The sequence below is a fragment of the Actinokineospora sp. NPDC004072 genome, from assembly GCF_053604195.1.
In genome coordinates this window covers 110127-222689 of record NZ_JBSGHB010000008.1, presented here as the reverse complement: position 1 = coordinate 222689, position 112563 = coordinate 110127, and the positions used below count along the sequence as shown (strand labels likewise).

112 protein-coding genes and 3 tRNA genes (1 of these 115 cut by a window edge) are annotated in these 112563 nt (G+C 71.3%); 59 read left to right on the top strand and 56 right to left on the bottom strand.

Annotation, left to right across the window (positions count from 1 at the left end; all coding sequences use genetic code 11):
• Positions 1 to 168: the 5' end (the start) of a helix-turn-helix domain-containing protein gene (locus tag ACWEPX_RS15000; RefSeq protein ID WP_451897719.1), read on the bottom strand. The gene continues 1041 nt to the left of window position 1, outside the view; 168 of the gene's 1209 nt are visible here — the first part of the coding sequence; it begins with the start codon at positions 166 to 168; the stop codon falls past the left edge of the window.
• A gap of 161 nt (positions 169 to 329) precedes the next feature.
• On the opposite strand from ACWEPX_RS15000, the gene ACWEPX_RS14995 reads away from it, so the two are divergent.
• Positions 330 to 971 (top strand): hypothetical protein, encoded by a 642-nt coding sequence (locus tag ACWEPX_RS14995; RefSeq protein ID WP_451897718.1) that lies wholly within the window; start codon positions 330 to 332, stop codon positions 969 to 971.
• Here the strand turns inward: ACWEPX_RS14995 and ACWEPX_RS14990 are convergent.
• The gene (locus tag ACWEPX_RS14990; protein ID WP_451897717.1) at positions 937 to 1119 is read right to left on the bottom strand and encodes a hypothetical protein; all 183 of its coding nucleotides are present in this window, start codon (positions 1117 to 1119) and stop codon (positions 937 to 939) included. The genes ACWEPX_RS14995 and ACWEPX_RS14990 overlap by 35 nt on opposite strands.
• Before the next feature lie 25 nt (positions 1120 to 1144).
• Between ACWEPX_RS14990 and ACWEPX_RS14985 the strand changes: the two genes are divergently transcribed.
• The 3 genes from ACWEPX_RS14985 to cobS are packed head-to-tail and all read left to right on the top strand — an operon-like array spanning position 1145 to position 3440.
• Entirely contained in the window at positions 1145 to 1663 is a 519-nt protein-coding gene (locus tag ACWEPX_RS14985) for a bifunctional adenosylcobinamide kinase/adenosylcobinamide-phosphate guanylyltransferase (RefSeq protein WP_451897716.1), read from the top strand.
• Positions 1663 to 2718 carry a nicotinate-nucleotide--dimethylbenzimidazole phosphoribosyltransferase gene (cobT, locus tag ACWEPX_RS14980; protein WP_451897715.1) on the top strand — a complete coding sequence of 352 codons (1056 nt, stop codon included), beginning with the start codon at positions 1663 to 1665 and terminating at the stop codon, positions 2716 to 2718. The genes ACWEPX_RS14985 and cobT overlap by 1 nt, the downstream gene beginning before the upstream one ends.
• Positions 2718 to 3440: an adenosylcobinamide-GDP ribazoletransferase gene (gene cobS, locus ACWEPX_RS14975; RefSeq protein WP_451897714.1), complete on the top strand. Its 723-nt coding sequence runs from the start codon at positions 2718 to 2720 to the stop codon at positions 3438 to 3440. Before cobT ends, cobS begins: the two co-directional genes overlap by 1 nt.
• 18 nt (positions 3441 to 3458) lie before the next feature.
• On the opposite strand, the gene ACWEPX_RS14970 is transcribed toward cobS, so the two are convergent.
• Both ACWEPX_RS14970 and ACWEPX_RS14965 read right to left on the bottom strand, forming a co-directional pair.
• Positions 3459 to 4550, bottom strand: a complete 1092-nt coding sequence (locus ACWEPX_RS14970; protein WP_451897713.1) for a branched-chain amino acid aminotransferase — start codon at positions 4548 to 4550, stop codon at positions 3459 to 3461.
• A gap of 73 nt (positions 4551 to 4623) precedes the next feature.
• Positions 4624 to 5736 carry a hypothetical protein gene (locus ACWEPX_RS14965; RefSeq protein ID WP_451897712.1) on the bottom strand — a complete coding sequence of 371 codons (1113 nt, stop codon included), beginning with the start codon at positions 5734 to 5736 and terminating at the stop codon, positions 4624 to 4626.
• Positions 5737 to 5913: 177 nt separating this feature from the next.
• Here ACWEPX_RS14965 and ACWEPX_RS14960 point away from each other — a divergent pair, with 177 nt between their 5' ends.
• Positions 5914 to 7407 (top strand): leucyl aminopeptidase, encoded by a 1494-nt coding sequence (locus ACWEPX_RS14960; RefSeq protein WP_451897711.1) that lies wholly within the window; start codon positions 5914 to 5916, stop codon positions 7405 to 7407.
• Between the two features lie 23 nt (positions 7408 to 7430).
• On the opposite strand, the gene ACWEPX_RS14955 is transcribed toward ACWEPX_RS14960, so the two are convergent.
• Positions 7431 to 7766: an oxidoreductase gene (locus ACWEPX_RS14955; protein WP_451897710.1), complete on the bottom strand. Its 336-nt coding sequence runs from the start codon at positions 7764 to 7766 to the stop codon at positions 7431 to 7433.
• Between the two features lie 192 nt (positions 7767 to 7958).
• Here ACWEPX_RS14955 and lpdA point away from each other — a divergent pair, with 192 nt between their 5' ends.
• The 5 genes from lpdA to lipB all read left to right on the top strand — a co-directional run bounded on the left by lpdA (position 7959) and on the right by lipB (position 13488).
• Positions 7959 to 9335, top strand: a complete 1377-nt coding sequence (gene lpdA / locus ACWEPX_RS14950; RefSeq protein WP_451897709.1) for a dihydrolipoyl dehydrogenase — start codon at positions 7959 to 7961, stop codon at positions 9333 to 9335.
• 61 nt (positions 9336 to 9396) lie between these two features.
• The gene (gene sucB, locus ACWEPX_RS14945; protein WP_451897708.1) at positions 9397 to 11172 is read left to right on the top strand and encodes a 2-oxoglutarate dehydrogenase, E2 component, dihydrolipoamide succinyltransferase; all 1776 of its coding nucleotides are present in this window, start codon (positions 9397 to 9399) and stop codon (positions 11170 to 11172) included.
• A gap of 98 nt (positions 11173 to 11270) precedes the next feature.
• Positions 11271 to 12146, top strand: a complete 876-nt coding sequence (locus ACWEPX_RS14940; RefSeq protein WP_451897707.1) for a TIGR01777 family oxidoreductase — start codon at positions 11271 to 11273, stop codon at positions 12144 to 12146.
• Positions 12143 to 12760 (top strand): phosphatase PAP2 family protein, encoded by a 618-nt coding sequence (locus ACWEPX_RS14935; protein ID WP_451897706.1) that lies wholly within the window; start codon positions 12143 to 12145, stop codon positions 12758 to 12760. Before ACWEPX_RS14940 ends, ACWEPX_RS14935 begins: the two co-directional genes overlap by 4 nt.
• Positions 12757 to 13488, top strand: coding sequence for a lipoyl(octanoyl) transferase LipB (lipB, locus tag ACWEPX_RS14930; RefSeq protein ID WP_451897705.1), 732 nt, complete (start codon positions 12757 to 12759; stop codon positions 13486 to 13488). Before ACWEPX_RS14935 ends, lipB begins: the two co-directional genes overlap by 4 nt.
• On the opposite strand, the gene ACWEPX_RS14925 is transcribed toward lipB, so the two are convergent.
• From ACWEPX_RS14925 to ACWEPX_RS14915, 3 genes are all read right to left on the bottom strand, one after another.
• Positions 13469 to 14206, bottom strand: a complete 738-nt coding sequence (locus ACWEPX_RS14925) for a hypothetical protein (protein ID WP_451897704.1) — start codon at positions 14204 to 14206, stop codon at positions 13469 to 13471. The genes lipB and ACWEPX_RS14925 overlap by 20 nt on opposite strands.
• 33 nt (positions 14207 to 14239) lie before the next feature.
• The gene (locus ACWEPX_RS14920; RefSeq protein ID WP_451897703.1) at positions 14240 to 14377 is read right to left on the bottom strand and encodes a hypothetical protein; all 138 of its coding nucleotides are present in this window, start codon (positions 14375 to 14377) and stop codon (positions 14240 to 14242) included.
• Between the two features lie 115 nt (positions 14378 to 14492).
• Positions 14493 to 15092, bottom strand: coding sequence for a TetR/AcrR family transcriptional regulator (locus ACWEPX_RS14915; protein WP_451897803.1), 600 nt, complete (start codon positions 15090 to 15092; stop codon positions 14493 to 14495).
• Positions 15093 to 15208: 116 nt separating this feature from the next.
• On the opposite strand from ACWEPX_RS14915, the gene ACWEPX_RS14910 reads away from it, so the two are divergent.
• The 4 genes from ACWEPX_RS14910 (at position 15209) to ACWEPX_RS14895 (ending at position 18530) form a co-directional block, all read left to right on the top strand.
• The gene (locus ACWEPX_RS14910; protein ID WP_451897702.1) at positions 15209 to 15718 is read left to right on the top strand and encodes a hypothetical protein; all 510 of its coding nucleotides are present in this window, start codon (positions 15209 to 15211) and stop codon (positions 15716 to 15718) included.
• Positions 15719 to 15745: 27 nt separating this feature from the next.
• Entirely contained in the window at positions 15746 to 16696 is a 951-nt protein-coding gene (locus tag ACWEPX_RS14905) for an oxidoreductase (RefSeq protein WP_451897701.1), read from the top strand.
• Positions 16697 to 16733: 37 nt separating this feature from the next.
• The gene (gene lipA / locus ACWEPX_RS14900; protein WP_451897700.1) at positions 16734 to 17735 is read left to right on the top strand and encodes a lipoyl synthase; all 1002 of its coding nucleotides are present in this window, start codon (positions 16734 to 16736) and stop codon (positions 17733 to 17735) included.
• A 117-nt stretch (positions 17736 to 17852) separates the two neighbouring features.
• Positions 17853 to 18530 (top strand): DedA family protein, encoded by a 678-nt coding sequence (locus ACWEPX_RS14895; protein ID WP_451897699.1) that lies wholly within the window; start codon positions 17853 to 17855, stop codon positions 18528 to 18530.
• Here the strand turns inward: ACWEPX_RS14895 and ACWEPX_RS14890 are convergent.
• Entirely contained in the window at positions 18527 to 19186 is a 660-nt protein-coding gene (locus ACWEPX_RS14890; RefSeq protein ID WP_451897698.1) for a DUF6218 family protein, read from the bottom strand. The genes ACWEPX_RS14895 and ACWEPX_RS14890 overlap by 4 nt on opposite strands.
• A 153-nt stretch (positions 19187 to 19339) precedes the next feature.
• Complete coding sequence (locus ACWEPX_RS14885) at positions 19340 to 19531, bottom strand: hypothetical protein (RefSeq protein ID WP_451897697.1); 192 nt, start codon at positions 19529 to 19531, stop codon at positions 19340 to 19342.
• Between the two features lie 210 nt (positions 19532 to 19741).
• Here ACWEPX_RS14885 and ACWEPX_RS14880 point away from each other — a divergent pair, with 210 nt between their 5' ends.
• Complete coding sequence (locus tag ACWEPX_RS14880) at positions 19742 to 20521, top strand: DddA-like double-stranded DNA deaminase toxin (protein WP_451897696.1); 780 nt, start codon at positions 19742 to 19744, stop codon at positions 20519 to 20521.
• Positions 20509 to 20916: an Imm1 family immunity protein gene (locus tag ACWEPX_RS14875; protein ID WP_451897695.1), complete on the top strand. Its 408-nt coding sequence runs from the start codon at positions 20509 to 20511 to the stop codon at positions 20914 to 20916. The genes ACWEPX_RS14880 and ACWEPX_RS14875 overlap by 13 nt, the downstream gene beginning before the upstream one ends.
• Before the next feature lie 109 nt (positions 20917 to 21025).
• Here ACWEPX_RS14875 and ACWEPX_RS14870 read toward each other — a convergent pair.
• From ACWEPX_RS14870 to ACWEPX_RS14860, 3 genes are all read right to left on the bottom strand, one after another.
• Positions 21026 to 21100, bottom strand: a tRNA-Val gene (locus ACWEPX_RS14870).
• A gap of 39 nt (positions 21101 to 21139) precedes the next feature.
• Complete coding sequence (locus tag ACWEPX_RS14865) at positions 21140 to 21601, bottom strand: peroxiredoxin (protein WP_451897694.1); 462 nt, start codon at positions 21599 to 21601, stop codon at positions 21140 to 21142.
• Between the two features lie 91 nt (positions 21602 to 21692).
• Positions 21693 to 22124 (bottom strand): DUF3052 domain-containing protein, encoded by a 432-nt coding sequence (locus tag ACWEPX_RS14860; protein ID WP_451897693.1) that lies wholly within the window; start codon positions 22122 to 22124, stop codon positions 21693 to 21695.
• Between the two features lie 294 nt (positions 22125 to 22418).
• On the opposite strand from ACWEPX_RS14860, the gene aceE reads away from it, so the two are divergent.
• The gene (aceE, locus tag ACWEPX_RS14855; protein ID WP_451897692.1) at positions 22419 to 25181 is read left to right on the top strand and encodes a pyruvate dehydrogenase (acetyl-transferring), homodimeric type; all 2763 of its coding nucleotides are present in this window, start codon (positions 22419 to 22421) and stop codon (positions 25179 to 25181) included.
• Positions 25182 to 25204: 23 nt separating this feature from the next.
• Here the strand turns inward: aceE and ACWEPX_RS14850 are convergent, their stop codons facing one another.
• On the bottom strand, positions 25205 to 25822 hold the full coding sequence (locus ACWEPX_RS14850; protein ID WP_451897691.1) for a nicotinamide mononucleotide transporter family protein: 618 nt from the start codon (positions 25820 to 25822) through the stop codon (positions 25205 to 25207).
• Positions 25823 to 25922: 100 nt separating this feature from the next.
• The gene (locus ACWEPX_RS14845; RefSeq protein ID WP_451897690.1) at positions 25923 to 26732 is read right to left on the bottom strand and encodes a mechanosensitive ion channel family protein; all 810 of its coding nucleotides are present in this window, start codon (positions 26730 to 26732) and stop codon (positions 25923 to 25925) included.
• 808 nt (positions 26733 to 27540) lie between these two features.
• Here ACWEPX_RS14845 and ACWEPX_RS14840 point away from each other — a divergent pair.
• From ACWEPX_RS14840 to ACWEPX_RS14820, 5 genes are all read left to right on the top strand, one after another.
• Complete coding sequence (locus ACWEPX_RS14840; RefSeq protein ID WP_451897689.1) at positions 27541 to 28719, top strand: PucR family transcriptional regulator; 1179 nt, start codon at positions 27541 to 27543, stop codon at positions 28717 to 28719.
• A gap of 148 nt (positions 28720 to 28867) precedes the next feature.
• Entirely contained in the window at positions 28868 to 29794 is a 927-nt protein-coding gene (locus ACWEPX_RS14835; protein ID WP_451897688.1) for an ACP S-malonyltransferase, read from the top strand.
• A complete protein-coding gene (locus tag ACWEPX_RS14830) occupies positions 29791 to 30765 on the top strand; it encodes a beta-ketoacyl-ACP synthase III (RefSeq protein ID WP_451897687.1) in 975 nt (324 codons plus the stop codon). Before ACWEPX_RS14835 ends, ACWEPX_RS14830 begins: the two co-directional genes overlap by 4 nt.
• A gap of 59 nt (positions 30766 to 30824) precedes the next feature.
• On the top strand, positions 30825 to 31076 hold the full coding sequence (locus tag ACWEPX_RS14825) for an acyl carrier protein (RefSeq protein WP_451897686.1): 252 nt from the start codon (positions 30825 to 30827) through the stop codon (positions 31074 to 31076).
• A gap of 49 nt (positions 31077 to 31125) precedes the next feature.
• On the top strand, positions 31126 to 32370 hold the full coding sequence (locus tag ACWEPX_RS14820; RefSeq protein ID WP_451897685.1) for a beta-ketoacyl-[acyl-carrier-protein] synthase family protein: 1245 nt from the start codon (positions 31126 to 31128) through the stop codon (positions 32368 to 32370).
• Between the two features lie 15 nt (positions 32371 to 32385).
• Here ACWEPX_RS14820 and ACWEPX_RS14815 read toward each other — a convergent pair whose 3' ends face one another.
• A complete protein-coding gene (locus tag ACWEPX_RS14815; protein WP_451897684.1) occupies positions 32386 to 32970 on the bottom strand; it encodes a hypothetical protein in 585 nt (194 codons plus the stop codon).
• A 9-nt stretch (positions 32971 to 32979) separates the two neighbouring features.
• Positions 32980 to 33483: a DUF3145 domain-containing protein gene (locus tag ACWEPX_RS14810; RefSeq protein WP_451897683.1), complete on the bottom strand. Its 504-nt coding sequence runs from the start codon at positions 33481 to 33483 to the stop codon at positions 32980 to 32982.
• 238 nt (positions 33484 to 33721) lie between these two features.
• Between ACWEPX_RS14810 and ACWEPX_RS14805 the strand changes: the two genes are divergently transcribed.
• A complete protein-coding gene (locus tag ACWEPX_RS14805) occupies positions 33722 to 34987 on the top strand; it encodes a hypothetical protein (protein ID WP_451897682.1) in 1266 nt (421 codons plus the stop codon).
• Positions 34988 to 35169: 182 nt separating this feature from the next.
• A complete protein-coding gene (locus tag ACWEPX_RS14800; protein ID WP_451897681.1) occupies positions 35170 to 35502 on the top strand; it encodes a histone-like nucleoid-structuring protein Lsr2 in 333 nt (110 codons plus the stop codon).
• A 182-nt stretch (positions 35503 to 35684) separates the two neighbouring features.
• Here the strand turns inward: ACWEPX_RS14800 and ACWEPX_RS14795 are convergent, their stop codons facing one another.
• The 4 genes from ACWEPX_RS14795 to ACWEPX_RS14780 form a co-directional block, all read right to left on the bottom strand.
• Positions 35685 to 37064, bottom strand: coding sequence for an NAD(P)(+) transhydrogenase (Re/Si-specific) subunit beta (locus ACWEPX_RS14795; protein ID WP_451897680.1), 1380 nt, complete (start codon positions 37062 to 37064; stop codon positions 35685 to 35687).
• On the bottom strand, positions 37061 to 37357 hold the full coding sequence (locus ACWEPX_RS14790) for an NAD(P) transhydrogenase subunit alpha (protein ID WP_451897679.1): 297 nt from the start codon (positions 37355 to 37357) through the stop codon (positions 37061 to 37063). Before ACWEPX_RS14790 ends, ACWEPX_RS14795 begins: the two co-directional genes overlap by 4 nt.
• Complete coding sequence (locus tag ACWEPX_RS14785; RefSeq protein WP_451897678.1) at positions 37358 to 38446, bottom strand: Re/Si-specific NAD(P)(+) transhydrogenase subunit alpha; 1089 nt, start codon at positions 38444 to 38446, stop codon at positions 37358 to 37360. It lies immediately after the preceding gene.
• A 127-nt stretch (positions 38447 to 38573) separates the two neighbouring features.
• Positions 38574 to 39203, bottom strand: a complete 630-nt coding sequence (locus tag ACWEPX_RS14780; protein ID WP_451897677.1) for a TetR family transcriptional regulator — start codon at positions 39201 to 39203, stop codon at positions 38574 to 38576.
• Between the two features lie 516 nt (positions 39204 to 39719).
• Between ACWEPX_RS14780 and ACWEPX_RS14775 the strand changes: the two genes are divergently transcribed.
• Together ACWEPX_RS14775 and ACWEPX_RS14770 are read left to right on the top strand one after the other, a co-directional pair.
• The gene (locus ACWEPX_RS14775) at positions 39720 to 39968 is read left to right on the top strand and encodes a hypothetical protein (RefSeq protein ID WP_451897676.1); all 249 of its coding nucleotides are present in this window, start codon (positions 39720 to 39722) and stop codon (positions 39966 to 39968) included.
• Between the two features lie 196 nt (positions 39969 to 40164).
• The gene (locus ACWEPX_RS14770; protein WP_451897675.1) at positions 40165 to 40569 is read left to right on the top strand and encodes a hypothetical protein; all 405 of its coding nucleotides are present in this window, start codon (positions 40165 to 40167) and stop codon (positions 40567 to 40569) included.
• Positions 40570 to 40643: 74 nt separating this feature from the next.
• Here ACWEPX_RS14770 and ACWEPX_RS14765 read toward each other — a convergent pair whose 3' ends face one another.
• The 4 genes from ACWEPX_RS14765 to ACWEPX_RS14750 are packed head-to-tail and all read right to left on the bottom strand — an operon-like array spanning position 40644 to position 45269.
• Complete coding sequence (locus ACWEPX_RS14765) at positions 40644 to 42185, bottom strand: acetolactate synthase large subunit (RefSeq protein WP_451897674.1); 1542 nt, start codon at positions 42183 to 42185, stop codon at positions 40644 to 40646.
• Between the two features lie 14 nt (positions 42186 to 42199).
• Complete coding sequence (locus tag ACWEPX_RS14760) at positions 42200 to 43573, bottom strand: FAD-binding oxidoreductase (RefSeq protein ID WP_451897673.1); 1374 nt, start codon at positions 43571 to 43573, stop codon at positions 42200 to 42202.
• A 36-nt stretch (positions 43574 to 43609) separates the two neighbouring features.
• Complete coding sequence (locus ACWEPX_RS14755) at positions 43610 to 44659, bottom strand: NAD(P)/FAD-dependent oxidoreductase (protein WP_451897672.1); 1050 nt, start codon at positions 44657 to 44659, stop codon at positions 43610 to 43612.
• Between the two features lie 28 nt (positions 44660 to 44687).
• The gene (locus tag ACWEPX_RS14750; protein WP_451897671.1) at positions 44688 to 45269 is read right to left on the bottom strand and encodes a TIGR03086 family metal-binding protein; all 582 of its coding nucleotides are present in this window, start codon (positions 45267 to 45269) and stop codon (positions 44688 to 44690) included.
• A gap of 71 nt (positions 45270 to 45340) precedes the next feature.
• On the opposite strand from ACWEPX_RS14750, the gene ACWEPX_RS14745 reads away from it, so the two are divergent.
• From ACWEPX_RS14745 to ACWEPX_RS14735, 3 genes are read left to right on the top strand one after another with little or no spacing between them, the layout of a single operon-like run.
• The gene (locus tag ACWEPX_RS14745) at positions 45341 to 46102 is read left to right on the top strand and encodes an AraC family transcriptional regulator (RefSeq protein WP_451897670.1); all 762 of its coding nucleotides are present in this window, start codon (positions 45341 to 45343) and stop codon (positions 46100 to 46102) included.
• 10 nt (positions 46103 to 46112) lie between these two features.
• On the top strand, positions 46113 to 46529 hold the full coding sequence (locus tag ACWEPX_RS14740) for a GNAT family N-acetyltransferase (RefSeq protein ID WP_451897669.1): 417 nt from the start codon (positions 46113 to 46115) through the stop codon (positions 46527 to 46529).
• 14 nt (positions 46530 to 46543) lie between these two features.
• Positions 46544 to 47599 (top strand): FAD-dependent oxidoreductase, encoded by a 1056-nt coding sequence (locus tag ACWEPX_RS14735; RefSeq protein WP_451897668.1) that lies wholly within the window; start codon positions 46544 to 46546, stop codon positions 47597 to 47599.
• On the opposite strand, the gene ACWEPX_RS14730 is transcribed toward ACWEPX_RS14735, so the two are convergent.
• Genes ACWEPX_RS14730 through ACWEPX_RS14720 form a run of 3 tightly spaced genes read right to left on the bottom strand, consistent with a single transcriptional unit; the run spans position 47589 to position 50352 of the window.
• Entirely contained in the window at positions 47589 to 48356 is a 768-nt protein-coding gene (locus ACWEPX_RS14730; protein ID WP_451897667.1) for an SGNH/GDSL hydrolase family protein, read from the bottom strand. The two genes, ACWEPX_RS14735 and ACWEPX_RS14730, sit on opposite strands and share 11 nt — an antisense overlap.
• Before the next feature lie 14 nt (positions 48357 to 48370).
• Positions 48371 to 49852, bottom strand: a complete 1482-nt coding sequence (locus tag ACWEPX_RS14725) for a PH domain-containing protein (RefSeq protein ID WP_451897666.1) — start codon at positions 49850 to 49852, stop codon at positions 48371 to 48373.
• Positions 49849 to 50352, bottom strand: coding sequence for a PH domain-containing protein (locus tag ACWEPX_RS14720; protein ID WP_451897665.1), 504 nt, complete (start codon positions 50350 to 50352; stop codon positions 49849 to 49851). Before ACWEPX_RS14720 ends, ACWEPX_RS14725 begins: the two co-directional genes overlap by 4 nt.
• A gap of 287 nt (positions 50353 to 50639) precedes the next feature.
• Here ACWEPX_RS14720 and ACWEPX_RS14715 point away from each other — a divergent pair, with 287 nt between their 5' ends.
• The 4 genes from ACWEPX_RS14715 to ACWEPX_RS14700 are packed head-to-tail and all read left to right on the top strand — an operon-like array spanning position 50640 to position 54911.
• Complete coding sequence (locus tag ACWEPX_RS14715; RefSeq protein ID WP_451897664.1) at positions 50640 to 51539, top strand: oxidoreductase; 900 nt, start codon at positions 50640 to 50642, stop codon at positions 51537 to 51539.
• Between the two features lie 45 nt (positions 51540 to 51584).
• Entirely contained in the window at positions 51585 to 51983 is a 399-nt protein-coding gene (locus ACWEPX_RS14710) for a VOC family protein (RefSeq protein ID WP_451897663.1), read from the top strand.
• A gap of 32 nt (positions 51984 to 52015) precedes the next feature.
• Entirely contained in the window at positions 52016 to 52696 is a 681-nt protein-coding gene (locus ACWEPX_RS14705; RefSeq protein ID WP_451897662.1) for a copper homeostasis protein CutC, read from the top strand.
• Between the two features lie 58 nt (positions 52697 to 52754).
• A complete protein-coding gene (locus tag ACWEPX_RS14700; protein WP_451897661.1) occupies positions 52755 to 54911 on the top strand; it encodes a protein kinase domain-containing protein in 2157 nt (718 codons plus the stop codon).
• Here the strand turns inward: ACWEPX_RS14700 and ACWEPX_RS14695 are convergent.
• The 4 genes from ACWEPX_RS14695 to ACWEPX_RS14680 form a co-directional block, all read right to left on the bottom strand.
• Positions 54908 to 56734 (bottom strand): transglutaminase-like domain-containing protein, encoded by a 1827-nt coding sequence (locus ACWEPX_RS14695; RefSeq protein WP_451897660.1) that lies wholly within the window; start codon positions 56732 to 56734, stop codon positions 54908 to 54910. The genes ACWEPX_RS14700 and ACWEPX_RS14695 overlap by 4 nt on opposite strands.
• Before the next feature lie 1231 nt (positions 56735 to 57965).
• Positions 57966 to 59042 carry a DUF58 domain-containing protein gene (locus tag ACWEPX_RS14690; RefSeq protein ID WP_451897659.1) on the bottom strand — a complete coding sequence of 359 codons (1077 nt, stop codon included), beginning with the start codon at positions 59040 to 59042 and terminating at the stop codon, positions 57966 to 57968.
• A complete protein-coding gene (locus ACWEPX_RS14685; RefSeq protein WP_451897658.1) occupies positions 59039 to 60019 on the bottom strand; it encodes an AAA family ATPase in 981 nt (326 codons plus the stop codon). The genes ACWEPX_RS14690 and ACWEPX_RS14685 overlap by 4 nt, the downstream gene beginning before the upstream one ends.
• A complete protein-coding gene (locus tag ACWEPX_RS14680; RefSeq protein ID WP_451897657.1) occupies positions 60016 to 62178 on the bottom strand; it encodes a hypothetical protein in 2163 nt (720 codons plus the stop codon). The genes ACWEPX_RS14685 and ACWEPX_RS14680 overlap by 4 nt, the downstream gene beginning before the upstream one ends.
• 88 nt (positions 62179 to 62266) lie before the next feature.
• Here ACWEPX_RS14680 and ACWEPX_RS14675 point away from each other — a divergent pair, with 88 nt between their 5' ends.
• The 6 genes from ACWEPX_RS14675 (at position 62267) to ACWEPX_RS14650 (ending at position 67104) form a co-directional block, all read left to right on the top strand.
• On the top strand, positions 62267 to 62770 hold the full coding sequence (locus ACWEPX_RS14675) for an NUDIX domain-containing protein (RefSeq protein ID WP_451897656.1): 504 nt from the start codon (positions 62267 to 62269) through the stop codon (positions 62768 to 62770).
• Positions 62771 to 62781: 11 nt separating this feature from the next.
• Positions 62782 to 63723 carry a CobW family GTP-binding protein gene (locus ACWEPX_RS14670; RefSeq protein WP_451897655.1) on the top strand — a complete coding sequence of 314 codons (942 nt, stop codon included), beginning with the start codon at positions 62782 to 62784 and terminating at the stop codon, positions 63721 to 63723.
• A 64-nt stretch (positions 63724 to 63787) separates the two neighbouring features.
• Entirely contained in the window at positions 63788 to 63955 is a 168-nt protein-coding gene (locus ACWEPX_RS14665; protein ID WP_451897654.1) for a hypothetical protein, read from the top strand.
• A gap of 10 nt (positions 63956 to 63965) precedes the next feature.
• Complete coding sequence (locus ACWEPX_RS14660; protein WP_451897653.1) at positions 63966 to 64661, top strand: peptidoglycan-binding domain-containing protein; 696 nt, start codon at positions 63966 to 63968, stop codon at positions 64659 to 64661.
• 496 nt (positions 64662 to 65157) lie between these two features.
• Positions 65158 to 66438: an MFS transporter gene (locus tag ACWEPX_RS14655; RefSeq protein ID WP_451897652.1), complete on the top strand. Its 1281-nt coding sequence runs from the start codon at positions 65158 to 65160 to the stop codon at positions 66436 to 66438.
• Positions 66439 to 66441: 3 nt separating this feature from the next.
• Entirely contained in the window at positions 66442 to 67104 is a 663-nt protein-coding gene (locus tag ACWEPX_RS14650; RefSeq protein WP_451897651.1) for a hypothetical protein, read from the top strand.
• Between the two features lie 5 nt (positions 67105 to 67109).
• On the opposite strand, the gene ACWEPX_RS14645 is transcribed toward ACWEPX_RS14650, so the two are convergent.
• The gene (locus tag ACWEPX_RS14645) at positions 67110 to 67382 is read right to left on the bottom strand and encodes a putative quinol monooxygenase (RefSeq protein ID WP_451897650.1); all 273 of its coding nucleotides are present in this window, start codon (positions 67380 to 67382) and stop codon (positions 67110 to 67112) included.
• Positions 67383 to 67392: 10 nt separating this feature from the next.
• The gene (locus ACWEPX_RS14640; protein WP_451897649.1) at positions 67393 to 67818 is read right to left on the bottom strand and encodes a pyridoxamine 5'-phosphate oxidase; all 426 of its coding nucleotides are present in this window, start codon (positions 67816 to 67818) and stop codon (positions 67393 to 67395) included.
• 113 nt (positions 67819 to 67931) lie between these two features.
• On the opposite strand from ACWEPX_RS14640, the gene ACWEPX_RS14635 reads away from it, so the two are divergent.
• A complete protein-coding gene (locus tag ACWEPX_RS14635) occupies positions 67932 to 68336 on the top strand; it encodes a hypothetical protein (protein WP_451897648.1) in 405 nt (134 codons plus the stop codon).
• Here the strand turns inward: ACWEPX_RS14635 and ACWEPX_RS14630 are convergent.
• Positions 68326 to 68646 carry a winged helix-turn-helix transcriptional regulator gene (locus tag ACWEPX_RS14630; protein WP_451897647.1) on the bottom strand — a complete coding sequence of 107 codons (321 nt, stop codon included), beginning with the start codon at positions 68644 to 68646 and terminating at the stop codon, positions 68326 to 68328. The genes ACWEPX_RS14635 and ACWEPX_RS14630 overlap by 11 nt on opposite strands.
• Positions 68647 to 68738: 92 nt before the next feature.
• Between ACWEPX_RS14630 and ACWEPX_RS14625 the strand changes: the two genes are divergently transcribed.
• The 6 genes from ACWEPX_RS14625 (at position 68739) to ACWEPX_RS14600 (ending at position 73335) form a co-directional block, all read left to right on the top strand.
• Positions 68739 to 69581, top strand: a complete 843-nt coding sequence (locus tag ACWEPX_RS14625; RefSeq protein ID WP_451897646.1) for an NAD(P)-dependent oxidoreductase — start codon at positions 68739 to 68741, stop codon at positions 69579 to 69581.
• A 306-nt stretch (positions 69582 to 69887) separates the two neighbouring features.
• Positions 69888 to 70406 (top strand): pyridoxamine 5'-phosphate oxidase family protein, encoded by a 519-nt coding sequence (locus tag ACWEPX_RS14620; protein ID WP_451897645.1) that lies wholly within the window; start codon positions 69888 to 69890, stop codon positions 70404 to 70406.
• A 292-nt stretch (positions 70407 to 70698) separates the two neighbouring features.
• Positions 70699 to 71187 carry a glycine-rich domain-containing protein gene (locus ACWEPX_RS14615; RefSeq protein ID WP_451897644.1) on the top strand — a complete coding sequence of 163 codons (489 nt, stop codon included), beginning with the start codon at positions 70699 to 70701 and terminating at the stop codon, positions 71185 to 71187.
• On the top strand, positions 71184 to 72119 hold the full coding sequence (locus ACWEPX_RS14610; RefSeq protein ID WP_451897643.1) for a phosphotransferase: 936 nt from the start codon (positions 71184 to 71186) through the stop codon (positions 72117 to 72119). The genes ACWEPX_RS14615 and ACWEPX_RS14610 overlap by 4 nt, the downstream gene beginning before the upstream one ends.
• 260 nt (positions 72120 to 72379) lie before the next feature.
• Complete coding sequence (locus tag ACWEPX_RS14605) at positions 72380 to 72580, top strand: hypothetical protein (RefSeq protein ID WP_451897642.1); 201 nt, start codon at positions 72380 to 72382, stop codon at positions 72578 to 72580.
• Positions 72577 to 73335 carry a DUF2637 domain-containing protein gene (locus tag ACWEPX_RS14600; RefSeq protein WP_451897641.1) on the top strand — a complete coding sequence of 253 codons (759 nt, stop codon included), beginning with the start codon at positions 72577 to 72579 and terminating at the stop codon, positions 73333 to 73335. The genes ACWEPX_RS14605 and ACWEPX_RS14600 overlap by 4 nt, the downstream gene beginning before the upstream one ends.
• A gap of 91 nt (positions 73336 to 73426) precedes the next feature.
• Here the strand turns inward: ACWEPX_RS14600 and ACWEPX_RS14595 are convergent, their stop codons facing one another.
• The 4 genes from ACWEPX_RS14595 to ACWEPX_RS14580 all read right to left on the bottom strand — a co-directional run bounded on the left by ACWEPX_RS14595 (position 73427) and on the right by ACWEPX_RS14580 (position 79731).
• Positions 73427 to 74638 (bottom strand): DNA adenine methylase, encoded by a 1212-nt coding sequence (locus tag ACWEPX_RS14595; protein WP_451897640.1) that lies wholly within the window; start codon positions 74636 to 74638, stop codon positions 73427 to 73429.
• Positions 74639 to 74675: 37 nt separating this feature from the next.
• Positions 74676 to 75878, bottom strand: a complete 1203-nt coding sequence (locus ACWEPX_RS14590; RefSeq protein WP_451897639.1) for a hypothetical protein — start codon at positions 75876 to 75878, stop codon at positions 74676 to 74678.
• 193 nt (positions 75879 to 76071) lie between these two features.
• Positions 76072 to 78165, bottom strand: a complete 2094-nt coding sequence (locus ACWEPX_RS14585) for a helicase HerA domain-containing protein (protein WP_451897638.1) — start codon at positions 78163 to 78165, stop codon at positions 76072 to 76074.
• Positions 78166 to 78300: 135 nt separating this feature from the next.
• Positions 78301 to 79731 (bottom strand): Fis family transcriptional regulator, encoded by a 1431-nt coding sequence (locus ACWEPX_RS14580; RefSeq protein ID WP_451897637.1) that lies wholly within the window; start codon positions 79729 to 79731, stop codon positions 78301 to 78303.
• 193 nt (positions 79732 to 79924) lie between these two features.
• On the opposite strand from ACWEPX_RS14580, the gene ACWEPX_RS14575 reads away from it, so the two are divergent.
• From ACWEPX_RS14575 to ACWEPX_RS14555, 5 genes are all read left to right on the top strand, one after another.
• Positions 79925 to 81793 carry a hypothetical protein gene (locus ACWEPX_RS14575; RefSeq protein ID WP_451897636.1) on the top strand — a complete coding sequence of 623 codons (1869 nt, stop codon included), beginning with the start codon at positions 79925 to 79927 and terminating at the stop codon, positions 81791 to 81793.
• A gap of 56 nt (positions 81794 to 81849) precedes the next feature.
• Complete coding sequence (locus ACWEPX_RS14570; RefSeq protein ID WP_451897635.1) at positions 81850 to 83430, top strand: class I SAM-dependent DNA methyltransferase; 1581 nt, start codon at positions 81850 to 81852, stop codon at positions 83428 to 83430.
• Positions 83427 to 84623: a hypothetical protein gene (locus ACWEPX_RS14565; RefSeq protein ID WP_451897634.1), complete on the top strand. Its 1197-nt coding sequence runs from the start codon at positions 83427 to 83429 to the stop codon at positions 84621 to 84623. Before ACWEPX_RS14570 ends, ACWEPX_RS14565 begins: the two co-directional genes overlap by 4 nt.
• Positions 84623 to 87841, top strand: coding sequence for a type I restriction endonuclease subunit R (locus tag ACWEPX_RS14560; RefSeq protein ID WP_451897633.1), 3219 nt, complete (start codon positions 84623 to 84625; stop codon positions 87839 to 87841). Before ACWEPX_RS14565 ends, ACWEPX_RS14560 begins: the two co-directional genes overlap by 1 nt.
• A gap of 96 nt (positions 87842 to 87937) precedes the next feature.
• The gene (locus tag ACWEPX_RS14555; RefSeq protein ID WP_451897632.1) at positions 87938 to 88402 is read left to right on the top strand and encodes an NUDIX hydrolase; all 465 of its coding nucleotides are present in this window, start codon (positions 87938 to 87940) and stop codon (positions 88400 to 88402) included.
• A gap of 7 nt (positions 88403 to 88409) precedes the next feature.
• Here the strand turns inward: ACWEPX_RS14555 and ACWEPX_RS14550 are convergent, their stop codons facing one another.
• The 8 genes from ACWEPX_RS14550 to ACWEPX_RS14515 are packed head-to-tail and all read right to left on the bottom strand — an operon-like array spanning position 88410 to position 96446.
• Complete coding sequence (locus ACWEPX_RS14550; protein WP_451897631.1) at positions 88410 to 89177, bottom strand: TylF/MycF/NovP-related O-methyltransferase; 768 nt, start codon at positions 89175 to 89177, stop codon at positions 88410 to 88412.
• The gene (locus tag ACWEPX_RS14545; protein ID WP_451897630.1) at positions 89174 to 89770 is read right to left on the bottom strand and encodes a histidine phosphatase family protein; all 597 of its coding nucleotides are present in this window, start codon (positions 89768 to 89770) and stop codon (positions 89174 to 89176) included. Before ACWEPX_RS14545 ends, ACWEPX_RS14550 begins: the two co-directional genes overlap by 4 nt.
• Positions 89767 to 90513: an SDR family NAD(P)-dependent oxidoreductase gene (locus ACWEPX_RS14540; RefSeq protein ID WP_451897629.1), complete on the bottom strand. Its 747-nt coding sequence runs from the start codon at positions 90511 to 90513 to the stop codon at positions 89767 to 89769. The genes ACWEPX_RS14545 and ACWEPX_RS14540 overlap by 4 nt, the downstream gene beginning before the upstream one ends.
• A gap of 2 nt (positions 90514 to 90515) precedes the next feature.
• Positions 90516 to 91652: a hypothetical protein gene (locus tag ACWEPX_RS14535; RefSeq protein WP_451897628.1), complete on the bottom strand. Its 1137-nt coding sequence runs from the start codon at positions 91650 to 91652 to the stop codon at positions 90516 to 90518.
• A gap of 6 nt (positions 91653 to 91658) precedes the next feature.
• Positions 91659 to 92702: a glycosyltransferase family 9 protein gene (locus ACWEPX_RS14530; RefSeq protein ID WP_451897627.1), complete on the bottom strand. Its 1044-nt coding sequence runs from the start codon at positions 92700 to 92702 to the stop codon at positions 91659 to 91661.
• A 20-nt stretch (positions 92703 to 92722) separates the two neighbouring features.
• Entirely contained in the window at positions 92723 to 93280 is a 558-nt protein-coding gene (locus ACWEPX_RS14525; protein WP_451897626.1) for a phosphoribosyltransferase, read from the bottom strand.
• Entirely contained in the window at positions 93277 to 95163 is a 1887-nt protein-coding gene (locus tag ACWEPX_RS14520) for a hypothetical protein (RefSeq protein ID WP_451897625.1), read from the bottom strand. The genes ACWEPX_RS14525 and ACWEPX_RS14520 overlap by 4 nt, the downstream gene beginning before the upstream one ends.
• On the bottom strand, positions 95160 to 96446 hold the full coding sequence (locus ACWEPX_RS14515) for a DUF4254 domain-containing protein (RefSeq protein ID WP_451897624.1): 1287 nt from the start codon (positions 96444 to 96446) through the stop codon (positions 95160 to 95162). Before ACWEPX_RS14515 ends, ACWEPX_RS14520 begins: the two co-directional genes overlap by 4 nt.
• Positions 96447 to 96605: 159 nt before the next feature.
• Here ACWEPX_RS14515 and ACWEPX_RS14510 point away from each other — a divergent pair, with 159 nt between their 5' ends.
• From ACWEPX_RS14510 to ACWEPX_RS14490, 5 genes are all read left to right on the top strand, one after another.
• Complete coding sequence (locus ACWEPX_RS14510; RefSeq protein WP_451897623.1) at positions 96606 to 98078, top strand: helix-turn-helix transcriptional regulator; 1473 nt, start codon at positions 96606 to 96608, stop codon at positions 98076 to 98078.
• A 551-nt stretch (positions 98079 to 98629) separates the two neighbouring features.
• Positions 98630 to 98806 (top strand): hypothetical protein, encoded by a 177-nt coding sequence (locus tag ACWEPX_RS14505; RefSeq protein ID WP_167165465.1) that lies wholly within the window; start codon positions 98630 to 98632, stop codon positions 98804 to 98806.
• 77 nt (positions 98807 to 98883) lie between these two features.
• Positions 98884 to 99999 (top strand): replication-relaxation family protein, encoded by a 1116-nt coding sequence (locus ACWEPX_RS14500; protein WP_451897802.1) that lies wholly within the window; start codon positions 98884 to 98886, stop codon positions 99997 to 99999.
• Between the two features lie 605 nt (positions 100000 to 100604).
• Positions 100605 to 100895 carry a hypothetical protein gene (locus ACWEPX_RS14495; RefSeq protein WP_451897622.1) on the top strand — a complete coding sequence of 97 codons (291 nt, stop codon included), beginning with the start codon at positions 100605 to 100607 and terminating at the stop codon, positions 100893 to 100895.
• A gap of 104 nt (positions 100896 to 100999) precedes the next feature.
• The gene (locus tag ACWEPX_RS14490) at positions 101000 to 102631 is read left to right on the top strand and encodes a recombinase family protein (RefSeq protein ID WP_451897801.1); all 1632 of its coding nucleotides are present in this window, start codon (positions 101000 to 101002) and stop codon (positions 102629 to 102631) included.
• Here ACWEPX_RS14490 and ACWEPX_RS14485 read toward each other — a convergent pair.
• Together ACWEPX_RS14485 and ACWEPX_RS14480 are read right to left on the bottom strand one after the other, a co-directional pair.
• Positions 102591 to 102664 (bottom strand) — tRNA-Ile (locus ACWEPX_RS14485). The two genes, ACWEPX_RS14490 and ACWEPX_RS14485, sit on opposite strands and share 41 nt — an antisense overlap.
• Positions 102665 to 102754: 90 nt before the next feature.
• Positions 102755 to 102827, bottom strand: a tRNA-Asn gene (locus ACWEPX_RS14480).
• Positions 102828 to 102981: 154 nt separating this feature from the next.
• Here ACWEPX_RS14480 and ACWEPX_RS14475 point away from each other — a divergent pair.
• The gene (locus tag ACWEPX_RS14475; protein ID WP_451897808.1) at positions 102982 to 103152 is read left to right on the top strand and encodes a hypothetical protein; all 171 of its coding nucleotides are present in this window, start codon (positions 102982 to 102984) and stop codon (positions 103150 to 103152) included.
• Here ACWEPX_RS14475 and ACWEPX_RS14470 read toward each other — a convergent pair.
• Genes ACWEPX_RS14470 through dnaG form a run of 3 tightly spaced genes read right to left on the bottom strand, consistent with a single transcriptional unit; the run spans position 103149 to position 106373 of the window.
• Complete coding sequence (locus tag ACWEPX_RS14470) at positions 103149 to 103901, bottom strand: trans-aconitate 2-methyltransferase (protein WP_451897621.1); 753 nt, start codon at positions 103899 to 103901, stop codon at positions 103149 to 103151. The two genes, ACWEPX_RS14475 and ACWEPX_RS14470, sit on opposite strands and share 4 nt — an antisense overlap.
• Before the next feature lie 40 nt (positions 103902 to 103941).
• Positions 103942 to 104469 (bottom strand): hypothetical protein, encoded by a 528-nt coding sequence (locus ACWEPX_RS14465; protein ID WP_451897620.1) that lies wholly within the window; start codon positions 104467 to 104469, stop codon positions 103942 to 103944.
• Positions 104466 to 106373: a DNA primase gene (gene dnaG / locus ACWEPX_RS14460; protein ID WP_451897619.1), complete on the bottom strand. Its 1908-nt coding sequence runs from the start codon at positions 106371 to 106373 to the stop codon at positions 104466 to 104468. The genes ACWEPX_RS14465 and dnaG overlap by 4 nt, the downstream gene beginning before the upstream one ends.
• 38 nt (positions 106374 to 106411) lie before the next feature.
• On the opposite strand from dnaG, the gene ACWEPX_RS14455 reads away from it, so the two are divergent.
• Positions 106412 to 107353: a sigma-70 family RNA polymerase sigma factor gene (locus ACWEPX_RS14455; RefSeq protein WP_451897618.1), complete on the top strand. Its 942-nt coding sequence runs from the start codon at positions 106412 to 106414 to the stop codon at positions 107351 to 107353.
• A 308-nt stretch (positions 107354 to 107661) separates the two neighbouring features.
• On the opposite strand, the gene ACWEPX_RS14450 is transcribed toward ACWEPX_RS14455, so the two are convergent.
• The 4 genes from ACWEPX_RS14450 to ACWEPX_RS14435 all read right to left on the bottom strand — a co-directional run bounded on the left by ACWEPX_RS14450 (position 107662) and on the right by ACWEPX_RS14435 (position 111386).
• Positions 107662 to 108228, bottom strand: coding sequence for a carboxymuconolactone decarboxylase family protein (locus ACWEPX_RS14450; RefSeq protein WP_451897617.1), 567 nt, complete (start codon positions 108226 to 108228; stop codon positions 107662 to 107664).
• Positions 108229 to 108300: 72 nt separating this feature from the next.
• Positions 108301 to 109383 (bottom strand): serpin family protein, encoded by a 1083-nt coding sequence (locus ACWEPX_RS14445; protein ID WP_451897616.1) that lies wholly within the window; start codon positions 109381 to 109383, stop codon positions 108301 to 108303.
• Positions 109384 to 109453: 70 nt separating this feature from the next.
• Positions 109454 to 110716 carry a deoxyguanosinetriphosphate triphosphohydrolase gene (locus ACWEPX_RS14440; RefSeq protein ID WP_451897615.1) on the bottom strand — a complete coding sequence of 421 codons (1263 nt, stop codon included), beginning with the start codon at positions 110714 to 110716 and terminating at the stop codon, positions 109454 to 109456.
• A 13-nt stretch (positions 110717 to 110729) separates the two neighbouring features.
• The gene (locus ACWEPX_RS14435; protein ID WP_451897614.1) at positions 110730 to 111386 is read right to left on the bottom strand and encodes a YdcF family protein; all 657 of its coding nucleotides are present in this window, start codon (positions 111384 to 111386) and stop codon (positions 110730 to 110732) included.
• Positions 111387 to 111547: 161 nt separating this feature from the next.
• On the opposite strand from ACWEPX_RS14435, the gene ACWEPX_RS14430 reads away from it, so the two are divergent.
• Positions 111548 to 112495: a hypothetical protein gene (locus tag ACWEPX_RS14430; RefSeq protein WP_451897613.1), complete on the top strand. Its 948-nt coding sequence runs from the start codon at positions 111548 to 111550 to the stop codon at positions 112493 to 112495.
• The last annotated feature ends 68 nt before the right edge of the window (positions 112496 to 112563 follow it).

The window sequence follows — 112563 nt, the reverse complement described above, 5'->3', positions numbered from 1 at the left end:
CTTGTTCTCCGCCAGCTCCCACGCCTTCCACCGGCGCACCAGGTGTTCGTGGTCGGGCAGGTTCTCATCGGTGTGCCGCCGCATCCGCTCGGCCGCCTCCGCCTGCGTCCACCCCCGAGCCTGCCGCAGCGCCCGGATGCGCTGGGCCCAGACTGGCAGTTCACCCATGCCGACCCCCTGATCGCGTCAAGCCCGCCGCATCGAGTCTTGCACCGTCCCAGGTGCACCGTCGGGTGCTGTCCGGGTGATGCGCTCGTGTCACCGTGTCACCAAGAACCCCTCCATGATGACACTGGGAACACGCTCGATCACTCAGCGAGAGTAGGGGCATGCAGAACCCACTCGATGTGGGAGCAGGCCGCCTGCTCGTCCCCTACATCGCGGCGTGGACCGGCGAGGAGATCGGCCAGCCGGACATCGTCGAGCACGCCAGCGGGCAGGGCATCGCCTACCGGGACGAGAAGCCCGTCGACCGGGACCACCGCGGGATCCTCTGGGATCGGTTCGTGACGGGACCCGGTCAGGGCAAGCCGCGCTACGCCGTCATCCATCCGGCACGGCAACGGCATGCGATGCGGAAGTTGCTTTGCCAGGTGTGCGCCCGGCCTGCCGACACCACCGACGACGGCGTTCTCTGGCTCCTCCCCGCCGACGTCGAGCAGTGGCCGGGGTGGCCGAACGGCTCCACGGTCAGCGAACCGCCGATCTGCCGGGCGTGCGTCCTCGTGTCGGTGCGGCACTGCCCGGCGCTTCGGCGGAGTCATCGCCTCGTGCGGGTTGGGCGGTTTCCCCTGCACGGGGTTTCCGGGTTGCTCTACCGGGCCGGTGGGCGGGGGCCGGTTGCGGTGGGGCAGGCGACGGTGGGCTTCGGCGATCCCGCGGTGCGGTGGACGTTGGCCGAGAAGCTCACCCGGGAGCTGGACGACTGCGAGACCGTCACGGGGCGTGGAGGCTCATGGGGCCGTAGATGACCTCGGTGCCGGACATCAGGGTGACCTCATCGACGCCTTGGTCGGCGAGTTCGCGCCAGTGGGTGGAGAGCCAGGATTCGGCGGTGGGCTGGTCGTCGAAGGGGGTGGAGGTGGTGTCGGTCGGGTGGTACTGCCAGTGGTAGGTCACCTGGGGGACGGTAGCCTGCGGCGGCGTGGGGAAGACGTTGGTGCTGGGTGGGGCGCGGTCCGGGAAGTCCGCCTACGCGGAGGGGTTGGTCGGCGGCGACGTCCTCTATCTGGCCACCGCGCGGCGCATCGAAGGGGACGCCGACTGGGATGCGCGGATCGCCCGGCATGTTGAGCGGCGGCCCGCGGGGTGGCGGACCGTCGAGGCGGCCGACACTGCGGAAGTGGTCCGGCAGATCGCGGCGGCGAAATCCCCCATCCTCCTCGACGACATCTCCACCTGGCTCGTCAACGAGATGGACGACGCGAACGCCTGGGACGGTGGGGTTGACCTGAGCGGACCGGTGCAGGCGCTCGTCGAGGCCGTCAAGGGGTGTGCGGCGTCGATCACGCTCGTCTCCGCCGAGGTCGGGTTGGGTGTCGTGCCGCAGACGCGCTCTGGCAGGCTCTTCCGGGACGAGCTCGGCGCGGTCAATGCGTCTCTGGCCCAGGTGTGCACCGACGTGCTGCTGCTGGTCGCCGGGCTGCCGCTGCGGCTGAAGTGATGGAGGGGGACCCCACGGTGAGCACGGAATTCCCGCGCGTCGACGCGCCCAGCCAGACCGCGGCCGATGCGGCGCGGGAGCGGCACGCGCGGCTCACCAAGCCGCTCGGCTCGCTCGGGCGGCTGGAGGAGCTGGGGACGTGGGTCGCGGCCTGCCAGGACCGGTGCCCGCCGACGCCGTTCGCGCGGCCGCGGATCGTCGTCTTCGCCGGTGACCACGGCGTCTCCGGCGTCTCGGCCTACCCGCGCGAGGTCACCGCGCAGATGGTGGCGAACTTCCTCGCGGGCGGCGCGGCGATCAACGTGCTGGCCGACGCCGCGGGCGCGACCGTGCGCGTGGTCGACGTGGCCGTGGACGCCGACACCACCGTCGGCGACCGCAAGATCCGCCGCTCGTCCGGCTCGATCGACCGCGAGGACGCCCTCACCGACGCCCAGGCGCGCGAGGCCATCGCCACCGGCCGCGCGATCGCCGACGAGGAGGTCGACGGCGGCGCCGACCTGCTCATCGCGGGCGACATGGGCATCGGCAACACCACCCCGGCCGCCGTCGTCATCGCCGCGCTCACCGGGGCCGAGCCGGTGGCGGTCGTGGGCCGCGGCACCGGGATCGATGACCGGACCTGGATGCGCAAGGCCGTCGCCATCCGCGACGCGCTGCGCCGGGCCCGCGCCGCCGGGCCGGACCCGGTGGCCCTCCTGCGCACCTCCGCGGGCGCGGACCTGGCCGCGATGGTCGGCTTCCTGGCCCAGGCCGCCGTCCGCAAGACGCCGGTGATCCTCGACGGCGTGGTGGTCAGCGCCGCCGCGCTGGTGGCCGAGGAGATGGCCCCGGGCGCGGCGAAGTGGTGGGTGGCCGGGCACCGCTCGGTCGAGCCCGCCCACCAGCTCGTGCTCGACCAGCTGGAGCTGGAGCCGATCGTCGACCTCGGGATGCGCCTCGGCGAGGGCTCCGGTGCCGCGGTGGCGCTGCCGGTGCTCACCGCGGCCGTGCGGGTCCTCTCCGAGATGGCGACCTTCGACGAGGCGGGCGTGAGCACGGCGGCCGCGGACTAGTGCGCCTCGCCTTCTCCTGGCTCACCGTCCTCCCGCTGCGGGTGGACACTGTGGACAGAGGGCGGGCGGCCCGCGCGATCGCGGTGGCGCCGGTCGTCGGCGTCGTCCTGGGCTGCGCCACCGCGGGTCTGCTGTGGACAGCGCACCTGGTCGCCCTGCCGCCGCTGCTGGCCGGGCTGCTGGCCGTCGCCTTCCTCGCGCTGGCCACGCGCGGCATGCACATCGACGGCCTGGCCGACACCGCCGACGGCCTGGGCTGCTACGGCCCGCCCGAGCGCGCCCTCGCCGTCATGCGCGACGGCGGCGCGGGCCCGTTCGCCGTGGCCGCGCTGGTCGTGGTGATGCTCGGGCAGGCGGCCGCGTTCGCCGCCCTGCCGCCGCAGCGGCTGGGCGTCGTCGTGCTGGCCGTCGCCGCCGGGCGGATCGCGTTCACCGCCTGCTGCCTGCGCGGCGTCCCCGCCGCTCGGCCGGAGGGGCTGGGCGCGCTCGTCGCGGGCACCCAGCCGTGGCTCGTGCCCGCCGCGTGGGTCGCCGCCGCGCTCGTCGCCGGGTGGTTCACGGGCGCGGCGGTAGGCGTCGCGCTGGCCGCGGTGGTGGTCGCCGCCCTGCTGCGGCACGTGCGCCGCCGCTTCGGCGGGGTCACCGGGGACGTGCTGGGCGCGGCCTGCGAGCTGGCCGCGCTGGCCGTGCTCGTCCCCGCGCTCATCCCGGGCGCCCCCTGACGGGAGCGCCCGGGGGAATCACACGAGCGTGGTCATCCACCCGCGGGTGTCGGCCACGTCGCCGCGCTGGAGGCCGACCAGGCTCTGCCGCAGCTGGCTGGTCACCGGGCCGGTGCCGCCGTCGGCGACGGTGAACTCGCCGCCCGCGTGCTTGACGTGCCCGACCGGGGTGACGACCGCGGCGGTGCCGCAGGCGAAGACCTCGGTCAGCTCGCCGGACTCGGCCTTCTTCTCCCACTCGTCGGTGGAGATCCGCCGCTCCTCGACGCCGTAGCCGAGGTCCTTGGCCAGGGCCAGCAGCGAGTCGCGGGTGACGCCGGGCAGCAGCGCGCCGGACAGCTCGGGGGTGACCACCCGCGCGTCTGCGCCGGAGCCCATGACGAAGAACAGGTTCATCCCGCCCATCTCCTCGACCCAGCGGCGCTCCACCGCGTCGAGCCAGACGACCTGGTCGCAGCCCTGCGCGGCGGCCTCGGCCTGGGCGGCCAGCGAGGCGGCGTAGTTGCCCGCGAACTTGGCCGCGCCGGTGCCGCCGGGGGCCGCGCGCACGTACTCCGCCGACAGCCACACCGTCACCGGCTTGACCCCGCTGGCGAAGTAGGACCCCGCGGGCGAGGCGATGCACAGGTACAGGTACTCCGCCGCGGGCCGCACGCCGAGCCCGGCCTCGGTGGAGATCATGAACGGCCGCAGGTACAGCGACTCCTCCGGCTGCGTCGGCACCCAGCGGCGGTCGATGGACACCAGCTCGCGCAGCGACTGCAGGAACAGCTCGTCGGGCAGCTCGGGCATCGCGATGCGGCGGGCGGAGGCGCGGAAGCGGGCCGCGTTGGCCTCCGGGCGGAACGCGGCGATGGAGCCGTCGGGCTGGTGGTACGCCTTGAGCCCCTCGAAGATGGCCTGCCCGTAGTGCAGCACCATCGCGGACGGGTCGAGCGCGATCGGGGCGAAGGGCTCGACGCGGGCGTCGTGCCAACCCTGGGCGGTGTTGTGGCGGATCGTCACCATGTGGTCGGTGAAGTGCGCGCCGAACCCCGGCTTCGCCAATACCTCCGCAACCCGCTCCGGGGTCGCCGGCCTGGGGTTCGGGGTGATGGTGAATGGCGTCATGGGAGAACGGTATCCCCCCGTTCCGCCTGGGGAAATCGGCATCCCGAGGATCGGACGTCCAACTATCGAACAGTCACCCTCTGTGACGTCGGGATGACAGCCAGCAGCCGAGCGTCCCCGCGCCCAGCACCCCGGCCCCGACCAAAAGGGCGGGCACGGACACGTTCACCGACAGCACGACGCACAGCGCCAGCCCGCAGCACCCCGACCGCATCCACGTCGCCCGTTCGGACCGCACCAGGTGCCGCGCGGCGGAGTTGACCATCGCGTAGTAGCCCAGCAACAGGGTCACCGCCAGCGCCACCGCGAACCCGAGGGGCAGGACCAGCGCCACCAGCGCCGCGCCCGCCACCACGGCCACGACCGCCCGGGACGGCAGCTCGGGCATCTCGTCGAGGGTGCGCGCCGCGTCGGCCAGCAGCGGCCGCACGGCCAGCACCGCCAGCGCCGCGACGCCGACCACCAGCAGCGGCGACAGCGCGGCGCCGTCGGCGGCGGCCAGCGCGTCGCGCAGCGGCGCGGGCGAGACCGCCATCCGCGGCCCGCCGAGCTGGCGCAGCAGCGCGAACACGACGACGCCCACCACCGCCACGCCCGCCCCGACCACGGCGAGCGACCGGCCCAGGCCCGCCCGCGGCAGCCGTTCGAGCCCGGCGAACCCCAGGAACAGCAGGCCCGCCGCCGAGGCGATCCCGCGCCAGTCGTCGGTCCCGGCGACCTCGGCGGCCACCCCGGCTTGCGCCACCGGGGTGATCATGAGGCACGCCGCCACGACGAGGCCGACTGTGACGATCGCCACATAGAGTGACCACGCAGGCGGGCGAACCCGGGCGACCACCAGCGCGCCCGCGGCCATCACGATCACCACCGACACCGCGCGCGGAGCCGACGGAAGCACTGCGGGACCGGCGAAAGCGGCCAGCGCGCCTGCGGCGACCACCCGCCCGGTGATGCCGAGCACCCCGGCCAGGCGCGCCGCCCACGGCCCGCGGGTGGCGCTGACATGCGCGTATCCGCTCATCGGGCCGTGCAGGGCGGTGAGGTCCACCAGGGACAGGGCGGTCAGCCCCGCGGCCACGGCGGTGAGCGCGAGCCCGGCCAGCGCCAGCGCGCCCGCCTCGGCCACCGCGCCGGAGGCGGCCAGCGCGCCCGCCGCCAGAGCGCCGAGCAGGAAACCTGGCACCATAACCGAGGTGGTGCCCGTTGCCTGTCCCACTTCTGTCACGGGCACAACCGTGCCAGACACCCGGGTGTTTCTCCAGCCGACTTCCGGTTGAAAGGTCAACGCAAGTCGTTAGCATGCGTCCACATCTCGCCGGACCCACGAGGCCGCGGCGGACAGCGAACCACTAGGAGCTCAACAGTGACCGCCCCCAAGCTGGCCCTGGCCACCGCGCCCGCGGTGGAGGCCGCCGCCGACGCGCTCGTCATCGGCACCGTCCGCACCGAAGCCGGTGTGGCCCTGCAGCCCGGCGCCGAGGCCGTCGACGCCGCCTTCGGGGGCACGCTCGCCGAGACGCTGGCCGCGCTCGGCGCCACCGGCAAGGCCGACGAGGTCGTCAAGCTGCCCTCGCTCGGCAAGATCAAGGCGACCGTGCTCGTCGCGTCCGGCCTCGGCTCGGCCGACGAGGGCATCAGCGGCGAGCAGGTCCGCCGCGCGGCGGGCGCTGCGGCCCGCTCCCTGGCAGGCACCGCCAAGGTGGCCAGCCTGCTGTCCACTCTGGACCTCCAGGCCGCCGTGGAGGGCGCCGCGCTCGGCGCGTACACCTTCACCGCCTACAAGTCCGAGCCGGACAAGAAGCCCGCCACCGCCAAGGTCGACTTCATCGCCCCCGAGGCGGGCTCGGCCAAGGAGCACAAGGCCACCCTCAAGGCCGCCACCGCCATCGCCGAGGCCGTGGCGACCACCCGCGACTTCATCAACACCCCGCCGAACGACCTCTACCCGGCCACCTTCGCCGAGCGCGCCGCCGCCCTCGGCCGCGCCGCGGGCCTGACCGTCGAGGTGCTCGACGACAAGGCGCTGCGCAAGGGCGGCTTCGGCGGGATCATCGGCGTCGGCGGCGGCTCGGCCCGCCTCCCGCGCCTGGTCCGGCTGACCTGGAAGGGCACGCGCCCCAAGGCCAAGGTCGCGCTGATCGGCAAGGGCATCACCTTCGACACCGGCGGCATCTCGATCAAGCCCGCCGCGTCGATGGACCAGATGACCTCGGACATGAGCGGCGCGGCCGCGGTCGTGGCGACCGTCGTGCTGGCGGCGAAGCTGAAGTACCCGCTGGAGGTCACCGCGACCGTCCCGATGGCGGAGAACATGCCCTCCGGCGACGCCTACCGCCCCGGCGACGTGCTGACCATGTACGGCGGCAAGACCGTCGAGGTGCTCAACACCGACGCCGAGGGCAGGCTGATCCTGGCCGACGCCATCGTCCGCGCCTGCGAGGACGACCCGGACTACCTGATCGAGACCTCCACGCTGACCGGCGCGCAGATCGTCGCGCTCGGCAAGCGCACCTCCGGCGTCATGGGCTCCCCGGAGTTCCGCGACCGGGTGGCCGAGCTGGGCCGCGCGGTCGGCGAGAACGCCTGGGCCATGCCGCTGCCCGAGGAGCTGCGCGCCGACCTGGACTCCCGGCTGGCCGACCTGGCCAACGTCGCGGGCCACCGCTGGGGCGGCATGCTGGCCGCGGGCGTGTTCCTCGGCGAGTTCGTCGCCGAGGGCGTGCAGTGGGCGCACATCGACATCGCGGGCCCGGCCTTCAACGAGGGCGGCCCGTGGGGCTACACCAGCCGCGGCGGCACCGGCGTGCCGGTGCGCACGCTGGCCGCGGTGCTGGCCGACATCGCAGCCAACGGCTGATCAGCGCAGAAGGCCGGGGCTGGCTAGCCCCGGCCTTCGCGCTTCTGGCGCGCCATGTACTCCCGCATGCGCTTGGGGTAGCCGACCCTGGCCACCTCGTAGACCGGGATCTGCCGCTTGCGCCCGAACTCCAGCGCCGCGTCGAAGTCGGCGATGCGCCGCCGCGTCCACTCGCCGTCGTGCGCGACCAGCACGACGGTGGTGTCGGTGACGTTCGTGCGGGGCTCGACGTACGCCTCGACCCCGGTGCGGCTGGCCGCCCACTCCTCCAGGTGCGAGGTGTCCTGCTTGCTGGCCTGGCGCAGCGTGCCGGGCCTGCCCTTGCCGCGCCTGCCCCGCATCCTGTCGAAAAGGCCCACGTCGATCCCCTCCGCCGATTGCGCCGTTTCGTCCCATTGTTCCAGCGGTACCCGCGGGTAACCCGATCGTGGTCCGCGACACCCCGGCCACCTCGCAGGCCACCCCCGCGAAGTGGAAAGATAGCGCTGGTGGCTCGCCCGTTGACCACGTCGGGCGGCCTGGACCACGTAGTCGCTCGTCGAGGAGAACCCGTGACTGACACCCCCGCCGCAGCCGACCTGGTGATCCTCGGTGGCGGATCGGGCGGCTATGCGTGCGCCTTCCGCGCCGCGGAGCTCGGCCTGTCGGTGATCCTGGTGGAGAAGGACAAGGTGGGCGGGACGTGCCTGCACCGCGGCTGCATCCCCACCAAGGCCCTGCTGCACGCCGCCGAGGTCGCCGACCTCGCCCGGGAGGGCGACCAGTTCGGCGTGAAGTCCTCGCTGGAGGGCATCGACATCGCGGGCGTGAACTCCTACAAGGACAAGATCGTCGCGGGGCTCTACAAGGGACTCCAGGGCCTGGTGAAGGCCAACAAGGTCCACTTCGTCGAGGGCGCGGGCACCTTCGTCGCGCCCAACGCCGTCGAGGTGGACGGCAAGCGCTACACCGGCAAGAACGTCGTGCTGGCCACCGGCTCCTACGCGCGCACGCTGCCCGGCCTGGAGATCGGCGGCCGGATCGTCACCAGCGACCAGGCGCTCAACCTCGACTTCATCCCGGAGAAGGTCGTCGTGCTCGGCGGCGGCGTCATCGGCGTGGAGTTCGCCAGCGTGTGGCGCTCCTTCGGGGCCGAGGTCACCGTGGTCGAGGCGCTGCCGCGCCTGGTGCCCGCCGAGGACGAGTGGGCCTCCAAGCAGCTCGAGCGCGCCTTCCGCAAGCGCAAGATCGCCTTCAAGACCGGCGTGCGGTTCACCGGGGCCACCCAGCACGAGACCGGCGTCAGCGTCTCGCTGGAGTCCGGCGAGACGCTGGAGGCCGACCTGCTGCTGGTCGCCGTCGGCCGCGGCCCCAACAGCGCGGGCCACGGCTACGAGGAGGCGGGCGTGGCGCTGGAGCGCGGCTTCGTCGTCACCGACGAGCGCCTGCGCACCAACCTGCCCGGCGTCTACGCCGTCGGCGACCTGGTGGCGGGCCTGCAGCTGGCCCACCGCGGCTTCCAGCAGGGCATCTTCGTCGCCGAGGAGATCGCCGGGCAGAACCCCAAGCCGATCGACGAGGCGGGCATCCCGCGGGTCACCTACTGCAACCCCGAGGTCGCCTCCGTCGGGCTGACCGAGGCGCAGGCCAAGGAGAAGTTCGGCGGCGCGGAGACGCTGGTGTACGCGCTGTCGGGCAACGGCAAGAGCCAGATCCTCAAGACCTCCGGCGGGGTGAAGCTCGTCCGCGAGCCCAACGGCCCGGTCGTCGGGATCACCATGGTCGGCGAGCGGGTCGGCGAGCTGATCGGCGAGGCCCAGCTGATCTACAACTGGGAGGCCTTCCCCGAGGACGTCGCGCCGCTGGTGCATGCCCACCCGACGCAGAACGAGGCCCTGGGCGAGGCGTTCCTCGCCCTCGCTGGCAAGCCACTGCACGTGCACGGCTGACCGCAGGTCAGTCCCCCAACCGACCCGTCAGCCCCAGCAAGTCCGAGGAGTCCTGGAAACCATGGCGTTCTCCGTAGAGATGCCCGCGCTTGGCGAGAGCGTGACCGAAGGCACCGTCACGCGGTGGCTCAAGCAGGAGGGCGACACCGTCGCCGTCGACGAGCCGCTGCTGGAGGTGTCCACCGACAAGGTCGACACCGAGATCCCCTCTCCCGCGGCCGGGGTGCTGCAGAAGATCGTGGCGCAGGAGGACGAGACCGTGGCCGTGGGCGGGCAGCTCGCGGTGATCGGCGATGGTTCCGGGGAGGCGGCCCCCGCATCCGGCGGCGACGTCGAGTCCGCGCCCGGGCCGCAGGAGGCGACCGGGCAGCAGCCGTCGGAGCTGGCCGATGAGCCCGCCCCGCAGCCCTCGGCCGACGCGCCGAAGGGCGGCGGCAAGGGCACCGACGTGACCATGCCCGCGCTGGGCGAGAGCGTCACCGAGGGCACCGTGACCCGCTGGCTCAAGCAGGTCGGCGAGTCCGTCGAGGTGGACGAGCCGCTGCTGGAGGTGTCCACCGACAAGGTCGACACCGAGATCCCCTCGCCGGTGGCGGGCACGCTGCTGGAGATCACCGCGGGCGAGGACGCCACCGTCGAGGTCGGCGGCAAGCTCGGCGTGATCGGCGACAGCTCGGCCGCGGCCCAGCCCGCGCCGGAGGCCCCCAAGCCCGAGGCTCCCCAGCAGGAAGCGCCCAAGCAGGAGGCCCCCCAGCAGGCGGCCCCCCAGCAGGAGGCGCCGAAGCAGGAGGCCCCCGCGCAGGCGGCCCCGCGCCAGGAGGCCCCCCAGCCCGCGCCGAAGGCCGAGGCCCCGAAGGCCGAGGCGCCCCAGCAGGCCGCGCCCGCGCAGGGCGACAGCACCCCGTACGTGACCCCGCTGGTGCGCAAGCTGGCCGCCGAGCACGGCGTCGACCTGGCGACCGTGCGCGGCTCCGGCATCGGCGGGCGCATCCGCAAGCAGGACGTGCTCGCCGCGGCCGAGGCCGCCAAGGCGCCCCAGCCCGAGCCCGCGGCCCCCGCCGCCGCGACCCGCGCGCCGTCGGCCCCGAGCCGCCCGGTGCAGGTCGACACCACGCTGCGCGGCACGACGCAGAAGATGTCGCGGCTGCGCCAGACCGTCTCCCGGCGCATGGTCGAGTCGCTGCAGACCGCCGCGCAGCTCACCCAGGTCGTCGAGGTGGACATCACCAAAGTGGCCAAGCTGCGGGCGCGGTCGAAGGCGGCGTTCGAGCAGCGCGAGGGCGTCAAGCTGACGTTCCTGCCGTTCTTCGCCAAGGCCGCGGTCGAGGCGCTCAAGCAGCACCCGAAGCTCAACGCCTCGATCAACGACGAGACCAAGGAAGTCACCTACCACGCCGCCGAGCACCTGGGCATCGCCGTGGACACCGAGCGCGGCCTGCTCACCCCGGCGCTGCACAACGCCGGTGACCTCAACCTGGCCGGGCTGGCGCACAAGATCGCCGACCTCGCCGAGCGCACCCGCGCCAACAAGGTGACCCCGGACGAGCTCTTCGGCGCGACGTTCACGCTGACCAACCTGGGCAGCCAGGGCGCGCTGTTCGACACGCCGATCATCCCGGTGCCGCAGGTCGGCATCCTGGGCGTCGGCCTGGTCGTCAAGCGCCCGGTCGTGGTGACCGACGAGAACGGCGACGACAGCATCGCCATCCGCTCGATGGTCTACCTGGCGCTGACCTACGACCACCGCCTGGTCGACGGCGCCGACGCGGGCCGGTTCCTCACCACGGTGAAGAACCGCCTGGAAGAGGGCGCCTTCGAGGCCGACCTGGGCCTGTAGGGCACGATCGCGGACGGGCCGCCCCCACGCGCGGGGGCGGCCCGTCGCGCGTTCGCCCCGGTCCTGCGGCGGGCCCGGGCGTCAGGGACGATCACGGTATGCGCGTAGTGGTCGCCGGGTCGTCCGGCTTCATCGGCACCGCCCTGGTCGCCCGGCTGCGCCGCGAGGGCGACGAGGTGGTGCGGCTGGTGCGCCACGCCCCGCGCGCGGCCGACGAGCGCGGCTGGGACCCGCCCGCGGGCCGCATCGACGCGGGCGCGCTCGACGGCGCGGACGCGGTGGTCAACCTGTGCGGGGCGCCGCTGTGGACGCGGCGCTGGACGGGGGCGCGCAAGCAGGTGCTGGTCGACAGCCGGGTCGAGCCGACCGAGGTGCTGGCGGCCGCGGTCGCCGAGCACGGCGTGCCCGTCCTGCTCAACCAGTCGGCCACCGGCTACTACGGCGACACCGGCGGCCCGGTCGACGAGGGCAGCCCGCGCGGCCGGGGCTTCGCCGCGGCGCTGTGCGAGCAGTGGGAGCACGCCGCGGCGGCAGCGGCTCCGGCGCGCGTGGTGCTCATGCGGACCGCGCCCGTGCTGGCCGAGCACGGCGGCATGCTGGGGCCGCTGCGCCCGCTGTTCGCCGTGGGCCTCGGCGGGCGGCTGGGCAGCGGGCGCCAGCACATGCCGTGGATCCACCTGGACGACCTGCTCGCCGCGATGCTGCTCCTGCTGCGCTCGGACATCGCCGGGCCGGTCAACCTGGCCGGGCCGACCCCCGCGACGAACACCGAGTTCACCAAGGCCCTCGGCGCGGCCCGCCACCGCCCGGCCCCGTTCGCCGTGCCGAAGGCCGCGCTGCGGCTGGCGATGGGCGAGCTGGCCGACGACCTCCTGCGCGACCAGCGCGTGGTGCCGAAGGTGCTGCTGGACAACGGCTTCGCGTTCGCCCACCCGACCGTGCGGGACGCGCTCGCGGCCACCGAGGGCCGATGACGCTGGTCGGCGCGGGCGGTCTGCTGCTGATCGCGTTCCTCGTGCTGGGCATGACGGTCTCCGACACCGTGCCCACCGTGGACCGGGTGGCGGCCGAGTCGCTGGGCGGCGGCTGGGAGGCCACCGCGGGCGACGTCGCGTTCGTCGGCAGCGCGGTGCTCGGCCCCGTCCTGCCCGTGCTGCTGGGGCTGGCCCTGCTGCTGGGCGCGTGGGTGCGGCGGCGCGACCCGCGGGTGCGCGGGCTGCTGCTGCGCGCCGCGGTCCTGCTGGCGGTGTGCCGGACGATCTCGCTGGTCAAGCCGGTGTTCGAGCGGGCGCGGCCGCGGGACTACCCGGACTTCAGCTTCCCCAGCGGGCATGTCGTGTCGGTGGCCTCGGTGGCGTTCACGCTGGTCGTGCTGTGCGCGTGGCTGGCCGCGCGGTGGCTGCGGGCGGTGCTGTGGTGGTCGGTCGCCGCGGTCGTGGTCGCCGCGCTGTGCCGGATGGTGCTGGACGTGCACTGGCTGACCGACGTGCTCGGCGCGACGCTGGGCGTGGTCGGCATCGGCCTGCTGACCGCCGCCGGGCTGGGCCTGCTGCCGGTGCGCCGCGGGGGCGTAGGGTCGCGGACGTGAGCGCGCACATCTCCGCCCGCGCCGCCACCGACCCGGTGGCCGTGCGCGAACTCGGCGTCATCGAGTACCTGCCCGCCTGGGACCTCCAGCGCGAGCTCGCCACCGCCCGCGCCGACGACCTCGGCCCGGACACCCTGCTGCTGCTGGAGCACCCGTCGGTCTACACCGCGGGCAAGCGCACCGAGCCCGCCGACCGCCCCACCGACGGCACCCCGGTCATCGACGTCGACCGCGGCGGCAAGATCACCTGGCACGGGCCCGGCCAGCTCGTCGGCTACCCGATCATCAAGCTGTCCGACCCGATCGACGTGGTGCAGTACGTGCGCCGCATCGAGGAGGCCCTGATCAGCGTCTGCGCCGAGTTCGGCCTGGCGACCGGGCGCGTCGAGGGCCGCAGCGGGGTGTGGCTGGCAGGCGACGGCGACCGCCCCGAGCGCAAGATCGCCGCCATCGGCATCCGCGTGCAGCGCGGCGTCACCCTGCACGGCTTCGAGATCAACTGCGACGCCGACCTGTCCGCCTTCGACCGGATCGTGCCCTGCGGCATCCGCGACGCGGGCGTCACCTCGCTGACCGCGGAGCTGGGCAGGCAGGTGACCGTCGCGGAGGTGCTGCCGCTGGCGCGGACCGCGGTGCTGGACGCCCTCGACGGGGTGCTGCCGGTCCGCGAGCACGTCGTCGAGCGGGCGCAGCCGACCAGCCCCGGGGTCACCTTCGCCTTGAGCTGAACCGGACGGGGGCGGCCAGCGGGGCGTGCGGGAAGCCCGCGACCAGCACCCGCCCGGGCGCGGGCGTGCCCGCCACCCAGAACCCGCCCGCCTCCCACACCGTGCCGAGGAAGTCAGCCGTGGCGGCGGGCAACCGAACCCGCAACCGCGTGCCGTCGGGCAGCGTCGCCACGCCTCTGGTCTTGGCAGGCACGTCCCCGGTGGCGGTCCACGGCGCCATGGTCGCGCTGACCCAGGTCCACCCATCCGGGTCGGGCCTGCCCATGACCCGCATGGCGGGGAGCGCGCCCACCACCAGCGGTCCCAGCCCGGCGGCGATCACCCCGATCATCACCAGGTTCCGAAGCAGGTTCTCAACGGGCCAGCCCGACGCCAAGGGCACGAACGGCAACCAGGCGGCCACCGCGGCCACCAGGGCCACGGTGGCCCGGCGCAAGGCCCGCCCGTCGAGGACCGCGGGCGTGAACGGGTCGTCGTCGACCGGGTGGACCGCCCCCGGCACCGCGCGGGTCCGCCGCCCGCCGAACACGGCGTGGGAGCCGTCGACGCGCAGCCAGGTGGTCCGCGGCCCGGTGATGAGCCACGCCCGCCCGGTGCGCGCGATGATCTCCTCGTGCCCCGGCCGCAGCCGGACCGCCAGCGGGACGCCCACGTCGAGCACGGTCGGCCTGCCCCACGCGCCCCGGCGCAGGACCGCGGCCGGGACCGGGTGCCACACCTGCCCGCCGAGGTGCCTGCGGTCGCGGACCCATCACAGCGAGCTCCACTTCGCCGCCATGTAGGCGATCGACAGGGCGAGCACGGCGGTGGCGACGAGGGCGAGCCACAGGGGGAGCGATCCGCCCACGAACTGTCCCCAGATCGCGGCCAGCAGGAGCCCGGTGGCCATGATCTGGAGAGCGGAGGTCGTTCGGACATGGGTCGCCCCGCGGACGATGAGCGCGGTCGTCGGATCCGACAGTGCGGGAGTCACACCCGGAACACCGCGATCAAGCCGTCCGGTGTTACCGCTTGCGCATGCCCTCCAGCACGCGCACGACCGTGGTCGACACCTCGGCCACCGCCCGCTCCGGGTCGTCGGCGCCCGCGATGATGGCCGCGCCCATCGACAGCGCGCCGAAGAGGATGCGGGCGGTCGTCTCGACCGGCAGCTCGTCGATCTCGCCCGCGGCGATCAGCGACTCCAGGACCGCGCGCACCAGGCCGAAGCTGAAGTGCTCCTCGGCGGCCCGCCAGCGCTCCCAGCCCATCACCACCGGGCCTTCGTGGACGACGATCCGCTGGTAGGCCGGTTCCAGGCACACCCGCACGTACGCCTGCACGCCGTTGATCGCCCGCTCCCAGACGCCGTCGGGGCCGCCCGCCACGACCTCGCCGAGCCGGGTCATCACGGCGACCTCCACGGCGTCGAACGCGGCCTCGAACAACGCCTGCTTGCCGCTGAAGTGGTGGTAGAGCGCGCCTTTGGTCACCCGCGCCCGGCGGGCCACGGCGTCCAGCGACGTCGCGGCGTAGCCGCCCTCGGTGAACAGCGAGACGGCGGAATCGACCAGCGCCTGCCGGGTCGACTCGCTGTAATCCGCCTTCCGCGACTGCGCTGTCACCACCTTCACAACATTACGACATACCGCAGGTACGTACTCGTGGTACGTTCGGTGCCATACCGACGGTATGCCGCAAACCCACGGTATGGCGCAGGTCACGCAGAGGGGACGAGACCATGAGCTGGACGGACTACTACCGCAGGCGGGACGCCTTGGACGCGGTGCTGGACCTGGCGCGGCAGGACCCGGAGGGCCCGCTGCCCTTCCCCGCGCAGGCCGCGGCGGAGTTCGCCGACCGGGGCGAGGTGCTGCTGGCCCTGCACTACCGCTGGTCGGTGCGCCTGACCGGCCGCGTGGGGCTGGCCCAGGCCGAGGCCGAGCGCGACCCGGACGTCGACCCGGTCGAAGCCGTCGCGCAGGCGTGGCGGGCCACCGCGGCCGAGCACCCGGTGTTGCGCCGCGTACTCGACGCCCACGCCGAGGAGCCCGTGCTCGCACCCGCGATCGAGGGCGAGCAGCGGATGCTGGCCGTCGCCGCGGGCCTGGCCGAGCCCGCCGAACCCGCCGCCGAGGTCGCCCGGGTCGGCGCGGCCTACCTGGCGCTGATCCGCAGCGCGCCGAGCCGCGAGCGCCACCGCGGCGGCCGCGTCGAGCAGTTCCTGCGCAGGCTGGTCGCCAGCGCCTGAGGCCGTTCTCATGGTGATCGCCCTAGCATGGGCCGCAGTCACCAGGAGAAGGGCGAGCCGATGGCGTGGAGCGAAGCCGACATCCCCGACCTGACCGGACGGACGGTGCTGGTCACCGGGGCGAACTCCGGGCTGGGCCTGCGCAGCGCGCAGGTGCTCGCGGGCCGCGGCGCGCACGTGATCATGGGCTGCCGCTCGCTGGCGAAGGGCAAGGCCGCCCTGGCCACCATCGACGGCGCGGCCGAGCTGCTACACATCGACCTCGCCGACCTCGCGTCGGTGCGCAAGGCCGCCGCCGAGGTCCGCGAGCGCACCGGCGACCGGCTCGACATCCTGATGAACAACGCGGGGATCATGACCCCGCCCAAGGGCGCCACGGTCGACGGCTTCGAACTCCAGATCGGCACCAACCACCTGGGCCACGCGGCGCTGACCTGGCTGCTCATGCCCGCCATCACCGGCCGCGTGGTCACCGTGTCCAGCCTGCTGCACCGCGGCCCCGGCCTGGACCTGTCCGACCTGAACTGGGAGCGCCGCCGCTACCGCGCCGCGGGCGCCTACAGCGCGTCCAAGCTGGCGAACCTGATCTTCGCGGTCGAGCTGGACCGGCGGCTGCGCGCGGCCGGGTCGGCGGTGCTGAGCGTGGCCGCCCACCCCGGCCTGTCCGACAGCGAGCTGGCCGCCAACTCCGCCCGCTCGCGCGGCTCCGGCCCGTTGGCCCAGCGGCTGACCTCGATCGTCTCATCAGGCAACCGACTCATCGCGCAGACCGTGGCCAGGGGCGCGCTCCCCCAGCTCTACGCGGCCACCGCCCCCGGCGTCGCGGGCGGGGACTACTTCGGCCCGCAGGGCTTGGCAGGGGCCTGGGGCAGGCCGGGCCGGTCGCGGCCGCGCGCCGCCGCCCGCAACCCCGACCTCGGCCGCCGCCTCTGGGCGCTGACCGCCGAGCTGACCGGCGTCGATCCCGACCCCGCGTGATGCCGCTCACGTGCGGGCCCGGCGTAGCCTGGCTGGCGTGACCGTGACGCCTGAGGGTCGGAAGCTGCTGCGGCTGGAAGTGCGCAACAGCGAGACGCCGATCGAGAAGAAGCCCTCGTGGATCAAGACCCGGGCGAAGATGGGCCCGGAGTACCGCGAGCTCAAGGGCCTCGTCCGCCGCGAGGGCCTGCACACGGTGTGCGAGGAGGCGGGCTGCCCCAACATCTACGAGTGCTGGGAGGACCGCGAGGCCACCTTCCTCATCGGCGGCGACCAGTGCACCCGCCGCTGCGACTTCTGCCAGATCGACACCGGCAAGCCCGCCGAGTTCGACCGCGAGGAGCCGCGCCGGGTCGCCGAGTCGGTGCAGGCGATGGGCCTGCGCTACTCCACCGTCACCGGCGTGGCCCGCGACGACCTGCCCGACGGCGGCGCCTGGCTCTACGCCGAGACCGTGCGCCAGATCCACGCGCTCAACCCGGGCACCGGCGTCGAGCTGCTGATCCCGGACTTCAACGCCGAGCCCGACCAGCTCGCCGAGGTGTTCTCGTCCCGGCCGGAGGTGCTCGCGCACAACGTCGAGACCGTGCCGCGGATCTTCAAGCGCATCCGCCCCGGCTTCCGGTACGAGCGCTCGCTCGAGGTCATCACCCGCGCCCGCGCCGAGGGCCTGGTGACCAAGTCCAACCTGATCCTGGGCATGGGCGAGACCCCCGACGAGGTCACCGAGGCGCTGCACGACCTGCACGACGCGGGCTGCGAGATCATCACGATCACCCAGTACCTGCGCCCGAGCGTGCGCCACCACCCCGTCGAGCGCTGGGTGAAGCCCGAGGAGTTCCTGACCCACAAGGAGACCGCCGAGGCGATCGGCTACGCGGGCGTCATGGCCGGTCCCCTGGTGCGCTCGTCGTACCGCGCGGGCAGGCTCTACACCCAGGCCGTGGCCCACCGCGGCGACCAGGTGCCGGAGAACCTGCGCCACCTCGCCGAGGCGGGCGAGGCGCGCCAGGAGATCTCGGCCCTACTGCGGAAGTGATACGCCCGGGTCATCTCCGGGGTTGATTCAGGGGGAACCCGGTTATGACACGCTGCCTCTGAACGAAAGACTGCACGGGCGGCGCCAGCGGGGAGCCGCGATCTTCAAGGGGGTTTCGTGGCTCTGCTGACCGACGTCCTGGAATGGCTTCAGGCGCTGCCGCAGCCTGCGCTGGTGGCCGCGACCGGCGGCCTGGTGCTGGCGGAGTGCACCGTCGGCCTGGGCTTCATCGCGCCGGGCGAGGGCGGTCTGCTCATCGCCGCGACCACGGTGAACACGCCCGCGCGCTTCCTGGTGCTGTGGGCGGTGGTCACCGTCTGCGCGGGCACGGGCGACTCCATCGGCTACGGCATCGGCAGGCGGTTCGGGCCGCGGCTGCGGGAGACCAAGCTCATCCAGAAGTACGGCGTCGACGGCTGGGACAAGGCCACGGGCATCCTGCGCAGGCGCGGGGCGTGGGCGGTGTTCTTCGCCCGCTTCCTGCCGGTGGTGCGCACGCTGACCCCGGCGGCGGCGGGCACGTCGGGCCTGCCGTACCGCAAGTTCCTGCCCGCGGTGGTCGCGGGCGCGGCCTGCTGGTCGGCCGTCCACATCGCCATCGGCGCGGCCCTGGGCGAGGCCGCCAAGGAGATCGAGAAGCACATGGGCCGCGGCGGCGCCTTCATCGTCGGCGGCGCGGTGCTGGTCTTCGTCATCGTCCACTTGGTCCGCAAGCGCAAGAAGAACGCCACGGCCCCGGCGACCGCCCTGGCCGCGGACTCCCCCGGCGACGAGGACCTGGAGCGCGTCCGCTAGTCGGCGAAGGCGTCGCAGAGCACGGCCTCCCAGCGCGGCGGCAGCAGCGCTGGGACGGCCAGCTCCTGCAGGTAGCTGCGCCTGCGCACGGCCGTCACCGTCTCCTTCCACCGCTGCACGACCCACCCGACCAGAGCGCACCGCAGCAGCGCCTCAGCGGCGATCTCGCGGTCGGCGCGGGGTCGGGGCAGCCGGGCCAGCTCCCGGAAGCCATCGAGGTCCGTGGGGGCCGCAGCGGGCAGATCCACCGGCCACTCCACCCCCTTGGCCTGCTTGCGCTCCGCAACGGCCTCAGCACACGCCGTGCGGATCGCGCTGATCTCCGCCAACCCGTCCACAAGCGACACCACCCGCGGCTGCGCCCCACCCACCCCGGCAGCCGCCCGCAACTCGTTCAACGTCCCCACCGCATCCCGCGTATCCACATCGATAACCGCCCGCTGCGCGCAGCAACTCACCAACCACCCCGCCGCCTCCCCGAACGCCTCCGCCACCGGCACCACCCAAGCCCCCGTGGCCAACCCATCCGCACTCACCTGCCACACCGCGACGAACTCATCATCCCGACAGAGCACGACGTGCCCGACCATCGTCCGCCCATCCACCGCCCGGGTGGTGATGGTCCGCGCAACAAGCGGCCCGATCTCCTCGCTCACCCCAACCTCCCCACTCTCACCGTCGCCGCGACCCTATGCCCACCCTCCGACACTGCCGCATCTAGAGGGCTCCCAGGCGCCAGCCCGAACTCCGGACCACCACAGCAGGGACGCAAATGAGCTTCGACGACGCAAGGACGTACACCGGTGTCATCACCGAGTGGGCACGAAGAAGAAGGTTGGGGCGTAATTTCTTCCGCGGACCTCGACCAGCCGGTGTGGGCCCATTTCTCGTCCATCGATCCCGCAAGCCACCGAGTAGTCGAAGCCGGGGGCTACCGAGTTCTCCTGCGCGGCGACCATGTCCGATTCACCGCTGAGCAGGCAGAACAGGACGGCTTCCACCTGCGCGCGACATGGGTGACCACCTAGGAACCTCAAACCCACCGACGAGGGTCAACGACGCCGAGCCGCTACCGAAGTGGGTGTCAGCGGCTCTGCCACTGCCCGAGAAAGGGACATGAGAGCCGGATGGTGGAGTTGTTGGACGGTTGCTTGAGGCGCTGAAACGGCTGTCGTACTTTCGACCTGCGTACAGGCTGCACAGGGGGCGCTGTGTCGATCGAGAAGACGGCAACAGAGTTGCGGCAAGCGTTCGCCGCTCTCGACGTCACCCCCGCCGTTCAGGCATTGGAACTCATCGACCAAGCCAACCGCCTGGTGGCCGCTGCCACCCGAGGCAGCCAACGCCCGGAAGCCGGGCAAGCGCTCGCTCTGCTCGACCATGCCCGGCAGCAGCTCGGGCAGGTGTACCGGCTGGTTGAGCACGCTCGCCAGCTCATTCAGCAGTACCTGGCGGACATCGCTGAAGGTGAGGCACCACCGAAACCAGTGCCGCGTGCTCGAACCGTCGCCTCACAGGATCGCGCGGCCAACCACCCGACCATCAAGCCCACCAGTTCGGCGACAACGCCCGCCAAGTTCGACCGCGACCAAGCCGACGCCATCCGGGCAACATTGCCACCGCAGGTACCGACGCCCAATCCGACCGGTAAGAAGACGCACGGCAAGTGGTTCGACGGCAGGGGCGGAGAGACATCGATCGTCAGCGGATACGACGAGGATGCGGCTGAAGCCTGGCGGTTGCTGCAGGCCGCCGGAATGCCGCCCGCTCGGGAGCCTGCCACCACGGCGCATGTCGAGATGAAGGCGGTTGTGCGTGCACGGCGAACGAAAGCCACGCACACGCAGGTCGTCCTGAACAACGTCCCGTGCCGAGGCATCTACGGCTGTGACCAATTGCTGCCGATACTCTTGCCCGAGGGCTACACGCTAACCGTCCACGGCCCGAACTACCGCAAGACCTTCACAGGAGGACAGAAGTGGTCGAACTAGAGGCGTGGTATGACCAGGCTGCTGAGAACGACTACGGTCCAGGCGAACCGGCGTACGTGTTGCGGACGGTAGAAGACCTGAACGCCTTGGTTGACCGCGTGCTCGCAGAAACCGCAGGTCATCGCTGCGGCGCCATGATTCAGCTCAACATCAAGGGTCAGCGGCTGCCGGTGCTGGAGGTTGGGCTTGGGCAGGGCAAGGGCTTCATCCAGTACCACGTGGCAGATGGCGGCAGCACCAAGGGCGACGGCGATCCCAGCAAGCGAGTCGAGTATGTGTACATGGGCAACCTCAGCGAGGTGCAGGCCGATGCTGAAGTTGACATTGCCACGGTGCGGCAGGGGTTGGTGGAGTTTATGGAGACGGGCGGGCGGCCCTCAGTCGTCAAGGACTGAAAGTCATTCCTGCGCGAAGCGAAGAAGCGCGTTGCCTTCGGCTCTTCGCGCGCGGTGCGCATCTCCTGAGTCTCCGCCGCGCGTCTGGCGGCAGATCAATCAGAGCTACTGGTGGGCGCAGCAGGATTTGAACCTGCGACCGCTCGGGTGTAAGCCGAGTGCTCTTCCGCTGAGCTATACGCCCGCAAGGTCCCACGGGGAAAGCCGTGGAACCCGGCAAACCTTATGCCAACTCGGCCACGGCCTTCTTCCAGGCCGCCTGGTCGCGGGCTTCGCCGGGGGCGTTGACCTCGGCGTAGCGGACCGTGCCGGTCTTGTCGATGAGGAAGGTGCCGCGGAGGGCCAGGCCCGCGTCCTCGTGGAAGACGCCGTAGGTCTTGGCGACCTCGCCGTGCGGCCAGAAGTCCGAGAGCAGGGGGAAGGTGTAGCCCTGCTGGTCGGCCCACGCCTTGAGGCTGAACGGGGTGTCCACGGAGACGCCGATGACCTGGACGTCCTTGTCCGAGTAGTCCGACAGCTCATCGCGGACCTGGCAGAGCTCGCCCGTGCAGATGCCGCTGAAGGCGAACGGGTAGAACACGAGCAGCACGTTCTTCTCGCCCGCGAACGACGACAGCGTGACGGGCTGCTTGTTGTAGTCGTTGAGGGTGAAGTCCGGAGCCTTGGAGCCGACCTCGATCGCCATCGTGCGGAGTCCTCCGAATACTCATGGGCCTGGTACCGCGCCCAAGCCTAGGGCACCCGGACGGGACACCGCCCGGGTGTTCGACCCGGACTCAGCGTTTGGTCTTGACGGACTTGGGCGAGACGAGGCGGGTGCCGATCCAGTCGTTGCCCAGGCTGATGCTGGAGGTCTGCGACAGGCCCGCGGTCGGCGCCGCCTCGGCGATCTCGCTGGGCTCGACGTGGGCCGGGCGGCCGGTCTTGGGGGTCAGCACCCAGATCACCCCGCTGTCGGCGAGGGGTCCGATGGCGTCCATGAGCGCGTCGACGAGGTCGCCGTCGCCCTCCCGCCACCAGAGCAGCACGACGTCGACCACGTCGTCGGCGTCCTCGTCGAGCAGCTCGCTGCCGATGCGCTCCTCGACTGCGGCGCGGATCTCGTCGTCGACGTCCTCATCCCAGCCGATCTCCTGGACCACGTCGTCGGCTGTGATCCCCAATTTGTCGGCGACGCCTGCGTACCCGGCGTCTCCCGCGGCCACCACGGTGTCTTTCCTCCAGTCCCGCTCGCACGTCCCGCCGGGGCCGTTGAAGTCCCGTCCGAGGAGCGTAATGCCTGTTCGGTTAGGCGATAGCGAACACTGACAGTGCCCACCTGCGCAACCGTCTGCTTCCCGACACGCCGCGATGGTGTACGCCACGCTGCCCCCGGGCACCCCTACTGACCAGTAAGGATGACGTCAATCTCGATTCAGCGGAACATGGCAGAGTGGTCCCCACACACGCGCGCGCACACGCGCGCGCGTTACTCGTCCCAACGACCCAGTCTGGAGTTCCTCTTGGCCTCCCAGAACAGCCCGGGAACCCCCGAGCGCGTGCGCGTGATCCGCGACGGCCTCGCGGCGTACCTCCCCGACATCGACCCGGAGGAGACGTCGGAGTGGCTGGAGTCGTTCGACGCCGCGCTCGCCTCGGGGGGCCAGCAGCGCGCCCGCTACCTGATGCTGCGCCTGCTCGAGCGCGCCCGGGAGAGCCACGTCGGCGTGCCCGCGCTCACCAGCACGGACTACGTCAACACCATCCCGACCGAGAAGGAGCCCTGGTTCCCCGGCGATGAGGAGGTCGAGCGCCGCTACCGGGCGTGGATCCGCTGGAACGCGGCCATGACCGTGCACCGCGCGCAGCGCCCCGGCGTCGGCGTCGGCGGGCACATCTCGACCTACGCCTCCTCGGCCGCGCTCTACGAGGTCGGCTTCAACTGGTTCTTCCGCGGCAAGGACCACCCCGGCGGCGGCGACCAGATCTTCGTGCAGGGCCACGCCTCCCCCGGCATCTACGCCCGGGCCTTCCTGGAGGGCCGCATCTCCGCCGACCAGCTCGACGGGTTCCGCCAGGAGCTCTCGCACGCGGGCCCGGGCGGCGGCCTGCCCTCCTACCCGCACCCGCGGCTGATGCCCGACTTCTGGGAGTTCCCGACCGTCTCCATGGGCCTGGGCCCGATGAACGCGATCTACCAGGCGCGGTTCAACCGCTACCTGCACGCGCGCGGCATCAAGGACACCTCCCAGCAGCACGTGTGGGCCTTCCTCGGCGACGGCGAGATGGACGAGCCGGAGTCGCGCGGGCTGATCCACGTCGCGGCCAACGAGCAGCTCGACAACCTCACCTTCGTGATCAACTGCAACCTGCAGCGCCTGGACGGCCCGGTGCGCGGCAACGGCAAGATCATCCAGGAGCTGGAGTCCTACTTCCGCGGCGCGGGCTGGAACGTCATCAAGGTCATCTGGGGCCGCGAGTGGGACGCGCTGCTGCACGCCGACCGCGACGGCGCGCTGGTCAACCTGATGAACCAGACCCCGGACGGGGACTACCAGACCTACAAGGCCAACGACGGCGCCTTCGTCCGCGAGCACTTCTTCGGCCGCGACCCGCGGACCAAGGCCCTGGTCGAGCCGATGTCGGACCAGGAGATCTGGAACCTCAAGCGCGGCGGCCACGACTACCGCAAGGTCTACGCCGCCTACCAGGCCGCGGTCGACCACGTGGGCCAGCCGACGGTGATCCTGGCCAAGACGATCAAGGGCTACAACCTCGGCCCGCACTTCGAGGCCCGCAACGCCACGCACCAGATGAAGAAGATGGCGCTGAAGGACCTCAAGCTGTTCCGCGACACCCTGCGCATCCCGATCGAGGACGCGGAGCTGGAGCACGACCCGTACCTGCCGCCGTACTACCACCCGGGCAACGACGCGCCGGAGATCCAGTACATGCAGGAGCGCCGCCGCCAGCTCGGCGGGTACCTGCCGGAGCGCCGGGGCAAGGCCAAGGCCCTCGTGCTGCCCGGGGACAAGGTCTACGACGTGGTGCGCCGCGGCTCGGGCAAGCAGGAGGTCGCCACCACGATGGCGTTCGTCCGGCTGGTCCGCGACCTGGCCAAGGACCCGGAGATCGGCCCGCGCCTGGTGCCGATCATCCCGGACGAGGCGCGCACGTTCGGCATGGACTCGATGTTCCCGACGCAGAAGATCTACAACCCGCAGGGCCAGCTCTACACCTCGGTCGACGCCTCGCTCATGCTCAGCTACAAGGAGAGCGAGCAGGGCCAGATCCTGCACGAGGGCATCAACGAGGCGGGCTCGACGGCGTCGTTCACCGCGGCGGGCACCTCGTACGCCACGCACGGCGAGCCGATGATCCCGGTCTACATCTTCTACTCGATGTTCGGCTTCCAGCGCACCGGCGACGGCCTGTGGGCCGCCGCCGACCAGATGGCGCGCGGCTTCGTGCTCGGCGCCACCGCGGGCCGCACGACGCTGACCGGCGAGGGACTGCAGCACAACGACGGGCACTCGCTGCTGCTGGCCGCGACCAACCCGGCCGTGGTGGCCTACGACGCGGCGTGGGGCTACGAGATCGCCCACATCGTCAAGGACGGCCTGCGCCGCATGTACGGCGAGCAGGCCGAGGACATCTACTACTACCTGACGGTCTACAACGACCCGTACGTCCAGCCCGCCGAGCCGGAGGACCTGGACGTGGAGGGCCTGCTGCGCGGTCTGTACCGCTACCGGCAGGCCGAGGGCGACGGGCCGCGCGCGCAGGTGCTGGCCTCCGGCGTCGCGCTGCCGTGGGCGCTCAAGGCCCAGGAGATGCTGGCCGAGGAGTGGGGCGTGCGGGCCGACGTGTGGTCGGCGACGTCGTGGACGGAGCTGCGCCGCGACGGCGTGGACACCGAGCGCCGCAACCTGCTGCACCCGGGCGCCGAGCCGCGCGTGCCCTACGTCACCTCGGCGCTGTCCGGGCAGCCCGGCCCGGTCGTGGCGGTCTCGGACTGGATGAGCGCCGTGCCGGACCTGATCCGGCCGTGGGTGCCCACCGACATGGTCACCCTGGGCACCGACGGGTTCGGCTTCTCCGACACCCGCCCGGCCGCCCGCCGCCACTTCATGGTCGACGCCGAGTCGATCACCGTCGGCGTGCTGACCGCCCTGGCCCGCCGCGGCGACATCGACGCCGCCCAGGCCGAGGAGGCGGCCCGCCGCTACCGCATCGACGACGTCACCGCCGCCGGTCCGCAGACCTCGGACCCGGGCGTGGCCTAGTGCCGTCGGGGCCCGGCTCGCCCTCACCGCAGGGCGAGCTGGGCCCGCGCCGAGCGGAACCAGCTCACCCACCCGTGCACGACCAGCCCGGCGAAGACCAGGTAGACCGCCGCGCTGAACCACAGCCCGGACGCGATCTGCAGCGGCACCCCGACCGCGTCCACCACCAGCCAGACCAGCCAGAACTCCACGACGCCGCGGGCCTGCATGGCGAAGGCGACGACCGTCCCGACGAAGATCGCCGCATCCGGCCACGGCGCCCACGAGGCGTCCAGCGCGGCCAGCACCAGCGCGAACCCGACCGTCCCGGCCGCGTAGCAGGCGCCCACCACGGCCAGCTCCCCCGGCGTCGCCCGCCGCACCGCGACCCCGAACACCGGATCGCGCCGCCGCACCCACGCCCACCAGCCGTAGACCGCGATCAGCCCGACCACCACCTGCCTGATCGCCAGCCCGCCGAGGTGGGCGCTGACGTAGACGGCGAACAGCAGCCCCACCGACACCAGCTGCACCGGCCACGTCCACAGCGTCCGCCGCTCGGCCAGGAACACCACCGCCAGCGCGAACACCTGCCCGATCAGCTCGGCCCAGGTGACCGTCTGGCCGAAGGCGGTGAAGCCGGAATCCACCAGCACGTGCATGCGTCCTCCCCAGGTCGCGGGTGCTGGTGTCGATGTTCCCCCCGAACGCGGCGGAGGGGCGCGGGCCCCCGCCCGACACCCCTCCGCACCCCGCGCGCGCTCAGCGCGGCCGCTGCTCGAACCCCGACGGCGGCGTCGGCGCGTCCGCGGCCGAGGTCCCGCCGGTCGGCGCGGCCCCCTGCCGCACCGCGGTCTGCGCGGTCCCCGCCCCCGGCGCGTGCTCGCTCCTGGGCTGCGGCGCGCCGCCGCCCATCTGCGCCTGCGCCCGCTCCAGCCAGCCGCCCCACCGCTCCTGCATGGGCTTGACCAGCCCGCCGCCGAGCCCGATGGCCGCGATCGCGCCCACGGTCGCCAGCACGGTGATCAGCACCGGCATCGTGACCGTCGTGGCGATGTTGATCTGGTTGAGCGCCGCGATGATGCCCAGCGCCAGGATGAAGACATAGGTCCCGGTGCCGATCGCCCGCGCGTAGGGCCGATTCCCCAACGCGCTGGTCACCAGATCCCGCACGACCCGGCCCACCGCGGCCGCCACGATCACCAGCACGATCGCCACCAGGATGCGCGGCAGGAACGCGATCACCTCGTTCAGCAGCTGGCTCACCGGGTTCGACTGCCCGAACACCCCGAACGCCAACTGCAAGGCGATCAGCAGAATGAAGTAGTAGACGAGCTTGACGATGATGTTGCCGGGATCGATGCCGGAGTTGCGGGTCAGGTTGTGCATCCCCGTCCGCTCCATGAGCCGCCCGAACCCGAGCTTCCCCATCAGCATCGACAACCCCTTGGCCACCGCCTTCGCGATCAGCCACCCGATGAACAGGATGACCAGGAAAGCCAGCAGCTTCGGCACGAACGTGGCCACCATCGACCACGCCGCCCCAAGCCCTTGGCGGAGCTCTTCACCCATCACGACCTCCCAATGGACACAACTGTCCTGTGTGATCCTTTCCCCCCGCCCAACACCCGGCAACCGCAACGAGCCCCACGAATGGGGGAATTCCCTTATCCCACCCTGCAACCCCACCCGCAGCCCTCCATAGTGGAATCACCGGTGGGGACCGGGGAGATGGCCGCCCGGCATCGAGCGCACCGACATGCCGGGCGGCCTCCCAACTAGGCAACTCCTGCTCGCGCTTCGCGCTTCGCCTGGAGTTGGTTCGGAACTACATCTGGGGGCCGAGCCCCCAGACCCCCACGGTGCGGCTGGTTCCGACCCGGCGTGAGGGCCGATTCCGTACAGAGGTCCGCGAACACGGCGAGGCCGGATACCCCATCCCATTCACAACGAACCCCGAAGACTCACCCACAAGGGTTAGAGAAGCCGGGAACCCCCCGAAGCAGGACTTGCCTGCCATCCCGTCGACCTGGCGCAGCCTTACCACACCCAGGGCGGGGGTGCGGCCCTCCACCAAAACCGCAGCTTGCAGGTATGGGTCCGCCAGGACCCATACCGCGAAAACGCACGCTCCGCACCCCCGCCCTGGGTGTGGTAACCCTCCGGGAGGTCGACGGGATGGCAGGCAAGTCCGGCCACCATCCTGGAGACCTGCCCGCCCGGCGAGGGCGCTCTTAATTCGGCGCAACGCCGAAGGCGAGCCGTCCCCCACCACCCCCGCAGCAAGCCACACGCCGGTGTGGTTCCTGTGGGTCGGCTGGTTCGGGGGGCTCGTTGGCGGGTGGCGGGGCACGCCCGAACGTGTGGGACTCTGGACGGCGTGACCCCCAGGCTGTCCGCGGAAACCCTGGCCGCGGTCGAGCGCGCCTCCGGCAAGCTGGCCGCCGCCGCCGTCACCGCGATGGACCGCGAATTCCCCTGGTTCGGCCGCATGCCCGCCGACCAGCGGGCCAGCGTCTCGCTGGTCGCGCAGAGCGGGGTGGCGGGGTTCACCGCGTGGCTGAAGGACCCGCGCGAGGCCCTGCGCCTGACGACCGACACCTTCCGCGGCGCCCCCCGCGAGCTGTCCCGCTGGATCAGCCTCCGCCAGACCGTCGAGCTGGTCCGCGTCTCGCTGCAGGTGTTCGAGGAGATGGTCCCCGACCTGGCGGCCGACGACGACGAGCGGGCGGTCCTGTCCGAGGCCGTGCTCCGCTACGGGCGGGAGGTCGCCTTCGCCTCCGCGATGTCCTACGCCTCGGCCGCGGAGGCGCGCGGCGCGTGGGACGCGCGCCTGGAGGCGCTGGTGGTCGACGGCATCGTCCGCGGGGACGCCGAAGAGTCGCTGCTCTCCCGCGCGGCCGCCCTGGGCTGGGACCCGGCGGCCGAGGCCACCGTGCTGGTCGGCAACCCGCCGTCGGACGACCCGCCGACCGTCGTCTACGAGGTGCGCAGCCGGGCCGCGCGGGCGGGCCGTCCGGCCCTGCTCGGCGTCCAGGGCTCCCGGCTCGTCGTGGTCCTCGCGGGCACCACCGACACCGCCGCGGATCTGGAGGTGCTGCGGCGCATGGCCACCGCGTTCGGCGACGGGCCGGTGGTGGCGGGGCCGACCGTGGCCAGCCTGGCCGAGGCCCACCGCAGCGCCGCCGACGCGCTGTCGGGGCTGCGGGCCGTGGTGGCCTGGCCGGAGGCGCCGCGGCCGGTGCGCTCGGCCGACCTGCTGCCCGAGCGGGCCCTGGCGGGCGACCCGGAGGCCGAGTGGCAGCTCATCGACCGGGTGGCCCGGCCGCTGGAGGAGGCGGGCGGGGCGCTGCTGGAGACCGTCGAGACCTACCTGAGCACCGGCGGGGTGCTGGAGACCTGCGCCCGCCAGCTCTTCGTCCACCCGAACACCGTGCGGTACCGGCTGCGCAAGGCCGCGGAGTTCACCGGGCGCAACGCCGCCGACCCGCGGGACGCGCTGGTGCTGCGGGTCGCGCTGGCCGTGGGCAGGCTCTCCCGCGCGCGGGGCCTGTGGTGATCAGGCTCACCCCACCAGACTGAACAACGCACCGAGGCCCACAGCGTTCATCGACCGGTAACTTTTGGAGGGTTCCTACAATCCAGCCGGGCTGACTTCGTGAGCCACGACATGCGCGCGGAGGCCGCCGACAGTGTTCAGTGGACCCGTGATCGCGCTACTGGCCCCCGGACAGGGCTCGCAGACCCCGGGCATGCTCGCGCCTTGGCTCGACCTCCCCGGCACCGCCGCGCGCCTCGCGGAGTTCTCCGAGGTCAGCGGGCTGGACCTGGCGCGGCTGGGCACCACGGCCGACGCCGAGGAGATCAAGGACACCGCGATCACCCAGCCGCTGATCGTCGCCGCCACCCTGCTGGCCCACGCGGCCCTGCGCGAGCGCGTCGAGCTGCCCGCGGACGTCGTCTACGCGGGCCACTCCATCGGCGAGTTCGCCGCGGCCGCGATGGCGGGCTCGCTGACCGAGCGCGACGCCGTCGCCCTGGCCGCGGTGCGCGGGCGGGCGATGGCCGCGGCCTGCGAGCTGGAGCCGACCGGGATGGCCGCGCTGGTCCGCGGCACCGAGGAGGCCATCCTGGCCCGCCTCGCCGAGCTCGACCTCGTCGCCGCCAACCGCAACGGGGCGGGCCAGATCGTGGCCGCCGGGTCGGCGCAGGCGCTCAAGGAGCTGGCCGCCGAGCCGCCGGAGGGCGCCAAGGCGATCACCCTGAAGGTCGCAGGCGCCTTCCACACCCGCTACATGGCCCCCGCCCAAGAGGCGCTGGCCGCCCACGCCGCGACGCTGGCCACCCCGGCCGACCCGGCTGCCCGGCTGCTGTCCAACCGCGACGGCGGCGTCGTCACCACCGGGGCCGACGTGCTGTCCCGCCTCGTCGAGCAGGTCACCAACCCCGTGCGCTGGGACCTGTGCATGGCGGCGATGCGGGACGCGGGCGTCTCGGCGATCGTCGAGTTCCCGCCAGCGGGAGCGCTCGTCGGCCTGGCCAAGCGCGAGCTGAAGGGCGTCCCCACCGTGGCCCTCAAGACCCCCGCCGACCTCGACACGGTGGCCGAGCTGATCGGGAGCACCACCGCATGACCGCACTGCGCATCACCCAGGGCGCGGCCGCGACCCGCCTGATGGGCGTGGGCAGCCACCAGCCCGAGCGGGTCGTCACCAACGACGACCTCTCGCAGATCATGGACACCACCGACGAGTGGATCCGCGAGCGGGTCGGCATCCGGGAGCGCCGCTTCGCCGCCAAGGACGAGCTGCTGGTCGACATGGCCGTCATCGCCGGGTCCAAGGCCTTGGCCGACGCGGGCTTGGCGCCGTCCGACATGGACACCGTGATCCTGGCCAACTGCACCATGCCCACCCCCATCCCCAACGGCGCGGCCCAGGTCGCCGACCGGATCGGGGTCAAGGCCGCTGGCGCGTTCGACCTCAACGCCGCGTGCGCGGGCTTCTGCTACGCCCTCAACACCGCATCCGACCTCGTCCGCGCGGGCTCGTCGCGGCGGGTGCTGGTGATCGGCGCGGAGAAGCTGACCGACTGGGTGGACCCGGTCGACCGGGCCAACGCGATCATCTTCGCCGACGGCGCTGGCGCCGCGGTGGTCGGCCCGGCCGACACCCCGGGCATCGGCCCGGTGGTCTGGGGCAGCGCGGGCGACCTGGTCGACATGATCTACATGCGGGACAACCGGTGGATCTTCCAGGAGGGCCAGTCGGTCTTCCGGTGGGCCACCACGCAGATCGCGCCGATCGCGCTGCGGGCGCTGGAGGCGGCGGGCCTGGAGCCCGCCGACGTCGACGTGCTCATCCCGCACCAGGCGAACCTGCGCATCGTCGAGGCGATCGCCAAGCGCCTGCGGGCCAAGGGCGCCCGCGAGGACATGGTCGTCGCCGACGACATCGTGTTCTCGGGCAACACCTCATCGGCGTCGATCCCGATGGCGATGGACCACATGCGCGCCGCAGGCCGGGTTAAGCCCGGCGACGTGGCGCTGCTGATCGGCTTCGGCGCGGGCCTGTCCTACGCCGGGCAGGCCGTGATCTGCCCATAGCGAGTATTCCGGGCGGTGCGGTACCGGCCCGGTCGGCACAACAAGGAAGGACGTCAGCAATGGCGGAGAAGCCCAGCGACGAGCAGATCCTCGCCGGCCTCGGGGAGATCGTCGAAGAGGTCGCGGGTGTTTCGCCCGACGACGTGACCGAGGACAAGTCCTTCGTGGACGACCTGGACATCGACTCCCTGTCGATGGTCGAGATCGCGGTCCAGGCCGAGGACAAGTTCGGCGTGAAGATCCCCGACGACGAGCTGGCCAACCTCAAGACGGTCGGCGACGCGGTCAAGTACGTCTCCGCGCACGTCTGATCCACCCCCCAGGCAATCCCGGGCCACTCCCGCTTGCGAAGGAATACCCATGAGCAACGTTGACGTCGTCATCACCGGAATGGGCGCGACCACGCCGCTCGGTGGGACCGTGTCCGCCACTTGGGAAGCACTGCTGGCGGGCGAGAACGGCATCCGCGCCAACGACGCGGAGTGGGTCGAGCGCTTCGACCTGCCCGCGCGGCTGTCGGCGCCGCTGGCGGTCGACCCCGCCGAGGTGCTGCCGCGCGTGCAGGCCCGCAGGCTCGACCGCTGCGAGCAGATCGCGCTGATCGCGGCCCGGGAGGCTTGGGCGGACGCGGGCTTCGAGCTGCCCGACGACGAGCACGAGCCCGTCGACCCCGAGCGGCTCGGGGTCAGCATCGGCACCGGGATCGGCGGCCCGCTGACCCTGCTGAACCAGGACGACATCCTGGAGACGCAGGGGCTGCGCAAGGTCTCGCCGCTGACGGTGCCGATGCTGATGCCCAACGGCCCGGCCGCCCACGTGGGCATCGAGCTGCGCGCCCGCGCTGGCGTGCACTCCCCGGCCTCGGCCTGCGCCTCCGGCGCCGAGGGCCTGGCCAACGCCTACCAGATGATCCAGAACGGCCGCGCCGACGTGGTCGTCGCCGGCGGGGCCGAGGCGTGCATCCACCCGATCACCGTGGCCGGGTTCGCCCAGTCGCGCACGCTCTCGACCCGCAACGACGAGCCGGACCGGGCCTCGCGCCCGTTCGACACCGAGCGCGACGGGTTCGTGCTCGGCGAGGGCGCAGGCGTGCTGGTGCTGGAGCGCGCCGACCACGCCGCCGCGCGCGGCGCCCGGGTGTACGGGCGGCTGGCGGGCTACGGGATGACCTCCGACGCCCACCACATCACCGGCAACCACCCCGAGGGCATCGGCCAGATCCGGGCCATCGAGCACGCGGTGGCGATGGCCGGGCTGACCCCGGCCGACATCGGGCACGTCAACGCGCACGCCACCTCGACGGTGGTCGGCGACGTCGGCGAGGCCGCCGCGATCCGCAAGGCGCTGGGCGAGCACGTGGTGCTGACCGCGCCGAAGTCCGCGCTGGGCCACCTGGTCGGCGGCGCGGGCGCGGTGGAGAGCATCTTCACGATCCTGTCGATCTACTACGGGATCATCCCCGCCACGCGCAACCTGGAGCAGCTCGACCCGCGGATCGCGCTGGACGTCGTGTCGGGCCAGCCGCGCAAGGTGGAGCTGCAGGCGGCGATCAACGACTCCTTCGGCTTCGGCGGGCACAACGTGGCCCTGGCCTTCACCGCATAAGCCGGGTTCCGGCCGTCAGCCCTCAGCGCAGGCTTCGTGCTGGGGGCTGGCGCCGGTCGCGCCCGCGTCGATGCGCCACGCGCCGTTCTCCACGGCCAGGGCGTAGACGACGTGCCACTGGATGCACTCCTCCGGCAGCTCCGGGGGCGCGTCGGCGATGTCCTGGGTGCTGACGAAGCCCAGCAGGACCCGGGCCTGGTCGGGCGGGCCGCTCTCGATCCGGTACACCACCACGCCGCCGTCCTGCGTCGAGCGGTAGGCCGCGCGCCAGTCCTCCTCCGGCCGGTTCTTGATGTGCGCGGAGGTGACCGTGGTCATCCAGCGCTCGTAGTTGCGGCCGTTGATCGCGTCGAAGTGCGTCTGCAGGAGCTGGCGGACCGTCTCGTACATCGGGTGGCGCACGGCGTCCTCGGTGCCCTCCACCGCGCGCGAGCCGGGCTGCTCCGACCGCGGCAGCGGGGTCTCGCTGGGCAGCACCGGCTGCTGGGTGGGCGGGGCCGACTCGGCGTAGAGGTCACGGGCGAGCAGGCCGCCCGCCGCGGTGACCATCACCGCGAGCAGGACCGCGGGGAGCAGCCAGGTCTGCCGTTCGGAGCGCACCGGCCAACGCTAGCCCACCTGGTGCAACCAGGTGATGGGCGCGCCGTCACCCGCCCTGCGGTAGGGCTCCAGCGCCTCGTCCCAGGACGCGCCGAGCAGCTCGTCCACGCCGAAGGCGAAGGACTCCCCCGCGCGGGCGCCCGCGGCCAGCGCGCGCAGCTGGTCCTCGCCGACGACGATGTCGCCGTTGGCGCTGGTGCGGGCGTGCCAGATGCCGAGCGCGGGCGCGTAGCACCAGCGCTCGCCGTCGACCCCGGGGCTCGGGTCCTCGGTGACCTCGAAGCGGATCATCGGCCAGGCGCGCAGCGCCGCGGCCAGCTTGCCGCCGCTGCCGGGCGCGCCGGTCCAGGCGTACTCGGCGCGCAGCTGGCCGGGTGCGGCGGGCTGCGGTGTCCAGCGCAGCTCTGCGCGGACCTCCAGCGTGCCGGAGATCGCCCACTCGACGTGCGGGCATACCGCAGTCGGCGACGAGTGGACGTACACCACGCCACGGGTGTTGCCACGGGTGCTCACTGCTGACCTCCGGTGCTCGACGAGGATCGTCTTCCCCTACGTCCCCGACGCCCCGACTGCCCGCTCTCGGCACGTGCGCGGTGTTACCCGGCTGCCATTGTGCCCGCAACCGAACACTTTGGCCACACGAACCACGAAGACCACGCGCGCCCCACGCCCACCCGTTCCGGTGAACACCGCGCCCGCTAGCGTGGTGATCCGGATACTGACGGGAATCCTGCCGATCGGGAGGTGTGCCGTGCGGCTGGTGCGAATCGGGGAACCCGGCACCGCGGTCGGCGCCGACGTCCGCGCCGCGCTCGCCGCCTGGGGCCAGGGCGGGGCCGTGCTCGGCGGGGTCGCGCTGATCGGGGTGCGCCCCCCGGGCTGCCCCCGGCCCATCGACGCGGTGGTGGTGCTGCCGCGCGGGGTGGTCGTGGTCTCCGGGGTCGACCTGCCGGACCCGGCGGTGCGGCTGGAGGCCCCGCTGGGCGGGGGCTGGAAGACCGACGGGTGGCCGCTGGTGCGCCCGGACGCGGGCGGGTCGGCGAACCCGGGCGCTGAGGCGCTGGCCGCGGGCGCCGCGGTCACCGAGCGGCTCCAGGCCGCGCGGGTCGAGCCGCTGCCGGTGGGCGTGGTGATCGCCGTCGGGCCCTACGTCAAGCAGGTCGTGCAGCCCACGGCCGATCTCGTGCGCGGGGTGCGCATCCTGCACCCGGAACCCCTGACGCTGCTGACCGCGGCGCGCGAGCTGGCGGGCTACGACCACCCGTGCGCGGCCCCGCAGGCCATGAAGATCCTGGAGGCGCTGCACCCGCAGGCGCGGCTGGGCGTGGCGGAGCTGGTCGCCGAGGGGTTCCCGGAGACCGCGCCCGCCGCGGCGACCACGTTCATCCCCAAGTCCGCCGTCCGCGCGCCCACGCCAGCGCCGCGCGGGCAGGTGGCGCGGCGCGGGCCGCGCTGGCTGCCGGTCGCCGCCGCTGCGCTGGTCGTGCTGCTGCTGGTCGTCGGGGTGGTGCTGGCCATCGGCTCGGGCGACTCCGCGTCGCAGGCGCCGCCGCAGCAGCAGCCGCGCCCGGCCGCGCCCGTCGGCGTGGACGGCGTGGCGTTCACCGAGCACGGCACGACCGCCGGGCCGGACTGCGCGGCGGCGGCGTACGGGGACGTGCGGGCCTGGCTGGAGCGCAACCGCTGCGACGAGGTCGTCCGGGTCCGCTACGCGGCCACCGCGGGCGGCGACCGGGCCGCGGTGCTGGTGGCGGTGCTGCGCTTCGCCGCGAGCGCCACGGCCGCGGAGCTGCGGGCGGTGGCCGAGCAGCCGGGCACCGGCGGCGTCCGCGACGTCAACGGCGCGTGGCCCGACGGGCTCGCCCCGGCCTTCGACTCCGCGGTCTTCGTCACCGGCCGCGAGGGCAACAGCGTGAAAGTCGTGCAGGCCGTCTGGCTGGACAAACCGTCCGACCCCGCCGACCCGGACCTGCGCGGGATCGCCGACCGGGCGCTGCGGCTGGCGGTCACCGGCTAGCGAAATGCCTTGTTCGAAGGCAACGGCACAATTGCGCCCGGAGATTGTTCCGGCAGCCGTTTCGGGCATCTCGGCGCGGCCCGATGTCGGCGGGCGGGTGGTGCCGATAAGCTCATGAGCATCGGCGGGGGGATATTCCGACAAGCCGATTCCCAGACTGGCACACACACGCGGAGGAAACCGTGGCACAGAAGACCGTTGTCGAGTTGGTGGATGATCTCGACGGTGGCAAGGCCGACGAGACCGTCGCCTTCGCCCTCGACGGCACGGACTTCCTGATCGATCTGTCCGCGGAGAACGCCGCCCGCCTGCGCGAGTCGCTGGCGGAGTTCGTCGGCCACGCCCGCAAGACCGGGGGCAAGCGCGGCAAGGGCGCGGCGCGCAAGGCCCAGGCCGCCGACAAGCCGGACAACCAGGCCATCCGGGAATGGGCCCGCAGCCAGGGCGAGGCCATCGCCGAGCGCGGCCGCATCCCGCAGGCGCTGGTGATGCGATTCCAGGAAGCGCACAGCTAGTCCGCGGGGTTGGCAGGCACCCGGGTGACGGGTGTCTGTCAATTCGGTCGAGGGCGGGCGGTGGCGGGTCGACCCCGCGCCCTGGCGCCCAGGATGTGGAATCCGGTGGGCGGCCGCCAGCGCCGACGCCTTTCGCCGATACCCGCGCGACCAGCGAATAAGCTGGTCTTTCGCGGTCGCGGCTACAGGTTCTTCAGCTCCTCGGTCACCTCGGACACCGATGCCTTCGCGTCGCCGAAGAGCATCGCCGTCTTGGGGTCGAAGTACAGGGTGTTGTCCACGCCCGCGAAGCCGGTGGCCATGCCCCGCTTGAGGACGATCACCGACCGGCTCTCGTCGACGTTGAGGATCGGCATGCCGTAGATCGGCGACGAGGGGTCGGTGCGCGCGGCGGGGTTGGTGACGTCGTTGGCGCCGATCACCAGGGCGACGTCGGTGCGGGCGAACTCGCCGTTGATCTCGTCCATCTCCTTGAGCCGCTCGTAGGGCACGTCGGCCTCGGCGAGCAGGACGTTCATGTGGCCGGGCATGCGGCCCGCCACCGGGTGGATGGCGTAGTAGACCGCGACGCCGCGGGCCTCCAGCAGGTCGGCCATCTCGCGCACGGCGTGCTGGGCCTGCGCGACGGCCATGCCGTAGCCGGGCACCACGACGACCTGGTTGGCGTAGGCGAGCTGGATCGCGGCGTCGGCGGCGCTGGTGCGCCGGACGGTGCGGTCGCCGTCGACCTCGGCGGCCGGGCCGCCGCCCCCGCCGAAGCCGCCCGCCACGATGGCCGGGATGGAGCGGTTCATCGCCTTGGCCATCAGGTTGGTCAGGATCGTGCCGGACGCGCCGACGATCATGCCCGCGACGATCAGCGCGGTGTTGTCCAGCGCCAGGCCCATCGCCGCGGCGCTCAGCCCGGTGAGCGCGTTGAGCAGGGAGATGACCACCGGCATGTCCGCCCCGCCGATGGGCAGCACCACCAGCACGCCCAGCGCGGCCGCCAGCACCAGCAGCCCGATGACCAGCAGCTCGGCCGACGCCCCGGCGACGATGGCGACCCCGCAGGCGAGCGCGCCCGCGAACAGCAGCAGGTTGATCGGCTGCTGGAGCTTGCCCGCGCCGATCGGCCGCCCGGGCAGGACCTCCTGCAGCTTGCCGAAGGCGATCAGCGAGCCCCAGAAGGAGATCGAGCCGACCAGCGCGGCGAACAGGCTGGCGACTGCGACGTAGGCCGCCTCGTGGGCGTAGCCCTCGGTCTGGCGGAACTCCACCCAGGCGATCAGCGCGACCGCGCCGCCGCCGACGCCGTTGAACAGCGCGACCATCTGCGGCATCGCGGTCATCTTCACCTGCCGCGCCGACGGCACGCCGACCGCGGTGCCGATGGCCAGGCCGAGCAGGATCAGCCACCAGTTGCCCATGCCGGGGATCATCAGCGTGGCGACCACGGCCACGCCCATGCCCGCCGCGGCGATCCAGTTGCCGCGCACGGCCGTGCGGGGGCCGGTCAGCCCCATGAGCCCGTAGACGAAGAGGGCGAAGGCGACGATGTAGAGGATCTGGACCGCCGTCATCGCTTGCCGTCCTTGTCCGAGCGGCCCTTGAACATGCCGAGCATGCGGTCGGTGACGAGGAAGCCGCCGACGACGTTGATGGTGCCGAAGGCGATGGCGATGACCAGCAGGATCTTGTCCAGCGTGCCCTCGGCGCCCAGGCCGAGCACGATCAGGCCGCCGAGGAGCACGATGCCGTGGATGGCGTTGGTGCCCGACATCAGCGGGGTGTGCAGGGTGTTGGGCACCTTGGAGATCACCAGGAAGCCGACGAAGCCCGCGAGCACGAGCACCGCCAGGTTCTGCAGCAGCATCTACTCCCCCTCCCGCGTCACGCACGCCCCGCGCACGATCTCGTCGGCGAAGTCGGGCGCGAGCGCGCCGTCGTCGGTGATGAGCAGTTCGATCAGGGCGAGCACGTTGCGCGCGTACAGCTCGCTGGCGTGCTCGGGCATGGTGGCGGGCAGGTTCAGCGGGGCGGTGACGGTGACGTCGTAGGCCACGACGGTGCCGCCGGGCTCGCTCAGCTCGCAGTTGCCGCCGGACTCCCCGGCGAGGTCGACGACCACCGCGCCCGGCCGCATCCCGCGCACGGCCTCGGCGGTGACCAGCCGCGGTGCCGGCTTGCCGGGGACCTGGGCGGTGGTGATCACCGCGTCGAAGCCGCCGATGGCCTTGCCGAGCTGGCGCTGCTGCTCGGCGCGCTCGGCGTCGGTGAGGGCGCGGGCGTAGCCGCCGCTGCCGGTGGCCTCGATGCCCAGGTCCAGCCACTGCGCGCCGACCGAGCGGACCTGCTCGGCGACCTCGGGGCGCACGTCGTAGCCGGTGGTGTGGGCGCCGAGCCTGCGGGCGGTGGCCAGGGCTTGCAGGCCGGCGACGCCCGCGCCGAGGACGAGCACCTTGGCAGGCGGGACGGTGCCCGCCGCGGTGGTGAGCATCGGGAAGAACCGGGTCAGCCGCTCGGCGGCCAGCAGCGCGGCGCGGTACCCGGCGACGTTGGCCTGCGAGGACAGCGCGTCCATCGACTGGGCGCGGGAGATGCGCGGGATGGACTCCATCGCGAACCCGGTGACCCCGGCGGCCTTGAGCGCCGCGACGCCCGCCGGGTCGGTGAGCGGGGCCAGGAAGCCGATCACCGCCGCCCCGGGTTTGAGCCGGGCCACCTCGTCGGCGGTGGGGGCGGCGACCTTGACCACCAGGTCGGCCTGCCACGGGTCGCCGAGCACGGCGCCCGCGGCGGTGTAGGCCGCGTCGGGGATCAGGGCCGCGGTGGCCGCGCCCGGCTCGATGACGACGTCGACGCCGCGGGCGCGCAGCCGTTCGACGACTTTGGGCACCAGCGCCACCCGCCGCTCACCCGGAGCGGACTCCTTCGGGACGCCTACGCGAGTGTTGGCCGTCACAGGCGATGGTTTACCACCTCCGGGGTGGCCCGCGGCAGGGCATGCCAGTTGCCGTTACCCGGCAACCAGGTTCTGACCTGCGCGGATGCCTGCGAAATTCGCAGTCCGTACGTCCGGCTTGCCGCCGCTACGCGCCCCGGCCGCGCCACTGCGCCATGCCCAGGGCGATGATCCGCAGCTGCCGCTCCCCCACCCGCATCGCCTCGGCGACGTGCTCGGGGTCGCGCGGGCAGTCCAGCAGGGCGGTGACGATGCCGAGCATGCCCGAGACCATCAGGTCGGCGGCCATCCGCAGGTCCTCGGTGCCCCACGCGGACAGCCCCGGGAAGCGGGCCAGGTCGGTGGCCAGCTCGCTGCCGACGAAGCGCAGCTCGGTGGCGATGGCCCGGCGCACCTCGGGGACGCCGCCGTGGCGCTCGCGGACCAGGAAGCGGAAGTGGTTCTCGTGGGCGAGCACCTCGTCGGCGATGATCCGCACCGAGCCGCGGATGGCATCGTCCACTTTGGCGCGGCGGGCGTCGCGAAGCATGCCGCGCAGCGTGCGCATGCTCTCCTCGACCAGGGCGACGCCGAGCTCGTCCATCGAGGCGAAGTGCCGGTAGAAGGCGGTGGGGACGATCCCGACCTCGCGGGTGACCTCGCGCAGGCTCAGCCCGGCCAGGCTGCTGCGCTCCAGCAGGCGCAAGGCGGCGTCCAGCAGCGCCTGCCGGGTGCGTCGTTTGCGTTCCTGCCGGATCCCGAGGGCCACTTCGCTCACCCCGGTGAGCGTACGCGCGTGTTCCACCTGGTATCCGACCACCTTGTTGCGGTTTTAACAGCTTTCCACGTTGACAACCAGCCTCGACCGGCGCTCCATTTCTGGTGCACAAGGCTTCACCGAAGTAGAGACTCGACGGTGGCGCTACAGCTACCTGACACCACCGTTACCTTGACAGCCTCGGTGAATATGCCGAACCGGCTCACCTCCGCTAGCCACCCGGAAGCTCCTCGTTCAGGTGACAACCGTGCACCAAACCACTTCGGACACGATCACCGCCACCGCCGCCGCCACGGGTGGGTGACGCGGTTCCGATCTGGGTAATTCGTCCGGTTGTCGGTGGCCATCGACGGCATTCGGCGGACCCCCGGCTACGCCGACCGCCGAGGGGGCCGGCCGGGGCGGCGGCGTCCGCGTCTGCTGTGGACACTGCCGCCGGACCGGCTGCGGGGGCGCGGGAGCGGTACCGTCGAGTGCGACCGCGCACGGCGCGCGGCGCGAGTTGGGGAGCAGCCGATGGTCAGCGAGTTCGACACGCGCAGGGACACCATCCAGGAGATGGCGGATTCCGCGGCCGACCACGTAGGCCGGATCGCGCAGATCATCACGACCGCCGTCCGCGACGTGGCCAGGGAGATCGGCGACTGGGCTGCCGACATGATCGAGGTGAACGAGGCCGCCCGCCGCAACCGGGTCGACGAGCGGCGCGCCCCGGCCGCCGACCGCGAGGCGCCGGGCCCGGTGGTGGTTGACGAGTCACCCTGACGGCCCGATCGGGTCCACCCGGTCGTTGGGTTTGGCCTGCCGCGCTGCGCGGGGGCCGTCGCGGTGGGTGCGGACGCCGACCGGATCGCGCGAGTCGGGGACGGCCAGGTCCACTCGAACCGCTGACTGTCCAGTGTGGCCTGGAGCGTGCCAGAGTCGAGGTGACCGTATCGTCCGTCCAGCTAGGAGTGACTTGATGCGCACCACGGCAAGGCGACTCGGCACCATCATCGGCGCGGCGCTGTTCGCCTGCGGCCTGGCCGCCAGCTCGGCGACCGCCACCAACGGCCACCCGGTCGAACCCGACGGCCACGTCCTCATCGACCCCGGCGCAGGCGGCAGCCAGGGCGACCCGCACACCCTCTGGTACGGCGACTGGCAGTCCTACGGCTCCTGGCTCATCCACGCCCAGGCCGACGGCGTGTCCTGGACCCAGCTGGAGGAGTGGGTGGTCTGGGACGACGATGACGAAGAGGACTACGCAGGTCACGAGGCCAACGCAGACCACGAGGACTACGCAGACCACGAGAGCGACGACCAGGGCGACGAGCACGAGCACGACGAGGACGCCGTCGACATCGAGGAGGGCGCGGGCGGCTGAACCCGCGGCAGGCTTAACGGCGGCGTGGCGCCCCCAGTCCCGACCGGGCGGGACGGGGGCGCCCGCACGTCCGCTCAGAGCAGCGGGGGCACCATCGCCTCGATCAGGTGCGGGCCCGGCTCGGCCAGCGCCCGCTGGAACTGCTCGGCCAGCTCCTCGGCCGTGCGCGCCCGGGTGGCGGGCACGCCCATCCCGGTGGCGATGGCGACGAAGTCCAGGTCCGGGGTGGACAGGTCGAGCAGCGAGTTGGCCTTCGGCCCGGCGGCCTCCGCGCCCACCCGGGACAGCTCCACCCGCAGGATGGCGTAGGCGCGGTTGTTGAGCAGGATCGTGGTGACGTCCAGGTTCTCCCGCGCCATCGTCCACAGCGCCGAGATGGTGTACATCGCCGAGCCGTCGGACTGCAGGCAGATCACCGGGCGGTCCGGGCAGGCCACCGCCGCGCCGACGGCCACCGGAAGGCCCTGGCCGATCGCGCCGCCGGTCAGGGTGAGCACGTCGTGGCGGGGCGCGCCCGCGGTGGTCATCGGGATCATGAGGCCGGAGGTGTTGGCCTCGTCGGAGACGATCGCGCCCTCGGGCAGCAGCGCGCCGACCACCTCGGCCCAGTTCTGCGGGGTGAGGTCGCCGCTGGGCAGCGCCGGGCGGCTGGGGGCCTGCAGGACCGGCTCGACGCCCGCGGCGACGCGGTCGGCGAGGCGGTCGAGGGCGTCGGCGGCGTCCTCGCCCAGCTCCGCCAGGGTGTGCACCGCGCACCCCTCGGGGGTCAGCTCGCTGGCCTTGCCGGGGTAGGCGAAGAACGACACCGGCGCCTTCGCCCCGACCAGCACCAGCGTCGTCACCCCGGTGAGCTGCCACTGCACCTGCTCGGCGAGGTAGCCGAGGCGGTCGACGGCGGGCAGGCCCGCGCCGCGCTCGATGCGGGCCGGGAAGGTCTCGGCGAACAGCTTGGCCCCGGTCGCGGCGGCGATCCGGCTGGCGGCGCGCAGCCCCCGCTCCCGGGTGGCGCCTGCGCCGAGCAGGATGACGGTCGACTCGCCGAGCACGCCCGCGATCTCGGCGATGCGCGCCTCGTCCACCGCCTGCGGCGCGGGCGGGACCACCTCGGCGGCGGGCTGCCCGCCCTCGCCCCAGGAGACGTCGGCGGGCAGCACCAGGTTGGCGATGCGCCCCCCGCGCGCGGCGGCGACGGCCTCGGCGGCGTCCTTGCCCACCGCGGCGGTGTCGGTCGAGGTGCGGCTCCAGCCGCGGGTCCAGCCGTTGAGCGCGTCGATGTCGGACTCCAGCGGCGCGTCGAAGCCCTTGTGGGACAGCGCGTGGTCGCCGATGACGTTGACCACCGGGGTGTGCGCGCGGCGGGCGTTGTGCAGGTTCGCCATGCCGTTGACCAGGCCGGGGCCCAGGTGCAGCAGGGTCGCCGCCGGCTTGTCGGCCATCCGGCCGTACCCGTCGGCCGCGCCGGTCACCACGCCCTCGGCCAGCGCCAGCACCCCGCGCATCCGCGGCACGGCGTCCAGCGCCGCGACGAAGTGCATCTCCGAGGTGCCCGGGTTGGCGAAGCAGACCTCGACGCCGGAGTCGACGAGGGTGTGGATGAGCGATTGTGCCCCGTTCATGTGATCCGTTTCCGTCAGTCGATGAGGACGCCAGGGTTGAGCACGCCCTCGGGGTCGAACGCCTGCTTGATCCGCCGCATCAGGGCGATCTTGGCCGGGTCCTCCAGGTCGAGGAAGTAGGCCTTCTTGGCATGGCCGACGCCGTGCTCGCCGGAGATCGCCCCGCCCAGCTCCATGCTGGTGGCGAACAGCTCGCGCAGCGCCTTGGCGCGCTTGTCGGGGTCCTTCTGGAACACCGCGAGGTGGACGTTGCCGTCGCCTGCGTGCCCGCAGCCGACGACGAAGGTCTCGCTCGCCTGGGCGATGCGCTGCACCCGGGCCATGAACTCCGGCAGCGCGGCGCGCGGCAGGACCGTGTCGATGATGTCGTCGGCCCCTGCGCTCTTGGCGGTGTGGAACGCCTGCTCGCGGGCCTCGATCAGGCGGCGAGCCGACGGGCCGGGCAGCACGTAGGCGTCGACCGCGCCGAGGTCGGTGAGCAGCTCGCCGGTGGCGGCCACGTCGTCGTCGAGGCGCTCGGGGTCGCGGTTCTCCAGCATGACCACCAGGTACGCCTGGGAGGTGTCGCGCACCTGGTCGGGGATGCCCAGCTGCAGGTCGTGGGTGTAGGTGATCGCGCCCATGGTCATCGCGTCGATGTACTCCAGGATGAGCGGGCCGATGCCGCTGGCGACCACCTTCGGCACGGCCTGCACCACGGCGGCCAGGTCGCCGAAGGGGGCGAGCACGGTGGCCTGGTGGGCCACGCGCGGCTGCAGCTTGAGCGTGGCCTCGGTGACCAGGGCGAGCGTGCCCTCCGAGCCGACGATGAGCTGGGTCAGGTCGTAGCCGGTGCTGGCCTTGACGTACTTGCCGCCGCAGCGGATCACCTCGCCGGTGGCCAGCACGGCCTCGACGCCGAGCACGTGGTGGCGGGTGACGCCGTAGCGGACCGCGCGCATGCCGCCCGCGTTGGTGGCCACGTTGCCGCCGAGGCTGCCGCCCAGCTCGCCGGGGAACACCGGGTAGACCAGGCCGTGCTCGGCGGTCTTGGCGTCGAGGTCGCGCAGCGTGACGCCGGGCTGGACGACGGCGACGTGGTTGTCGGTGTCGATCTCCAGCACCTGGGCCATCCGCTCGAAGGACACCAGGATCGACTCCGGCCGCGGCACCGCAGCCCCGGACAGGCCGGTGCCCGAGCCGCGGGCGGTCACCGGCGTGCCGGTGGCGGTGGCGAGCTTGAGGACCTCGGCGACCTCGGCGGCCCCCGCGGGGGTCACCACGAACGCGGGCCGGGTGGCGACGCTGGTCAGCCCCTCGTCCTTGGCGTAGTCCTCGGCGGCGTCCGCGCCGTCGCGCACGTGGGCCGCGCCGACGATCTCGGCGAGCCGCGACCGCATGTCCGTCATGGGGGCTCCCTCCGGCTTACTGGCGCGTAACACTAGTCACACGAACCGATCCGGTGAAAGCGCGGCAGGCGGGACGGCGATGTCGGCTGGCGGGGTCTCGCCTGCGATCAGCGCGGCCCCCAGCGCGGCGAGCGCGGGGGCCATCTGGATGCCGTAGCCGCCCTGGCCTGCGAAGAACGCGAAGCCGGGGTGCTCGGCGCTGGCGCCGACGACGGGATCGCGGTCGGGGGCGAAGGTGCGCAGCCCGGCCCAGGCGGTGCGGACCGTGCGCAGGCCGAGGGTGGTGACGGCGTTGACCCGGTCGATGGCCAGCGCGACGTCGAGGTCGTCGGGCCGGGCGTCGCAGGGCTCGCTGGGGGTCTCGTCGGCGGGCGAGACCAGCAGCGCCCCGGACTCGGGGCGGAAGTAGAAGCGCTCGGCGGTGTCGGCGACCAGCGGCCACCCCGGGTCGACCGGCCCGCCCGCGGCGATGGCGATGGTCCGGCGCAGCGGCCGCAGGCCCAGCCGCGGCACGCCCGCCAGGTCGGCGAGGTGGTCGGTCCACGCCCCGGCGGCGGCCACGACCGTGCCCGCGCGGACCTCCTCGCCGCCCGCGGTGACCCGCCAGCCCGCTCCGTCCCTGGTCAGGGCGGTGACCGGCGCGCCGCGGCGGATCTGCCCGCCCGCGGCGCGCAGGGCGCGGACGTAGGACTGGTGCAGGCCCATCGCGTCGATGTCGGCGGTGCCCTCGTCCAGCTCGGCGGCGGTGATGGCCGCAGGCCGCAGCGCCGAGCAGACCTCGCACGCCCGCGCGACGTCGATCGGCCGCGCCCCCGGCCGCCCGGGGGACGGCCCGTCGGTGGTCACCCAGAGCATGTCGCGCGGGGTGAGCACGCCGTCGGGGAAGCGGGCGCGGGAGGCCGCGGTGAGCGCGCGGACCACCGGGCCGCCGTAGGAGGGCAGGTAGACCGCGGCGGAGCGGCCGGTGGTGTGCCTGGCCAGCTCGGCCTCGGCCTCCACCAGCAGCACCGACCCGCGGGCGGCCAGCTCGGCGGCCACCGACACCCCGGCTATCCCGCCGCCCACCACCAGCACGTCCCACGCCATGCCCGCGAGACTGCCATGCCGGGAGGGGCTACGGCTTCCACCCCGGGTCGCGGCCGCTGAGCGCCACGGCCCGGTCGAGGGCGGGCGCGTCCGCCGGGACGCTCACCTGCGGGCCGAACGCGCCCCACTGGCGCGCCATGTCCGCCATGCTCTCCACCGTGCGCAGCAGGCCGTCGGCCACGTCGTCGGGCAGCGTGTAGGTCTGGCCGGTGGCCGCGGCGAGGTCCCAGCCGTGCAGGGCCAGCTCGGCGGTCATCATCGTGCCGATCGTGGCCGCGGGCATCGGGCTGGAGGCCAGCACCGTCTCGCCCTCCCAGGCGCCCGGCTCGCGCCACGCGGCGACCGAGCGCTGCACGTGGGTGGCGAAGAACGCGGGCCAATCGGGCTTGGCGGCGTAGTCGGTGCTCTCGTCCTCCGCGCCGTCGGTCGGCGGCGGCTGCTTGCGGCCCGCCCGCTCCAGGACGATCGCCGACCAGTGGGTGAAGTGGTTGATGAGCGCGCGCACGTCGTACTCGGCGCACGGGGTCGGCAGGTCGTACTGGTCGGGTTTGACGTTGGCGGCGATGTCCACGGCGGCGGCTGCCACCTTCTCCATCAGGTCCTGTTCCATGCCAACGACCGTAATCCCGGTGTCTTGAACAAACGCGACGGCTGTCGGTGCGCGCGTCTACCGTGAACCGCGTGCAGCAGTTGGACCACGTGAGCCCCGGCGTCCTGGATCCCAGGACGGCGCGCACGAAGTTCGACCTGCGCAAGATCCCGCCCGCCCCGGCGCTGGCCCCGTTCGTGGAGTACTACTGGCAGGTCTCCTGGGACCTCGCCGAGGAGTTCACCCAGCGGGTCGTGCCGCACCCCAACGTGCACCTGGTGTTCGAGCCCGACGGCGCCTGGGTGTACGGGGTCCTGCACGGGCTGTTCCGGCGCACGCTCGTCGGGCGCGGGCACGTGCTCGGGGTGCGCTTCCACGCTGGCGGCTTCCGGCCGTGGCTGGGCAGGCGGGTCTCGGTGCTGACCGACCAGCGCTTCGCCGCGGCCGAGCTGGTGCCCGGCCTGCCCACCAACCGCGTGCCTGAGGCCGACGAGGTCGACGCCCTGCTGCTGCCGCTGCGCCCGCCAGCCGACCCCGCGGTCGACGAGGTCCGCGCGCTGGTGGCCGCCATCGCCGAGGACCGCGGGCTGACCAGGGTCGACGAGCTCGCCGAGCGGTTCGGCCGCACGGTGCGCTCGGTGCAGCGGCTGTTCAACGAGTACGTCGGCGTCGGCCCGAAGTGGGTGATCCGCCGCTACCGGATGCACGACGCCGCGGCCAAGGTCGACGCCGGGGGCGCGGTCGACTGGGCCGCGCTGGCCGCCGACCTGGGCTTCAGCGACCAGGCGCACTTCAGCCGCGAGTTCCGCGCCGCGGTCGGGATATCACCTGCCCGCTACGCCGCGGGCAGGTAGGTTCGCGCGCGTGTACGAATTAGACGACGACCCGGACCGCATCGACGTCGACGCCGTGTGGGCGTACCTGTCCACCGAGCCGTACTGGGGCCGCTGGCGCACCCGGGAGCAGTTCGAGGCCCAGCTGCGCGGCGCGTGGCGGGTGGTGGGGGTGTACGAGACCGCGACCGGCGCGCAGGTCGGCTTCGCGCGGGCGATGTCCGACGGGGTCGGCTCGGCCTACCTGGCGGATGTGTTCGTGCTGGAGCGCGCCCGCGGGCAGGGCCTGGGCAAGGCGCTGGTGCACCGGATGATCGAGGAGGGGCCGGGCGCGCAGTTCCGCTGGATGCTGCACACCAACGACGCCCACGGCCTCTACGCGGGCTTCGGCTTCGCCCCGCCGAACAAGACCTACCTGGAGCGCCCGGGCATTTCGTCGACCGCCTGAGCGTTGACGTCGGTGTGGATACCGACGTGGTGGTGATCGGCGCCGGGCAGGCGGGCCTGTCCAGCGCCTACTTCCTGCGCAGGCACGGCATGGACTTCGTCGTCCTCGACGCCAACCCGACGCCGGGCGGCGCGTGGGCCCACCGCAGGCCGGGGCTGGTGATGGAGCACGTCCACGGCTTCCACAGCCTGCCGGGCATGGCCCTGCCCCCGGCCGACCCGACCCGGCCTGCCGCGGCGGCCATCAGCGACTACTTCGGCCGCTACGAAGCCGAGTTCGACCTGCCCGTGCGCAGGCCGGTCCGGGTGCGGTCGGTGGCCGAGGCGGGCGACGGCCGCCTGCTGGTCACCGCGGAGGACGGCGCCGCATGGACCACCCGCGCGCTGATCAACGCCACCGGCACCTGGGACAAGCCCTTCTGGCCGCGCTACCCGGGCCAGGAGACCTTCCGCGGCCGCCAGCTGCACAGCGTCGACTACCGCTCGCCCGAGGACTTCCGCGGCGAGCGCGTGGTGGTCGTCGGCGGCGGGACCTCGGCGATCGAGGCGGTGCTGGAGATCGGGCCGGTGGCCGCCGAGGTGATCTGGGCCACCCGCCGCCCACCGGTCTTCCGCGCCGAGCCGTTCACCCCGGAGTGGGGCCGCGCCGCGGTCGCCAAGGTCGCCGAGCGGGTCGCCGCCGGGCTGCCGCCCGCGAGCGTGGTCAGCGTCACCGACCTCGCGCTCACCCCGCGCATCGAGGCGGGCATCGCCTCCGGGCTGCTGGCGCGCAGGCCGGTGTTCACCGAGATCACCCCGACCGGCGTGCGCTGGGCCGACGGCGGCGAGACCGCGGTCGACACCATCCTGTGGGCGACCGGCTTCCGCGCCGCCCTCGACCACCTGGCCCCCTTGCGGCTGCGGTCGCCGGGCGGCGGCATCGCGATGACCGGCACCCGCGTGACCGCCGACCCGCGCATCCACCTGGTCGGCTACGGGCCGTCGGCCAGCACGATCGGGGCCAACCGGGCGGGCCGCGCCGCGGTCGCCCAGCTGCGGGCGCACCTGGGGGAGCTGGCCGCTACGGCGTGACCGGGGTCAGGTCCGGGCGCTTGGGCGGGCGGCCGTCGCCGGAGGAGCGGCCGGTCAGCCTGCGCCCGATCCACGGCAGGGCGTGCGTGCGCGCCCAGCGCAGCTCGGCCGCGGCGCGCTCGCGCCACGGCAGCGGCGGGGCGGGCGGGACGGGGGCGTCCCAGGCGAACTCGGGGTCGCGGCCCAGCGCGCACAGCACGGCCTCGGCCACCCTGCGGTGGCCCTCGGCGTTGAGGTGGATGCGGTCGTCGGCCCACAGCGCGGGCGAGTCGAACACCCGCGCCGAGAACAGGTCGACCACGATCGCGCCGTGCCGCTCGGCCGCCGCGTCGACGGCGGCGATCAGCCGGTTGATCCGCGGCAGCAGGCGCGCGCTGCTGCGCATGCGCCGGGTGGGGTCGATCACCCGGAACAGCAGCAGCCTGCCCGCCGACGCGGCCAGGCGGTCGGCGGCCTCGTCGACCCGCCGCAGGACCAGGTCGATGTCGCAGCCGGGGCGCATGACGTCGTTCATGCCGCCCGCGAAGCTGACCAGGTCCGGTCGCATCGCCGCGGCCAAGCCGACCTGCTCGTCGACGATCTGGCCGACCAGCTTCCCGCGCACGGCGAGGTTGGCGTAGCGGAACCCGGGCGTGTCCTGGGCCAGGCGCGCGGCGACCAGGTCGGCCCAGCCGCGGCAGGTGCCGTCGGGCAGTTCGTCGGACATGCCCTCGGTGAAGGAGTCGCCCACGGCGACGAAGGTGGTGTGTCTGCTCATCCCGGACCGGCAGCCTACGCCTCGGGCTGGTCGAGGAACTGGCCCAGGATGCCGGGGGCGGCCTCCTCGGCGAAGCCCAGGCCCCGCGCGTCGACGTCCGGGATCACGTACGACCCGCTGTTCGCCGAGGTCACGGCGACCAGGTTGAGCAGCCCCAGCCTGCGCTGGAACGGCGAGCTGACCCCCGCCCAGCCGATCACGCCCGTGCGCTGCAAGGCGACCGTGCGCCTGCGCACCGCCCCGGAGCGGGCCACCAGGTACTTCCCGCGCAGCCCGTGCCCGAGGTTGCGGTAGGCGTCGAAGGCGAGCGCGACCGCGACCGGCACGCCGACCGCGGCGACCACCCCGGCGATCACCAGCAGCACGTCGGTCAGCAGCGCGCCCAGCAGCACGAGCACGCCGACCGGGACCAGCACGCCCGAGACCGCCCAGACCACCCGCCGTCGGCGCGCGGCCAGCGGGTGCGGGGTCAGCCCGCCGGGGTCGGTCGGCGGCGGCGACTCGGCCAGGACCGCGGCGGCGATCCGCTGCGCCAGCTCCCTGGGCATCGCGGGGGCGAGCGTGCGCGGCACGGCGTGCCCCTTCTCGTCCTTGACCCGCAGGCCGGTGGCCACCGCGTCCAGCCGGGCCGCGCCCACCAGCCGCGAGGCCAGCGGCTCGACCAGCTCCAGCCCGCGCACCCGCCGCTCCTCCAGGGACAGCGAGCGGGTCGTGATCAGCCCGCGGCGCATGACCAGCGCGCCGGACTCGCGGGTGAGCCGGTAGTTCCACCACATCTCCACGAACAGCCCCAGCGAGCCGACCACGCCGACGCCGAACCCGACCACCACCAGCACGGCGATCAGGCCCACGAGCGACAGGCCCGAGAACAGGTCGCCGACCACGCGCACGACGTCGGACTGCACGCCGAACCACTCCGCGCCCTGCATGACCGCGCCGAAGGCCGCCGCGCCCAGGATCGGGGTGGACACCGACAGCGGCGCGTACCGCAGCCACGCCCAGTCCACCTGGGCGAGCGCGCCGCGCTCGGCGGGCTGGGGCTCCTCGGCGCGGCGCAGCAGGTCGCGCCGCAGCCGCTCGGCCACGGCGCGGTCCAGCGGGTCGAAGGTGATCACCTCGCCCGCCCGGTCCTGCTGGCCGGTGCCGATGCGCACCTTGACCACACCGAAGAGGCGGTGCGCAGGCCCGGCGTCGATGTCCACGCTGCGCACCCGCTCGCGCGGGATCGACTTGGCGGTGTGCACCACGAAGTCGTGCCGCAGCTCCACCAGCGCGTCGCTGACCCGGTAGCGGGTGTGCCGCAGCCGCAGCCAGTCCAGCGCGATGCCGCCGATGACCAGCAGCACCCCGCCCGCGGCCACGACGACGGCCACCGGCAGATCCGTGTCGTGCAGCCAGACCGAGGCGGGGAAGGCGGCGACGAGCGCGACGCCGAGCAGGTTCACCGCGGTGACCCGCAGGGTCCGGCGGTCGAGCCGCTGCCAGCCGCCGCTCACGTGGCATCGCCGGGGGTCGCCTGGGTGATCGCGGTGAGGGTCTGGACCAGGTCGGCGGCCATCGCGCGGTCGAGGCCGGGGATGCGGATGTCGCCCTGGGCCGACGCGGTGGTCACGGTGACCGTCGACAGGCCGAAGCGCTGCTCCAGCGGGCCGCGCCTGGTGTCGACGGTCTGGATGCGCGACATCGGCGCGATCCGCCACTCCTGCCAGAACCAGCCCGTCCGCGCGTACACGGCGTCGTCGGTGACCTCCCAGCGGTGCGTCCGGTACCGCACCCGGGAGATGACGGCGGCGTCGACGACGCAGGCCACCGCGGTGATCGCCGCGGCGAGCAGCAGCCACGGGCGCGCGGGCGCGATGGCCAGCGCGCTGATCACGAGCACGACGAGGATGAGCCCCCACCCGATCACGGCTTGGACGGCCCACCAGGCGACGGCTCGGCGTTCGACGGGGTTCCTGGGCGGCCGCAGCCGCGGTGCGGGAACGGGGTCGGGCATGCTCCCACTCGATCATCTCCACCGCACGCGCGCCAGCAGTGCGTGGCGGAGGAGCCCGTCATACCGCGGTCTGATGCGCTGATCGGTCCTGTTCGGTCCGCGTCCGGTCGGCTACGGTCCGCTGGCATGATGCGATCCTTGACCACGGCCGCGCTCGTCGCGGCCGCGCTGGTGGCGGTGCCGGCAGCGGGCGCGGCGACCCCGGCCCCGCACCGGGCCTGACCTGGCAGCTGACCGCCACCGGCACCGACGCCCAGCTGCGCGGCCTCGCCGCGGTCAGCGCCCGGGTGGCGTGGGCCAGCGGGGTGCGCGGCACCGTCCTGCGCACCGTCGACAGTGGACGGACCTGGCAGCGCAGCACCCCGCACGGCAGCGAGGGGCTCGACCTGCGCGACATCGAGGCGTTCGACGCCCGCACCGCGGTGGTGATGTCGATCGGCCCCGGCGACCAGTCCCGCATCTACCGCACCACCGACGGCGGCGCGACGTGGGCCGAGACCTTCCGCAGCGCCGAGCCGACGGCGTTCTACGACTGCATGGCCTTCTTCGACCGCAAGCACGGCCTGGCCATGAGCGACCCGGTGGACGGCAAGTTCCGGGTGCTGAGCACCGATGACGGCGGGGCGAGCTGGCAGGTCGTGCCCGACGCCGGGATGCCGCCCGCGCTGCCGGGCGAGTTCGGGTTCGCCGCCAGCGGGCAGTGCCTGACGGTGGCCGACGGGCGCTACGCCTGGCTGTCCACCGGCGGCGGCGCGACCGCCCGCGTGCTGCGCTCGGCCGACCGCGGCCGCACCTGGACCGCGCACGACACCGTGCTGGCGAGCGGGCCGAGCGCCGGGGTGTACGCCGCCGCGTTCCGGGACCGCTCGCGCGGGATCGCCGTCGGCGGGGACTACACGAACCCGACCGGCGGCGTCGACGCGCTGGGCGTCACCCGCGACGGCGGGCGGACCTGGGCGCGTCCCGAGCGCGCGCCGCAGGGGTACCGCTCCGGGGTCGCCTGGCACCCGGTGCTGCGGCCGGTGGCCATCGCGGTCGGGCCGACCGGCAGCGACATCACCCTCGACGGCGGCCTGCGGTGGCGCCAGTTCGACACCGGCGCCTTCGACAGCGTGGACTGCGCCCGCGACGGCGCGTGCTGGGCGTCGGGCCCCGGCGGCCGGGTGGGCAAGCTGCGGCTGGGCTGAAACCGGATTGACGCGGCGGGGTCGGGACCGCAACGGTTTGCGACCATGACGAGCACCGTTCAGAACATCGTTGTCGACTGCGCGGACGCCTACGGGCTGGCGGTCTTCTGGTCGCAGGTCGTGGGCTGCCCGCTGGCCGAGGGCGACCAGCCCGGCGACCCGGAGGCGGTCGTCGTGCTGCCCAGCGGCACGGCGCTGTTCTTCGCCCAGGTCCCCGAGCCCAAGACGGTCAAGAACCGGCTGCACCTGTGCCTGAAGCCCGACGAGCGGCGCGAGGACGAGGTCGAGCGGCTGCTGGGCATCGGCGCGACGATGGTCGACGACCGGCGCAAGCCCGACGGCTACGGCTGGGCGGTGCTGGCCGACCCGGAGGGCAACGAGTTCTGCGTGCTGCGCGGCCCCGGCGACACCCCGCCCAACCACGGCTGGACGGCCCCGGCGTGACCGACCAATTGGTCTAGACCCATTATGGAGGGGTGCGCACACCACTGCTGGAGATCATCGCCCTGACGACCGAGGACGCCCGCGCCGCCGAGCGCGGCGGCGCGGACCGCCTGGAGGTCGTCGCCGACATGTCCCAGGACGGCACCACCCCGGACCCGGCCCTGGTGGCCGAGATGCGCGCGGCGGTCAACATCCCGCTGCGCGTCATGGTCCGCGGCGGGGCGGGGTTCACCGCGGACGAGGCCGAGGTGGAGCGCATGGTCGAGGCGGCACGCACGCTGCGGGCGGCGGGCGCGGAGGAGTTCGTCTTCGGCTTCCTGACCCCCGACGGCGAGGTCGACCTCGCCGCGACCTCGGCCGTCGTCGAGGCCGTCGACGGCTGCCCGTGGACCTTCCACCGGGCCGTCGACCACGCCGGGGACGCCTGCAAGGCGTGGGCGGACGTGGCCGGGCTGCCCGGCCTGGACACCGTGCTCACCGCGGGCTCGGCCACCGGCCTCGGCGACGGCCTGCCGCAGCTGGCCGCCCGCACCGACTGGCCGGTGGCAGGCCCGCGGCTGCTGGCGGGCGGCGGCCTGCGCCACGCCCACGTCCCCGCGCTGCGCGCCATCGGCGTCACCGCGATCCACGCGGGCGGGCTGGTGCGCCGCAGCTGGGAGCACCCGGTGGAGGCCGAGCGGGTCCGCACGCTGCGGGAACTCCTCGACTCCTGATCGACCCCGTCCCGGGGTGCGACCGTTACGATGCGCCGGGGAGAAGCGGGGGCGTGGCGTGCAGGACGACCTGTCGGCGGAGGAGATGCGGGCGTGGGCCCCGCAGCCGACGCCTGCCACTGGCCCGGACCTGCGGCTCCCCGGCTACAGCGGTTTCCAGCTCATCGCCCAGGGCGGTGAGGGGGCGGTCTACCGGGCCCGCCAGGACGGGCTCGGCCGCGACGTGGCCATCAAGGCCCTGCAGGCGGTCGACCCGGCGACCCAAGCCCGCTTCCGCCGCGAGCTGGAGATCACCGTCCGGCTCGGCCGCCAGCACCCGCACATCGTCACGGTGCTGGACACCGGCACGCTGCCGGACGGCAGGCCGTGCATCGTCATGGAGTACTACGACCTGGGCTCCCTGCACGACCGGCTGATGACCTACGGCCCCCTGCCGGTCGCCGAGGTCGTCGCCGCCGGCGTCGCGGTGGCCGACGCCCTCGCCTTCGCCCACCGGCAGGGAATCCTGCACCGGGACGTGAAGCCGCAGAACGTGCTGGTCCTGCCGACGTCGTACGTGCTGGCGGACTTCGGCATCGCCCGGGGCGCGGACGCGGGCCACTCCGCGTCGCTGCAGCTGGTCAGCTACCGCCACGCCGCCCCCCAGATGCTCGACGGCGCCACCCCCGCCGCCGCGGACGACCTGTGGTCCCTGGGCTCCACCCTCTTCACCCTCCTCATGGGCGTCCCACCCTTCGCAGGCGACACCCCCGAGGAAGACACCGTCCTGTCGTACCTCTCCCGAGTCCGCTCCGCCACCCCCCGCCCCCTCACCCGCCCTGACGTACCCCCCGCCCTCACCGAGGCCATCACCCGCTGCCTCAGCAAGAACCGCGAAGACCGCCACCCCGACGCCACCACCCTCCACGACACCCTCACCGCCATAGCCGCCGACCTCCGCCGCTGGCAACCCACCGCCCCCACCCCACCCCCCACCGGCCCAACCCCGTCCGCACCCACCCCAGCCGCCGCGCCCCCATCGCCCACACCCCCACCGCAGGCACCACCCCCGCTAGCGGCACCCCCAACAGCGGCACCCTCGCCGACCTCACCCCCGGCCCCCGCTCTCCCAGCGACCCCACAAGCGGTCGCAACCTCGCCGACGACCGCCCCACCCGCAAGCACCCCACCCCCAGCCACCACCATTGCCTCGGCGAGCACGCCTTCCGCCACCACCCCGCCACTGACTGCGGCCCCACCGGCAAGCCCACCCTCGACCACCTCCTCGCCGACCGCCGTGCAGCAGGAGGCCGCCACCTCATCGGCCTCCCCCGCGCCATCCGCGGGGTCCGCGACGGGTCCGCGTCCCCTCTCGCCCTCTGCGGCGGCATCGACCCCCGCTGGCACGGCCGATTCCGAGCCCCCGGCACCTGTTGAGCCGACTGCGGTCACTCCTGGGCACCCGGCTATCGAGGGCGATGAAGCGACTCGGTTGCCGGACTTTGGGCCGATGCCCACGCCCACTCCCCAGCCCGAACCGCCCGCGGCCGTTCCGCCGCCCCCGGAGCCGCGCGGGACGATGACCGGGCGGCTGGCTGATCTCACCGTCCGGCACGGCGAGCCCGTGCCGCCGGAGTTCGGGCCCGGGGTCGGGCACGCCGAACCCGCGGGGTGGTCCGACGGGGCGTCATGGCAGCGGGGGGAGCTGCCGACGGTGCCGAAGCTCTCCCCCGCGGCGATCCCGGGCTTCCCCGCGATGCCCGACCCCGCTGAGCCCGATCCCGCACCAGCCACCGGACGCCGGTGGCGGGGGTTCGTCATCGCCGGGGTGGTCGCGGCCGTCATCGGGGTGGCGATCGGGTTCCTGGCCACCCGCGAAGGGGTGCCGAACACCGCGCCCACCACGACTCCGCCCACGACCTCCACCGCGCCGATCCCGCCCGGCGGCGATCCCGCGGTCGCCCCGGTGTTGACCGAAGTGGACGATCGCGGGGACTCGGCCGAGTTGCTGTGGGAGGACCCGACCGGCGGTCGGGCGCAGTTCGTCATCTACGACGTCACCGCGGCGGACGGGCCGCCCTCGCCCATCACCAGCGTCGCCGCGGGGCTGACGAGCTTCGTCGTCACCGGCCTCGACCCCGCCGCATCCCAGTACTGCTTCCAGGTCGTGGCCATCGGGCTCGACGACCCGGCCACGCAGCGGGGCGCGTCGGATCGGGTGTGCGTGAGTCGTTAGGGCTTGCGCAGCGGGCGTGGGTCGATGGGCCACAAGAGCTTGCGGTACCAGGGAACCCGGCGCGCCACCGCTCGTCGGACCTCCCGCGCCAGCCGCCACGGCTCCTCGCCCGACCGGTCGCCCTCGGGGCTGAACGCCGCCCGGTCCGCCAGATCCGCCAGCAGCGGCGCGGGTGCGGGCAGCGCCGAGGCGACCGCTGGTGCGGGCAGCCGCGGGGCCGGGGCCTGGCCGGACACCACGAGCAGGTCGAGCACGTGCCGCCATGCGCCCGCCGCGCCCGCGCGCCGTAGCCGGGAACGGCGGGCGCCACGCAGCGCGGCGAGCAGGAAGATCGGCACCGCAGGCAGGCCCAGCAGGACGACCGGCCACCGCGACGGCGGCGGGGCCGCGGCCTCCGGCGCCGGGGCGGGCGGTTGGACCAGCGGCGGAATGCCGGTCGGGGGCGTCGTCGGCGAGGCGGTGATGGACGCGAGCCGGTCCAGCACCTCGCGCTTAGCCGCCGCGCTCGGGCCGCTGTCGGTGCCCGACACCGGATCGAACGGCACCCAGCCCCAGCCCTCGAAGTACACCTCCGGCCACGCGGTCGCGTCGATGCCGCGCACGACCCGGTACCCGTCGGGCCCCTCCGGCACCGGCGGGAAGCCGACGACCACCCGGGTGGGCAGCCCGACGGCCCTGGCCAGCACGGCGTAGGCGGTGGCGAACTGCTCGGCCGTCCCCTTGCCCGCGCCGAGGCTGCCCGGAGCGCCGAAGAGGAACTGCGCGATCCGCGCGTACGACGACCCGGTCGGCGCTTCGGCGTCGGGCACCCGGTCGAGCCGGACGACCTGCTCCAAGGCGACCGCCTGCTCATACGGCGTGCGCGCGGCCGACACCGCCTTGCGTGCGTACTCCGCGAGTTCGGTGGGCAGGTTCGGCAGGGCCAGGTACCGCCCGACGGCGGTCCCGCCCGGCACCCCGGCCGCGGCCAGCGCGTCGTCCGTCGGCGCGTCGACCACGCCGCGCACCGAGTACCGCAGGCCGGGCACGAGTCCGCGGGGCAGCACGAGCGCGCCGGAGTCGGCCTCGACCAGCGCGTCGCCGATGCTGGTCGACACCGTCCGCCCGACGCCGGGCAGCCAGGTGCCGTCGAGCGCGCCCACGACGAACTCGACCGACACCTCCTCCACTCGCCCGCCCGCGGGCAGATCCGGCGCGTCGACCGCACCGAGCGGGCCGTACAGCGCCGCGGCACGCCAACTGGCGCCGGTGTAGTCGGCGAGCACGGCCAGCCGCACGGGCACCTGCGGCCCGCGCAGCCGGAACAGCTCGGTGTCGGGCGCGGCGGCCCAGGCCGCGAGCTTCGGCAGCGGGTTGGCCACCTGCACATCGGCAACCGGCGGCCGCACCAGCTCCCGCGGCTCGAAGGCGTTGGCCCCCGGCAGCACGACGGCGACCAGCCCGATCACCGCACCGAGCACCAACGGCGCCTCGACCATGCGCACCCACCCCGCCAGCACAGCCGCGACGACACCGACCGCGACCAGCCCGTACGGGTCGGCCTGCCCACCGGTCAGCAGCGCACCGGCGGCGTACAGCGCGATCGCGGCCAACGGCGGCCCGAGTTTGCGCGTCCCCCGCAACGACACCGCAGCCAGGACGGCGACGCAGAACACCAGGACCACACCGGGCATCAGCAGGTCGACCGACGGCGGCGCAGGCCTCGCCGCGGTGAGCAGCCGCGGCACGCTGTCGCGCAACACCTCCAACGGCCCACCCGGGATAACCCCGCGCGCTGCGAAGTACCCGCCGAAGAGCCCAGCAGGCAGCAACACGGCCAACACCGCCCCACCACCGAACCGCGCCCCCGCAGCCACCAGCCCATGCCCCACCACAATCGCCGCCGCGAACAGCAGGTAGGCCAAACTCCCCGCCCACCCCTGCGCCAACGGCACAACCGCAACGCCCAGCACCCCAGCCGACCACCCAAACCGCCCCCACGCGCCGCGCATCACACCCCCACCAAGCCCCGCGCACGCAGAGAGGCCTCAGCAGAGCGACTGGCCACCCAGGGATCAGCCCGACCCACCAACCGCTTGCACCCGAACCACGCCGGGCACCATGCAGCCAGCAACACCCCAGCAATCCGGCGAGACAGTGGGGAGCCAGCGCCACTCGCGCAGCCTGCCGCCGCCAGCCCCATGAACCACGCCAATCCGGCCTGGGCGCCGCGACCACCAAACCGCGCACGCACAGACAACCTGGCCGCCCACCTGCCTAGCCCGGCAGCGCCGCTCACGCGGACTGGCCCAGCCAACCCTGCGAACCACGCCCGCCCGGCCTGTGCAGTACGACCGCGAAGCTCCGCACGCACGGGACTCCCGCCAGCAGAACGGCCACGCAGACCAGGAGCAGCATCGCTCAAGCTGATTGGCCCAGCCAGGCCCACCAACCGCTTGCACCCGAACCAAGTCGAGCAGCAAGCAGCCAGCGACGCCCCAGCAAACCGGCGAGACAACCGGGAACCAACGCCACCCGCGCCGAGCGCCGCCGCCAGCGCCACGAACCACGCCGCTCCGACCTGCGCGACGCGACCCCCAAGCCGCACTCGCACAGACAGCCTGGCCGCCCAACTGCGCAGCCCGGCAGCACCGCTCACGCGGACTGGCTCAACCAGCCCCGCGAACCACGCCCGCCCGACCTGCGCCGTACGACCGTCAAGCCTTGCACGCACAGGCGGCGTGCCAGCAGAACGGCCACGCAGACCAGGAGCAGCGTTGCTCAGGCGGGCTGGTCCGGACGGGCTCACGAACCGCTTGCACGCGAACGAGTCCCATGCAGGCAGCGGCACCTGAACAGCCCAGCCGGACAACGCAGAGACCGCGCTATCCGCCCATGCGAACCGCGTCCGCCCAAGTGGCGTCGTGTCCCGCACAGGTGGCGTCGTGTTCCGCACAAGTTGCGTCGTGTTCCGCGCGAGTTGTGGCGTCGTGTCCCGGGCGCGCACCAGCCCGATAGCAGGCCAGCCACGCAACAGGGGCACAGCGCTCCCCGCCGACAACGTCCCGTGCGGCGTCATGCGACCACCGAGTCCCAGGCGCGTAGCAAGGATTCGGCGGATGGGCCGCGCAGGACGAGGACAGCGCCTCCGGCGCTCACCGACTCATCCGACCCCACCGCCAACACTACTCCAAAAGCACCACGCCCCGCCGCAAGGATCAGTTCGTCCACAGCGAACGCGCCGACGGCTGCCACCACGTCCAGATCCCGAACCGGCACCGGAGCCACGCCCTCCACCGCTGACGCCTCGACATCGGCCAGAGCCGCCAACGCTTCCGCCGCGTCCGGCTCCAGCACCTCCACGTCCACCGACCCCGACGCCGACAGCAGCCGGACAGGGTGGCCAGCCGCAGCAGCGGAGGCGACCAGCGACGCCGCGACCTCCACAGCCTCCTCAAAGGACTCCGCGGTATGCGCGGGCTCCCGGTCGTCCAGCAGCACCGCCAGGTGCGGACGGGCCGGGTCCGCGTCCTCGCGGATCATCAGCGTGCCCGTGCGGGCGCTCGTGGCCCAGTGCAGCCGACGGAGGTCGTCGCCGGGCACGTATTCGCGCAGCCCCACCAGATCCGTGCCCCCGCGTTCGACCCGCTCATCCGCGCCGACCTGGCCCCGCCGCGCCCCGGCAGGCAGGCCGCGCACCGGCAGCACCCGCGGCACCACCCGCACCGACACCTCACCCGCAACCACCCGCGACGACACCGCCAGCCCCGCAGGCCCGTGCCTGCGCACTGTCAGCGGCCCCACCGCCACCACACCCCGCCGCTCCGTCGGAACCGGGTACGACACCCGCCCCGACTCCGGGATGTCCAAGGCGACCGGCGAGCCGCCGACCAGGTCCACCACCTCGACCGGCAGCCTGCCCATCCCGGTCACCGCCACCGACCCCGTGCAGGCCGCCAGCCGCGGGACCGTGCGCGGCCGCACCTCCCGCGTCGCGTCGACCGGGGCGGCGACCAGGACGACCACAACGGACAGCAGCACCACCGCGACGAGGGCGAACCCCAAGGCCGCCAAGCCCGGGTACCGCCACCACAGCCCGCATCCCGCGCACAGCGCCCCCGCGGCCAGGACGACCGCGCCCCGGGCGGTCATCGCGCCGTCGGCCGGGGCACCTCGACCCGGTCGAGCACGTCGGCCAGCACGTCGGCCGTGGCGATCCCGGCCAGCTGCGCCTCGCGGGTGAGCACCAGCCGGTGCGCCAGCACGGGGACGACCAGCCGCTGGACGTCGGTGGGCACGGCGAAGTGGCGGCCGTGCGCGGCGGCGTGCACCTGGACGCAGCGCACCAGCGACCGCAGGCCGCGGGTCGAGGCGCCCAGCCGCAGCCGGTCGTCGGCCCGGGTGGCCGCGCCCAGGTCCGCGATGTAGCGCAGGATCGGGTCGGCGACGTGCAGCAGCGCCAGGCGGCGGGCGTACTCGGCGACCTGGGCTGGGCTGGTGACGGTCGGCACCGCGGCCACCGCGCCCGCGCCGCTGCCGGGCCGCAGCACGTCCAGCTCGTGGTCGGTCTCCGGGTAGCCGATGGCGGTGCGCAGCATGAACCGGTCGAGCTGGGCCTCAGGCAGCCGGTAGGTGCCGTCGAGGTCGATGGGGTTCTGCGTGGCCACCACCAGGAACGGCTCGGGCACCGCGTGGGCGACCCCGTCCACGGTGACCGTGCGCTCCTCCATGACCTCCAGCAGCGCCGACTGCGTCTTCGCCGCCGCCCGGTTGATCTCGTCGGCGAGCACGACGTTGGCGAACACCGGCCCGGGCCGGAAGCGGATCTGCCCGGTCTGCGGGTCGTACACCGACGTGCCGGTCACGTCCGAGGGCAGCAGGTCCGGGGTGAACTGCACCCGCCGCGACACCCCGCCCAACGCGCCCGCGACGGCCCGCGCCAGCGTCGTCTTGCCGGTGCCGGGCACGTCCTCCAGCAGCACGTGCCCACCGGCGAACAGGGACACCAGCACCAGGTCGATCACCGGGCGCTTGCCGCGCAGCGCGGTCTCCACCGCGTCGCCGACGCGCGCGTGCAGGGTGCGGAACGCGGCGATCTCGGTCTCGCCGACCTGGACGGCCGCGGTCACTCGTGCTCCCCCCTGCGCCGCACGCGCAGCAGTGCGGAGGTGATCAGCAGGCCGATGCCCGCCGCCACCATGATCTCGGTGCCCGCGGACTCCTGGGCGGGCGCGGACGCCACCCGCGGCAGCTCGCAGCGGACGCCCGGCCTGCACGTCGGCTCATCGATGCGCTTGAACACCGCGCGCGCCGCGGAGTCCACCGACTGGCTCCCGTCGCGTGCATGCGCCCGCACGACGATCGAGTTGGAGCCCTCCTCGATGGAGATCACCGCGGACGTGGCCGAGCAGGCGATCGCGGTGGTGTAGCCGTAGGTGCGGTTGACGACCTCGCAGGTGCCGTCGTGGTTCGCCCAGTCGGGCGGCGGAGCCATCGTGATCGTCCGCTCGTACAGCCCCGCGTTCGCCACGCCGGTGATCACGGTCGCGCCCGCGCTCGGCACGGTGGCAGGCGGCGGCTGGGTCGTCGTGGTCGTGGTCGTGGGCGGCGGAGGCGGTTGCGTGGTGGTCGGCGGGGGCGGCGGGGCGGTCGTCGTCCGCGGCGGGGGCGCGGCCGTGGTGGTCACGGGCACCGAGCGCGCGGGCAGGTTCCACGTCGTGACGCCGGGCGAGCCGACGGCGGCGCTGGTGTAGGCCGCCACCTGGATCTCGATCGGTCCGCCCGCCGCGCACATCGCGCCGCAGTCCAAGGTGATCTGGTCGGTCGTGCCGCCGGTCTGCTTGGTGGCGCTGCCGCCCGCCGAGTTCGCGGTGATCGTGTACCCGGCGATGCCCTCCTCAGCGGGCGCGCTCCAGCTGATGAGCAGCGTGACCTGGGTGTCGCTCCGGTCGGCCAGCGCGACCGTGATGCCTGCGGGCTGGCCGGGACCGGCAGGCGTGCCAGAGGTCACCGAGGGCGCCGAGGGCGCCGTCGTCGGCGCAGGCGGCGGGGTGTTCACCGAGGGCTGGCCCCCGCCGCCGCGCGGCGGCGGCTGGTTGGGCCGGGTGCGGGTGGGCTCGTCCGGGTCCGGGGGCGGCGGGGTGGGCACGGTCGGCGGCGGGTCGCGCTCGGGGTCGGTCACCGGCAGCTCGGGGTCGCGGACGCGGACCGCGCGGGTGTCGCCGTCGGGGTCGACCACGACGCCGGTCTCCGCGCCCGGGGTCTGGATGAACAGCCGGTCGTCGTCGAACACCAGGCGCGGGTCGCCGGAGCCGGTGCGCACGTCCTCGCCGCCGCGCTGGCCGTCGCGGTCGAGCACGATGACCTTGCCCGAGCCCAGGCACGGCACGTACACGCGGTCGTGGAAGACGGCGGGCTGGCCGGGCCGCGGGCAGCCGAGCGCGGCGACGTCGACGGTGAGCACGCGGTCGCCGACCAGGATCACCACGACCCCGGACGCGGGCACGGCAGCCGGGACGAGGTCGTCCGGGCTCATCTGGGCGGCGAGCACGTCGCCGGGCTGGGGGGCGGTCGTGGCGGTGTGGTCGCGGCCGGTGCCGTCCTGCAGGACGACGCCGCCTTCCAGGCCCAGCAGCGTCACGCCGCGCTTGTGCGGGACCAGGACCGTGCGCGGCCCGGCGCCGGGGACCGGCCTGCTGGCGCGCTCGACGAACCGCGTCTGCGGGTCCGACCACTCCAGGCTGTGCAGCACGCCGCCTGCGTCGACCGCCCACAGCAGACCGTCGTCGGCGGCGGCCGCGTCGGCCAGCTCCTTGCCCGCGGCCCACGGCTCGCCCACGTCCGCCAGGGTGACCGGGTCGACGTGGGCGATCGTCCCGCCCGCCCGGTCGACGATGAACAGCCTGCCCGCGGCCAGCAGCACCTTGCTGCCCGCGCCGGGCGCGGCCTGCCTGCGGCCGCTGGCCAGCAGCGTCGCCAGGTCGATGACGGTGATCTGCCCGGTGCGCCGGTCCAGCACCACGAGCATCCCGTCGCGCTGGATGATGTCGAGCTGGGCGTCCCCGCCCGCGACCGCCAGCCGCGTCTCCGGGCGCCCGGAGGCCGGGTTGACCTGCACGACCTCGCCGCGCTGGTCGTCGCCGAGCCAGGTCAGCCCGTCGGAGACCGCCACCGCGGTGCGGGCGATGCCGGTGCCCAGGGCCGCGCCCGCGAGCAGCAGCACCCCGAGCACCGCCGCGCCGATGCTGGCCGACTGCCGCTTCGCCGTGATTCGCGCCTTCATGGTCATGACACACTCCCCTAGCCGCCGGGATGGTAGCCCGACGACCCGACCAGTTTCGTCGGAACCGACCATCTACCGGTAGGGGGACGCCGGAATGCCTTACTGCACTGCCTGCGGCAGCGAGGTCGGGCCGACCTGGCCGCGCCGCTGCGACTGCGGGCACACCGCCTACCGCAACCCACTCCCGGTGGCCGTGCTGCTCCTCCCGGTCCACGACGGCCTGCTGGTCGTGCGCCGCGCGATCGATCCCGGCCGCGGCCTGCCCGCGCTGCCCGGCGGGTTCATCGAGCACGGCGAGACCTGGCAGCAGGCCGCCGCCCGGGAGTGCGCGGAGGAGGCGGGCGTGCCGGTCGACCCGGCCGCGATCACCCTCTTCGACACCGTGAGCGCGCCCGACGGCACCCTGCTCGTCTTCGGGACCGCCCCGCGGGTCGAGCACCCGCCCGCGTCCGCCCCGACCGCGGAGTCGACCGGCTGGGAGGTGCTGACCGCTCCCGCCGAGCTGGCCTTCCCCCTGCACACCGCGGCCGTCCGCCGGTACTTCGCCGCGGACCCCGGGCGCCCGGTGCCGCCGCAGCGCAGGCCCACCGGCGGGTAACCTCTGCACCCGTGCGGATTCCGGTCGTCGTGGTGGCGGGCTTCCTCGGCTCTGGCAAGACCTCCCTGCTCAACCACCTGCTGCGGACCGCGGGCGGCAGGCGCATCGGGGTCGTCGTCAACGACTTCGGGCGGATCAACATCGACGCGCTGGCCGTCGCCGCGCAGGTCGACTCGACGATCACCCTCGGCAACGGCTGCCTGTGCTGCGCGGTCGACGCCTCCGACCTCGAAGTCATGCTGGCCCGCCTGGCCGAGGCGGACGTGGACGCCATCGTCATCGAGGCCAGCGGCCTGGCCGAGCCGCCCGCGATGGTCCGCATGGTGCTGGCCTGCCCCGGGGTGGAGTTCGCAGGCCTGGTCGAGGTGGTCGACGCCGCGGAGTTCCCGGCGACCCGCGAGCGGCACCCGCAGATCGACAAGCACCTGCGCTACGCGGACCTGGTGCTGCTCAACAAGATGGACCGCGCGGCGGACCCGGGCCTGCTCGACCTGGTGCGCGAGCTGGCGGGCGGCGCGCCCGTGGTGCCGACCGAGCACGGCCGCATCGACCCCGACCTGCTGTTCGACCCGGTGGAGCGCCCCGCGGCCGAGCAGCTGTCGTTCTTCGACCTGGAGGACCACTCCCAGCACATCCACGCCGGGTACGAGGCAGTCGACTTCACCTGCGCCGAGCCGCTGGACCCGGTCGCGCTGGCCGCCGTGCTCACCGACCGGCACAGCGGGGTGTACCGGGCCAAGGGCTATGTCCACTTCGGACTGCCCGAGCGATTCGCCGTGCAGGTCGTCGGCGGCTCGGTGCGGGTGGCGCGGGAGCCGGGGACCGGGACCGAGCTGGTGTTCATCGGCCGCGACATCGACGCCGAGGCGCTGCGCGAACGCCTGCGCGCCACGGTCACCGACGGCCCGGCCGATCCGGTCGCGCTGCTGTCGATCACCCGGTACGAGCGCTGACCTGCCCGTTGGCCCGCCCGATCGGACATTGGCCGGCCCCGGGCGCGCGACCACGATCGGGGGCATGGACGAGGAGATCCGGGTCGAGTTCGAGAGCGAGATCGAGACCGCGGAGCGCATCGAGCTCAACGCCGAGTGGGTGGCCTGGCTGGAGGAGCAGCCGGTGCCGTCCTGCGTCGACGGCGTGGACGAGTCCCTGCGCCACGGCCCCGGCGACACGGCGCTGGCCTGAGGAGGCGACGATGGGCAACCCCGAACTGCGCCAGGGCAGCGACCAGGAAGACTGGGTGAAGTACCTGCAGGGCCTGCTCGCCAACCGGCTCGCCGCGGCGGCCGCTGCGGGCGAGGTCCGGCTCAGCCTGGTCGACGGGCGCTTCGGCCCGGTCACCGAGGCGTCGGTGGAGTTCTTCCAGACCCGCGCGGGCCTCATCGCCACGGGCGTGGTCGACGACGCGACCTGGGAGGCGCTGGAGCGCGAACCGGAGCCCGACCAGCAGCCCGCGGCCCAGCAGCCGATCGACCTGCACTTCCCCGTCCAGCTGTGGCTGCGCTGGCCCGAGACGACGTTCGAGCGCGTCGTGGACGACTTCCGCGACTTCGACCTGACCACCCATCCCAACGCCCAGCTGCAGATCGGCGGCAGCGGCGTCGGCCCGCTGGCGGGCAACGGCGCCGTCGAGCTGCTCAACCGCGAGATCCGCCTGTGGCCGAACTGGTTCCTGCGGCACACCCACCAGTTCACGCTGGACTGGTCGCACGAGCACGGCTTCGAGCTCGGCCTGGAGAACGAGGGCGAGATCGGCTACCGCCCGGTGCGCAACCTCGAAATGCTCATCCAGGGGCAGGTCGGCATGCGCTACTTCCCCCAGGAGAAGCGCGGCGAGCTCGATTGGGGCGTCGGCGTCCAACTGCGCATGCACTTCGACCTGCCGCGCTAACCAACTAGCGGCCTAGTATGCCAATCATGGCCAACACCGCCACCCGGCACCGGCTGCCGGTCCGCAAACTGGTCGCCGCGAGCGCCGGCAACGCCCTTGAGTGGTTCGACCGGACAAGTTGGATACGCGACCGGTCGGAGCAGCGCTTCTCGGCGCGGGCGCTGTCCGCCCGCTCGGCGAAGATTGCCACTTTCTTGTCACTTCAAGTTCCACGACTCCGGAAACGTCCCATCCATGTGGGAGTTTCTCCTGTTCGCCGCATTCGTGGCCGCTACCCGCTCGCGCACGCTATGGCTCTTGATCGCGCTCCGCGGCACGAAAGCAGCCCAGCGTCCCGCAGTCATCGCGGCGTTGGCCGTGTTCGCCTCGGGGCAACATCCGCCTGCGCGGCGGGCCAGAGGCACAGCCAACCATGTGAGCCCGCTCGAACCGCAGTCGACCAGCGGAATCCCGTTCACCAACCGGCCCTGTCGCTGCGCGGAGCAGGAGGCGACCGGTGACTGACTCCGCTGTCGAGCAGGAGAAACACCAGTACCCTGTCAGGAAGTTGTTCGCCGCTTCCCTGGGTAACGCCCTTGAATGGTTTGACTGGACTATCTATGCGACGTTCAGCATCTACTTCGCCACCGCGTTCTTCCCCGCGGGCAACGACGCGCTCGCGCAGATCAACACCTTCGCCACCTACGCGCTGGCGTTCTTCTTCCGGCCGCTGGGCGGCATCGTCCTCGGGCGCTTCGCCGACCTGCGGGGGCGCAAGCCCGCGATGGTGCTGACCATCGTGATGATGGCGGGCGGCTCGGTGCTGATCGGGGTGCTGCCGACGTTCGAGCAGGCGGGTTGGCTGGCCCCGATCGGCCTGCTGCTGGCCCGCGTCGTGCAGGGGCTGTCGCTGGGCGGCGAGGTGTCCAACGCCTCGGCGTACCTGGCCGAGATCGCCCCGGCCGAGCGCCGCGGCCGGTACTCGGCGTTCTTCTACATCTCCACCGGCAGCGCGGTGCTGTGCGCCTCCGTCCTCGGCTTCGCCCTGGCGCGCTCGCTCAGCCCGGAGGCGATGCAGTCCTGGGGCTGGCGGCTGCCGTTCCTGCTCGGCGGGCTGCTCGGCCTGATCGGGCTCTGGCTGCGGCGGAGCCTGGCCGAGACCGAGCTGTTCGAGGCGAGCAAGGCCAAGCGCGTGCCCCATCCGCTGCGCACCACCCTCAAGGAGCACCCGAAGGCGGTGGGGCAGCTCGTCGGCTTCAGCATGCTGTCGACGCTGTGCTACTACACCTTCTTCAGCGCGCTGACCCCGTTCGCGGTGAAGTCGCGCGGTGCGGACGCGGTGGACGTGTTCCTGGCGTTGTCCATCGCCACCGCCGTGTTCGTGGCGCTCCAGTACCCGATGGGCGCGCTGGCCGACCGCTTCGGGCGCAAGCCCCAGCTGCTGGTGTGGTCGGGTGCGACGGCGGTGCTGGTCGTTCCATTGTCCACTTTGGTCAAGCCGGGACTGGTGAACCTGCTGGTCGTGTTCACCGTCGGCCTCGGCCTCTACACCGCCATGACCTCGATCGCGCCCGCGCTGATGAGCGAGCTGTTCCCCACCGAGCTGCGGGGCCTGGGCATCGGCACCTGGTACAACCTGACCGTGGCCACCTTCGGCGGCACCGCGCCGCTGCTGATCAGCGCCCTGTCCAGCGCCGGGCTGGCGACGGCGTTCTTCTGGTACGTGGCGGCGGGCGCCGCGGTCGCCTTCGCGGTGATCAGGACGCTGCCGGAGACCAAGGGCACCCGGCTACGCTGAGCCGTGGCCGACGAGAAGACGATCCCGCTGCTGCCCACCCCGTCGATCGACGAGACCGAGGACTTCTACCGGGCGCTCGGGTTCATCCGCACCTACCGCCAGCTCAAGCCCAACCCCTACCTCGGCATGCGCCGGGGCGCGCTGGAACTGCACTTCTTCGGCATGGACCCGTTCGACCCGGCCGACTCCTACGGCTCGTGCCTGGTCGTCGTCCCCGACACCGCCGAGTTGTTCGCCGAGTTCGCCGCGGGCCTGCGCGAGCGCTACGGCAAGCTCCCGCTCGCGGGCATCCCCCGGATCACCCGCCCGCGCAAGCGCAAGAACCAGGACAACCTCAGCGGCTTCACCGTCGTGGACCCCGGCGGCAACTGGCTGCGCATCTTCCCGGCCAAGGGGGACACCGCGAGCACCGAGCCGACCACCGCGCTGGCCAGGTCCCTGGCGAACGCGGTCGTGCAGGGCGAATCCCGCGGCGAGACGGCCCAGGCCATCCGCATCCTCGACACCGCGCTGGCCAAGGCGGGCCCCGACGACGACCGCGTGGAAGCCCTGCTCTACCGCGCCGAACTCGCCCTGCGCGTCGACGACCGCGAGCGCGCCCGCCAGATCGCGGCCGAGCTGACCGCCTTGGGCGCCGAGGTGCCGTCCGAGCTGGCGGACGCCTAAGGCGCTCAGGACATCACGGCGTACTGGCCCAGGTCGACGTCGACGATCAGCGCGCCCAGCTCGTCGCCGGGGCCCTCGCCGCGGAAGGCGGCCAGGGACTCCACCGAGTCCCACCGCTCGTAGACGACCACGCGGTCGTGCTCGACCGGGTCGGCCGTCACCACGAACTCCAGGCAGCCACCCGTGGCCCTGGCCCGGACGACGGCAGGCCGGGACGCGGCGACGAACTCGTCCCGCCGTCCCGACGCGATCTTGAGCGAGCCCGCGACGATCACCATGCCCGCCAGGTTAGCCGGTTTTGCCCTGGTCGCTGCTCAACCACTTCTCCGGGCGCATGCGCACCAGCACCGAGGTCTCCCCGAGCGCGGCGTCGACGTAAGCCTCGGCCTCGGCGGTCGGCAGGTACCGGCCCGCGATGGCGACGGCCTGCTCCCGCGTCGGCGCGGTGTCGGCGGCGATGACCGGACCCTCGGCGGAGACGTACTTGTAGGGCTGTTCTTCCTGCTGCACCACCAGCGTGAACCGGCCCGCCTTGGCCAGCGCCCGGTCCTTCACCGACCCGCGGTCGATCCAGACCTGCACCTCGCCGTCGGCGTAGCGGTACCACACGGGCACGGCCAGCGGCCCGCGCCCGGCCCGGCCGATGGCGATCACCCCCACCCGGCGCTCCTCCAGGAACGCCGCGCGCTCCTCGGCCGTCATCACCATCGTCATCGCCACTCCCCTCGGTCATCCGGAGCAACGCGGCTGGGCCAGTGCGCATTCCAGTTCCGGCAGGTTCGGGCCGAAGCATTGGATCAAGGGGGCGGACGCGGTTCACTGGTCGGATGGACGAGAAGCTGCCGAAGACCCTGCGCCCCGTCCGAGCCCTGCTCTACGTGCAAGGCGCGCTGGGCATCCTGGGCAACGTGGCGTTGATCGCCCTGCTGGCCGACGCGGACGTCGACGGGTCGGGCGTCTACATCGCCCTCTCCGTGCTGGGCGTCGTGATGGCGGTGGTCGTCATCGCCGCCGCCGCCGTGCTGCACCGCAGGCCGCCGTGGGTGCGCCCGGCGGTGCTGACCGTCGAGGGGATCATGCTCGTCTCGGCCGTGGTCAACCTGGTCACCAGCTTGGCGAACGAGGTGTTCTCGCCGTTGTTGCTCGTTGCGCTGGTGTTCCCCGTGGTCGTCCTCCAGGCGTTCCTGCGCCAGGAGAACAAGGAGTGGCTGGCGGGCGGCGTCAGCGCATGACGTGCTGCTCGCCCCACGCGGCCAGCGGGGCGAGCGCGTCGTTGAGCGCGATGCCCGCCGGGGTCAGCGAGTACTCCACGTGCGGGGGCACGACCGGGTGGGCCTCGCGGCGGACGATGCCGTCGTGCTCCAGCTCGCGCAGGTGGGCGGCGAGCACCTTCTCGGTCACCCCGGGCAGCATCCGCCGCAGCTCGCCGAAGCGGCGCACGCCCTGGCCGAGCACCCACAGGATGCCGACCTTCCACTTGCCGTCGATGACGTCCATCGCCGCCTCGGTCCCGCAGTGGTACGCCCCGGGCCGCTTCGCCATGTCTTCCCCCTACCTGCACGCTAACCACAGGGTAACCACGCACCTGGAAGTGCGTACTTGATCATGCGTTCGACGGGCCGCAGGGTGGGCGCATGGATCTGACCCTCATCGGCCTGGGCGACATGGGCGCCGCCCTGGCCCGCACCTGGCTCGCCGCGGGCCACCGCCTGACCGTGTGGAACCGCACCCCGGCCCGCGCCGAGCCCTTCGGCGGCGCCGCGGTCGCCACCGTGTCCGAGGCCGTCGCCGCGAGCGGGCTCATCGTCGTCTGCCTGCTCGACGACGCCAGCGTCGGCTCGGCCCTCGCCGACGTCGACCTCACCGGCAAGGACCTAGTGAACCTGACGACCAGCACCCCCGCCCAGTCCCGCGCCCGCGCGCAGTGGGCCCAGGCGCGCGGGGCCCGCTTCCTCGACGGCGGCATCATGGCCGTCCCCCCGATGATCGGCGGCCCGGACGCCTACGTCTTCTACAGCGGCTCGCGCGAGCTGTTCGACACGCACGCCGACGTCCTGGCGGTCCCCGCGGGGACGAAGTACGTCGGCGAGGACCCGGGTTTCGCCGCCCTCCACGACGTGGCGCTGCTGTGCGCGATGAACGGGATGTTCGCCGGGGCGGCCCACGCCTTCGCGCTGATCCGCAAGGAGGCCATCGCCCCCACCGCCTTCGCCCCGCTGCTGGTCGGCTGGCTCCAGGCGATGGCCAACGGCATCCACCTGCACGCCGAGCAGCTGGAGAGCGGCGACTACCGCAAGGGCGTGGTGTCCAACCTGGCCATGCAGGTGGCAGGCATCCCCACCCTCCTCGACACGACCACCGACCAGGGCGTCAGCCCAGAACTCCTGACCCCCTACCTCACCCTCATGCGCCAACGCCTCACCACCGCCCACGGCGACGAGGACACCATCGGCATCGTCGACCTCCTCACCCGATGACCACCCCGGCGAGGGCGGGCGGGCCGCCCTCGCCCCTACCCGTATGCACTCGCGCCGACTCCGACAGCAGAAGTGAGTGGCACCCGTCCCTTCGCCGCAACCCCACCGCCCTGCACCACTTGAACCAGGCGGAATTCGCGCCGTCCGTGATCACCCGCACGCCATTCGCTTTCCACCACGACCTGGACGACGCCTGACCACTGCACGAACGCGCCGTGCGCAACCTGATCGACGCCTAACACCTTCCGTCAGTTCGGCATTTTCACCCAGCCCCCTCGGGGGGCCCGGCTGGTATCACTAAGACCCATGACCGCCCCCATCGCCACCCGCAACCTCGACCAGTACGGCTCCCCCGAACTCCCCTGGAGCCGCGCCCGCGACCTCCTCGACCGCGACACACCGGAAGCCGACCTGACGTTCTTCGTCTCCACCGTGCGCCCCGACGGACGGCCGCACTCGGCTGGGGTGGGGGCGATCTGGGTGGATGACGCGCTGTACTTCATCGGCGGCCCTGGGACCCGCAGGTCGCGCAACCTCGCGTTGAACCCCGCGTGCACGGTGTCAGTCCGCCTGGACGGCCTCGACGTCGTCCTGGAAGGCGAAGCCCACCGCATCACCGACCCCGAAACCCTCCAGCGAATCGCCACCGCCTACCACCCGGGCGGCTGGCCAGCCGAGGTCGACGGCGACGGCCTCACCGCCCCCTTCACCGCCCCCAGCGCAGGCCCCCCACCCTGGCACCTCTACCGCCTCACCCTCCACACCGCCTTCGGCGTAGCCACCGCCGAACCCCACGGCGCCACCCGCTGGGACTTCGCCCACTAAACCGCCCTGCACCCACTGCCCTGGCCGACCGACCCATCGACTATCCGCTGCTGGCTCACCGACACCGCCGAGCAGCCGGTACACGGTCTGACAAACCGGGCGCCAGGACATGACGGCCTGCGTAGATCTGACCACCCACAAGCGCCTGTACCCGAGGGCGATACTGGTTGTGGCGAAAGAGCAGCGTCGTTCGGTCGCGGGTATGCCACGCTGTCGGGGGACGCCTCTAGGGCAGGGCGCGTGGCACCCTCGTACGCGCCCGGTTGTTGCCCGCCCTGGTTGGAGGCCCGTTGTGACCGTCGCCCCGCTCGCCCGCGCTGGCCGTGACCTGCTGGACCCGTCGACGTTCGCGGCCGTGGCCGCCCGACTGGCCGAGGATCACCCGGAGATGGCGGAGCGGGCGGCGCAGATCGTGGACCAGGCGCTCGCGTTCCTCACCGCCGCGGCGACCGTCCCGGAGGGCGGGTTGCGGCCGAGCCCGCTTGTCGATCTCGGCTGGCATCAGCTGATCCTGGACACCCGCCTCTACGCGGATCTGTGTGATCGGCTCGCCGGGCAGTTCCTGCACCACGTGCCCGACGACGGGTCCGGTGAAGGCGGCGCGTCGACGGGCGAGGTCGCTCGGACGGTGGAGGCGATCCGGGCCGCCGGGTACGTCGTGGACATGGAGCTGTGGCCGCGCGCGGCCAAGTGCGGGCAGTGCCACGAGGAAGGCAACTGCTCCAACTCTGGCAGCGATGGCAACGAGAACACCGACAGCCGCAGCAAGGGTCCGCGGTGAGGTGGATTGAGGCGCCCAGCGTGGTGCATGCGCTGGTGGCCGACCGCACGAGGGCGCTCGGCCACGATGCGACCGCGGTGGCCGCGGCCGTGGAGACCGCGCAGGACGTCGCGGCCGGGAGCGCGAGCGATCTCGCCGCCGTGCTCACCCTCGCCGGGCGACCGCTGCTGTTCGTCAAGGCCGTGCGGGGCGTCAGCCGCCGGATGCGGTGGCTGCGCAACGAGGTCAGCGGCAACGCGGCGGCTGTGGGAGTTGCGCCGCGGGTGCTGTTCCACGCCGACATCGCCGACGGCGAGGACGACTGGCTGGTGGTCGGGTTCGACCACGTGCCCGGCCGTCGCGCGTCGCTGGCTCCCGGCTCCCCCGACCTGGCCGTGGTGGGCGCGGTGGTCGAGCGCATCGCGGCGCTCCCGGCCGGGGGGCTGCGGCCGCTGCGGCAGCGGTGGGCACCGGTGGATTGGTGGGAGCGCATCGCCGACTCGGACCCCGACCTGGTGACCGGGTTCGACGTGGCGGAGATGACCCGGCTCTCCCAGCGGGTGCCGGAACTGGTCGACGGGGACCGCCTGCTGCACACCGACCTGCACGGAGAGCAGATCATCGTCAGCCCCGACGGGCAGGGGGCGAAGGTCGTCGACTGGGGATTCCCCGGCGCGGGCGCGCCCTGGGTGGACACCGCGTTTCTGGTGCTGCGGCTGATCGAGGCCGGTCACCCCGCAGGCGACGCCGAGCGGTGGGCCCGCCAGCGACCAGCGTTCGCCGCCCTGGACGACGCGACGCTGACTGCCTGGGCCGCGTATGTCGCCGGGCTGTGGTCCCACATCGCAACGGCGGGCGGGGCCGGATCACCGCGGCGGGCGCGGCTGGCACGCGACTACGCCGCCTATCGCCTCGCCCAGGCCAGGCGAACGGCGGCACGCTCGACTGGCTAGCCCTGCGCGAGGCCCTGACCTTGTTGGTGGCGGGGCCGTCGAGCGCGCGGGGCTAGGCGCGGCAGGATCGGTGCGCGCTGCGGCCGAGAGGTTGGCGTTCACGTTGCCGTTGGTGCTGGCGCCAGCAGGCATCTCGTCTGTGGCGGTGTGACGGTGGTGGGCCTAACGCTTCAGCATACGAACCGCGAAGTATTGGTCGAAGGGCCTGAGATCACGATCCGCCCGGTGGGCACCCGCCGCCTGGTGGCGGGTGGTTCCTAATGAGCCGCGACACGATCATCACCGGGTTGACTGCGCCGCAGGCCGACGGGCTGGCCTGCGTGGTGTGCGTAGCTGACTACCTCCGCGTCCGTGTTCCGCATGTGCCGGTGGGCCGGCAGGTGACCGGCTCGCAGGTGTTTGCCTGCGTCGGCTGCCGCCGGGACAACGTACGACGAGCGGCCGGAGGTGTGCTGCGGTGAGCGCCACGGCAACCCCTCGGCGAGACCGCGCGCTGTGGGTGCAGTGCGCCTGTACCGCACTGGTGGCACTCGGCGCGGCGTATGCTTCCTACCGGCACGGCCGCGAGTTCGCCTTGCGGTTTGGCGCCGACGAGGCCACAGCGGCGATTTGGCCCTTGATCGTGGACGGCATCTTGACCACGGCCACAGTCGAGCTGTGGAAAACCACCGGCCGCGGCCGCCGTGTCGCTGGCCGATGGGCGGCGTGGTTATCCTTCGTATTCGGCATCTGCCTCTCGCTCTGCGCGAACGTGGCGGCGGCTCCAGAGCTGAGCGTGTTCGCCGTGGCCGTAGCGGCGTGCCCACCGCTGGCGCTGCTGCTGGCGGTCGAGTTGCTCAACCGCGCGCTCAAGCGGCACCGCGCCGAGATCGCGAACGAGACCAGCACCGAGACCGGCGAGACGGGCGAGACCAGCGATGAGACCAGGGCAGTGGTGCGTCTCGCGGTGGTCTCGGACAAGGCTCGCCCGCCAGCCGAGCCGACCGCCGAGCAGCGCATGTGGGCGTATTACGTGACCGAGCGGGCCAAGGGCCGCACGCCGACCGGCGCGGAGCTGGACCGCATCGTGGGTACGAACAACTATGGCCGGAAGGTACTGCGGCGGTGGCGGCAGGCCGGGCACCTGCCTCCCGCCATCAGCGGCCAGTGCGACCATGGCGACCGATCGGCACGGCTGGAACCGGCCTACGTCGCGTCCGAGGGGGTGATGGTGTAAGTTCGGCCCGCTCGTGCGTCCCCAGGTGACTGAGCCGCTCAGATGCTGAATCGGGTGCTTCAATCGCTGTCGGCGTTACCGCTGGCGCTGATTACTGCGAATCGACGGGTCGGAAGAAGTCGTCTACGGGCACAGTTGACGGCGGGAAGGTTGTGATGAGGAGTTCGTCGGCTGGGCCGCGTCCCTTTCCTGCCGAGGCTGTGTAGCGCAGCGAGACGAGGCGCTTGGACAAGGCCCATTCCTTTACGTCAAGTAGATTTTTGTCTTCTGCGCTGGGAGTCATTCGGCTTGCTGCGTACAACCCTGGATCGTCAAGCAGGGACGGATCGGCGTCGTAAGACAGTATCCACCGGAATCGGATTTTGCAGCGCAGATATTCGGCAAGGCGATGGTGGACGAGGCTGTTCGACCAGTGCAGGTCACTGACCGGCGCGGCCGCATATCCGCCGTGAGCATCGAACGACCTCTGATACAGCTTCTGCGACTTCGCCAGGTACGGCGGATCGAGATAGGCAACGACATGGTCTGGAATCAGCTGCGCATACCACTCAGGTACGTCGGCGAGGGTTTTCTGCCAGTCCTTGCACCAGACATCGACGAGTCGCCTGGTCTGATACAAGTGTCCGACATAGCGAAGTCGCTCAGCCAGAGCGGCAACGTTGAATCGGCAACCGATGTCGTATTTTGACTGCTGCCTTCTGCCTCCGATGGGTCCGGCTTTGCCGTGCAGAATGCCCGAGAAGGTTGTCCGGTTCAGGATGAGGCATTTTACGGCTGCCTCGAATCGGGCATCAGTGACGGACGTCCCTGCAGACGGTTTCCACTGGCGCCAGTAGTCCCAGCGATCCAGCGCGATCGAGCCACCACGCGCGATATACCGCGCATGTTCGTCTGCCATTCGGTCGATGAGGTTCTCGGTGTCGTCAGCTGCGACTTGCCAGAAGGCGGCGACGAGTGGATCGGCGTCGGCTAGGAGCACTCGATCGACAATGCCGGATCCGACCAGCCGGAGAGACGCGGATGCGCCTCCGGCGAAGGGCTCGACGAGAAGGTCCACACGGCCGACCTGTGGTGATGCCTTGGCGGAGTTGACCAGGCGTCCGATGAGGTCCGCCAACCCGGTCTTCGCACCCGGGTAGCGGAGCGGCGACTGGTACCGCCCGCTCGCCAGGGGGTGGTCCAAGGGGCTGGCGGCTTCATCGATCTTCCGTGGTCGACTTCGGATGTGACGCGGCGCTGTGGGCACGGCGGCAAGGCGCGTCTCAGCGGGTGGAGCGGTGGCCGAAGCGCGCGGCGTCGTCACAGTCATATGTTGATCTTTCCAGTCGCGTCGGCCACGGCTAGCTCGCCCCACTCGGTGCATGATCGAGGCCGAGCTTCTTCTTGGCGACGAGGCGGAGCACGTCGGTGCCGACGCCGATCGGGAAGGCTGCTTTACCGTGGGCGGCCGCCACCGGAATGATCCCGTCCACGTACATCGAGGAGCCGGTTCTGTCGATCACGTCAAGGATCGCTGGGAGCGTCGGGTAACCGGCGGGGCCAGCCTGGCCACCGTCATTGTCGTAGGCCGCACCGGTAGCTGGCATGATCGTCGGAACGACGACCCGTCCGTCCCGCGACCGGTAGACGAACTTGCGGCCCCAGTAAGTCTCCTTGCCGTAGGCGACCGCATTCGATGAGTTGGTAATCGTCTCGATCACCTGCTGATCGCAAATAAGCAGGTCACCAGGCTTCAGTACATCGTACCGTGCCAGTTGACGCGCATAATCAACCATCGCACCGGTCTTTTCGAGCCCGCAGAGATGCGGACCGTCACCCGGTGTCGATGCGGTCATCGACTGGAAATATGCCTGGGCTTGGCTACGGAGTTTGGCCGGCGGCCCGTACATCGCGAGCGGTCCGTCCACGATGAACAACGTGGAGCACAACAGCTCGTTGCGAGATTGCTCCCACAGGAGGCTCGTCAAGCCGACGAGCACGAGTAGCTCGACGACCGACATCAGACGGCCGAGCGCGGTTTGGTTGGTGCCCTCCTCGACGACCTCCTCGTAGATCCGCAGGATGTCAGTCGGAAACAGATCGTCATCGCAGCCAGGGCAAGCGGTACCTCCGGTGGGGGTGGCGACGTTTTTGTACCCGCAGTCTTCGTGCGGGCAGTTGACAAGCACAGTTTCGGCGGGCCGTCCGGGCTTGCCGTGGAGGAGCATGAGCAGGTCCAGGAGGCTTTGGTTGAGCCTGTTGACCTCGATCTTCTTATCGCGAAAGAGGCTGTAAATCGACTCACGCCAGGACGTCGCGATATCGACACCTTCCCGCGTGTACGCGCCAGCAACCGGAAGATCGAGTGACACCAGCGCGGCGTTCACCGCGCGATCGATCGCCGCCGGGTCAACGAAGCGTTCGGCGCGTTGCGATTCCATGATCGCAAGGTCTACGAATGCCGCCGCTGCCTGCGCGTAGCCGTAGACGACGGACGGGAGTCCGTCCCGGATTCGCTCGGCCACGTGCGAGCCATCAATCGCCAGCGCCGCCGACAGCGTCACCGCGTCTGCTGACAGCTCCAGCTCCGACCGCGGCTTAACCTTCGACGCAAGCCATGTCACGTCACGGAGCTGCTCGGCAGGAACGTGGAATCTGGCCTTGTCCGCGATGGCTCGGACGGCCGCGGTCGAGTGCCCCAGGCGGGATGCTAGCTCGTACGTGCCACTGATCGATTGGTATGGCATCCCCGGGCTCCTACGCCTGCTCTGTCTGCGGTAGTGGGTCGTAGCCGGCAATCTCTCGTGCCTCGTTGACGAGCGCGAGACCGTACCGGTCGATCTGGACCGGCACGATGTAGGGCGATGACATTGTCTTGAGGCGCACGTACCCCTTGTCTTCCTGCGAGATGATGGCGTCGGAGAAGGCGCCGAAGTCGTAGAACTGCGAGAGGTGCCGCACCTCCTTGGTGTTGTTGAGGTGCGCCACGACCCAGTTCTTCGTGTTAGCGAGCACCTGGTGGGCCACACCGGAGACCTCCTGCGTGGCGTACACCATGCCGACGTTTAGCTTGGAAGCTTCCTTCGCGAGCCGCACCCAGACGTCCAGGTCGTCGCTGTAGCGCTGCGTCCCGAACAGGTTGTGCGCCTCTTCCAGAACGACTTGTAGTCGCGGCGCTTCCTTGCCTGACGTAAACGTCTCGGTCTGCTTTTCGAGAATCCGTGCCGCAAGGTCTTCCGATAGTTGTCGGATGACCTTGTCAGGGCCGAGGTGAAGATCGACGATCACGATGTGGCCATTGGTGACTTCGGTATAGATATCATCGCGGAAATCGGACGCCGACGAGGGGGCATGGAAAGGCTTCAGCGGCTTAAGCTTTGTGTAACCTGAGACGAACTTTCCACCATTGGATTGCGTGAAGATCGGCTTGACCGATTTATATGGATCACCACTGACAAAGGAGTCAAACCCCTTAATCGATGAGCCAGTGCCACCCTCCTCTTGAGCAACGATCCACTCGCACACATCGATAATCTTGTCCCGTTCGATACCAACAGTTTTTCCGTTGCGCGCCTTGATGAGCGCACCGGGGACTTCTTTGAGTACGGCGTCGGCAAGGGTCGCATCCATGGCGACCCAGGCGCGCCATGGCCATTGTGGATTGGCAGCGTCGCGCTGAGGAATCGGGAAATCTGCCTTCGCTAGCGCGCCGTAGAGCATGACACGACCGCGTTCGGCACGGGCGCGGCGCTTGTAACCCTCGGCACTCGATTCGCCGGCGACTGGATCGCCCTTGAGGTCAGCCTGTACAAATGCCCGAACGTAGTCAGAACCGCCATCTGATAACTGCGCTGCGATCATGCCCTTGACAGCATCCAACTGGGCTGGGTCGAAGAAGTTGATACCCAGTGGACGCACGTTTGGCTTCGACGCATCACCGCCGCCGAAGGCGTAGATGACGACGTGCTTGTCACCGATAGCGGCAATCTGGGTACCGTCCTGCGCGTTCGGGTTGGCATACTCGCCTTGCGGATCAAAGATGAGCTGGCCGATCGGCGGCTCCCCCTCGGCCCGGAGCCGCTCGGAGACCATGAAAGTGCGAGCCACGACGATCTTCATCGTGTTCGACTTACCCATACGGGTCATGCCAAACATGCCCGTCTTATGGCCGATCATGTCGTGCACATTGATATCTACGACCGCGTCATGCTGCTTGGCGGCCTTGGCGCGCCGCTTGGTCGATGAGTAACGAACCGACCCAATCCGAACCTTTTCAACCGGGTCGCCATCTGCCGGTTTGAGGTACGACGCGATCGCAGAGAGACCCTTACCGGTTGGCTTGAGGACCCGATAGGTCGAGGTGGCATAGAAGTTGTCTACATCAGCTCCGAATTCGATGCGTTTCTTGCCATTAACGTCGTCTTCATAGAAGGTACCCAGAATTTGGCACTTCAAGCCGGTGAATGACACACGGTTCTTGGTGAATGGGTCGAGCTGAACATCAAGCACGACTGACGGCGACGAGTCTTCGTTCTGGGAAAGCGCCGTGCGCAGCGCTTCCTCACGAACGGCATGGAGGTCGGAGTCCATCGTGAGCGGTGCCGTGCCCTCCACTCGCAGCAGCAACACTTCGTCGTCGTCATGCGAGTCGCTGTCGATGTCCTGAGCAGTGGCCAGCAGGAACGTGTACTGCGGAATACCGCCTGCGTCGAACTTCCACCGGTCGTGGGTCAGAACGATCGCTTCGTGGTAATCGATGCGGTAGATCGCACCGATTCGCACCGACCGATCATCAGCAAGCAGCTCCGACTCAAGCAGCGTGCCGGCACCAACGCCGGGGATCAGAGGCATTTGCATCCAGCTCTCTCTTCCCGTTCGGGTCGCAGCGCCAGGCCGCTCACAAGTAGCATAGCGACTAACACCTAGGGTGACCCTTGTCGACGCGACGCTGCCGGGTACTGCGGCAGCCTCGCTCTTCACCGTGAGTCACGCGGCACCGTGGGACTCGGCCGTGCTGACAAGTTCGGGACCGGTCGCATGAGCACCGGCCAGTGCGACGAGCGCCTCGTCGAGGAGGCGCCGGACGGCGGAGTTGAGGGCGGTGCACTCGCTGTCGATCTTCGTCGCCGACTTATGGATCGTGGCGGACAGCTTCTTGACCGAGTCGATCTTCACCAGGTGGTTGAGTGCTTCGGCGATCTTTTCCTCGGCCGTGGCGACCTGGTGGACGCCCTTGCGGCTTGCCGTCGCGATGGCGGTCGTGCGCAGGAGCATGATCACGGTGCGCAGGAGGTCAGGGCTGTCGTTGTCTGGGTCGAAGGCCAGCACGAGCCGCTGCGCGCCGATCACACGGAGGGTCTGCCCGCCGTTCTGGTCGGTGGTGCGGACGAGGCCCAGCGAGGCGACGGCATCGCGGTTGCGCTCGGCTTCGGCGAAGTAGTCGGTCCAGCCGGTGCGCGACGAGTCGGTCATCTCGATGACGACGCGGACGGCGCCGTCGTTCAGGCTCAGCACACCGTCGCCCTTCTTGCAGCGGGGCAGGCGGCCCGTGGTCGTGCTGGTGTCCGTGTAGTCGTCGCCGAGACCGGCGGCGATGCCCGTCAGCACGGTGTGCACCGAGCCGGCGTAGGACTCGCCCTTGATCGGCGTCACCTTGGCGAGGGCGGTCGTGGCCTCGTGGACGCGCAGTACGGTCGACACCTCCTCGATCTTGCTCGTCAACTCGGCGTGTTGCTTGGCCAGTTGCTGGGTGAGCTGTTCTTGCTGGGCGGTGAGTTCGGCGGCGTGCTTGGCCATTGGGGAAGTCGGGTCGGACGGGTCGAACTGCCTAGCGGCCTTGGCCAGCAGTTCGGCCGTTCCAGCGCTCACCTTCGCGTCGAGATCGGCGCTGAACTTGTCGAGCACCGGCTGGAGGCGTTCGACAAGTTCGGGGTTCTCACCAGCGAAGATGCGGCGCAGCTCGGTGTTGAGGTCCTGCTTCGCCGTCATTACAGCCGTGGTGAGCTCCTTGCGGCTCTGGGTGTCCGAGTCAGTGATGGTCGTCTTGGCGTCACGGGCCGCCGCCATGACGGCTTCGGACGCTTCCTTCACTGCTCGCGCCGTGAGTTCGGCTGCCTGGGCGGTGGAGTGGGCGGTCTTGTCTCCGACGTCCTTCAGCAGTCGTTCGAGTGCCTGAGCTTCTTGGGCCTGTCCGGTCACGCTCAGTGCATGCGCGCCGATGCGTACGGCCTCGGTGACGTAGTTGGTCAGGTCGGCACTCGTGAGGGTGTCGAGGTTCTCCACGAGCGGGCCGCGCTCGCCGGAGACCCAGCGCTGAGCCTCTCGTGCGACCTCGCGGTCGTGGATCGTCAGTCGTTCGATGACGACCGCTGTGGCGTCGTTGTCGAAGTGGGCTGGGTGCTTGATGTGCTGGGTCATCGCGTTCTCCTGCGGGAAGCGCTGCCGATGATCGACAGCGGGCCCACACAGGTTGAGCCGAGCCGGGCGGCGTTGTCGCATACGAACGTGGATAAGTGGGGTTATCACTTCTCCTGCGGCGCGACGTAGGCCGTTCTCGATACTCTGTGGGTCGTGACCGAGGAGGTGTGTCGTGGCAGGTGGAGGGCCTACCTTGACGTTGCAGGACGTCGCTGATCTCGCTCGTGTCCGTCGTCCGGTCGTGAGCATGTGGCGCAACCGGCCGCGCGTCCGCGGTCTGCATGTGCCCTTCCCAGACCCTGTCGAGGTCTCGGGCGGGATGGAACGGTTTTGTCGCGAAGACATCGTCGAGTGGCTGGAGCGCACTGGCCGGGGTAACAACCCCGAGGCGAATCTCGACGCACCAGCGTTGAGCATGCCCGATGACGTGCCACTGGACGAACTCGTCACCTGGCTCTGCCTCGCGGTGTTGACGGGGGAGGAACTGGCGGAGACGACAGCGGAGAACCGCATCACCCTGGCGCACGGTGTCGATCCCGACGACCGGGTGCTGTTCCGCGAGGTGAAGGCTTCCGTGCCGGCCGTATGCACGCTGCGGTTCATCGACGACCTGGTTGAGGCGTCGTACGGCCCGCGCGAGGCACTCGACCGGCTGGAGCAAGGAAGGGCCGCGCGGACGCTGGGCACTCGTGATCTCACCTCCGACGCAGTCGACCTCATCCACGCCGTCGCCGAGGCCTGCGCCCTCCACCTCGACCCCGAGGGCGTGCCGCTCGTGCACGTCGGCCCGGCGTCGAGCGTGACGCTCGCGCTTGCCGACACCTTCACCCATCTCGTGGTGCCCGGCGGCACTCCGGAGTTGCGGGACATCAGACGCAGGGCGGCGATTCGCGAGATCGAGACCGCCGACGACGCGGCAGGCCCTGGCGTCCGAGTGCTGTCGACCATCGGCAGGTCCGCCGACGAGGTGCTCGACCTGGTCGACAACCTCGTGCTCGACCTCGGCGAGGGTGAACTCGCGGTCGTCATCGGCCCGGCTGGCGTCCTGTGTGACGAGCTACACGGAGAGCAGGAGCGGAACCGAGCGCAGACTCTCCGCTCGGAGAGCCTCGCCGTCGCGCTGCGCCTTCCTCGAGGCATGTGGCGTGAGGCGCACCGGCAGGCGCTGGGCCTGTGGGTCTGCGCGACCGGAGGGTCCGTACAACGGCCGCTGGTCGCCGACCTAGCCGCGTTCACCCGAGACGAGCTGGACCTCGGCGACCTCGCCTCCGACATGACCGGCGCGCTGGCCGCCGCGCGAGGTCGTGCCTACCGCTACCTCCGCCCGCACGACCTCCCACCGATCCTGAGTGCCCGCACTGTCGTTGTACCCCGTGGGGTGCGAGCACTGCGGCTCGCGACGACGGAGATCGAGCGGCACCTCGCCGTCATCAACGCGGCCACCCTGGTGACGAGCGAGCCGATCCAGCCTTTCGACGTGCTGGCCGAACGCGCCCCTGGCGCGATGTTGCTGCGCAGGCGGTCGCTGGGCGAATTGAAAGACCTGGGGCACGTGCGAGTGCTCCGCGGCAGCCGGATTGACCACAGTCACGACAATCCTGCTGGTTCCGTCGCGGTCCTGTCCGCGACCGAGCCACATGGCACTGCGCATCTCGACCCGTTCGATGCTGCGCGGCTGTACCCGCGCGCCGTCCGAACAGATCCGGGGGATGTGGTGTTCGCGGAACGGCCACGCCCGATCGCAAGGGTCGACGACCACGGCGGATCGCTGGTGGCCTCCCCGTCGAAGATCCTTCGGATCAGTTCGCAAGCAGGGATCGGCCCCCACGCGGTGGCGGCGATCATCAACCGGCTGCCGAACGAGCCCACCGAGTGGCAGACCTGGAGCGTGCCGATCCTCGACACCTCCGAGGTGGAGCGGCTGGAAGAGGCGCTTCTCGCCGCCGTGAACCACGAGACCACCCTGCGGCGGCACCTGGACGCAACACGGGATCTCGTCACCGCCATGATCGACGGAGCCGCCGCTGGCGCGGTGACTCTCACCACGCGGACAACGCAGTAGGAAGGACAGGCAGCATGCCTCCCCGCACGAAGAAGGAACCGTCGGCACCATCGACGATGAAGGAGCTGAAGGACACCCTCTGGAAGGCCGCCGACCGGCTCCGCGGCTCGCTGTCCGCGAACCAGTACAAGGACGTCATCCTCGGCCTGGTGTTCCTCAAGTACGTCTCCGACGCCTACGACGAACGCCGCGAGGCCATCCACGCCGACCTGACGGCACAGGACTACGACGAAGAGCAGATCGCCGACCTGATCGACGACCCCGAGGAGTACCAGGGGTATGGGGTCTTCGTCGTGCCGCCCACCGCCCGCTGGAAGTACCTCGCGCAGTACGCCAAGGGCAAGCCCGCCGAAGGCTCCGAACCCGCCAAGAACATCGGCCAGCTCATCGACGAGGCGATGGATCTCGTCATGAAGGCCAACCCGTCGTTGCAGGGCACGCTGCCGCGCCTCTACAACAAGGACAACATCGACCAGCGACGCCTCGGCGAGCTGATCGACCTGTTCAACAGCACCAAGTTCAGCCGCCAGGGCGAGCACCGCGCCCGCGACCTCATGGGCGAGGTCTACGAGTACTTCCTCGGCAACTTCGCCCGTTCGGAGGGCAAGCGCGGCGGCGAGTTCTTCACCCCGCCCAGCGTCGTCCGAGTGATCGTCGAAGTGCTGGAGCCTGCGCGCGGGCGCGTGTACGACCCGTGCTGTGGCTCGGGCGGCATGTTCGTACAGACCGAGAAGTTCATCTACGAACACAACGGCGATCCGAAGGACATCGCCATCTACGGCCAGGAAAGTCTGGAGGAGACCTGGCGGATGGCGAAGATGAACCTCGCCATCCACGGCATCGACAACAAGGGCCTCGGGGCGCGGTGGGGCGACACGTTCGCCCGCGACCAGCACGCGGACGTCCAGATGGACTACGTGATGGCCAACCCGCCGTTCAACATCAAGCACTGGTCCCGCAACACCGAAGACCCCCGCTGGAAGTTCGGCGTCCCACCCGCCAACAACGCCAACTACGCCTGGATTCAGCACATCCTGTACAAGCTCGCCCCCGGCGGCAGCGCTGGCGTAGTCATGGCGAACGGTTCGATGTCGTCGAACTCCAACGGCGAAGGCGCCATCCGCGCCCAGATCGTCGAGGCCGACCTCGTCTCCTGCATGGTCGCGCTCCCGACACAACTGTTCCGCAGCACCGGCATCCCGGTTTGCGTCTGGTTCTTCACCAAGGACAAGCGCGCCGGCAAGCATGGAGCGGTGGACAGGTCGGGCGAGGTGCTGTTCATCGACGCCCGCGAACTCGGCTACATGGTCGACCGGGCCGAACGCGCCCTGTCGAACGAGGACATCGCCAAGATCGCCGACACTTACCACGCCTGGCGCGGCACCCGCTCCGCCGCCCAGAAGCACCTGACCTACGAGGACATTCCCGGCTTCTGCAAGTCAGTGGGCCTGCCTGACATCAAGGCTGCCGACTACGCCCTCACCCCAGGCCGCTACGTCGGTGCCGCCGAAGCTGAAGACGACGGCGAACCCATAGACGACAAGATCCAGCGGCTTGCCAAGGAACTATTCGCCACCTTCGACGAGTCCGCTCGGCTGGAAAACGTCGTCCGTGAGAAGCTGGAGCAGCTTTCATGAGCGGGCGGCCCATATCGCAGGCGATTTCCCATGCCATCGGAGGTGGATGGGGAGCAGACGAGGCGGACGAGGGGCTCGTCAGAGTTCGCGTGATCCGCGGAGCCGACTTTCCAAATGCGGCAGTCAAATCGCTCGACGGAGTACCAGTTCGGTACGAGGTCGAAAAGAAGGTAATGTCACGCAAGCTTCAACCGGGTGACATCATCCTGGAGATCTCCGGGGGAACAAAGGAAAGGCCTACCGGTCGAACCATTCGAGTGACAGAGGAGCTGCTGTCGAGCACCTCCGACCCTATCATCCCGGCGAGCTTCTGTCGCCTGGTTCGAATCGACCCGAAAATGGCAGATCCGACGTTCACCTACTACGCACTCCAACACCTCTATAACGATGGCGGAACATGGAAGTATCAGAACCAGTCGACAGGTATATCTAACTTCCAATTCGAAGTGTTCAAGAGTCGATACCATCTTCCAGATGTCGAACTGTCTCGACAGAAGGAAATTGGCTTGACGTTGAGCGCACTCGACGACAAGATCGCCGTCAATGGGCAACTGATCGTCAAAGCCGATGAATTGGCTAACGCCGTGTGGCTCAAGGCCCGCGAGGCCGGGACCGTCGTTCCATTGTCGTCCTTGGCGCGTTTCGTGAATGGCAAAGCATTTACGAAAGATGCATCCGGCGTCGGACGTGTCGTAATTCGAATTGCGGAGCTTAACTCAGGCATTGGCGGTTCTACCGTCTACAACGACATAGATGTTCCGGAGGATCATCTGGCACACCCCGGCGATCTCCTATTCGCCTGGTCTGGATCCTTGACGGTGGCCCGATGGTTCCGAGAAGAAGCGATTGTGAACCAGCACATCTTCAAGGTGATCCCGAAAGGCGATCGTCCTATCTGGCTGATCAACCAAGCGTTGCGCGACAAGCTGCAAGAGTTTAAAGCGATCGCCGCCGACAAGGCGACTACCATGGGGCATATCCAACGCCGCCATCTCGACGAGCCAGTGACTATACCCGAACCGGAGCAGATCGGTCGATTCGATGGACTGATGTCCTCCCTCTGGGGACGTGCACTTGCGGCAGAGCAGGAAAATCTGCAACTGGAGAGCACTCGGGACCAACTGCTCCGGCTGCTCATGTCCGGAAAAGTCCGTGTGCGTGACGCCGAGAAGGTTGTGGAGGGGATTGTGTGATGGCGGGGCAGCCGGGGTTCAGTGAGGCGGACTGGGAGAGCGTCGCGCTGGAGACGCTCGCCGAGCAGGAGTGGCGGTCGCTTCCAGGGACCGCGATAGCGCCGGGCGTTGAGGACGGGCGCGCATCGTGGGACGACATCGTGCTTCCGGCGCGGATGCTGGCGAAGATGCGGGAGCTGAACCCGCAGGTGCCGGCGGAGTACCTGGAGCAGGCGCTCGCGGAGATCATCCAGCCGACCTCGCAGGACGCGATCGCGGAGAACTACCGGCTGCACCAGATCTGTATTCAGGGCTACCGCGGGATTAGCTACATCGACACCGACGGCGTCGAACAGAACCCAACCATCCGGTTGGTCAGCCACCAGGTCAGCGACAACGAGTTGCTCGCGGTCAACCAGGTCACCGTCCGCACGGCGGAGGTCGAGCGGCGCTTCGATGTGGTGCTCTATCTGAACGGCATGCCGGTCGCGATCTTCGAGCTGAAGCAAGCGGGCGCGGTCAAGGCGGATCTGGACGCGGCGCATGCCCAGTTGGCGACCTATCTGCGCGAGTTCCCGATGGCGTTCCGGTTCGCGGTGGTGACGGTGATCAGCGACGGGATCACCGCCCGCTACGGCACGCCCTTCACGCCGCTGAACCACTACTCGCCGTGGAACGTCGATGACGACGGCAAGCCGGTGAAGCTTGGCGAGCCGCTCGATGACGTGCACCTCGGCACCGAGTTGGAGTTCCTGATCGAGGGTGTGTTCAACCCGGAGCGGTTCCTCCAGTTGCAGCGGAACTTCACCGCGTTCGACGGCGGGGCCGACGGTTACGCGAAGCGGATTGCCAAGCCGCACCAGTACTTCGCGGTCACCAAGGCGGTGGGTTCGACCGTGGCCGCTGTGGAGAGCAACGGCAAGGCCGGGGTCGTGTGGCACACCCAGGGGTCGGGCAAGTCGATGGAGATGGAGCTATACGCCCACCTGGTGGCCTCGCAGCCCAAGCTCAAGAACCCGACCATCATCGTCGTGACCGACCGCAAGGAGTTGGACGGGCAGCTGTACGAAGCGTTCAACCGATCCCGTCTGCTGAGCGAGTCCCCGATCAAGGTGACGACTCGCGCAGAACTGCGCGAGGAACTGGCCAACCGGGCGACGGGCGGCATCTACTTCACCACGCTCCAGAAGTTCGGTCTCAGCAAGGCAGAGAAGGATGCCGGGCTGGATCATCCGCTGCTGTCGGACCGCCGCAACATCATCGTCATCGCCGACGAGGCCCACCGCAGCCACTACGACGATCTCGACGGCTACGCCCGTCACCTCAAGGACGCGCTGCCCAACGCCGCGCTGATCGCGTTCACCGGGACGCCGATCTCCTTCGATGACCGCAACACCCGAGAGGTGTTCGGTGACTACATCGACATCTACGACCTCACCCGAGCAGTCGACGATGGCGCCACCGTCCCGGTCTACTTCGAGCCACGCCTGATCAAGGTCGGGTTGACCAAGGACGTCAGCGAAGAGGACCTGGACCGAGCCGCGGACGAGGCCACCACCGGTCTTGACGAGGTGGAACGCGCCAAGATCGAGAAGTCCGTCGCCGTGATCAACGCCGTGTACGGGGCTCCCGCGCGGTTGGAGGCATTGGCTGCCGACATCGTCCAGCACTGGGAGACCCGCTCGGAGCAGATGCGCAAGTTCATCGGCTCTCCCGGTAAGGCGTTCATCGTCGGCGCGACCCGAGAGATCTGCGCCCACCTCTACGACGAGATCATCAAGCTCAAGCCGGACTGGCACAACGACGCCGTCGACAAGGGCGTGGTCAAGGTCGTCTACTCCGGCTCGGCTCAGGACATCATGCCGGTGGCCAAGCACGTCCGCCGTGACGGGCAGAACAAGGTCATCCAGAAGCGGCTCCGAGACGCGGACGACGAGCTTCAGATCGTCTTGGTCAAGGACATGATGCTCACCGGTTTCGACGCACCACCGCTGCACACGCTGTACCTCGACCGCCCTCTCAAGGGCGCGCTGCTGATGCAGACCCTGGCGCGGGTGAACCGCACCTTCCGCGGCAAGCCGGACGGCCTGCTCGTCGCCTACGCGCCGCTTGCGGACAACTTGAGCAGGGCGCTCGCCGAGTACACCGACACAGACCGGGCCAAGAAGCCGGTCGGCAAGCACGTCGACGAGGCTGTCGACCTCACCACCACGCTCATCGCCTCCCTCGACGAGCTGTGCGCCAGCTTCCCGTGGCGGGCGAAGCTGGATGGAGGTCCGAAGAGCTGGGTCAAGGCCGCCTACGGGCTCACCAACTACCTGCGCTCACCCACGACCCCCGGTAACCAGGTTCCGGAAGGCGAGGAGACGCTCGGCGACCGTTTCCGGAAGTTGGCCAACCAACTGGCCCGTGCGTGGGCGCTGTGTTCGGGCAACCAGACTCTCGAACACCTCCGCGTCACGGCGAGGTTCTACGAAGAAGTCCGTGTGTGGATGGGTAAGTTCGACGCCCAACAGCGGCAGGCCGAGGGCAAGCCCGTGCCGGAGGAGATCCAGCGGATGCTCTCCGCACTGGTGGCCACCTCAACCGCGTCCGGTGAGATCATCGACATCTACGACGCCGCTGGTCTGCCGAAGCCTTCGCTGTCCGACCTGGGGCCGGAGTTCCAGCTCAAGGCGCAATCGGCGTCGAACCCGCACCTCGCTATCGAGGCGTTGCGCGCGCTGCTGGTTGAGGAGTCGGATCACGTCACGCGGCACAACCTCGTGCGCCAGCGGGCGTTCTCCGAGCGAATCGCCGAGCTGATGCGCAAGTACACCAACCAGCAGCTCACGTCGGCCGAGGTGATCGCCGAGCTCATCGAACTGGCCAAGGAAGTCGCCGCGGAGGGCAACCGCGGCCAGCGCTTCGACCCTCCCCTGTCCCACGACGAGCTGGCGTTCTACGACGCGGTCAGCACCAACGAGTCCGCGGTTGAACTTCAGGGCGACGACGTGCTTGCCCAGATCGCACGTGAGCTGGTGGCGGTCATGCGACGCGACGTCAAGACCGACTGGACGGTGCGAGACGATGTACGGGCCAAGCTCCGATCATCGATCAAGCGGCTGCTCGTGAAGTACAAGTACCCGCCGGACAAGCAGCCCGAAGCCATCAGGCTCGTGATCGAGCAGATGGAGGCGATGGCACCTCGCTACGTCTCGAACGGCAACGGAACCCGAGCGAACGCGTCGTCAGACTGAGCCGCGCGCTGTGGCAGGTAGTGGCAATAGCGCGGCCCTGAGTAACCGGGCTGCGCTGCCAGTCGTAGGCTCACCAGCGTGGCAGAAAGGTCCAAGATGACGGTGGCAGTGGGGCGACGTGCGGCACGGGCGATCTTGATCGACGATCTCGGGCGGCTGGTGTTGATCAAGCGGACCAAGCCGGGGCAGGCGCCGTACTGGACCGCTCCTGGCGGCGGTGTCGAGGACACCGATGCCTCGGTGGAGGCGGCGCTGTACCGGGAGCTGACGGAGGAACTGGGCGCGAAGGCTACGGATGCCTCGCAGGTGTTCCTGTTCAGCTCGCCGTTGGACGGTGGGGTCGCTGTGCAGCACTTCTTTGTGGCGCGGCTGGCCAGCCTGGACGAGTCGGCCCGGAGCGGCCCGGAGTTCAGCGACCCGTCGCGCGGCGGGTATGACCTGGACCGGGTTGACCTTCGGGGAGACGATCTCGCGTCGATCGACTTGAAGCCGACGGCGTTGAAGGAGTTCATCCTGGCCAACCGGGAGGCCCTGATGGTTGAGGCGGGCGCAGCCGCCTGAACTGCGACTACATACCCCAACGCAGGTAGGTCGGGTTGGCGCGGCTGGGCAGCGTGCGCAGGGTGCCGTGGTCGGTGCCGAGGGTGTCGCGCAGGGCTGCGGTTTCTCCGGGCCACTTGGCGTGGGCGAGTTCGTCGAAGGCGAGCACGCTGCCCTTGGTGAGGTACGGCCGGACGGCGTCGATGGTGTCGCGGGTGGGCTCGTAGAGGTCGAGGTCGAAGTAGGCCAGGGCGATGACGGTGTGCGGGTTGTCCCTCAGGTAGCGCGGGAGAGTTTCGCGCACGTCGCCCTGGACGATCAGGGTGCGCCTGATGCGACCGAGGTGTTCGCCATGCTCGTGTGCGTCGAGCACGTCGCGCAGGTGGTGTGGGTAGCCGTCGGTAAGCGCGAACCGGCCGGCGACGGCGCTGGGGCTCGTGGTGTCGATGTCGGTCACGTCGGGGAAGCCGGTGAAGGTGTCGAAGCCGATGATCCGGCGGTGCGGGTTGTACGGCTCGTACACGCCGCGCAGCGCGGTGAGGGCGGCGAGGTGACGTCCGCGGTGCACGCCGAACTCCATGATCACGCCCGGCACGTCGAGGATCATCCGGTAGAGCGCGTCCAGGGACAGCAGATCGGTCAGCGGCTGCCTGCGCAGGTAGAGGGCCAGGTTGTCGACCAGTTCCTCGGGTGGGATGGGGGTGTCGGCCAGCAGGTCGGCGAGGCGGTGGCGGACGGCTCGCTCGTGGTCGGATTCGTGCGGCAAGAGGCGGTCGTCGGCTTGATCGTTGATCACGTGGTCTCCCTGGGTGGCGCCCACAGCTGGGCGGGGGCAAGGCGGAAGTCGCTGGCGCAGCCGAAGATGTCGGCGGGGTGGCGGTAGCCGAGGTGCAGGGCGGCGACGGCGCCGATGAGCAGCCGGTGCGACACGATCAGCACCGGGCCGTACTCGGTGACGAGGTCGCCAGCGATGGTCGCGGCTTCGAGTGCGCGTTCGGCGAACGCCCGGAGGCTTTCGCCTCCGGGCAGGGCGCTGTCCGGGTTGTCGGCGCGCTGCTGCCGCCAGGTGATGTAGTCGGGCGGGTACTGGTTCGAGGCGAGGCCCAGCACGCAGTGCGGGGCTCGCCATTCGGCGAACGCGCTGATCGGTTCGGCAAGTCGGGTGTCCGACGCGCGGGCGACGATGGCGGCGGTCTGGCGAGCGCGGCGCAGCGGGCTGGACGCAATGAGTGCCGGTTGCCAGCGATGCTTGTGCAGCTCGCGGGCGTTCAGTTCGGCTTCGACGGTTCCTGCGATGGTGAGTGGGCTGTCGGGACGGGCGTGGGCGCCGGGGCGGCAGAGCCCGTCGTCGCAGGTGCCGTGGCGCATCCAGAGCGCGGCGGGGGTCATGTCATGCACCAGCCCCCGTCGATGGTGAGGCACTGGCCGGTGATGAACCCCGCGTCGGGGGAGGCGAGGAAGTCGACGGCGGCTGCGATGTCGTCGGGGTGTCCACGGCGTTTGACGCACTGGCGGTCGAGCTGTCGGATGACCATCGCGTCGTGGTCGGGGACGACGGCGTGTTCGGCGGGTACTTCGATGGAGCCCGCGCGGACGCAGTTGACGGTGACGCCGTGTGGTCCGAGTTCGCGGGCCAGGGCTCGGACGAGTCCTTCCAGGCCGCTCTTGGCCGCGATGTAGGCGGCGAGGTCGACGCGGCCGAGTTGGGTGAGCACCGAGGACACGGTGATGATGCGGCCGTGGCCGCGCGCCGTGAGGGACGGGGTGACGAGCTGGGCACACGCCGCGTGCGTGACCAGGTTGACCTCGATCTGCTCGCGGAAGGTGTCCAGGTCGAGCCTGGTCCAGGGGATGCGCGGATAGGCGCCGGCGTTGGACACGAGGACTTCCAGCCGGCCGGCGGCGTGCTCGACTTCGTGTGCGAGCGTGTCGATCGTCATCGGGTCGGTGAGATCGCCTGTGATCGCGACTGTGGCGGTGCCGCGTTGTTCGACGGTGGCGAGCACGTTGTGCAGATCCGGGTCGTCGTGGAGGTGGGTGAGGATGAGGTCGTAGCGGTCGGCGAGGCGCGCGGCGATGGCCGCGCCGATGCCGGAACCGGCTCCGGTGACGATGGCGACGGGACGGGCCACGATCAGTTGACCTCCGCATCTGACGGTGTGAGGGCGAGGAAGCCCGGCAGCGTGCTGTCGGGGTCCAGTGCCTGGGCGAGTAGGGCCAATGACAGCGCAGTGTCACGGGGTTCGAGGTCGGCGAGGTGGTAGACGGCGAGCAGTCGCATCACCAGGTACGGGCGCATCCACGCCATCAGGTCGTCGATACCGAGATGACGGGAGATGGGCCGAATGATCTCGTCGAGGTAGCGGCGCAGGACATGTCGGCGGGCTCGGCTGGGCGCGTGTCGATAGTCGATCACCAGTGATGAGCGGGTGTGTTCAACCTGGACGACGGGCTCGGCGAGGCTCGATGGGGCGAGCGCTGACGGGTGATCATCGAACGCGGCCGGGTTGTAGTGCGGGGTGAGCCATGCGCCGTGGAGGCGTTGGTAGAGCAGGAAACACGCGAACTCGCCGGGTAGCGCGTTGAGTCCTCCGGTGTCGTAGTCGAACCACACCGGTCCGCCTGCGGGCGACCACCCGATGTTGATGTCGGTGGGATCGCCCTGGGTGATGGCCGCCCAGACCGGGCTGTGGCGGGCGAAGTGGACCCGCAGCCTGGTCATCAGTTCGGCGAAGTCGACGGCGTGCTCGCGGCCGTTGACGACCAGTCGCACGTCTGCCAGATCCTGTGGGCGGGCTCTCCGGGTTCCGTTGGTGATCGGCCACGGTGTGTTGGATCTGTAGTACTGGTCGAGGCGGCCATCGGGAGCGGCGCGGTCGCCGTAGAGCTTGCTGATCGTCTCCCCGTTGGTCGTGGGGCGAAGGGTGTTGCCGATGACGTGCTGGTAGTGGCGGAACACGGCGGTCAGGCAGATGTCGAGGCGCGTCAGGTCGCCCGTGAGGTCGGTGTGGGTGATTTCGTCGAGCAGCAGGCCGTGATCGTGGCCGAGGTACGGCCACCGGTCGTAGGCGAGCACGGTCCAGCGGGCGAGCCGTCGCGCGCCACGCAGTGCTGGTATGCGGTAGAACTCGCGGATGCGCGCGTGTCCCGCGCATTCGGCGCGGGCCTCGTCGTGGTTCGGGTTGGCCTTGACGAACAGCGCGTGTCCGGCCCAGTCGACGTGCCAGGTGTGGTTGGCCGTGAAGCGTCGGTGGTTGGTGATCCTCAGCATGAGCAGTCACCACCAACCGGCGAGGTCGCTCGCGAACTCAGCGATGATCTCCGCCGGGAGGTCGGCGAGGCTCGCCGATTGCGACCACAGCGCGTCGTCCAGGTGGTCGCGCACCGGGCAGCGGTCGGCGAGGGCCAGCATCTGGGAGAACGTGGTGGCGATGGCGTGGTGACGTGCCCTCCCGGTAGTCCACTTGGTGTAGGCGTGGCGACCGTAGAGCCCAATGACGTGCGGGCCGGTTCCGTCCGGGCGTTCGGTGAGCGCGGCCAGATGGGTCAGGCCCGTGTCGTTACCGATCACGACCTCGGCCGACGCGAACACGTCCAGGCAGTCCACCGCATCCAACCCGGCCAGAACCTTGACACCGTCGAAGGCCATCGGCTCGGCATCGCTACTGGTGATCAAGGTGAACGTCCACGCCGCAGGGAAGCGCTGGGCGAGGACAGCCGCGATGCGGGCGAAACCGCTTGCACCGTAGTCCTTCCGGCTCGGCCAACTGGTCGCCGAGACGAACACGACGTGGAACGGTCGTGCCCGCTCCGTCGACATGAATGTCGGAAGCGGCGCGCGGTCGGCGGGGAGCCGGACGCCAAGGGCTTGTTCCGCGGCGAGGTAGTACCGCATCGGCAGAGCGGCGTGGACCTCCACGAGTTCGTCGTCCAGGATGTCCAGCCACGCCTGGGGCCGTTCGGGAATCGCGTGGAAGGTGAATCCCTTGCCGTGCCTGGTGCTAACGGTGTGCGGGCCTTCGGTGTGGCTTGTGCTCCACGGCAGCCGGCAGCGTTGCATCAGGCGTGGACGAGGCCCCTCGTAGTGGAGTTCGGCGTCGCGCCCGGTCCCGTCGGCGAGGGCCTGAACGAGTCCGAGCGCGAGCAGGACATCACCGAAGCCGCGGTCACCGAGGACCACCGACCAGCCGCGTTCGCCGATCGTGTCCGCGCCGCTGGTGTAGGAGGGGAGTTCCCCGGCCGCGCGCCGGAACGGCAGCGCGCGGGCCAGGGGTGCGTGGTGGCGGGGGACGATGAGTGGGCCGCCGCGTTGCAGCGTCACCGGCTCGATCGTCCACGGGCTCACAGTCGCGTGAGGGTGCACAGCGGTACTCCCAGCGATTCCAGCAGCGGACGGGCGTTGCCAACGGTGTCCTCGATCAAGCACGCGATGCCGGTTACCTCCACGGCCGACTCGCGGAGCACCGTGACCAGGTTGGCCAGCGTGTTCCCGGTGGTGATCTCGTCATCGACGATGAGCACGCGGGTTCCCGCGAGGTCGCCGTAGGTGAAGACCTCGGTGCGGCGGGCATGGGGTTCGGTGAATCGCCGCTTGTCGGGCAGGTCGAGGTCGAGCTTCCAGGCCAGGCGGTACGGCAGGTCGCTGGCCAGTGCGACGGCGACGGTGGGCAGGATGCCACCCGCGTCCAGTCCGAGCAGGAGGTCCGGGGCCGCGAACTCCGGGTGGCGCGACCACGCGTCCCACAGCGCGCTACCGGTCCGCAGCAATGTCGCGGGGTGGACCTCGTCGAGGATGCCGTCCAGTTCGTGGACGATCCGGACATCCCGAGTCTGCGGGGGCACGCCGAGACGGCGGATGCGCCGGGCCTGGTAGGCGAGGTCTTCGGGAACGATGGTCATTCGCTGGTCCTCACGGTGGTGTGGTCGAGTCGGTCGAGGTAGGTCAACAGTCGGTCCGTCGCGTCGACGAGTTGTCCGCGCAGGACCGGATCGCCGGGGCGACGGATGAGGTCGGACAGCTCAGGCGGTGCGCATTCGGCAGCGGGGTGAAGCTCGCAGAACGCGGTGACCACGGCATCGGCGTCGTGGAGGTCGTGTCCGTCGGCGCGCAGGAGGATCTTGGCGAGCAGCACCAGGTGCTTGTGCACGGCGCGGACGTCCGGCTGATCGGCGGCGAGGAGACGGCGGGTGGTCATCAGCACGAGTCCCAGCTCGCCCCGGCTGGTGCGATCGCCGTGTGCTGCGGCCGGCACCGGCAGCAGATGGTCCGCTCGCCGGTAGAGCACGCCGACCCCTTGGGCGGCGCGGCGCAGCGACTGCACGACGCGCGGTGGCACCCGCAGCGCGTCGATGTCGGCGGTGGTGAAGACGCTGAGGCCAACCTTGGTCCCGTCGGGCGCTGGAAGGGTGCCTGCCACGTCCCGCAACCACGCGGCGGGCGCGGTGTCACGAACCACGAGCAGATCAAGATCGCTCCACCCATCCCGCCAGCTCGTGGTCCCAGTGCTGCCGGTCGCGAGCACGAGCGCGACCTGCTCGTCACACACGTGGTCGACTGCCTGGCCCAACCACCCGCTCTGGGGCACCGGCCCACTCGGGTGGAGCGTCACCCTGGGCAGGTCTACGGCCGACGCGATTCGGCTGACGGCGAGCTTGAGCGCGCCCAGCGACCCGGAGTTGTCGATGAGGTGATCGGCGATCTCGGCGATCCGGTCCGCTCCGCGTTCGCACTTGGTCGCGTCGCGGCCACGCAACCGGGACTCGCTCTCCGCCGCGCGACTCGCCCGGACGGTCGTGTCCGCATCGACGTACACGACCTGGCAGCGGTCACCCCAAACCCGCTTCAGGTGCGCGGTCGCCTCGAAACGGTGCGCGCTTTCCAGGCTGATCGTGGGTGCCTTGGTCGTCTCGGCGAACCTCAGGATTTCCTCGGTAAGCCGCTCCGCCTGCTCCCGCTCCGACCAGCGCTCGTACGGGTCGGCGACCCCAGCCCGCATGGCGGCGACTTCCAACAGGTAGCCGATCTTCAACCTGGTCACGCCGTGCTCGTCGCGCAACAGTTCGCCGACTGTGCTCTTGCCGCTCTCGGACATGCCGCCCAGCACCCACAGCCGGTCCAGCACGTCCTTCGGCAGCGGTTCCACGTTGACACCCGCGTCGGTCAGGCGGCTGCGGAGCGTTCGCTGGACGTCCAGGATCGGGGCGTCGCCGAGGTCGAGCACGGCGTGGTAGTCGCCGCGTTCGACCTGGACGGACAGCAGGTCCGCGAGCGTGCGCTGATAGGCGGCATACCGTTCGTTGGCCGGTTTCGGCTCGCGCCGCAGCGCCTCGGCCGCTTCCCGCGCCGGGTCACCGGACCGGCGTAACAGCACGTGGACTTCCCGCCGAGATGCGGCGGCCGGGAGATCGGCCGCGAGGCGGTCCACCAGCCGGAGCGCCTTTGTCGGCGACAGTCCGTCCTTGAGCGCGGCGGTGGCGGCGCAGGTCGCCCGGAGCATGGGTAAGCCGCGGTCTTCCAGGGCCAGTGGTCCGCTCGCGTCGCGGCGGGCGACGTGGCTGTCCAGCATCAGACCGACGTGCTCGGCCGTGGTGGAGCCGACGAACCACCAGTGGGCGAAGTCGCCCGCCGCGACTTCGCGCCATCGGGAATCCCAGGCACCCACAGTGCCCACCAGGTGGGCGTCGGGCATCCCACGGTGGAGCCAGGCGAGTTGCGTGGTCTTCCCGACGTTGTCGATGCCGTTGAGCGACACCGACAGGTGTTGGTGCGTCTCTGCGGTCACGATGCGCTCCGGTAGGTCTTCAGGGGCCGCCACGCCGGGAGCCGTCGGTGGCCGGTGGCGACATCACGAATCAGGTCGTCGTAGGCGTCGGCCAGCTCGGCGAGCTGCCGCAGAGCCAAGCGGGCTTGATCGCGGGCGTCGTTGGTGTAGATCAGGCTGTTCGCGCGGACCCACGCGATCGCCAGCCGGTCGACGACCGAGCCGAGGGTCTCGGTGTGCAGGGAGGCGTCCGCGCGGCTGTGGACCTGGGTCGACACCCACTCGTCGATCCGTTCCACCAGGGCGACCCGTCGGGCGTTGAGGTCGTCGATGAGCCGCTTGCTTTCGGCGATAGCGTCGACGGACGCGCCGGAAGCGCGGCTGACATCCTCGGCCTGCCACTGCTGCTCGTGTTGGGCCGCCAACTCGTTCGCCGTGTCGAGGACGAGCTGGCCGGGATGGTCTCTGCTGCTGGTGTCGCGGAACGCCTCGATGATCGACGCGGATCGCGGCAGGATCTCCCGCACACGCGCCACGTGCTGTGTGGCCTGTTCACTGCGGTCAGCCATGATCGGTACCTCCCCTTCGGTCGATGTGGGCATGGGGCGCCTGCGCCGAGGGCGGTCGGGGCATCCTCGGCGCAGGCGCGGCTTACTCATGCGAGGCTGGGTCGTGCGCCGCCGGTTCGACGGCTCAGCGACGCGACCAGCACTCGCTGAACCTCGGCCGACGCGGGCAGCGCCCAGCTGACGGTGGACGGGGACACCTGCCAGCGATACGGCAAGCCGCCACGCGCCGTTGGAGGGATGGGCAACCACCCCCCGCTCGCGTGCAACTGCCCATGTCCGTTCGCGGCCAGCTCGGGGCCGCAGCGGTTCATCGTCGCTGCGCACGAAGAACAACCACGAACCGAAGGGCGTGACAGCGACCGGACCACGCCAGGCCGGCGAGAGCTGCGCCAGCGCGCGTTGCCCGTGGGCGGCGGGTACCTCAATCCCGTCGACCCCGGCTCCGCACGCCAGCAGCACCGAGTACGGCCGCCGTGTCCACCACTCCATCGCCACGTCCGGGTTGGTCGTCGTGGCCAGTTGCCAGAGCGGAGCGACCGGTTCCAGCCCCGCCGCGCCGCGCCTGCCCAGCCAGGCCCCGTGTTCGGCAAGTTGGTAGGTTCCCGGCAGCACGGGCCAGCCGTGCTGCGCCAGGTCGACGGCGGCGGCACGCGTGTCGGCCCAGGCCAGTCCCGGAATCCCCGGTACCAGGGGTGCGCTCGTCGGTCGCCGAGCGGCGTCAATACGATCACTCACTGGTAGTCGCCTCCGGCTGACGTGGTGTAACTGCGTCTACGAGTTCACCAGGCAGCAGGGACGAACACGACCACAGCGAGTGCCCACAGTTGGGCCAGATCGGGGACATTGGGGGGACATTCCTGATCTGCGGGTGTAGCACGCCCTACCGTTGATCCTGTGTCACCCGATGAGCCCCGCGTACCGAACACCGTGCTGATCGCCCTGCGCGAGCGGGGCGGGCTGTCCCAGCAGGACCTGGCTGACGAGTTGACGAACCTCGCCACCCGGTACGGCAAGCACCCGCAGATCACGCGCAAGACCATCGGCCGATGGGAACGCGGCGAAGTCGTGTGGCCACAGCCCTTCTATCGCCGACTGCTCGCCGAGTTCTTCGGTTGCGCGGGCGACGAACTCGGTTTCCGCAGGCCGCGCTCTGGCCGACCCGAGCAGGACCAGACCGAGCCTCTTCCCGCGCCGCTCACGTTCGCCACCGCGCCCGCGACCGCCGAGCCGCATGTCGAGCGCGACCAGGAAGAGTGGCGCCAGGTCCGGTCGGCCTTGGGCAGGCACCGCCGCGATCTCGCGGTGCTCGCCGAGGCGCTGTACCGCGACCACCGGGTGCCAGGACTGAAGAACACAGGCGTCATCAGCGCGCCCAACTGGATACCTGCCGAGCCCGTCCCGTTGCACGAGATCGCGCTGACGCTGGACTCTGTGGTCGCCGAGCCCACGATCACCGGAGAAGAACCCGAGAGCGCCTTGGTTCGTCCGCTGGCCACCATCGACGCCCGGTACCGCAGCTACCACGACGCCATCCGCGACCTCGCCGCACCACGCTTGTTCGAGAACCGGCTGTGCTTCCGCCTGCTCGGACTCGACTGGACGCAGCCGGGCATGCACTTCGGGCAGATGTGTTTCTTCGACGCGGTCGACACCAACGAGGCGCTTGCCCACGAATTCGCCGCACACCACCTCGCCATCGACGGCGACCGGGAAACTGTCATGCCGCGTGCCTCCATGCGGCGGCTGACATTCCGCAAGCTGATCGCAGACCCGTTCGACCTCGGCCGCCGACCGCTCATGGGAGCGATCGGCACCCTGACCATCAGGGGCGGCGACAGTCCCAGCGTCGTCCTTCACCAGCGTGACTCCGCCCGCGTCTCAGGCGGTGGCGGGATGGCACACCTGCTGCCCGCGGGCATCTTCCAGCCCTCCTCCGTCATCCCCGCCGCCGTCGCGGCCGACTTCTCGATCTGGCGCAACATCCAGCGCGAGTACGCCGAAGAACTGCTGGGCCATGACGAGTACGACGGCTCCGGTAAGCCGATCCGATACGACAAACTGGAACCGTTCACCACGATGGACGAGGCACTGCGCGACGGTCACATCCGCCTGTTCTGCCTCGGCGTCACTCTCGACGCGCTCACGCTTGCCGGCGACATCCTCACCGTCGCGGTCATCGCCCCGGACACCTACGACGCGCTGTTCGCCAGCGCCGTTGAGACCAACTCGGAGGGCTCCATGCCCGCGCGAGCCTTTCCCTTCGAGGAGAACACCCTGACGTGGCTCCGCGAGTCCAAGCGCCTCTCTCCCGGCGCATCGGCGGCGTTGCACCTTGCCTGGAGCAATCGCAAGGTCCTGCTCGACTGAACGGTTAGTGGGCCAGTCGGTCAGCCACCGTTCGGCCAGTGAGCAGGCCACCTATGACTGGCCTGTCGACTGACCGGGCACGGTGCGCTGTTCGCGCAGGTCAGTTGCCCTGTGAGCGGGTCGAGCGGGCCGCCCGACAATCTGGAGATCCAACCGTAGACATCCGGGGCGCGTCATGAGCGCGATGGCCGCGCACGGCGTTCCGGTGCTCGTTGCGGCCCGCGCGGCGGTGGGCGGACTTGAGAAGTAACGGCCTGGTCTCAGCAGACCGTAGTGGTGTCCAAAATCGGCCCAAAAATCGGCCTTCAGTAGTGCAGGGGTTTCCTGGCACACTGGAAGGGACGGTCGATCTTGGTCACCACCCGCCGAAAGCGGCGAGATCACCGATCGCAACGCGCCGGTCACGGCGAGATCACTCCATGGTCACAATCCACCGGTTTTGGTCACGCTTGGGTCACGGGCCAGGATTTTGGGGCCGAAATCCGGAGTTCAGGGGTGCCGGGGATCTCTCGGCTGCTCCGGCCGGAAGGTGGTGGTGATCATGGTGGACGGTGCTGACCGTGCTGGTGGCCGTGGCGTGGTGGGTGCGGATGGGTTGGCGTCTCGTTCCGCGTCTGGGTCAGCGCGGCCTCGGCGTTCTGAATCCGCCGACCAAAACGCCGAGGCCACTGGTACTCAACCCGCTGGTCAGCGGTGGTATCGGCGGGAGCGGACGGATGGCCGACTGAGGAGTGATCCTCACCCATCCGCCCATCGGGGGCGCGCGGGGCGCGGCGGCCGGCGGCCCGGGGAACCCGACGCGGGCCTGTGGTTCCGTCTTGTCGATCGGGATCGACGCCTGCTGGCACTGCTGGCCGAGCACAAGGTGCTGACCACGAACCAGATCGCCGCGATCGAGTTCCTGTCGGTGCGGCGCGCGCAGGACCGGCTGCGGCACCTGCGGGAGCTCGGCGTGGTGTTCGCGTTCCGCGAGTCCTATCTGCGTGGCGGGACGAGCCAGACCCGCTATGCGCTGGGCTACCTCGGCGCGCGGCTGATCGCGGCGCAGCGCGCGGAGAAACCGCCCGCGCCGAAGGCGTACACCGAGAGCCTGGAACGACTCGCGCTGTGGCCGAAGCTCGATCACCAGCTCGGCGTGAACGACTTCTTCTGTGCCCTGGCCGCCCACCGCAACCCCGCCCGGCTGCGCGAGACGGGCCGCGAGGGTGAGGTGAGCGGCCTGACGCAATGGTGGTCGGAGAAGCGCTGCACCGAGTTCTTCTGGAAGTACCTGGGCGGTGGCCGGGAGACCCGGCTGCGCCCGGACGGGTATGGCTGCTGGGAAGAGTCGGGACGTGTGGTGCGGTTCTTCCTCGAACACGACACCGGCACCGAGTCCCTGGCGAAGGTCACGGCCAAGCTCGACGACTACGGCGCCTTCCCGACCGACGCCTTCGGCGTCCTGCTGTTCTCGGTGCACTCCGTCCGACGGGAGATCGCCCTGCGCACGGCGCTGCGCCGCGCCCTCGCTGGGAACGATCCTGGGTTCGTGATCGCCACCGCGGCCCGTGGCCACGGCCACGCCGACGACTCGGCGGGGCCGATCTGGGGTCTGTGGACGCCGCACAGCGGTGACAGCGTGCTGCGCCGTTACCGGTTGGCCGAACTGCCCCAACGTGGCCCCTCCGTCGAACACAGCGCCTCGAACACCGACCAGCCGCTCAACGAGGCCGCGTTCGACCGCATGGACCCGCAAATGTCGCGCCGCATCAACACAGCCCGGCCCGAACCGGCCGACCCGGTCGGCTATGTGGACGACGATGACGACCTCGATGACGTGGCACTCTACGACGACGCGGACGATGACGACGTGTACCGCGCGCCGGTAGCCCCGGCGCGGACGGACGCGCTGCGGCTCCGGCGGACGCGATGGGCCGCCTGAATCCCTCTGCCCGCAAGGGTTCCCACACGCTTTCGCCTGCCTTGAGGAGGAGGTGACCGACGATGACGTGACCCCGTGCGAACGACACGGACGACGGCCGCGCTGGCCCGCGTGGCTTCGGCCCGTCGTCTCTTGCGCAGCACGGAAATCTGAACCCGTTGTACGTCGAGCTGCCCACCGTGGTCCCGCATCTGGCGAGACCGCACCGAGACGCCGAGACAGGTCGAGACGGGACACCGAGAGCGACGAGACACGAAGTCTCGCGCCCTGTCTCGCGGTCTCGACAGAAGTCTCGGCGAATGTCTCGGGTGGACAGTGGGAAGGGTTCAGTCGACCGGTGATCGCTGGCCCCGACGGGTGCTACGGCAGTCGGGGAGTCGAAGCGGCACAATGGTTGAAGCAGTTCAGACCGAGCTGGCTCTTGAATCGCGCGTAGCGGCGCGGCCATCACTCCCATCACGAACCCTCCTGTGTGGAGGCTTCCGGGGTGCTGGTGACCAGAGGGCCGGCGGGTCCTGCTGATCGACGGTTGCCCAGTGAACCGCTGACAGCCGCTCGCGACCTCCCGCCCCAGACAGCGGGCTCGCGGGCACCCGAGGTGCACCATGCCCCAGCGCACACCCGACCACCCCGAACACGACCGACAGCAGGACAACGGCGGCGATGACGCCACCGTGCTCCCGTTCCGCACCACACGGTCAGCCACGCAGGACACCTGGCGTGTGGAGCGGATCGACACCGAACCGATGACCACCGAACAGTACGACCTCGCCATCACCACCCTGGCCACGCTCATTACCCAGTGGCGCAACAACCAGGAAAACGCAAAGGAGGACCAGGAAAAGCCGCATAGTCCACGGCATTCGGCTTCCCTTTCCACGCCCGGCGAGGAATAATGGAACCACAACGGACACCGCCTGTGAGCTGTGGTTTTAAGTCCGCACTAGTAGTGATCTAGTAGCCGCGCAGTGCGGAAATGTCGAACTGAGGGAGTCTTATAATGGCGCGATCCACGACCGCGCAGCGTGTTAAGAAAGCCGCGATGATCACACTCGGCGACGATGTGCGGGTGGGGATCTACGTGCGGCGCTCCACCGACGACGAGCACCAGCCCTACTCCATCGAAGCCCAGGACACGCGCCTGGAAAGCTACATCGGTTCCCAGCCCGGCTGGCGGCTCGTGGCACGGTTCCCCGACGACGCCTCCGGCGCCACCACGGAACGCGACGGGCTGCAACGCGCGCTCGCCGCCGGCCGTGCCGGATTGATCGACGTGCTGCTCGTCTACCGGGTCGACCGGTTCTCCCGCAACCTGCGGGACATGGTCATGCTGCTCGACGAACTCGACCAAGCCGGGGTCGTGTTCCGCAGTGCCACCGAGCCGTTCGACACCTCCACCCCGATGGGCCGGATGCTGGTGCAGATGCTGGGCATGTTCGCCCAGTTCGAGCGCGACACCATCATCGACCGCGTCATCGCCGGAATGGAACGCAAGCACGCCAAGGGAAAGTGGAAGGGCGGCAAACGCCCCTTCGGCTACCAGGTCGACAAGACCACCCACACCCTCATCGTCGACGAGCACGAAGCCGTGATCGTCAGGCTGATCTTCGACCTCTACACCAAAGACCGGCTCGGCTCCCGCGTCATCGCCAAAGTGCTCAACGAACGAGGCCACCGCACCAGCTCCGGCGGCAAGTGGTCCGGCTACCAAGTCATCCGCGCCCTCAACAACCGCGTCTACCTCGGTGAACTGACCTTCCGGGAGACCACCGTGACCGACACCCACGCACCCATCATCGACCTCACCCGATGGGAACAGGCCCAAGCCATCCTCGACGCACGCGGCGAGTCCCACGCTCACCGCGCCGCGTCCGGCTCCGACTACGTGCTCACCGGCCGCCTGCGCTGCCCCAAGTGCGGCAAGGCCATGATCGGCACCCGCGCCACCGGCAGGAACAAAACCTACCGCTACTACACCTGCTGGAACCTCGCCCGCTACGACGCCAGCAAGTGCGACTTCAAGCGCCTGAACGCCGACGCCGTCGATGCGGCCGTCCTGGACGCCCTGGCCGGCTTCTACCGCACCCGGCACGACCTCATCGCCGACGCCATCGCCATCGAACAGCAGCAGCACCAGGCGGCACACGCAGACCGGCACGCCGAACTCGCCGCCGTCGACAACGAACTGACCAAGACCGGCCAAGCCATCGACCGCTACCTGACCGCGTTCGAGCGCGGCACGATGGACGAAGAACTCGTTGCCGACCGGCTCACCGAACTGCGCGCCAAGACCAAGCAGCTCCGCGTCCGCCAAGACGAACTCACCCTCGCGCTCGACGACGAACCGGCGGTGCCGGAGCCCGCTACCCTGGTGGCGGTGGCCGATCACATCGCCGAGATCATCACCAGCGGCAGCCACAACCAGGTCAAGGCACTCGTCGAAGCCCTAGTCGCCAAGGTGACCGTCACCGGCCCCGACCGGCTCGTCCCGGTCTTCCGCATCCCCCAACCCCGCAACAACGACGGGGCCACACCCGCCCAACCAGCGGAAACAGCCCCGAACGGAGTGGTTCGCACAATGACTAAATCGGTGGGGCGGGTGGGGCTCGAACCCACGGCCAAGGGATTATGAGTCCCCTGCTCTGACCAACTGAGCTACCGCCCCGTTCCTGGGTGATCCTACCCGGACGGGCGGGCGAGCTTGATCAACAGCCAGGTAAGAAAAGAGCCCAGGTCGATCGGACCTGGGCTGATGCTCCTCCAGCTGGACTCGAACCAGCAACCCTTCGATTAACAGTCGAATGCTCTGCCAATTGAGCTATGGAGGAAGGGCTCCGTCGGGCGGGCCCGACGGGAGGTAACTCTAGCGCATGCGTCGCGGGGGTTTCGCGGGGGTACCTTCCCCGCGGCACGCCCGGCGGACGAGCCGGGTGGGAGGATGGGGCCAAGTGGTGGCCGAGGACCGGGAGGCGAGCGGCTGTGGTGGGGTTCTTGCTCGGGGCGGCGGTCGGGTACGTCCTCGGCGCCAAGGCGGGGCGTGGGCGGTACGACCAGCTGGTGCGCACGTACCGGCGGCTCAGCGACAACCCCCTGGTGCAGGGTGCGGCCGGGATCGCGCGGGCCAAGCTGGGGTTCGACAAGCGGCGGGTCTAGGGCGTCCGCGCGACGACGAACACCCGGCGGAACGGGAACCACGTGGTGCCGTCCGGGCGGGGTGGGTACTCGGCGCGCAGCAGCGGGGCGAGGGTGGCGCGGAAGCGGTCCCACTCGGCGTCGTCGAGGGCGGCGCGGATGGGGCGCAGGGCGGTGCCGGTGATCCAGTCCAGGACCGGGTCCTCGCCTTCCAGGCGGTGCAGGTAGGTCGTCTCCCAGGCGTCGACCTCGCAGTCGGGGAACAGGTCTGCGTATCCCTCCGGGGTGAGGACGGAGTCCTCGTCGCGCAGGGGGCCGACGCGGTCGCGCCAGATGGGGTCGGCGGCGAGTTCGCGGGGCAGGACGTGCGACGGGGCGGCGAAGTTGCCCGGGACCTGCACCGCCAGCCAGGACCGCGACGGCAGCGCGGCCGCCCAGGCCTTCAGCAGCTCGCCGTGGTCGGGCACCCACTGCAGGGCCGCGTTGCTGATCACCACGTCGGTGTCGGCCGAGGGCGTCCAGGTCCGCAGGTCGCCCTCGCGCACGTTGACGCCGCGGGACTTGGCGGCCGCGACCATCTCCGGCGAGGAGTCGATCCCGGTGATGCGCGCGCCCGGCCAGCGGTGCGACAGGGTCGCGGTGAGGGTGCCCGGTCCGCAGCCCAGGTCCACGACCGACCGCGGGTGCACGGCGGCGACGCGCGCCACCAGGTCGTAGAACGGGCGACCGCGCTGGTCACCGAACGCGAGGTAGTCGGCGGGGTTCCACATGGCGCCTCCTGATCGAAAACCGTACGTACGGTTTACCAGATCAGTCGGCCTCGCGGGCAGCCTCGATCTTGGCGGCGACCTCCGCGGCCACTGCGCGGACCGCCTCCTCGTCGGCTCCGACATCCGGCCGAACCTGCAGGACAACCCCGTCCTGACCAGGTACTTTGCGTTGGATGAACCACGCTCCGCCGCCCGGCAGCTCCTGGCGGTGGCGCGACCTGATTGATCCCGTCACCCGTTGGTGGACAGCCTGCGGCAGCTTGCCCGGCCGCTCGACGGCGATCCGGCGCGCGGCCAGGTCGCGCAGCAGGACGGCGCTGCCCGCCGTACCCGCCTCCTCGGCTTCGGTGATGGTGAACACACCGGAGGCCCACGCCGCCTTCGACACCAGGTGCCAGCCGATGCGCCGGGCGTCGTCGCCCTCGGGCACCCACAGGCCCAGCGAGGTCGCCACGAGGTGGCCGCCGCCGCGGACCGGCGCCGCGGCCGCCACGGACTCCTCGCGGTCGAGCTTGCCCGGGAAGCCCGCGGGCAGGCCGCCGCCGAAGATCCGGGAGAAGAAGCTCACTCGAACTCACCCGCCGCCTGCTTGCCCAACGCCTTGTACCACTCCTCCATCGCCACGATGTCGCCCCACAGCGCCCGCGCCTCCTCCGGCTCGTCGACCGGGGACACCCGCTGCAACCGCGACTTCAGGTCGGCGATCTGCCGGGCGACCAGCTCGCGCTGCACGGCGGCCAGGATCGCCGCGGCGTAGCGCTCGGCGGCGGCGTTCTTGTTCGGCAGCGGCATCGGCTCGACGGCCAGCTCGCTGGCCAGCGTGCGCAGCACCTGGGTCCGGCAGTTCTTGCTGACCGCTTCCAGCAGGTCGGCCCCCGCCAGGCCGCAGGACGCGCCGCCCGCGTCGAGGATGGCGCGGTGCAGGGCGTCGTAGGCGGGGTGGGTGAAGACCTCGGCGGGCAGCGCGTCGTACATCGGCCCGGCGAGGGCGGGCTCCTGCAGGGCAAGCTTGATCACTTCCCGCTGGGCGCGCAGCCGGTGGTCGCGCGGGTCCGGCCGGGTCGGCCCGTCGACGTCGACGGCGAGCGCGCCCTGGTTCGGGTCGACCGGCTTGGCCTTCTTCGGCGGGGTCGCGGGCGCGCCTGCGGTCTCCCGGACCCGGCGCACGACGGTGGCCATGTCGTCCCAGCCGACCCAGCCCGCGAGCTGGCGGGCGTAGTCGTCGCGCAGGGAGTGGTCCTTGATGCCCGCGACCATCGGCACCGTGCGGCGCAGCGCCTCGACGCGCCCCTCTGCGGTGTCGAGGTCGTGCTCGGCCAGCTCGGCGCGGATGGCGAAGGCGAACAGCGGCTGCCTGCGGGCGACCAGGTCGCGCACGGCGACCTCGCCCTTGTGCTGGCGCAGCTCGCAGGGGTCCATGCCGTCGGGGGCGATGGCGATGAAGGTCTTGGCGGCGAACTGCTGGTCGCCCTCGTCGAACGCCTTGCGGGCGGCCTTCTGGCCTGCCTCGTCGCCGTCGAAGGTGAAGATGACCTCGCCGCGGAAGGCGTCGTCGTCCATCAGCAGCCTGCGCAGCACGCCGATGTGGTCCTTGCCGAAGGCCGTCCCGCAGGAGGCGACCGCGGTGGGGACGTCGGCGGCGTGCATGGCCATGACGTCGGTGTACCCCTCGACGACGACGACCTGGTGGCGCTTGGCGATCTCGCGTTTGGCCAGGTCGAGGCCGAAGAGCACGTGCGACTTCTTGTAGATCGCGGTCTCGTTGGTGTTGAGGTACTTGGCCTGGATCTGGTCGTCGTCGTAGAGCCTGCGGGCGCCGAAGCCGACGACGTCGCCGCTGATGTCCTTGATCGGCCACAGCAGCCTGCGGTGGAACCGGTCGATCGGCCCCTGCCTGCCCTCCCGGGAGAGCCCGGCCTTGATCAGCTCGGCGACCTCGAACCCGCGGCCGAGCAGGTGCTTGGTGAGCCGGTCCCAGCCCGCGGGGGCGTAGCCGCAGCCGAACCGGGTCCAGATCGCCTCGTCGAAGCCGCGCTCGGCGAGGAACTCCCGGCCCTTGACCGCCTCGGGGGTGCGCAGCTGCTCGGCGTAGAACTCGGCGGCGGCCTTGTGCGCGTCGACCAGCCGGGCCCGGGTGCCGCGGTCGCGCTGGACGCTGGTGCCGCCGCCCTCGTAGGTCAGCTGCACCCCGCACCGCTCGGCCAGCCGCTCGACCGCCTCGACGAAGGACAGGTGGTCGATCTTCATGATGAAGGCGATGACGTCGCCGCCCTCGCCGCAGCCGAAGCAGTGGAAGGTGCCGTGGGTGGCCCGGACGTTGAACGACGGGGTCTTCTCGTCGTGGAACGGGCAGAGCCCCTTCAGCGCGCCGCCACCGGCCCTGCGCAACGCGACGTACTCGCCGATGACGTCGTCGATGCGGCTGCGCTCGCGTACGAGCGCGATGTCGCTCTCCCGGATGCGCCCCGCCACAGCCGTCAAGTCTATGCGCGGGGATCACCGGGACTACGATGGGCCTCGTGACCGCTGGGAACGCCGTGCTCGCCGAACGCTTCACCGAGCACCGCGGCCACCTGCTGGGCGTCGCCTACCGGCTGACCGGCACGATCGCCGACGCCGAGGACGCGGTCCAGGACGCCTGGCTGCGGTTGTCCACTGTGGATGATCCAGCGGACATCCGCGACCTGCGCGGCTGGCTGACCACCGTGGTGGGCAGGCTCTGCCTGGACCGGCTGCGCTCGGCCGCCGTCCGCCGCGAGCGCTACGTCGGCCCCTGGCTGCCCGAGCCCGTGGTGACCCCGCTGGAGGGCGCGCCCGGCGAGAACCCGCTGGACGTGGTGGTCCGCGACGACGGCGTGCGCATGGCCGCCCTCGTCGTCCTCGACCGCCTGACCCCCGAGCAGCGCGTCGCCTTCGTCCTGCACGACGCCTTCGGCATCCCGTACGCCGACATCGCCGCGACCCTGGGCTGCTCGGAGCCCACCGCCCGCCAGCACGCCTCCCGCGGCAGGCGCATCGCCGCCGACGCCGAGCCCCCGCCCCGCCAGGCCCTGGCCGAGCAGCAGGACGTCCTCGGCCGCTTCCTGGCCGCCCTGTCCTCCGGCGACGTCGAAGCGGTGGTCGCCCTGCTCCACCCCGACGCCGTCTTCATCGGCGACAGCGACGGCAAGGCCCGCACGGCCCGCCACCGCATCGAGGGCACGGACAAGATCTCCCGCTTCCTCATCGGCCTGCTCCGCCAGTACGGCGTCGACCGCCTCTCGGCCATCCGCCCCGTGCTGGTCAACGGCGACCTGGGCATGTCCATCCCGGACCTCCCCGGCCCCCGCCCCATCGCCCGCCGGGTCACCACCTTCACCATCCACGACGACCGCATCGCAGCCATCTACGACGTGGTCAACCCGGACAAGCTCACCCGAGTCGCCACCTCGCAGCCAGCAAGCGACAGTTAATCGAAGGGTTGCTGGTTCGAGTCACCCAGCACGCCCTCCGACACGCGGCGTGGCGTGCCCCACCCCACGCGCGGCGAGGGCACTCCTCAGTGGCGCGGCAAGTCAGTGGCTCGGCAAGGCTCCGTTGGGGCCTCACCGCCGCAGCAGTCCGCCCGGCAGGCGCTCGCCAACCACAGCCGCTTCCCCGACGTCACGCGGTCACGCCACAGCACTCCGCCGGGGACGCCCTGGTCTCGGCGGCCTGCCCAGCTGTCGCTGGTTGCCGAGACCGGTGGGCGTCCATCCGCGGCTGGCGGTCGTGCCTGCTGCTACGGCGTGGGGATGCGGCACGCTTCGCCGGTGCTGAAGCCCTGGTCGACGATGCCGAGCGCGCTGTTCATGCGGGCGCGCATGTTCTCCAGTCCGATGTGATAGGTCAGCTCGATGACTCCCTTCTCGCCGAAGGTGGCGGTGAGCTCCGCGACCTGGGCGTCGGTGACGGTGATCTGATCCCCGGTCATCGCGTCGGCATAGGCGATGGCCAGGCGTTCCTCGCGCGTGTACGCGGGGTGGTCGGCGTAGGCGTCGATGTGCTTGAGGCGTTCGAGGTCCAGGCCCTCCAGCCGCTGGAGCATGGCGCCGAAGTCGACGCACCACGAGCAGCCCAAGACCTGCGCGACCCGGTAGACCGCCAGCTCCCGGACGTTCGCGGGCAGCGCCTTGGACGCCTTCTCCACGGCCATCTCGTGCTTGCCCGCGGCCATCATCACCTTGGGGTGGTGGGCCGTCACCGCGAACGGCTCGGGGACCGCGCCGAAGCGGCGGCGGGCGAACCAGTACACGGCGCGCACGAGCGGGCCTGCGTCCTTCTTCGAGACCGCGGGAATGCGGGGCATCGCTGACCTCCCAGGTGTCGGTGGCTTGCACCAGGAGGACGAGAGGCCCTGCGGACCCGTGACAGCCGCGGGTCAGGACGGGTCGGTGACCCTCGCCACGAAATACACCACCCCCGTCTCCCGGTGTCGCACGACGAACAGGAACGGGCGGTCGGCGGTGACCACGACCGGCTCCGGCGGCAGCGACATCAGCCGCAGCATCACCGCCGTCGCGGCGGCCCCCTCGAACCCCTGCTCGTCGACCTTGAGCACGGACTCGTGGATGACCGCTTGGACCGCCAGCCAGTCCGGGCTGATGCCGCCGAGGTCGGCCTCGCGGGTGAAGACCGTGTGCACCCCCAGCGACGTCAGCGCCTCGGTCAGCTCGGCCTGGGTCCGCACCTTCAGCCGGGGCAGGAACAGCTGGACCTGGGTGGGGTCCGGCGCGTCCAGCAGCGCGCCGAGGGACGGCCCGGTCAGGGCCGCCTCGGCGTCGGCGAGGTCGCCGTCGGGGAGCAGGACGACGGCTTCGAGCCCGCCCTTGCCCGCCAGCGACACGACCTGCCAGCCGTCCCGGGCGGCGTAGCCCACCCGTTCGTTCAACACCATCATCGGCACGTCGACCGGGCCGCCCGCGGTGGCGAACGGGCGGGGCTCGGTGCCGCCTTCGCTGAAGGGGTGCCGCCAGGGGCTCTTCAGGTACAGCGCGTTGACCAGGGCGGACACCGTGTCGCTGCGGATCGTGCCCGGCGGCAGCAGCGCCGGGATCAGCTGCCGGGTCGTCTCGGCGACGTCGTCGTTGATGATGCCGCGGGCCTTCTCCGGCTCCGAGCGGAACGGGGCGTTGCGCACCGCGCCGTCGGACCACCCCGCCAGCAGCTCGGCGAAGGACCGGTGGATGGTGATGCTGTCGTCGGCCCACAGCGTGTTGGACACCGCCAGCACCGGGGCCTCTTCGTCGTCCCGGTCCGGTGGGGCGAGCGCGGAGGCCGCCGCGACGGCCGCGGTCAGCTCGTCGAGGTCGCCGAGCACGGCGGTCAGCTCGTCCCGGCTGGGGCCGCGCGCGCCGAGGGCGAGCAGGCCGAGGGCGCTGGCCACCGAGAACGGCGACCAGCAGACCTGTTCGCCCGGGTCCGGGGCCAGGGCCCGGTGCAGGCTGAGGGTGAAGTCCAGCACGGTGGTTCTCCCGAGGTGTGGGGTGCTCGGGTTCCGAGTCTGCCGGCTGGGTCAGCGGGGGCCGGGGAAGTTATCCACAGGGGTGGGTGCTGTCCACAAGGGCGGAATGCCAGGTGGCGGCTTGGACGTCGGTCAGGGACGCTGTCTGGTCGATCACCACGCGCAGCCGCTCGGCGTCGTCGGCCGCGGCCAGCCAGGCGGGTTGGAACGCGGGTTCGAGGGCTTCGGGCGCGCGGTCGCACAGCGTCGTGACCAGCTCGATCAGCATGGCGCGCTGCCGCTCCTGCTCGGCGAGGCGGTCGGCGTCGCTCAGCACGTAGTGCACGGCCATCGCCTTGAGCAGCGCCACCTCGCACTGCACCTGCTCGGGGATCACCAGGTCGGCCGCGTACCGGGTGAGCGGGCCGTCGCCGTGCGCGCGGCGGGTCGCGGTGACCACCGCCGAGGCGAACCGGCCGACGAGTTCGCTGGTCAGCCGCTTGAGCGCGACCTGGGAACCGAGGGTGCCGTCGTAGTCGAGGTCGGCGAGGACGGGCAGCGCCAGCAGCTCGGTCGCCGCCTCCTCGATGTCGGAGGCGGAGCGGCTGGAGAACTGCTTGGCCGCGAGCGCCGCCAAGACCGCGCGTTCCTGCGGGTCGGCGAGCGCACGCAGGCTGATGCGCCCCGCGCGCACCCCGTCCTCCACGTCGTGCACGGAGTACGCGACGTCATCCGACCAGTCCATGACCTGCGCCTCCATGCACCGGCGCGCTTCGGGGGCGCCGAGCCGCACCCACTCGAAGATCGGCAGGTCATCGGCGTAGGCGCCGAACTTGACGGTGTCGGGGCGGCGCGTCCAGGGGTACTTGGTGGCCGCGTCGAGGGAGGCGCGGGTGAGGTTGAGGCCGTAGCCGAGGACCTTGGGCTCCAGCCGGGTGAGGATGCGCAGGGTCTGGGCGTTGCCCTCGAAGCCCCCGCAGGGCTGGGCGACCTGGTCGAGCGCGCGTTCGCCGTTGTGGCCGAAGGGCGGGTGGCCGATGTCGTGGGCCAGCCCGGCGGTGTCGACGACGTCCGGGTCGCAGCCCAGCTCCTCGGCTATCCCCCGGCCGATCTGGGCGACTTCCAGCGAGTGGGTCAGGCGCGTGCGCGGGATGCCGTGCGCCTCCGAGCCCTCATGCGGGCCGACCACCTGCGTCTTGCCCGCGAGCCTGCGCAGCGCGGCCGAGTGCAGCACGCGCGCGCGGTCGCGGCTGAACGGCGTGCGGACGGCGGGCCAGGCGTCGGGCAGGTCGGCGCTCTTCGGCGGCTCGGCGTGCGCGCGTTCCCGGTCGGCCTCGGTGTAGCCGGAGATCACCGCAGCAGCGTACTCAGCCGACTTCTTGATCGAGCGCTATCTGGTCCGCGCTGGCCTTGGTGGCGCGGTAGTAGAGAAGCGCCGCGGTCTCGCGCAGGATGTACTTCATCTGCGTCTCGCGGGTCTGCACGATGGGGCCGGTGTGCGTGGGCGAGGTCCAGGCGTCGAGCCCGGCGTCGGAGGCCATCGTGCGGGCGCGCAGGGAGTGCCAGGGGTCGCTGACGATGACCGCCGTCGACCAGCCGCGGCGCTTCGCCTCGGCGGCGACGGCTTGCAGCGTGCCCAGGGTGTCGTTGCCCTCGCCGACCTCGATGACCCGGTCGCCGGGCACCCCGCGCTTGATCAGCCAGTTCCGGCCAGCCTGGGCCTCGGTGTACTGGTCGCCCTCGCGCCTGCCGCCGCCGGTCACGACGTACTCGGCGACGCCCTGCTCGTAGAGCGCCTTGGCCTGGCGCAGGCGCGCCTCCAGCACCTTCGACGGCTTGCCCGCGTACTGGGCGGCCCCGAGGACGACCACGACGTCGGCGCGGTCCCGGTCATCGATCCGGGCGACCTGCCACACCCGGAACGCGGTACCGCCGACCAGCAGGACACCCATCAGAACGGTCCCGAGGAGGAGCCTGCGCAGGAATCTGCGTACCGGGTGTGGTGGGGACGACACGCTGCACATCCTTCCAGAGCGGGAGGCGCGCCGGGCGGGGCCGGGGAACTTAGCAGAGGGGAACGACAACGCAGGAGGGTGGAACCAGATCCATCCACAGGGCAACTAACTGTCCACAGACCGTGAAGTTGTCCTGGCGGCCCCCAAGCCGCCCGCGATTGGCTGGAAGCATGACGACGAACCAAGCACTCGTGGACCTGGATCGACTGCCGCACGTCTTCCCGCGCGGCGTGGCGCGTGCGGCCGAACTGGCCGCCCTCGGCTTCTCCGACGCCGAGATCGAACGGTGCTGCGGGCCCTCCGGGCCGTGGCAGCAGCTCGACGACGGGGTGGTGCTGCTGCACCACAGCAAGCCCGCGCGCGAGCACCGACTACAGGCGGCACTGGGCGTGGCGGCGCCCGGTGCCGTCATCACCGGCCGGGAGGCGATGTGGCTGCACGGCCTCCCGGTGTTCCCCCTGGGCGCGATCCACCTGCTGGTGACCGGCAGGGCCGCCGAGCGCAACGACGGGTCGGTCGTGGTGGAGCGGGTGTCGCGGTTGCCGGAGGTGCAGCTGCGCCACCAGTTCCCGGTGACGCCGCTGGTGCGGGCCACTGTGGACGCCTGCCTGCGAATGCGGTCGATCGGCGAGATCAAGCTGCTGCTGGCGGAGGCGATCCAGCGCGGCGGGCTGAGCCTGGGCGACTTCTACCGGGAGTTGCAGCGGGAGCGGCGCAGCGGTGTCGCGGTCGTGCGGGCGGTGCTGGCGGACATGCGGCGGCAGGAGCACTCGCTGCACGAACGGCTGGCGCGGCAGGTCGTCCAGCTCGCTGGCCTACCCGCGCCGACGTGGCGGACACAGTTGTCCACAGGGGACAAGGTGCATCTGGGGACGGTGGATGCGTGGTGGCCGGAGGTCGGTTTGGCTTGGGACGCCGATGTCTACCGCCCGGGGAGTCCCGTGGACGACGACGGCGCGGCGACTCGGCTGTCGCGGTTCCTGGCGGCGGGGGTGATCGCGGCGCACACGGTGCCCGCGCGGCTGCGGGAGCGGACCGAGGCCGTGGCGGCTGAGCTGCGGGCGCTGTACCAACTGGCCTCGACCACGCCTGCGCCGAACGTACGGGCGTATCGGTAGGAGACGGATTCGATTGGGAGGAGGTGGTTCGGCCCACAACTGAAGAGGACTCCGGCGCACGACAACGA

Excerpts from the sequence above, each read along its gene's own strand:
- ACWEPX_RS14995 (WP_451897718.1), top strand. The coding sequence starts at position 330 with ATGCAGAACCCACTCGATGTGGGAGCAGGCCGCCTGCTCGTCCCCTAC.
- ACWEPX_RS14845 (WP_451897690.1), bottom strand. The coding sequence starts at position 26,732 with ATGGGTGAAGAGCTCCGCCAAGGGCTTGGGGCGGCGTGGTCGATGGTG.
- ACWEPX_RS14665 (WP_451897654.1), top strand. The coding sequence starts at position 63,788 with ATGGACGAGGAGATCCGGGTCGAGTTCGAGAGCGAGATCGAGACCGCG.
- ACWEPX_RS14535 (WP_451897628.1), bottom strand. The coding sequence starts at position 91,652 with ATGCTGAGGATCACCAACCACCGACGCTTCACGGCCAACCACACCTGG.
- ACWEPX_RS14720 (WP_451897665.1), bottom strand. The coding sequence starts at position 50,352 with ATGCCCGACCCCGTTCCCGCACCGCGGCTGCGGCCGCCCAGGAACCCC.
- ACWEPX_RS14545 (WP_451897630.1), bottom strand. The coding sequence starts at position 89,770 with ATGACCCCCGCCGCGCTCTGGATGCGCCACGGCACCTGCGACGACGGG.
- ACWEPX_RS14430 (WP_451897613.1), top strand. The coding sequence starts at position 111,548 with ATGACGACGAACCAAGCACTCGTGGACCTGGATCGACTGCCGCACGTC.
- ACWEPX_RS14645 (WP_451897650.1), bottom strand. The coding sequence starts at position 67,382 with ATGGTGATCGTCGCGGGCTCGCTCAAGATCGCGTCGGGACGGCGGGAC.
- ACWEPX_RS14750 (WP_451897671.1), bottom strand. The coding sequence starts at position 45,269 with ATGGAACAGGACCTGATGGAGAAGGTGGCAGCCGCCGCCGTGGACATC.
- ACWEPX_RS14820 (WP_451897685.1), top strand. The coding sequence starts at position 31,126 with ATGAGCAACGTTGACGTCGTCATCACCGGAATGGGCGCGACCACGCCG.
- ACWEPX_RS14770 (WP_451897675.1), top strand. The coding sequence starts at position 40,165 with ATGCGCACCACGGCAAGGCGACTCGGCACCATCATCGGCGCGGCGCTG.
- ACWEPX_RS14710 (WP_451897663.1), top strand. The coding sequence starts at position 51,585 with ATGACGAGCACCGTTCAGAACATCGTTGTCGACTGCGCGGACGCCTAC.
- ACWEPX_RS14830 (WP_451897687.1), top strand. The coding sequence starts at position 29,791 with ATGACCGCACTGCGCATCACCCAGGGCGCGGCCGCGACCCGCCTGATG.
- ACWEPX_RS14630 (WP_451897647.1), bottom strand. The coding sequence starts at position 68,646 with ATGGCGAAGCGGCCCGGGGCGTACCACTGCGGGACCGAGGCGGCGATG.
- ACWEPX_RS14555 (WP_451897632.1), top strand. The coding sequence starts at position 87,938 with ATGACGGTGGCAGTGGGGCGACGTGCGGCACGGGCGATCTTGATCGAC.
- ACWEPX_RS14620 (WP_451897645.1), top strand. The coding sequence starts at position 69,888 with ATGACCGCCCCCATCGCCACCCGCAACCTCGACCAGTACGGCTCCCCC.
- ACWEPX_RS14755 (WP_451897672.1), bottom strand. The coding sequence starts at position 44,659 with ATGGCGTGGGACGTGCTGGTGGTGGGCGGCGGGATAGCCGGGGTGTCG.
- ACWEPX_RS14435 (WP_451897614.1), bottom strand. The coding sequence starts at position 111,386 with ATGTGCAGCGTGTCGTCCCCACCACACCCGGTACGCAGATTCCTGCGC.
- ACWEPX_RS14910 (WP_451897702.1), top strand. The coding sequence starts at position 15,209 with ATGAGCTGGACGGACTACTACCGCAGGCGGGACGCCTTGGACGCGGTG.
- ACWEPX_RS14675 (WP_451897656.1), top strand. The coding sequence starts at position 62,267 with ATGCCTTACTGCACTGCCTGCGGCAGCGAGGTCGGGCCGACCTGGCCG.
- ACWEPX_RS14865 (WP_451897694.1), bottom strand. The coding sequence starts at position 21,601 with ATGGCGATCGAGGTCGGCTCCAAGGCTCCGGACTTCACCCTCAACGAC.
- ACWEPX_RS14585 (WP_451897638.1), bottom strand. The coding sequence starts at position 78,165 with ATGCCTCTGATCCCCGGCGTTGGTGCCGGCACGCTGCTTGAGTCGGAG.
- ACWEPX_RS14850 (WP_451897691.1), bottom strand. The coding sequence starts at position 25,822 with ATGCACGTGCTGGTGGATTCCGGCTTCACCGCCTTCGGCCAGACGGTC.
- ACWEPX_RS14920 (WP_451897703.1), bottom strand. The coding sequence starts at position 14,377 with ATGGCCACCGGGCTCCTGCTGGCCGCGATCTGGGGACAGTTCGTGGGC.
- ACWEPX_RS14790 (WP_451897679.1), bottom strand. The coding sequence starts at position 37,357 with ATGCTGCTGCAGAACCTGGCGGTGCTCGTGCTCGCGGGCTTCGTCGGC.
- ACWEPX_RS14795 (WP_451897680.1), bottom strand. The coding sequence starts at position 37,064 with ATGACGGCGGTCCAGATCCTCTACATCGTCGCCTTCGCCCTCTTCGTC.
- ACWEPX_RS14690 (WP_451897659.1), bottom strand. The coding sequence starts at position 59,042 with ATGACCGCCCGGGGCGCGGTCGTCCTGGCCGCGGGGGCGCTGTGCGCG.
- ACWEPX_RS14730 (WP_451897667.1), bottom strand. The coding sequence starts at position 48,356 with ATGAGCAGACACACCACCTTCGTCGCCGTGGGCGACTCCTTCACCGAG.
- ACWEPX_RS14660 (WP_451897653.1), top strand. The coding sequence starts at position 63,966 with ATGGGCAACCCCGAACTGCGCCAGGGCAGCGACCAGGAAGACTGGGTG.
- ACWEPX_RS14450 (WP_451897617.1), bottom strand. The coding sequence starts at position 108,228 with ATGCCCCGCATTCCCGCGGTCTCGAAGAAGGACGCAGGCCCGCTCGTG.
- ACWEPX_RS14470 (WP_451897621.1), bottom strand. The coding sequence starts at position 103,901 with ATGTGGAACCCCGCCGACTACCTCGCGTTCGGTGACCAGCGCGGTCGC.
- ACWEPX_RS14775 (WP_451897676.1), top strand. The coding sequence starts at position 39,720 with ATGGTCAGCGAGTTCGACACGCGCAGGGACACCATCCAGGAGATGGCG.
- ACWEPX_RS14760 (WP_451897673.1), bottom strand. The coding sequence starts at position 43,573 with ATGACGGACATGCGGTCGCGGCTCGCCGAGATCGTCGGCGCGGCCCAC.
- ACWEPX_RS14680 (WP_451897657.1), bottom strand. The coding sequence starts at position 62,178 with ATGACCATGAAGGCGCGAATCACGGCGAAGCGGCAGTCGGCCAGCATC.
- ACWEPX_RS14495 (WP_451897622.1), top strand. The coding sequence starts at position 100,605 with ATGCCCCAGCGCACACCCGACCACCCCGAACACGACCGACAGCAGGAC.
- ACWEPX_RS14640 (WP_451897649.1), bottom strand. The coding sequence starts at position 67,818 with ATGACGATGGTGATGACGGCCGAGGAGCGCGCGGCGTTCCTGGAGGAG.
- ACWEPX_RS14935 (WP_451897706.1), top strand. The coding sequence starts at position 12,143 with ATGACGCTGGTCGGCGCGGGCGGTCTGCTGCTGATCGCGTTCCTCGTG.
- ACWEPX_RS14625 (WP_451897646.1), top strand. The coding sequence starts at position 68,739 with ATGGATCTGACCCTCATCGGCCTGGGCGACATGGGCGCCGCCCTGGCC.
- ACWEPX_RS14970 (WP_451897713.1), bottom strand. The coding sequence starts at position 4,550 with ATGACGCCATTCACCATCACCCCGAACCCCAGGCCGGCGACCCCGGAG.
- cobT (WP_451897715.1), top strand. The coding sequence starts at position 1,663 with ATGGAGGGGGACCCCACGGTGAGCACGGAATTCCCGCGCGTCGACGCG.
- ACWEPX_RS14940 (WP_451897707.1), top strand. The coding sequence starts at position 11,271 with ATGCGCGTAGTGGTCGCCGGGTCGTCCGGCTTCATCGGCACCGCCCTG.
- ACWEPX_RS14525 (WP_451897626.1), bottom strand. The coding sequence starts at position 93,280 with ATGACCATCGTTCCCGAAGACCTCGCCTACCAGGCCCGGCGCATCCGC.
- ACWEPX_RS14635 (WP_451897648.1), top strand. The coding sequence starts at position 67,932 with ATGGACGAGAAGCTGCCGAAGACCCTGCGCCCCGTCCGAGCCCTGCTC.
- ACWEPX_RS14455 (WP_451897618.1), top strand. The coding sequence starts at position 106,412 with ATGGGCCTCGTGACCGCTGGGAACGCCGTGCTCGCCGAACGCTTCACC.
- ACWEPX_RS14565 (WP_451897634.1), top strand. The coding sequence starts at position 83,427 with ATGAGCGGGCGGCCCATATCGCAGGCGATTTCCCATGCCATCGGAGGT.
- ACWEPX_RS14560 (WP_451897633.1), top strand. The coding sequence starts at position 84,623 with ATGGCGGGGCAGCCGGGGTTCAGTGAGGCGGACTGGGAGAGCGTCGCG.
- ACWEPX_RS14490 (WP_451897801.1), top strand. The coding sequence starts at position 101,000 with ATGGCGCGATCCACGACCGCGCAGCGTGTTAAGAAAGCCGCGATGATC.
- ACWEPX_RS14965 (WP_451897712.1), bottom strand. The coding sequence starts at position 5,736 with ATGGTGCCAGGTTTCCTGCTCGGCGCTCTGGCGGCGGGCGCGCTGGCC.
- ACWEPX_RS14605 (WP_451897642.1), top strand. The coding sequence starts at position 72,380 with ATGAGCCGCGACACGATCATCACCGGGTTGACTGCGCCGCAGGCCGAC.
- ACWEPX_RS14905 (WP_451897701.1), top strand. The coding sequence starts at position 15,746 with ATGGGCCGCAGTCACCAGGAGAAGGGCGAGCCGATGGCGTGGAGCGAA.
- ACWEPX_RS14580 (WP_451897637.1), bottom strand. The coding sequence starts at position 79,731 with ATGACCCAGCACATCAAGCACCCAGCCCACTTCGACAACGACGCCACA.
- sucB (WP_451897708.1), top strand. The coding sequence starts at position 9,397 with ATGGCGTTCTCCGTAGAGATGCCCGCGCTTGGCGAGAGCGTGACCGAA.
- ACWEPX_RS14825 (WP_451897686.1), top strand. The coding sequence starts at position 30,825 with ATGGCGGAGAAGCCCAGCGACGAGCAGATCCTCGCCGGCCTCGGGGAG.
- ACWEPX_RS14570 (WP_451897635.1), top strand. The coding sequence starts at position 81,850 with ATGAAGGAGCTGAAGGACACCCTCTGGAAGGCCGCCGACCGGCTCCGC.
- ACWEPX_RS14765 (WP_451897674.1), bottom strand. The coding sequence starts at position 42,185 with ATGAACGGGGCACAATCGCTCATCCACACCCTCGTCGACTCCGGCGTC.